Here is a 111,353-nt window from a genome sequence, read left to right as displayed (position 1 = left end):
CAGAAGCACGAGATCAAGGGCGAGGACGGGCTGCGTTAGGGGACGACGACCACACCCGCGCCGTCATTCCGGGCGCAGCGAAGCGGAGACCCGGAATCCATCGTAAAGCACAGTGGCCTCCGATGGATTCCGGATCTGCGCCGCTGACGCGGCTTGTCCGGAATGACGCGACGCCGGTGTTGTTTTTTTACGCCGCTTTGTCCTTCATGCCGCCATCGGTCAGCCGGTACCAGGTGATGATCGCCGAGACATAGAGCTCGTTGAGCGCGTGCAGCGGCAGCGGCTTGATCGGCACCACCGGGAAGGGCAGGCGGCTCTTGTCGCCGCTGGCGAGATACTCCGCCATCGCCTTGCCCATCGCGCTCTGCAGGCCGACGCCGCGGCCCATGCAGCCGATATCGACCAGCAGCCCGGGCTCGGGCTCGTGCAGATGCGGCAGGAAATCGCGCGTCAGCGCCACCCGGCCGCACCAGCGGAAATCGAAGCCGATACCCTTGGCCTGAGGATACATCTTGCCGATGACGCGTTCGAGATGGGCCCAGTCGGAGGCGTCCTTCGGCTCGCGGAAGGGGCCGCGGCCGCCCATCAGGAGGCGGTTGGTGTGGTCCTTGCGGAAATAGAGCAGCAATTGCCTGGTATCCGAGGTGACCTGGTCCTCGGGCAGGATCGTGCCGGCGATGTTGTCCGAGAGTGGCTCGGTCGCGACGATGAAGGTGTTCGGCCGGATCACGGTTTGGCGCAGTTTCGGGATCAGGTCGCCGGTATAGCCGTTGGTCGCAACGACGACGCGCGGAGCGGTGACGCTCGCGCCCTGGGCGGTGCGGACGATCCAGGTCTCGCCCTGGCGCTTCAGCGAAACGACCGGGCTCCCGCCATGGATCGTCGCGCCGGCCTTGAGCGCGGCTTTGGCTAACCCGCGCGCATAGGCGAGCGGCTGCACGCCGCCGGCGCGCCGGTCGATCCAGCCGCCGAGATAGCGCTCCGTGCCGAGCAGGCGCGCGACGCTGTCGCTGTCGAGATACTCCGCATCGACGCCGCGCGCCTGCCATTCGCCGGCGCGGCGCTTCACCGTCTCGAGCATGGCTGGCGTATGCGCACCCTGGATCCAGCCGGTGCGCTTATGCGGCACGTCCATGCCGTGCCTGGCGATCAGGTCGAAGACGAGATCGGCGGTCGTGCTGACGAAGCGCGTCAGCGCCTCACCCGCGGCGGGGCCGAATTTCGCGGCGATCTCGCTGGGATCATATTTGATGCCGGGAATGACCTGCCCGCCATTGCGGCCCGAGCCGCCCCACCCCGGCTCATGCGTCTCCAGCACGATGACGGAGACGCCGGCCTCGGCGAGATGGAGCGCGGTCGAGAGCCCGGCATAGCCGGCGCCGATCACGCAGACATCGGCGCTGGCATCCGCGGCGAGCGGCGGCGTCGGCGCGGCTGCGGGCGCCGTCGCATGCCAGAGCGAGGGGGCAAGCGGGAACGGTTCGGCCATGACGGCCTCCTTAGGCGTTGAAAAGCATGGCTCATGCGAAAAACCGATACCCGGTTCTTCGCATGAGCCATGCTTCAGATCGGCTTGAGCACGCGGCGCAGGAAATCCTGGGTGCGCGGATGGCTCGGCGCGCCCAGCACATCGCGGGCCGGGCCCTGCTCGACGATGACGCCGCCATCGAGGAAGAGCACGCGGTCGGCGACCTCGCGGGCAAAGCCCATCTCATGGGTGACGACGAGCATGGTCATGCCGTCCTCGGCGAGGCTCTTCATCACGCTGAGCACCTCGCCGACGAGCTCGGGATCGAGCGCCGAGGTCGGCTCATCGAACAGGATCGCCTTGGGCTGCATGCAGAGCGCGCGTGCGATCGCGACGCGCTGCATCTGCCCGCCCGAGAGCTGGCCGGGATAAGCGTCGACCTTGTCGCCGAGGCCGACGCGGGCGAGCAGGTCGCGTCCGCGCGCTATGGCCTGCGCGGCCGGCTCCTTCTTCACGAAGATCGGCCCCTCGACGACATTTTCCAGCGCCGTGCGGTGCGGGAACAGGTTGAAACGCTGGAACACCATCGCCATCGCCGTGCGGATGCCGGTGATCGAGGGCTGGCTGCGATCGACCCGGACGCCGTCGATGGTGACCGCGCCGCCATCATAGGATTCGAGCCCGTTGATGCAGCGCAGGATGGTCGATTTGCCCGAGCCGGACGGGCCGATCAGGCAGACCACCTCGCCCTTGTTCACATTGGCGGTGATGCCTTTCAGGACGGGAAAGGCGCCGAAACTCTTGGTGACGCCGGTGATCTCGATCATCGAAGTGCTCATCGCCGCGTCCCCTTGCCGAAGCGCCGCTCCAGCCAGCCGACGAAGCCCATCAGCGGCAGGCACATCGCCAGATAGAGCAGGGCGACGAGCGAATAGACGGTCATGTTCTTGAAGGTCGAGGAGGCGATCAACGTGCCTTGCAAGGTCAGTTCGGCGACAGTGATGGTCGAGGCTTGCGAGGAATCCTTCAGCATCATCACCATGATGTTGCCGTAGGGCGGCAAGACGAGCCGGATCGCTTGCGGCAGGATCACGCGGCGCATGGTCAGGCCCCAGCCCATGCCAATCGATTGCGCCGCCTCGACCTGGCCATGGTCGACAGCCTCGATGCCGGCGCGGAAATTCTCGGACTGATAGGCCGAGTACGCGATGCCGAGGCCGATGATCGCGGCCTGCAAGGCCGAGAGCGCGATGCCGAATTCGGGCAGGACGAAGTAGATGTAGAAGAGCTGCACCAGGATGGGGATGCCGCGCAGCGTGTTGACGATCACCTTCGCGATGGTCCCGAGCCAACCGATGCCTGACACCCGCATCAAGGCCCAGACGAGGCCGAGCACCGTCGAGAGCGCAAGCGAGCCAAGCGCCACGATCAGCGTGAACTTCACGCCCTGCAGCAGCAGCGGCAGGAACTGGGTGGCGTCGCGCAGGAAGGTCTGCATAGGGGTTCTGATGGTCGGAGTGAATCTGGCGGGTTTTGCGATATTCGGGCTGTCCGGGGGGCAATCTAGAACGTCATTCTCGGGCTTGCCCCGAGAATCTCATGACCAGAACGCTCTGGTTTCCGAGATGGTCGGGTCAAGCCCGACCATGACGCGTCTCAGATCCCGGATCTTCGCGGAGTTTATCCCTGGGCCGATCGAAGATCGGGCCCGAGGGCTGCGTCCGGGATGACGGCGCGTGGAGTCTATCGTCGATGCGCGTTCAGGCCAGGCCCCACTTCGCCAAAATCTTGTCGACGGTGCCGTCGGCCTTGAGCTTGGCGAGGCCGGTGTTGATCTTCTTGAGCAATTCACCGTCGCTCTTGCGCACGCCGATGCCGACCGAGCCGGAGATCACCGGCTTGTACGACTTGACGATGCGGATCTTCGGGAATTGCCCCTGCGACAGGTTATAGGCGATGATCGGCAGGTCGAAGACGGCGGCCTGGACGCGCGCTGCGTTCACGTCGGCGAGGATGTCGGGCAGGGTCTTGTAGAGCTTGACCTCGGAGAACAGGCCGGATTTCTGCAGCACATCGACATAGGCCGTGCCGATCTGCACGCCGATCGTGATGCCCTTCATATCCTCGAAGGTAACGTAGTCCTTGGTGTCGGTGGCCGGTACGATCAGGCCTTCGCCATAGGTGTAGATCGGATCCGAGAAGTCGATCACCTCCTTGCGGGGCGGGGTGATGTACATCGCGGCGGCGACGATATCGACCTTGTTGCTGGTCAGAGAGGCGATCAGCGTCGCGAACGGCATGCCCTCGACCTCGACCTTGAAGTCGGAGGATGCCGCGATCGCCTTGATCAGGTCGACCATCACGCCCTCGATGGTGTTGGTCTTGGTGTCGAGGAAGGTGAAGGGGCTGCCTGTCGGGGTCGAGCCGACCTTGAGCACGGACTGCGCCCGGGCGGGCAAGATTCCGGAGGGCAGGATTCCCGCAGCCATGGCGCTGCCGGCCAGCATGGACAGGAAGGTCCGACGTTCCATCGCGATATCCCCTCGCTTGCGGCGCGCTGGCTAGCGCGTCCGGCCATGATTTTCATGTGCATGAAGATACGAGCATAGGACAAACTTGCCTGCAAGCGATTTCATGTGCATGAAATAGAGGCGGAGATGGAGAGTTCATGAGCGCCCCTGCCGCCAGTGGAGCCAGCCAGCCGGTCGACCAGGAGATCGGCGCGGGCTTACGCAGATTGCGGCGTGCGCGCGGCCTTTCGCTGGTCGATGTCGCAGCCCGCACCAATTTGTCGATCGGATTCCTTAGCCAGATCGAGCGCGGCTTGTCCTCGCCGACCCTGCGCGTGCTCGTCGGCATGGCGGATGCGTTCGGCGTCGGGCTTGCCGATCTCTTTCCCAATGGCACGCCGCCGCAGGACCAGCCCGCGACCATCGTCCGCGGCGCCGACCGGAGCGAATTGCAGCTCTGGCGCTCGGGCATCCGCAAGCATTTGCTGACCCCGCTTTCGGAGAGCTCGAAGCTCAACCTCTATATGGTCGAGCTGGAGCCGGGCGCGAACACCGGCGACGAACCCTATACGCATCAGGGCGAGGAGGCCGGGCTCGTCATGCAAGGCGCCATGCTGCTCAAGGTTGAAAGCGAGAGCTGGACCTTGCTGGAGGGCGACAGCTTCCGCTTCCTGTCCTCGCGCCCGCATTGCTTCGCCAATGCGGCGGAGCGCGAGACGCGGGTGCTCTGGGTCACCAGCCTGTAGCAAGCAAAGAAGCCCATGGCGAAAAGCGCGATCCTGCCGCTGATCCTGATCATGCCCGGCGTCTTCACCGGGCTGGCCAAGCCGTTGACCGCGCTCGGCGATTCCTATGGTCCCGGCTGGGCCGAGCTGCTCAATGGCGGGCTGGGCTTCGTCTTCATCATCGCGGCGGCAATCGCGGCCATCACCGGGCGGTCAAAGGCGCGACCGCGAGGCTGAGAGGCAGTTTGGACATTCGAGGCCTCATCCTGAGGAGCAGCGTAGCGGCGTCTCGAAGCACAGCCCGAGCCGTCATTGCGAGCGCGGCGAAGCAATCCAGGGAGGCGTAGAGCGAGCCCTCTGCTTCGTCGCTCACGCTCCTCGCAATGACAGGGTGGCCCGTGCCACAGCCCTCCGAACCACAGCCTCCTCAGAGCCTGGCCGACAATGATGAGGGCTCGAATTTCCAATCCGGCTCCGAGCCCAAATCGGCCCCGTTGGTCGCCGCGCCCCGTCTGGCAAGCCCATCCCGGATACTGCGAGGCGGAGATCCGGGATGACGTTACGGTTGGAGTGGGCGGTGTTCAGCCGCCGAGCGACATCTTCAGCGGCGGCTTGACCTCGGCCGGCAGCGGCGAAGTGTAGCCTTCCTTGCCCAGGCGCTTCTTGTGGTCGGCCTTGGCGGCCGCCATCAAGGCGGGGTCGGAGAGCACGGCAGCACCCGTCGCCGCCATCGCCTTGGCGACATGGATCATCGCCTTATGGGCAGCCGGCTGCTTGCCCTGCGAGACCACCTGCCAGGTGTGGAACGGCGTGCCGACGGCGACGGTGGGCGCATGCGCCTGCACGGTCGGCACGGCCCAGCTGACATCGCCGACATCGGTCGAGCCGATGGCGGGGTTGCGCTTGGCGTCCATCGGAACGAGGAAATCGGCCAGCGGCGCGCCCGAATCGTCCATGCCGATGGTGCGCCAGATCGAGGCGATCTCCTGCGGCGACAGCGTCTTGCGGATCTCCTCGGCGAAAGCCTTGTCGGCGTCGTCGAAATGCGGCGGGCCGAGCTCTTCCATGATCCCGTGCAGCGCCTGTTCGAGCGGCGGGTTGGCGAGCAGGTCGGAGACGGCGCTGATGATGCGCATCTCCATCTTGGTTTCCGTCATCAGGGCAGCGCCTTCGGCGATCTTCTTCACGCGCTGGACGAGTTCGAGCATGCCACGCAGGTCGCGCGCGCGGATCGAATAGCGCACGCGGGCATGGGCCTGGACGACGTTGGGTGCGATGCCGCCGGTGTCGAGCAGGGCATAATGCACGCGCGCATCGCTGGGCATGTGCTCGCGCATGTAGTTGACGCCGACATTCATCAGTTCGACGGCGTCGAGCGCGCTGCGCCCGAGATGCGGGCTGGCGGCGGCATGCGCCGCGCGGCCGGTGAAGATGAAATCGGCGCGGGTGTTGGCGAGCGCCAGCGGCGGGGCGACCTCCCACCAGCTCGACGGATGCCAGGTGATCGCGACATCGGCATCGTCAAAGGCGCCGGCGCGGACCATGAAGGCTTTTGCAGCGCCGCCTTCCTCGGCCGGGCAGCCATAATAGCGCACGCGGCCGGGGATCTTGTTCTCGGCGAGCCAGTTCTTCATCGCGGTCGCGGCGAGCAGCGCAGCCGAGCCGAGCAGGTTGTGGCCGCAGCCATGGCCATGACCGGCGGCTTCAACCTCGCGATGCTCGGCGAGGCCGGCCTCCTGGCTCAGGCCGGGCAGGGCGTCGTATTCGCCGAGGAACGCAATGACGGGGCCGCCTTCGCCGGCTTCGCCCATCACCGCGGTCGGGATCTCGGCGATATTCTCGGTAACCTTGAAGCCCTGATGCTTCAGCTCGGCGAGATGCTCGGCGACCGAGCGCTGTTCGGTGTAGCAGACCTCGGGCATGCCCCAGACGCGGTCGCTCAGTTCGATGAAGCGCTGCTTGCTCGCATCCACATGCCGCCAAAGATCGTTTCGGTTGTCCATGATCGTTTTCGCCTTGATGGGGTCGCGATATATGAGCCGGGCAGCGGCCGCCCGTCCAGTTGCTGAAAGCATGGCCGATGCCAGCCGACGCAACGTCATCGTGTCGGGGGCGGGTTTGTTTCCAGTCTGAGCGGAGCCAAGGCGCGGTGGGAAACTCCTCCAGCCCTCATCCTGTGAGCCGCCGAAATTATTGGCTTCATTCAAGCCGGCTTTCTCAGGATGAGGGCTGTGGCACGGGCCGCCCGCCCCGTCATTGCGAGGAGCGTGAGCGACGAAGCAATCCAGGAGGGCTCGCTCTACGCCTCCCTGGATTGCTTCGCTGCGCGCGCAATGACGGCTCGGGCTGTGCGCTCCAGCGCCCTTCCGAACCATCCTTCGAGACGCAGCTGATGCAGCTCCTCAGGATGAGGGCTGGTGGATCATCACGGGTGCTTGTGGATCGGATCGACCCAGTAGACCGCCTCTGGCGCCTCGACCGGGTCGACATCGGTGATGTTGACGACCACGGCTTCGTTGTCCGAGCGCACCAGCACGCATTCCAGCGGCTCGTCGGGATTGGCGTTGATCTCCTGATGCGGCACGAAGGGCGGCACGTAGGTGAAGTCGCCCGGGCCGGCCTCGGCGACGAATTCGAGCCGCTCGCCCCAACGCATGCGAGCCTTGCCGCGCACGACATAGATCACGCTCTCCAGCTCGCCATGGTGGTGCACGCCGGTCTTGGCGTTGGGCTGGATCGAGACCGTGCCGGCCCAGATCTTCTGGGCGCCGACGCGGGCGTGGTTGATCGCCGCCTGCCGGAACATGCCCGGCGTCTGCGCCGTGTTCGGGTCGAGCTTGTCACCGGTGATGACGCGCACGCCGTCATGTTTCCAGCGCGGCTCGTCATGGGAGTGGGCGTGTGGGTGGTCGTGCGGATGGTCGTGATCGGAATGGTCGTGTCCGGACATGATCTCAGCCCTTCCTGGCCGGGCCGGTGGCGATCGGGCGCTCGCTCGAGCCCCATTCCGCCCAGGAGCCGTCATAGATGGCGCGCGCCGGCTTTCCGATCGTCTCCAGCGCGGCCGAGAGGATCGCCGCCGAAACGCCCGAGCCGCAGCTCGTGATCAGGGGCTTGTCGAGATCGACGCCGGCCTCCGCGAAGGCGGCCGCGATCGCCTCGGGCGATTTCAGCCTGCCGTCCTGCATGATGGCGGGGAAGGGCAGGTTGAGCGCGCCCGGCATATGGCCCGACCGCACACCGGCACGCGGCTCGGGCGCCTCGCCGCGGAAGCGGTCGGCGGGACGGGCATCGAGGACCTGGATCGCGCCGCTGCCGAGCGCACGCTCGACGTCGTTGGCGTCGGCGATGGCGGAATGGTCGAGGCGTGCGGTGAAGCTGCGGGCCGAGCGGGAGCGCGGCGGGCCTTCCTCGATCGGGCGGCCTTCCGCCTGCCATTTCGGGAAGCCGCCTTCGAGGATGACCACGTCCTTGGCGCCGAAGGTCTTGAAGGTCCAGCGCACGCGCGGGGCCGAGAACAGCCCGAGCCCGTCATAGACGACGATGCGCATGCCGTCGCCGATGCCCATCGCGCCGACGGCGGCGGCGAAAGCCTCCGGCCGCGGCAGCATATGCGGCAGGTCGGAGCTGGTATCCTTGACGGCGTCGATGTCGAAGCGCAGCGCGCCGGGGATGCGGCGCTGCGCATATTCGGCATGCGGGTCGCGGCCATGGACGGGCAGGTACCAGGAGCCGTCGACCACGACGACATCGGGCGCGTTCAGGCGCTCAGTGAGCCATTCCGTGGAGACGAAGACGTTGTCGCTGGCCATGATCGGCATTTCCTTGACGTTGCGGCCGCTTATCTGCGGCTGGACCTGGCTTCAGAGCAATGCTCTCAACTTTTGGATCTTGAGTATTTCCGCGTTTCTCCGAAGCGCGGAAATACTCTACCTCTTTGTTTTATCGCATTTTCTCCGCGCAAACGCTTCGCGTTTGTCGCGAGGGAACCGGTCTCCACTTCGCTCGAAAATGCTCTAGGCGAGCGCGATGCGGACACGCCGGTTCTGCTTGCCCTTCTTCTCGATATCCGTGACCGCGACAAGGCCGATCTCGGCGGTGTTGCGGACATGGGTTCCGCCGCAGGGCTGCAGATCGATGTCGCCGATGGCCACCAATCGGACACGGCCCGAGCCGCGCGGCGGCTTCACCGACATCGTCTTGACCAGGCCGGGATTGGCGTCGAGCTCCTCGTCCGTGATCCAGCTTTGGGTGACGGCGGCGTTGCGGGCGATCAGGGCGTTGAGCGTCTCGGCGATCTCGGCCTTGTCGAGTCCGCCTTCGGGAATGTCGAAATCGAGCCGCCCGTCGCCTTCGCCGATCGCCCCGCCCGTCACCGGATAGGACAAGACCACGCTGAGCAGATGCAGCGCCGTGTGGATGCGCATGCGCTTCAGCCGGCGCTCCCAGTCGAGCACGACCGTTACGGTCTCACCGGCTTGCGGGGCGCCCTGTCCTTCAAGCTGTCCTGCGAGCGGAACATGGATCACGCGGCTCTTGTCGTCGGGATCGTAGATCGCCGTGCCGATCGCGATCTCGCTGCCATCCGCGCGAACGAGCTTGCCGGCGTCGCCGGGCTGCCCGCCGCCGGTCGCGTAGAACACCGTCCTGTCGAGGATGACCCCGCCGCGCTCATTCACGGCCTCAACGCGCGCTGACGTCTCCTTCAGATAGGCGTCCTGGCGAAACAGCAACTCGGTCGGCATGGTCTGGTCGTCCCTGGGACGCGCCTCGTCAGCGCGGGCCGGGGAGATTGCACGGATTGGGCTGGCCGCGCCACAGCACTTTCTCTCGGGGACCGCGTAGCTATTCCGCCTGGCCCTTCCGTCGCAGGACGGCAGAGACTAGATAGCGCGATGAATAGCGCGATGATCCGTCGGTTGCGCCAGGGAGCCTCGATGTCATTGCCGCGCATGCAGCCGAAGGACGGCGTCGCCTGGGTCACGGGCGCGAGTTCGGGCATCGGCGAGGCGGTTTCGCTCGAACTGGCGCGGCGCGGCTGGACCGTCGCGATCACGGCGCGCCGGCTCGAACAGCTCGAGGATATCGCCCGGCGCGCCGAGGGGTTGCCCGGCCGCATCGTCGCCCATGCCGGCGACGTGACCGAGACTGCCGCGATGCAGGCGGTGGTGGATGGAATCGAGAGCGTGCACGGCCCGATCGCGCTCGCCTTCCTCAATGCCGGCATTGCCCCTCATGTCCATTCCGGCGCGTTCGATCTTGCGGCCTTCGAGCAGGCTTTCGCCGTCAACCTGTTCGGCGTGGCCAAGGGGCTGGCCGCGGTGCTGGCGAGCATGACGCGGCGGGGCCGGGGGCAGATCGCCGTCAACGCCTCGATTGCGGGCTATGGCGGCATGCCGCGCGGCGCGGCCTATGGTGCGTCCAAGGCGGCAGCGATCCATCTCTGCGAGGCGCTGAAATTCGACTGCGACAGGTTCGGCATCCGGCTGCAACTGGTCAATCCGGGCTTTGTCGACACGCCGCTAACCCGTGGGAACTGCTACCCGATGCCCTTGCTGATGCCGCTCGAGGAGGCGGCCCGGCGCATCGTCGACGGTTTTGCGCGCGGCGGTTTCGAGATCGCCTTCCCGCGGCGCCTGGCCTGGTTCGCCAAGGCGGTGAATTGTCTGCCCTATCCCGCCTATTTCTGGCTCGTGGCGCGGTTGATGCCCCGGGGCAAGCCGAAGTGATCCCATCTGAAATCTGAAACCGTCTCTCATCCAAGAGTGAGAGCCGGATCAAGAGCGAGAGCAGGATACGAAAAACCGGTGCCCGTTTTTCGCATCCTGCTCTTGCATGAAAAAAAAGCCGCACCGCAGCGGGGTGCTGCGGCGCGGCCTGATTTGAGCGATCGCTGACTTGGACGATCACTGGCTTGGACGATCAGCGGTAATAGGGCCGGTCGTAATAGCGGCGGTGGTGGCGCGCATAATAGGGCGGCGGGCCGCCATAACGACGTCCATAGGCGTGTCCCGGAGGGCCATAACGGCGCGGGCCGTGGCGGAACTCCCGGCGGCCATCATAGCGCCAGTCGCGATACTGGACCTGCTGGATGTCGCCGGCCGGAGCCTGGATCTCCCGGCCCGAGGCGAAGGCCGGCGCGGCCTGCGCGATCGCGGGCAGGAATGTCGCAGCACCAAGCGCCAGGCTCGCGGCGAAGATCAGTTTACGCATTGAAGTCTCCTTCCGATGAAATCGGTATGGCTCCGATCTATCCCGGCGCCGCGGAACTGCCGATGAACGGAAAAGTTCACCTGCGTTCAGGGAGGGGGGAGGATGCGGGGGCCGAAACTGACGATTGCGAGGAGTGGCTCCGGCCCTCGCGTCGAAGCCGGCCTTCGATCGGCCCAAGGATAAACTCCGCGTAGACCCGGGATCCGAAGCGCGTCGTGGTCGGGCTTGACCCATGAGCGGATCATACGCAGCGCCCCCCTTGCGGGCGAGGTGACGCGAAGCGCCGGATGAAGGGCGCGGGGAACCCTTCTCCCGTATGGGAGAAGGGCAGGGATGAGGGCCTGCCCTAACCGATTAAGTCCGCAGTGGCGCCGTTGCGTGTCCATAATCAGCGGCACACCCTCACCCCTACCCCTCTCCCATTCGGGAGAGGGGTTCCCGCGCCTGTCTCATCCGTCAGCGCCCGCTGGAAAGCCGGCATGGATCCGGATCGGCGCGGCGGAGCTGCGTCCTTGGGCCGGCCGAAGGCCGGACCCGGGGGGCCGCTTGTCCCGGAAGCCGGCTCGGTGGCCGCCAGTGGAGCCAGGAAAAGACCGCCCGGCGCAAGCGAGCGCCGGGCTGTCCGCAGGCTCAGCCTGCCTTCTTGGTGACGATCGTGAGCAGCCCGTTCTCGCTCATCTGCGCGAAAAGGACATGGGTCGAGGATAGCCCCTTGGCTTCCAGGGCCGATTTGATGGTCGGAGTGGAATCAACCGAGCTCCGGAGCTTTTGAAGCTCACCGTCGCCACGCTGGGAGACGATCTCAGTGACCTGCGATTGAGTCGCCGCCGGCAATTCACTGATGTCGACCACGTTGACCGATTGAATCGTCGGCGGGGCCGATGGGGCTTGCGGAGCAGATGCCGGTGGGCGAGGGGACGAGGGCGAGGGGGTCTGCGCGTTGGCGGCCACGGACAATGCGAGAGCGGCTCCGGTGGCCAGGGTCGTGATCAGGCGCATGGATGTTCCTCCATCAGTTGCGGATGAACGGCCTAACCCACACCGCAAATGCGGTCGGATGCTGAACGGCAGCTGACCATTTCGTGACGATGTCGTGGCGAAGGCATCACATTGATGGCGCTCATCACATTGCTGGTGCTTGGGGCTGTGGACCTGAGCCGACGAGGATAGTCACGGCTATTCGGCGGCCAGACGAATCTCCGGATTCATCGGAACACGCAGAAATCTAGGGAACGCCCAGAAATTTCGACGAACCAGGCGGCAAAATTCCCTATGACCCTTCGTTTCGAAGGAGTTTTCAGCGCAACTCCTATGCTTTGACATTTACCGTGTTGCCGCCGTCCCGATAAGGTTGCGATGCCGTCGATCCGCCTCATTGCCTCGCAAACCGAATGACTGTGCCGATGTCGCTGCGCGGCCCGCGCAACGTCGCTGCCTTCCCGCTCGTGAGTGGCGTGGGCCTATCGTCCTCGGTCACCCCACAGGTCACCGACCTCGCGATGGCGCGGCTTTCGTGCGGGACGTTCGCGTTGATGCTGTCGCCGCTGCCGAACTGCTCCGCATCACATTGACCATCGCCGGCATCGCGATTCATCGACTGAAAAGGGAAGCGCCATGAAATACGCCAATCTCGGCCGTTCGGGTCTCAAGATATCCAGAATCGGCCTGGGCTGCATGAGCTTCGGCGTCGAATCGAGGGCGTGGCGGCTCGATGAAGCGGCGAGCCGCCTCGTCATCCGGCACGCGCTCGATCATGGCATCACCTTCTTCGATACCGCTGACATGTACGGCGCGGGGGAAAGCGAAACCGCGCTCGGCCGTGCGCTTACCGATTTCGCCCGGCGCGACGAGGTCGTGATCGCGACCAAGCTGTTCTACCCGGTGCGCCCGGACCCGAACGGGCGCGGCCTGTCGCGCAAGGCCTTGTTCGCTGGGATTGACGCCAGTCTGAAACGGCTTGGAACCGATCACATCGACCTCTACCAGATCCATCGTTGGGACGAGGAGACGCCGATCGAAGAGACGATGGAAGCGTTGAACGACATCGTGCGCGCCGGAAAGGTGCGCTATCTCGGCGCCTCCTCGATGTTCGCCTGGCAGTTGCTCAAGGCCCAGAGCGTCGCGGCGGCCAACGGCTTCAGCCGTTTTGTCTCCGTGCAACCGCATTACAATCTTCTCAACCGCGAGGAAGAGCGTGAGATGCTGCCGATGTGCCGATCCGAAGGCATCGGCGTCATCCCCTGGAGCCCTTTGGCGCGAGGGCGGCTCGCCCGACCCTGGGCCGCGGAATCGACCTCGGACCGCGTGCGTCACGACCGCACTGCGGAGCGGCTTTACGCCCACACCGCAGCGGCGGATCAAAGCGTTGTCGAAGCGGTGGGCGAGATCGCCCGCAAGCGCGGCGTTTCGCGAGCGCAAGTGTCGCTCGCATGGCTGCTGTCGCGGCAGGGCGTGGTCGCGCCGATTATCGGTGCAGGCAAGCTTGCCCATCTCGATGACGGGCTGGGCGCGCTAGACCTCAAGCTCGACGACGCGGAGATAACGGTGCTTGAAGCGCCCTATGTTCCACACGCCGCCAGCTTCTATGAAGAGGCCCTCGGCCCCGTTAAAAAGGGGCTTCCCGAAGCGGCTTGATCCGCCATCTTCCAGGGTCGGAGCACCTTGCGGGGTTTTGAGGGGCTCATTTGCCGCGTGATGTGCGGTGAATAGGCTTATGCCTGCGGCGAATACGCACCATATTCACCGCAACGAGCGCGGAGAATACGGTGGTCCATATCCATGAGCTTGAAGGCTGGCCCCGGTTCGAATGGAGCGGCTATCTAGCGCGGTCCTCTACGAAATTTGGCAGGTGCTAAGGCCGGCTTTTGGCGCATAGCCGACATTCCGAAGGTAGTGTGCAGGGAGTTCTGCAAAATCTGAGGTTGGCCATGGCAGGTTGGTGATGTTCGACGTCACCTCACTCCAGCCGGAGCCCCACCATGACCAGAAGCGAGGCTAAGCCCGCGATTGCCGCCGTGAAAGAGCTTTTCTCGCAGCACCCTGATGGTTTGCGCGATGTCGTCAGAGCCGTGCTGCAGGAGGTTCTTGAATCAGAGATGACCGAGGCCGTGGGAGCGGCGAAGGGCGAGCGTAGCGAGGGCCGCCTCGGCTATCGTTCGGGCTCCTATGGCCGCACGCTGGTGACACGTGTCGGCAAGCTCGAGCTGCGTGTGCCGCAGGATCGGGACGGGCGTTTCTCGACCGAGCTGTTCGAGCGCTACCAGCGCTCGGAGCGGGCCTTGGTGGCGACCTTGGCGGAGATGTATGTGCAGGGCGTCTCGACGCGGAAGGTCAAGGCGATCACCGAGGAGCTGTGCGGCCACGCCTTCTCGGCCTCGGCGATCAGCGCGATCAACAAACGCCTCGACGAGAGCCTGAAGGCCTTTGCCGAGCGCCTGCTGGCCGAACCCTTCCCCTATCTGATCCTCGACGCACGCTACGAGAAGGTGCGCGAGGCCGGCGTCGTCATGAGCCAGGCGGCATCGACTGGGACGGGCGGCGCCAGATCCTCGCCGTCGAGATGGCCAACCGCGAGAGCCGTTCAGCTTGGCGCGACTTCCTCGTCGGCCTCAAGGCGCGCGGCCTCAAGGGCGTCGAGTTCGTCGTCTCCGATGATCACCCCGGCCTGGTCAAGGCGATCGGCGAGGTCCTGCCCGAGGCGGCCTGGCAGCGCTGCTATGTCCACTTCCTGCGCAATGCGCTTGACCATCTGCCGCGCAAGCACGCCGACGACTGCCTCCAGGAGCTGCGCTGGATCTATGATCGCCGCGATCTCGCCGAGGCCAAGGCCGATCTCGCCGCATGGCTGGCCAAATGGTCGTCGCGCTATCCGCGCCTGACCGGCTGGGCCGAGGATGCCATCGAGCAGACCCTGACCTTCTTCAGGCTGCCGAGGCAGCACCACAAGCACCTCAAGAGCACCAACATGCTCGAACGCCTCAACGAGGAAATCCGCCGAAGGACCTATGTCGTGCGCATCTTCCCCAACACAGAAAGCTGCCTGCGCCTCGTGCGCGCGCTCGCCGTCGAAACCCACGAAAACTGGATGGAGGCAAACCGATACCTCAACATGGACGACCTCAGAGAGCACAAGAAAACCGCCCTCAGACAAGCCGCATGACCGCCGTCACAGCCAACCCATTTTGCAGAACTTGACGCACACAACCATTCCGAAGGTCGGCTTCTAGGTAGCGCTCCGCTGCATGAATAAGCGCCAATGCTGCGATCCGAACTATGTTTGGTTCACATGCGAGCCTTTGGAAAGTCGAGAAAGTCGTATTAATTCAGGCTGCGGGCTTCGAGTGCGTCGACAAAGACGCGGTCCCAGCGTCCCTCTCGAATGGCCTGCATCGTGGCCTCTTCCGCCTCACGCTGCCTCAGGGCTTTCTCGATCACACTCGGTGCCTCTTCAGGCGAAAAGACAACGAGCCCGTCCTGATCGCCGACGACGAGGTCGCCAGGTCGCACGGTCATGCCGCCGACCGAGATCGGCACGTTGATCGCGCCCGGGCCGTCCTTGTATGGGCCGCGATGCGTGACGCCACGGGCGTATACGGGAAAGGAACGCTCGCTTATTTCCGCAACGTCACGGATGGCGCCATCGAGCACCATGCCGGCGAGACCAAGCGAAGCCGCAGCGAAGGTCATGATTCCCCCGACGAGCGCATTGGAGAGATCGCCCTCGGCATCCACCACCATGACATCGCCAGGCCTGCAAAAATCATAAGCGCGCAGGATCGCGAGATTGTCGCCGCCGCGGGTCTTGACCGTGACCGCCGTGCCGACGAGCGGAGCCGGGCGGTGATAGGGCGTGAGTCCCTTGCTGCCGCGATTGCGCCGGAGTTGATCGCTCAGGAGCGCGACGGCGATCTCCCTCAAGGCCGCGATGATCCGCGGGTCGGCCTGCTGAGAGGAAGGATTCGTTTCGATACCAGCCATCAATCGGTCCCGGTTCTGTGTGGATATCAAGCGAGGTCGGCGACGGCGCGGGCGATGCGGGCGACCCCGTCAGCCAGAATTTCGTGCGAGGTTGCAATCGAGAGCCTGAAATAGGGCGAGAGGCCATAAGCGGATCCCGCCACAACCGCGACGCCGACGCTATCGAGAAGATACAAGACGACGTCGCCATCGGTTTCGAGCCGCCGGCCGTCCGGTGTCGCGCGGCCGATCAGGCCGCCACAGTTGACGAAGAGGTAGAAGGCGCCTTCGGGCATGCGGCAGGACAGGCCCGGAATCGCGTTGATCCCCGCCGCCGTCGCATCTCGCCTCTCGCGATAGATCGCAACGCTTTCTGCGACGAAGCCCTGGTCTTGCGTCAGGGCAGCAGCAGCGGCCGCCTGGCTGATCGAGCAGCTGTTGCCAGCCGATTGGGACAGGAAGGTATCGAGCGCACGCACGAGATCGCGCGGGCCGGCCACCCAGCCGATGCGCCAGCCGGTCATCGCATAGGTCTTCGAGACGCCGTTGATCGCTAGCGTCCTGTCGCGGAGTTCGGGCGCAGCAGACAGGAGATGCGGAGCGGTTCCGCCTTCGAAGCGGATGTGCTCATAGATGTCATCCGTCATCACCAGGACGGAGGGATGCCGGGCGAGCACCTCGGCGAGCGCGCGGTACTCGGCAGCCGAATAGGTCGCCCCGGTTGGGTTCGAGGGCGAGTTCAGGATCAGCCAGCGAGTCCGCTTCGTAATCGCAGCATCAAGCCCTGCCGAGGTCAGCTTGAAGCCCTGATTCTCGGGGCAGGCCACCGGAACCGGCAAGCCGTCGCAGGCGAGGACCATATCGGGATACGACACCCAATAGGGCGCCGGGATGATAACCTCGTCACCGGGTTCGAGGGTCGCAGCCAGCGCGCTGTAGATGGCGCTCTTGGCCCCGTTCGTGACGATGATCTCGTCGGGGACGTAGACAAGGCCGTTTTCGCGCTCGAGCTTCGCGACAATTGCCTGCCGCAGTTCAAACGTACCGGCGAGAGCCGTGTAGCGGGTCGCTCCGACCTCCATCGCCCGGCTCGCTGCCTGCCTGATATGCGCGGGCGTATCGAAATCGGGCTCGCCCACCACCAGGCTGACGATCGACCGGCCTTCACGGCGCAGCGCGTTGGCGCGTTCGGCCGCGAATGTGCTGGGCGAAGGTTTGATGCGCCTGACGCGCTCGGCGACGCGGGGAAAGCTCACGGCGTCTCGATTCCTGTCATCTGAGAACGAGGCGTGACGCTATCGCCGCGTCGAACCGGTGGCCAAGAGGAGTTCGCTCTGCCTTTATAGCGTTCCCTTATGGATCATGGTCTTCCCGCACGGCCCGCTCCGGCTAAGCCGGGGGACCGGAAGGCCAGCATGAATCTGAGGCGCCTGCAGTATTTTGTGAAGATCGTCGACATCGGCAGCCTGACCCAGGCGGCCGACATCCTGCACGTCGCCCAACCGGCGCTGAGCCAGCAACTCGCCACGCTCGAGGGTGAGGTTCGCCAGCAACTGCTTTTGCGCACGAAGCGAGGCGTGACGCCCACCGAAGCGGGCAAGGTCCTCTACCGCCACGCTCAGCTTATCCTGCGGCAATGCGAACAAGCGCTCGCGGATATGAAAGCCGCCGGGCTGGGCGTGTCGGGGGCGGTGTCGGTCGGCCTAGCGCCCGGGACGGCCGCGGCCGGACTCGCATTGCCACTGTTGCGCGCCGTCCGGCTCCGGCATCCCGGCGTTATCCTCTATCTCAACGAGACCTATGGTTCGACGCTTTCGGAACTGGTCATGAACGGCCGGATGGACCTTGCGGTGCTCTATGGCGGCAAGACGGCCGTGCACGGTCTCTCGTTCCGCCCCCTCCTGCGCGAGTGGCTCTGTCTCGTCGGTCCCAATACCCTGGACGCTCCGCCCGATACCGTGCCGCTGTCGCTCGTGGCCGACATGGATCTCTATCTGCCACGGCCCTACAATGTCGTCCGCAAGATGGTCGACGAGGCTTGCGCCGGTCTCGGTCTCGCCCCCAAGGTCGTGGCCGAGATCGAATCGGCCAGCACGCTCACGGCTGCGATCACTGACGGACATGGTGCAACGATCCTGCCGGAATCGATGGCCCGGCAAGTGACGGCGTCTTCGCCAGCTTGGCATTCGCGCATCATCGACCCTGCCATCGAGGCTCCGCTGGCGCTCTGCCAGTCGGACCACCTGCCGCTTTCGGAGCCGGCCCAGATTGTCAGGGATATCATATTGGAGCTGGTGGCCGATTGGCCCGACAACCTGCTGGAGGCAGCTGAGCCCCACCGGCAGCCCCCGTCATAAGCCGCTCTTATCTGCCCAGAGACAAACCGTCTTAGCTTGCCCGGTGCGGGGTCGTTAGCGTTGGCGTATGGCGCCGTCGAACCCGACCAGCCCGGTGAGCCAGGATGGACTTGCACCATATCAAGACGCTGATCGACACGATGGCCGCGTCAGACCTCGCCGAGATGGAGGTCAGCCGCGACGGCTGGACCTTGCGCCTCGTCCGGCGGGCATGGCCGGCTCCAACGGTCCGCGCAGAAACCTCCGGCCGCGCTGCTTCCCCGCCTCAGGCGTCGCACGGCACCGATCTGCCGCCTTCCGCGGAAGCTCTCATACGGGCGCCGCTTTCGGGCATCGTCTATCTCGGCTCCTCGCCGAACGATCCGCCTTTCGTGGTGGCCGGACAGGCTGTCGCGATGGGGACGACCCTTTGCGTCATCGAGGCCATGAAGATGTTCAACGAGGTGAAGGCCGAGCGGGACGGTCTCGTCGAGGCCGTCCTCGTCGCCGCCGGCGATGAGGTCGAGGGCGGCCAGCCGCTCATCCGGCTGGTGTGAGCGGCGGCCATGTTCAATTCCGTCCTGATCGCCAATCGGGGTGAAATCGCGCTCCGCATCCAGCGCGCCTGCCGAATGCTCGGACTGCGCACCATCGCGATCTACTCGGAGGCTGACCGGGAGGCGGCTCATGTCCGCCATGCTGATGTCGCCGTCTGCATCGGCCCCGCTCCCGCTATCCGCAGCTACCTCGACGGGGCCGCGATCCTGCTCGCCGCCGCGGCGACGGGGGCGGAGGCGGTCCATCCGGGCTACGGCTTCCTGTCGGAGAATGCCGCCTTCGCGGAGCGCGTCACGCAGGCCGGCCTGACCTTCATCGGCCCCAGTGCGGCCTGTATCCGCACCATGGGGGACAAGGTCGCGGCAAAGCGCGCCATGCGGGCCGCCGGCGTGCCCTGCGTGCCGGGCCCAGACGCCAGTCTTCCCGATGCCCCGGAGGCGATCCGGCACATTGCGGCCGAGATCGGTTATCCGGTCATCCTCAAGGCGGCGGGAGGCGGTGGCGGTCGCGGCATGAGGATCGTCGAGCAGGAGAGCGGCCTGCTGGATGCGCTTGCCTTGACGCGCGAGGAGGCGAGGCGCGCCTTCGGCAATCCCGAAATCTATGTCGAGAAGTTCCTCGGCCGCCCACGCCATGTCGAGATCCAGATTCTGGCCGACGGTCATGGCAACGCACTCTGGCTCGGCAGCCGCGACTGTTCGCTCCAGCGCCGCCACCAGAAGGTGCTGGAGGAGGCGCCTGCGCCGGGCCTGCCGGAGGCGCTCCTGGTCGAAGTCGGCGAACGCTGTACCGAGGCCTGCCGGCAGATCGGCTACCAGGGCGTCGGCACCTTCGAGTTCCTGGTCGAGGCCGGCGCCTTCTTCTTCATCGAGATGAACACGCGCGTTCAGGTCGAGCATCCTGTGACCGAGATGACGGCGGGGATCGACATCGTGGCCGAAGGCATCCGGGTGGCCCGGGGCGAGCCCCTCTCCATCACGCAATCCGAGATCGCCTGCCGCGGCCATGCCTTCGAATGCCGCATCAATGCCGAGCATCCCGACAGCTTCGCGCCTTCGCCGGGACGCATCACGCGCTTCGATGTCCCAGGCGGTCCCGGTGTGCGTGTCGACACGCACGCCGGGGCCGGGACCGTCGTGCCGCCGTATTATGATTCCCTTGTCGCCAAACTGATCGTGCATGGCGCGACACGACAAGAAGCGCTCGCGCGCCTGACGGTGGCGCTTTCCGAAATGCGGGTCGAGGGCGTCTCGACGAATCTGCCGCTGCATCGCCGCATCGTCACCGATCCGGGTTTCATGGAGGGCGGCGTCGACATCCACCACCTCGAAGCCATCCTGCGGCGGGGAACGGCTTGATGAGCGCGTCACCCCGCATCAGCCTTCTCGGCACGGGCGCGCTGCTGTTCGAGGCGCCGGGCGAAACCGATCTGCCGACGCAGCGCCGCATCTGGTCACTGGCGCGCGAGGTCGAGACCTGGCCCGAAATCCGCGAGGCCGTGCCCGGAATGAACAATCTGCTGGTGAGCTTCGCCAGCCGACCGCGGCGGCTCGACGCCATCGAGGCGCGGCTCATCGACGCCTGGGCGGCGGTCGATCCCTTGCCGCTTGCGGGGCGCATCGTCGAGCTGCCGGTCATCTATGGCGGGGATGGCGGCCCACACATGGCCGATGTCGTCGCGCATACAAGGCTTGGTGTCGACGAGATCGTCGCGATCCATAGCGAGCCGATCTATCCGGTCTACGCGCTCGGCAGCCATCCCGGATATTGTTACCTCGGCGGGATGGACCCGCGCCTTGCGACGCCGCGCCGCAAGGTGCCGGTCCTGACGATTCCAGGTGGCGCCGTCTCGATCGGAGGCGCGCAAACCGGAGTGTCCGCGTCGGACGGGCCGAGCGGCTGGAACACGATCGGGACGACGTCGATGTCCTTCTTCGACGCGCTGCGCGATCCGCCGGCCCTGCTTCAGCCCGGTGACAGCATCGCGTTTCGAGTCGCCCGGGTGATCCGATGATCGAGATCCTGTCGCAGAGCGCGCTTGCGACCGTGCAGGATCTCGGCCGCGTCGGGGCGCTGCGGTGGGGTGTCGGGACGGCGGGCGCCATGGATCGATTGGCGCTCCTCTGCGGGAACCTCCTTCTCGGCAATTCCGAGGGCGCGGCCGGGATCGAGATGCAAATCTTCCCCTTCGAGATGCGCTTCGATCAGGACTGCTCCTTCGCACTGAGCGGCGCCGATTGTGCGGCGACGCTCGATGGCGTGCCGCTCCTGCCTTGGTCGGGTGCATCGGCGCAGGCCGGCCAAATGCTCCGTCTCGGCCTGCCGCGAGCCGGCCGCTGGCGCGGTGCGCGGGCTTATGTCTGTGTCGCAGGCGGCATTGACGTGCCGATCGTCCTGGGTTCGCGCAGTACGCAATTGCGCGGCGCGATCGGCGGCCTCGATGGTCGCGCTCTGCGACAAGGCGACCGGCTTGCAGTCGGCACCCCGGCCGACGACGCGCCGGCTGCCGTCCTGGCTGGCATCATCCCACCCGCACTCGCCATGCCGCTCGCGGTCGACGGCGTCCCGGCTGTGCGTGTCCTGCCCGCCGCTGAGTATGCCCGCTTCACGCCTGCCTCCCGCGCGGCATTCTGGTCCGAACCCTGGAAGATCACGCCACAGAGCGATCGCTACGGTTTCCGGCTCGCCGGACCCGTGATCGAGCCGATCGAGCCGATCGAGTTGCGCTCTCATGGAATCGTGCCGGGCGTCATCCAGGTGCCGCATGGCGGCCAGCCGATCGTACAGATGTGCGACGCGCAACCTTCCGGGGGCTATCCGAAGATAGGGACCGTGATCGAGGCCGATCTCTGGCGGCTCGGCCAGGCGCCGATCGGCAGTCGCATCCGCTTCGTCGAGACCGGCTGGGAGGAGGCGCTGGCGGCGCTCGACGAGATCGAGCATTGGCTCGCCGGCATTCGGCGTTTGCTCGATCTCCAGCGCGCGCGGAGCCTTGGCCGATGACAACGCCACTGGATCATGCCGCAGAGATTGCCGCCTGGCTGGCTGCAACAGACATCGATGTTCTCGAACTTGACGGGCCGGAGGGGCGCCTGCGGCTGGCGCGAAGCGGTTGCCACGTCTCCCGTGTCGACGACGCAGCGCCTGTCGGGCCAGTGGAAGAGCCGGAGCTTGGCGGAGAACGGCACGACAGGATCCGCTCGCCAGGGGTTGGTCACGTCCTGCATGCCCATCCGCTGCATGAGACGCCGCTCGTCCAGCAGGGCGCGCGCGTCGCCGCCGGGCAGGCCGTCGCGCTCCTGAAGATCGGAGCGATGCTGATTCCGATCTCGGCCTCCTGCGACGGGATCGTCGCCGGGTTCATCGCGCCGGACGAATCTCTGGTCGGCTTCGGCGATCCCGTCCTCGACATCCGACCGGCCTGAGGAGCCAGCCCCATGCAGATCGATCTCAACGCCGACCTCGCCGAAGGCTACGGCCCCTGGACCATGGGCGACGACGCCGCGCTTCTGGACGTCCTGTCATCCGCCAATATCGCCTGTGGGTTCCATGCGGGCGACCCGCTCATCATGGACAGGACGGTCAAGGCCGCGCTCGCCCGGGGAGTGGATATCGGCGCCCATGTCGGCTTTCCCGACCGACAGGGTTTCGGCCGCCGCCCGATGCAGATCGACGCGGCCGAACTCGCTGCCATGGTGACCTATCAATTGGGCGCGCTCGAAGGCATCGCCCGCTCGGCCGGCCATCGCATGACGCATATGAGCTTTCATGGCGCGCTCGGGAACATGGCGGCGGCGGATTCCAGCGTCGCGCGACCGCTTGTCGAAGCCGTTGCGCGCTTCGACAAGCGCTTGATCATCGTCTCTTCGACGAGCCGCGCCATCGAGGGCGCGGCCGCGCAAAGCGACATGCGGGTCGCAACGAGTTTTCTGGCTGATCGCGCTTATGACGAAACCGGCTTGCTGGTTCCGCGGCAACTGCCGAACTCGGTCATTCATGACGAGGCGATCGTGCTGGAGCGAGTCCGGCTGCTGCTTCGAGAGGGCATCGTTTTGACCTATGACGGACAGAAGCTGCCTATGCGCCCGAAAAGCATTCTCCTGCATGGCGACACGCCAGGCGCCCTGGCGTTGGCGTGCAGCATTCGGACGGAGGTCGAGGCCGCAGGTGGGCGGGTCACGCCGATATCCCGCCTGATGGCGGGCTCACACCACGAAACATAAGGAGGTCTTATCTCTCCAAAGACAATCCGTCTTGGCGGGCCTCGATCCGCTTCCGCTAACGTCACATCACCAGAACAGGACGCCCATGCCCTTTTCCGATTACAGGACAGCCCTTGTCACCGGCGCTTCGTCCGGCATCGGCGCAGCCGTGGTCGAGCGCCTCTGCGGCGAGGGGCTGGCGGTCCATGCAGTCGCCCGCAGCGCAGAGCCGCTGGAGAACCTCGCCCGGCGCACAGGATGCATCGCCCACGTCCTGGACGTGACGGATCGGGCCGGTCTTGCCCGCCTGACGGGCGAGATCGCGTTCGACGTCCTGGTCAACAACGCGGGGGTCGACCGGCCGAAGAAGTTCCTGGAGGCCGACGAGGAGGACATCGATCTCCTCGTCGACGTGAACCTGCGCGCCGTTCTGCATCTGTGTCGGCTCGTCGTGCCCGGAATGGTGGCGCGCGACCGCGGCCACGTGATCAACATCTCGTCGATCGCGGCAGCCTACAATTTCGGCGGTAACTCGACCTATCACGCCACCAAGGCGGCGGTCAGCATGCTGTCGCGACAATTGCGCATCGACGCCTTCGGCCGGCGGGTCCGCGTCACCGAAATCTGCCCGGGGCGGGTGGCGACCGAGATCTTCGCGCATGTGCATGGCGACACTCCCGAGATCCGCGAGCGCTTCATCGCCGGATACGAGCTGCCGGAGGCCTCTGACATCGCCAACGCGATCGCCTTCGCGATTGCCGCGCCCGTCGCGGTGAATATCGGCCATATGGAGATCACCCCGACCCTTCAGGTGCCGGGCGGCTTGTCCACGGCCCGGCCTGACCTACCGCCCGCGACGGTCTGACGGCCATGAAGGGGTTCGATCTCGCCGCGATCCTGCTGAACCCCGAATTCGGGCGCATGCTGCTCCGCGGCCTGGAAATGACCTTTGTCATCGCGATCGGCTCCTGGTGCCTGGCGATGAGTCTCGGGCTCGTGCTGCTGGTGATCCGGCTGACCCCGAGCCGTATCGCCGATGGGATGGTTGCCGCCTATGTCTCCTATCACCGCAACGTCCCGACACTCGTGCAGCTCATGCTCTGGTATTTCGGGATATCGAGCCTGCTGCCCGATGCGCTCCAGACCTGGCTGGCGGAGCATAGCGGCGAGGCCGCTTTCGCGATCATCGGTCTCGGCCTCTGTCAGGCCGCCTATTTCAGCGAGGATCTCCGCTCGGGGCTCCGGTCGATCGCATCGGGACAGGCGGAGGCGGCGCGAGCGCTGGGGCACAGCTATATCGGCTCGATGCGCTATGTGCTGATGCCGCAGGCTGTGCGCAATGCGCTGCCAGCGCTCATCAATCACAGCGTCTCGCTGTTCAAGAACAGCAGCCTTGCCATGGCGATCGGAGTGGCCGAGCTGACCCATGCGGTCAAGGAAGTGGAGAATCTGAGTTTCCGGACCTTCGAGACTTACCTGATCGCGACCATCGCCTACCTTGTCTGTTCTCTCGCCATCATGGCGGCTGGCGCGATCCTGAGCCGGCGGGCGGCGCTCACGGGAGCGCGTTGAGCCATGCTGTGGGACATCGTCAACATCGTCCGCGAGAACTGGCTCCTCCTGCTGATCGGCCAGTATCCAAACGGTCCGCTCGGCGGCTTCGCGGCGACGCTGATCCTCTCGGTGCTGAGCATCGCGCTCGCCTTTCCGGTCAGCATTCTCATCGCGCTCGCGCGGTTGTCGAGCTCGCCTTTCCTGCTCTGGCCCGCGACGATCCTCGTCTATGTGGCTCGCGGCGTGCCGCTTCTGATGCTGATCCTGTGGGTCTATTTCATGGTCCCGCTCCTGATCGGCGCGAATGTGCCGGGCTTCGTGACGATGCTGGTCACGCTCGTGGTGTACGAGGGCGCCTTTCTCAGCGAGATCGTGAGAGGCGGGATCGTGGCGCTCGGCAGGGGGCAGATGGAGGCGGCGCGCGCGCTCGGCCACAGCCATCTCGGCGCGATGGGCTACGTCATCCTGCCGCAAGCGCTTTACAATATGATGCCGAGCATTCTCAGCCAGTTCGTCTCGACCATCAAGGAGACGACGCTTGGTTACGTCATCAACGTGCCGGAGCTCACCTTCGCGGCCAACCAGATCAACAACCAGCTTCTGACCAAGCCCTTCCAGGTCTTCTTCATCCTGGCGATCGTCTATTACCTGGTCTGCTGGACCCTGACGCGGCTCGCCTTGCAGCTCGAGCGCCGCATCACCCGCAAGCGGGCCGGCCCGCGCGAAAGCGGCGATCGGCCAGTTTTCCGGCACCCGCAATCCCTGATCGTCGAGCCATGACAGACCATCGCCCGCCCGCGGAAGCACCGCCCATGATCAGCTTCTCGAACGTCAACAAGAACTATGGGAGCTACAAGGCTCTCGTCGGGATCAACGCCGAGGTCGCACGCGGCGAGGTCGTTGTCGTCTGCGGACCATCGGGCTCCGGCAAGTCGACGCTGATCCGCACCGTCAATCGCCTCGAAGAGATCGGATCCGGCACGATCACCTTCGACGGGCAGGACGTGCACGGCCCGATGCGAGGTTCCGATCTCAACCGCCTGCGCAGCCGGGTTGGTTTCGTTTTCCAGAGCTTCAATCTGTTCCCGCACCTCTCCGCGCTCGAGAATGTCACCTTGTCGCCGGTCAAAGTCAGCGGGACGAAGCGGGAGGTCGCGCACGAGAGGGCTATGCAGCTTCTCGATCGGGTCGGCCTGGCGGCCAAGGCCGGCTCCTATCCGGCTCAATTGTCGGGTGGCCAGCAGCAGCGCGTCGCGATCGCGCGCGCGCTGGCCATGGAGCCACCCGCCATGCTGTTCGATGAGCCGACGAGCGCGCTCGATCCGGAGATGGTCGGCGAGGTTCTGGCTGTGATGCGCAGCCTGGCCGCGGACGGCATGACCATGATGTGCGTGACCCATGAGATGGGCTTTGCCCGCGAAGTCGCGGACCACGTCTGGTTCATGGATGGCGGCAGCATTCTGGAGCGGGCGCAACCCGGCGCCTTCTTTGGCGCCCCTCAGCATCCTCGCGCGCAGCGCTTCCTCTCGGACCTGCGGCACTGACCCGAAGCCTCTGACACATGGAGATCTGACATGACGTTGAAGATCCTGAGCCTCAGCCTCCTGTTGACCGCAGCTGCTCTTGGCATCGCAACGAGCTCGGCCAGCGCCGATCAGCTCGCAGACGTCATGGCCCGAAAGGAGCTGCGTTGCGGCACCTTCGCGGACGTGCCACCTTTCGCTGCGCCGGATCAGAAGACCCGTGAAATGGTCGGGTTCGACGTCGATCTGTGCATTGCGCTTGCCAAGCGCTGGGGCGTTGCCGCCAAGGTCACGCCGCTCTCCGTCGAGGCGCGGGTGCCGGAGGTCAAACTCGGCCGGGTTGACCTGACGATCGCCAACCTCGCCTACACGCTTGGCCGGGCGGAGCAGATCCAGTTCAGTGACCCTTACTACCTCGCCAAGGAGATGCTGGCTGTAAAGGCGAGCGATCCGTCGACCTCCAAGGCCGACTACAAGGGCAAGCGCCTCGCCTCGACCAAGGGTTCTACCTCGGAGCTTTCGATCAAGATGAACGGCTCCGATCCGCTGACCTTCCAGGATACCGGATCGGCTTTCATGGCCGTGCAGCAGAACAAGGCGCTCGGCATGGTGGCCAACACCATGACGATCACCAAGCTCGTCAACGACTCGCAGACCAAGGGTGTTCCGCTCAAGATGATCCAGGAGCCGATGGTCTTCCAGCCCATCGGAATCGGCATGAAGAAGGACGAGCCAGCCCTGCTCGCCAAGGTCAACGAGACGCTGCGGGCCATGGATCAAGCCGGCGAGATCAATCAGGCCTGGAACAGATGGCTCGGCCCGGATACCGAATTCAAGATGACGCGCACGGACAAGGTCGTGCCGCTGAGCGAGCTGAAGTTCGAGGCGATGCCTTGAGGCTTAAAGCACCGGTGCTGTCACTGTGGGGGATCGCCCTTGGATTCATCCCGCTCGCTGAGCGCCAGCGAGCGCACGAGGCTACCTTCGACGGTTAGGGCCTCACGGCCTGTCGAAGGTGCTTTACCTGGGTTCACAGAATGATGAAAAATCCGGTTTCGGTGTCCACGAAACAGCAGCAGGTCGCTACGCACCGCTGAAAATTGAGATCGTAGCTTGGAGGCGTTCGGTCGCTGAGACGCGCTTCCCCAGTGCCAGCCAAAAGTCCGGTGCCATTTCGTATGTATGCCTGTGTGGGGCATCGGCGGGTGAAGGGAATCGGTATCACGGTCTAGCCGGACCTAAGCGACCGGCCGCAGGTTGATGCTGTCGCCGAATGTCCGCTTCTCGGCACCCTGCCAACGTCGCAGTTGGCGCAGAGTTGCCATACACCGCAGATCGCCTGTCTTTCACGCCGTGGCGCTGATTCTGCGATGAGTGCTCAGAAGAGGTGGGTGACCGTGGTACGAGTCGCTGTTCTACACCTGCCTTCGATCAGCCTCGCGATCCAATGCGGGCCAAGCCGACCGGATCAAACAGGCTCGTAAGCCTAGGGGAAAATCGCACGCGGGCACAGCATCGCACCAAGGCGTGGAAATGACTGGCTCCCGGAGCTGAATGAAACTGCGAACTATTCGTCGTCGATTCCGCTCCGATCGGCCAACTGCAGGTGCGAGCGCACAGCACTCCGTGCGGAATAGCGCTAGCCCTTGGTTCCGGCTGTCGATTACAGTCTAGATCAAGGGGGATGATTGGTGCGGCGCTTGCTCAGTTTGATTTTCGGCGCTGGGCCGCTGGCCGGATTCAGCGATGCGCGGTTGGAGAAGCACTTTGCGGTGCTTGATCGGGTAAGTCCGGGGCTGATGCGCAAGACCGTGACGTTCGTCGGAATTGGCGACGGTGGTTCGGTCCTGTCCACGCTCGGAACTCCGGCGGCTATCTCGACATGGAAAAGCAGGCCGGGCAGATATGTCGGCGACCCATCCCCCGTAGTGCACATGCTGGCCGACGGCGGTGCGGATCTAGATGTCCTGGCTCGCTTCGGTCAGGCAATGGCTGCGCTCGACCCGCTGCCGCAGCGCGGCCATTGGGGAACGTTCGGCACGAAAAACGCGCCTGACTGGCTCCGCCACTCAATATCCAGAAACGCCAGCAACAATCGCACTAAGGTGCTTTGTTCCGTGAGCCGTCTTGCTTCTCTGGCGGCCGCTGGAGGTGCCGACCCCTCCGCCGTGTTGGACATACTTTTCCACCCGGGGCCGGGCGCATCTTATGGGACGGCGCACAGCATCGAGATGTTCGGTGGTGTCGCCAATTGGCTTGGCTCGCAGGCCGCGCTGGTAATTGAGCATCAATCGAAGCTCGATGCACCGGGCCGTGCCGAATTGGCGCATGCGATCGGTCGCTTCGATCTGGCTGCACGGTATCTCGATCTTCTGGTGGAATATGGAACGTCAGTCGCCAAAACGGTGAGAGCGGCGGCTATGAAAGCGCTGACGGCGGCACCGCGCGACGCGCTGATTGCCGCGCTCGACGACAAATTTTCGAAGTCTAATCCTGGCATACGGGTCGAACTCATAACCTTGGCTCTCGGTGCGTTGGGCACCGACTCCGCCACCCTGCTCAAACGCTGGAACGAAGGGGAGGCGGAGAAGCGCCCGAAGGATGCACTCAGCCGCGCACTGGGCAACGTGGCACTCGGCGAAAGTCCGAAGCCCGCTGCCGGGCCATGGGAGCGTGGATATGTCGCGCTCGACGGGGCCACCGTCGCGTTGCCAGTGCGGCAACCGCTGCCGGAACCGAAGCGCCTGCCCAACGCGGTGTATGACCTCCTTCGCCCTTCCGTCGAAAGCTATAACGCAAACCTGCGCGCGTTGCGGGAAGCGAACCGGAACGAAAAGCATCATTGGAGCCGGACGCACCAACTGATTTCCGAGGCGGAGTTCGCGACGTTTCGCGATGTTGCGGAAGGCCGTGCCAAGTCGACAAGCCGTCAAAACTGGAACCAGGGAATGCGCGCCCTCCAATGGGCGAACCAATATGTGAAATGGGATGCGAGCGGTGTCGCCGCGTTCTACGCGAGCCCCGAGCTCAGCCTGCGGCACCTGATTGCGATCACTCGCCATGATGCCCATTGGAATTTTCTGGCGATCCTCGGCGGCGGGTTCGGACATGTCGGCGCGCAGGAACTGCAACGGCGGATCAAGACCAGCGCGGATTTCCAGATCGCCGCCGATCTGTGGGTCGAGATGGGTGGGAAGCTTCCTCCGATCGAGTATCTGCAGGTTGCGTGGCAGGCCTCCCTCGCGAATGTCGACCGGGAATTGTTGTGGCCTCAAGTTGCGGAGGCCTTTGACGGGATCGACGAAGCGCTTGGCCTTGCTCCCCAGAAGCATCAGCCGAGATTGCATGCCTCGAATGCGCTCGACCTACTCGAGACGCTGCCCAAGGTGCCGCATCGCTACATGATCCCGCTGATGACGATCGCCACGGGATCGCAGAAGACGTTGCGATTGCAGGCGCGCAACCTGCTTGGTGGAGCGCCGGACATCGATGCTGCGATCATCGACCTGCTCGGCGACGGCAAGCAGGAAGCTCGTGCAGGCGCCGCCGATTGGCTTGCCGCGCGGCGCACGACTTCCGGCATCCCGGCGCTTCGCGAGGCGCTGAAAAGGGACAAGAGCGAGATCGCGCGCGCCGCGATTATTACCGCGCTGCAAAAGCTGGGGGACGACGTCTCCGACTGCTTCGATCCTAAGGGGCTGCTGAAGGATGCCGAAGCCGGGCTCGCCAAGGCTTCGACCAAGGGCCTCGAGTGGTTTCCGTTCGATCTGTTGCCGCACCTGCATTGGCAGGATGGAAAGGCTGTCGATTCAAAGATCGTGCGGTGGTGGGTGGTGCTGGCGCACAAGCTGAAACAGCCCGGGAGCAATGCGTTGCTTGATCTCTGGATGGATCGGCTGGTGAAGGGGGACGCGCGCCGATTGAGCCTGTTCGTGCTGCGAAGCTGGATCGACTATGACACGCGGCGACCCACTGAGGATGAGGGCAATGCCTATGCCGCCGCCAATGTGGCGTCGGTGCTGAGTCAGAACCAACAGGCAGTGCGGCAAAATCCACGATATGCGGAATATTATGTGACCGATCGCGACAAGCTGTTCGCGATGCTGAAGCGCACCAAGATGGGCGAGTATTTTGGTAGCGCGAACGACAGCAAGGGGGTGCTCGCGCTGGCCACCCAGGCCGAGGGTGCGGATGCGGCCGCGGCGGTGCGGAGCTTCCTGAAGGATCATGGCGCGCGCATCTCACAGGACAAGGCGCTGCTCGAAGCCCTGGCCGCAAGTTCGGCACCAGCCGCGATCCAAGTCGTGCTTTCCACCGCGAACCGCTTCAAGGCCCGGACGGTGCAGGAGCATGCTGCGGCGCTGATCGAACGCATTGCCGAACGGCGGGGATGGACTCCGGAGGAATTGGCCGACCGCACCATCCCGACCGCCGGGCTCGACGAGCGGGGCGTATGCGAGCTGGATTGCGGCGAGGGCCGAACCTTCCAGTTGGTGCTCGACGCGCAGGATGCGCTGGTGTTGCTCAACCCGTCCGGGCAACCCACCAAGGCGCTGCCCAACCCGCGCAACGAAGGCGAAAAGCCGCTGATCGCCGAGGCGAAGAAGCAGGTCGCCACAGCGCGGAAGGAGCTCAAACAGGCCGTCGGTGCACAGACGGAACGGCTATTTGAAGCGATGTGCCTTGAACGGCGCTGGTCGGTCGACGATTGGGAGCGGTATTTGCTGCATCACCCGATCGTCGGGCGGTTGGTGCGTCAGCTGGTCTGGATCGCGATCGATGGCGAAGGGACGCCGCGCTCGCTGTTTCGCCCGCTCGATGACGGCACGCTCAGCGACGTGAACGACGGCGAAATCGCGATCTACTCCATGTCGCAGGTACAACTGGCGCATTCCAGCTTGGTCACTGCGAGCGAGGCGGCGGCATGGCGGGCGCATCTCTCCGACTATGAAGTCACCGCTCCGTTCGCGCAGTTCGAAGAGGACCTGCCCAAGCTCGCCGAGGGTGACGGCGACAAGACCTCGATCGACGATCGCCAGGGCTGGATGATCGAGACCTTCAAACTGCGCGGCACAGCTAACAAGGCGGGGTTTGTGCGCGGCGCGGCTGAGGATGGCGGAGTCTTCATGTCCTATGAGCGCCGCTATGAATCCGCAAAGATCGTCGCGCAGATCGAGTTCACCGGCAGTCCATTGCCCGAGGAGAATATTCCCGCCGCGCTCCAGCAATTGCGTTTCGCGAAGCTGCGGCGCGGAGGGTGGCACGGCAATGGCGTGCCACTGAAGGAAGTTCCACCCGTGCTTCTCGCCGAAAGCTGGAAAGCATTGCATCGTATCGCCGCTGCCGGAACCGGCTTTGATCCGGCTTGGGAGAAGAAGGCGGGATGGTGACCGAAACCGCACTGCGCACGCCGGCGGAGGAACGCTACGCCGAGGAACTAGCGAAGCTGGCGGAAGCCGACGATTCGCTGCGTCCGCGGGGTTGGACCTTGTCGGCCCGAGCGGTGCGGCGATTCATTCTCGGCGATACCAAGCTGGGCATCGTCCGCAAATTCTATGGTGACGATCCGCTGGTCGATCGCGCGATCGTCAGCCTGATGAGCAATCAGGGACTGATGCTGGTCGGGGAACCCGGCACGGCAAAATCGATGCTGTCGGAACTGCTGGCGGCGGCGATCAGCAATGATTCCGCGCTGGTCGTGCAGGGGTCCGCCGGCACCACCGAGGACCATCTGCGCTACGGCTGGAACTATGCCCTGCTGCTAGCCGAAGGACCAAGCGAAAGGGCGTTGGTTCCATCGCCCGTGCTGACTGCGATGCGCATGGGCAAGATCGTGAGGTTCGAAGAGATTACGCGATGCCCGCCCGAGGTTCAGGACGCGCTGATCTCGATCCTGTCGGAAAAGGCGCTCGCGGTTCCCGAGCTTGGCGCCGAGCAGGCCGTGCGCGCTATTCCTGGATTCAACCTCATCGGCACCGCCAATTTGCGAGACCGCGGCGTGCACGAGATGTCGAGCGCGCTCAAACGGCGGCTCAATTTCGAGACGGTCCATCCGATTGCCGACCCAGCGCATGAGCTCGAACTGGTGCTCAAGCAATTAGGCGAGCGGCTCGGCCCCGCCGGGGTGAAGGCCGATGTGGGGGCTGATGTCGCGGACATCCTGGTCCAGACCTTCCAGGATCTGCGCACCGGCCGCACCAAGGAGGGCACAAGCCTGACTCGGCCCGAAGCGGTGATGTCGACTGCGGAGGCAGTGAATGTGCTTCATGCCGCGGCGCTGGAGGCAGCGTTCCTCGACAATGGGAAGCTCACCGGCGCGCATCTGGCACGACAGATCCAGGGCGTGATCATCAAGGACGAGCCCGAGGACGGCAAGCGCTTCAAGGCGTATCTCGATCACGTCGTGAAGGAGCGTTCGGCGCGGAGCGGCCCGTGGCGCGACTTCTATCAGGCGGCCCGCGCGCTGCGTCTGACCTGAGGCCCGCCATGCCCGAGCATGCGGCAATCCTGCTCCACGATTCTGGGCGCGACATCTATATCGCGCCGATCCGGCACCATAGCCCGTCCTGTGCCTGGCATCTGCGGGCCATGATCGCCGAGATCGGCCCCGCCGCCATCCTGATCGAGGGGCCGGACGATTATGATCCGCTGATTCCGTTGCTGACGCACGCGGAGACGCGGCCCCCGGTCGCGATCGTATCGATCCTCGAAGGGTCGGTTCGTGGCGCGAGCTATTTCCCATTCTGTGCGCACAGCCCTGAATATGTCGCGATCCAGGAAGGCGCGGCGCGCGGGGTTCCGGTACGCTTCATCGATTTGCCCGCGACCGACAAGGCGATGTGTGACGACGATTCGGACTCGCTCAATCCTGCGCAGCCACTCGCGCTCGACGAGCGGGCGTTCGACAGTAGCGATTATGTGCGGGCGCTCTCCTGCCGGTTGGGTTGCCGCGATGGCAACGAGGTCTGGGACCAGTTGTTCGAGGCGAGGATCGGAGAGGCGGACTGGCGCCGGTTCTTCGGCGATGTCGGGCGCTATTGCAGCCATATGCGCGAAAGCACGGCGGCGGCGGCGATGGAGGCAGACGGCACGCTCGCCCGCGAGGCGCGGATGGTCGAGCATCTTGCGCAGGCACGCCGGGAGACCAAAGGGCCGATACTCGCCGTGGTCGGAGGCTTTCACGCGCCGGCGCTGGCCGACGCGCTGCCCGCGCTGGAGAAGATCACGCCTCCGCTCCGCGGGAAGGCGGAGCGGCCGCCTTATCTGATCCGCTATGGCTATCGGCAGCTCAACGCGTTGACCGGCTACGGGGCGGGTCTGCCGCTCCCGGCCTATTACGACGCGCTGTGGCGGACCGCGACGGCGGGCGAAGCGGCGCCGTTCGAGAAGGCCGCACATCGCCTGATCGCAGATTTCGCTGCTCACCTGCGCACTGCGCTGCCCGGCGTTTCGACGGCTGTGCCGATATTGGTCGCGACGCTGGAAAATGCGCATCGGCTGGCGGAGCTTCGCGGACGACCGGGGCCCTTGCGCGACGACCTGATCGACGCCTGTCGCTCGACATTCCTGAAGGGCGAGGAAGGCGGCGATGCCAGTCCGGTAATGGCCGAACTGGTGGCATTCCTAACCGGCTCCGCAATCGGCGACGTCCCGGCTTCCGCGGGTTCACCACCGCTGGTCGAAGCGGTTCGGCAGCGCGCACGCGCGCTCGGTTTCCGCATCGACGATGGCGAACGGCGCAATCGCGAACTCGATATCTACCGCAAGCCGCTCCACCGCGATGCGAGCCGCTTCCTGCACGCCACGGTCTTCCTCGATACGGGGTTCGCGCAACGCACCGGCGGCCCCGATTTCCGCTCGGGCGTCGATCTCGACCGGTTGATCGAACATTGGTCGGTCATGTGGTCGCCGCTATTCGAAGCCCGGCTGATCGAGCGGGCTGCGGACGGCGACACGATCGAGGAAGCGCTGGCCGCCGAGCTGAACCGCCGCCTCGCCGCACTCGAAGCGCAGGGAATGGGCGGCAACGCCAGCGCCGCCATCGATCTGTTTGCCGCGGCCTGTCAGGCCGGCATTGCCGCTCATGCCGAGCATGTGCTGCCCATGATCGAAGCCGATATCGTGCGCGATGCCGACCTGGCTTCGGTTGCCGGGGCACTGCGCGACCTGATTGGATTGTGGCACGGCCGCACTGCGCTGGGTTTCGATAATGGCGCGAGGATTGAACGCCTGATCGGCGCGACATGGCGGCGTGCGCTCTACCTGCTGCCCGATCTGGCGAATGCCGGAGAGGATCGTATCGCCGCGACGCTGGAGGCATTGGTGGTGCTGCGCGAAGCGACCGGACTTGCCGATGAATCGCTTCGCGAGCTCGACGCCGCCCTGTTCGACGAAGCGGTTGCCGCCTTGCTCGACACCGAACTTGATCCGGCGCTGGCGGGTGCGGTCGCGGCGTTGGCGTTGCTTGCAGGCAGGATAGACGATGCGGAGTTCGCGACGCGACTCTCGGGCGAGTTGCGTGGCGCCCACCCCGAGACGGCGCGCCGGATCGCCTGGTTGCGCGGCGTGATCGCTATCTCGCGCGAATTGCTTTGGCGTGTGCCCGAATTGATCGAGACAGCGGATCAGGTCCTGTCGGCGCTCGACGATGGCGGCTTTGTCGAACTGTTGCCCCATCTGCGCATGGCGTTTGCCGCGCTCGATCCGCGCGAGATCGACCGGTTGGCCCATTCGGTTGCGGAGCGGCATGGCGGGGACGCCGCGGCGCTGATCGTCCGCCACGATCTGCCTGAAGCCGAAGTGGCATCGAATCTTCGTGCCGATGCGCGAGCCCGCGAAATGCTCGAAGCGGATGGCTTGCTGTGAACGGCGATGCGCCGCAGCTCAAGCGCTGGCGGATGGTGCTGGGGCGCTATGCCGATCCCGCGCTGGATGGTCCGGCGCTGGATGGGGCCGAACGGCGCATGGACCGTGCGCTCGACTATCTCTACGCCCGCGAACTTGCGCAGCGCGGCTTGAGGCGGGACAAACCCAGGTTCGGCAGCCTCGATCCCAGCCGCCTTTCCGTCCTCGACTGGATCGGCGAGGTGCGAGAGTTGTTCCCGCACTCGGTGCTCGAAATGCTCCAGAGCCATGCAGTCGACAGGCTCGGCCTGACCGAACTCCTCAGCGATCCCAAGACGTTGGATTCGCTCGAGCCCAATCGCGGTCTGCTGAAGGCGCTGGTCGCCTTCAAGGGACGCGCCAGTCCGGCCGTGCAGGACAAGATCCGCGAAGTCGCGCGCAAGGTGGTCGAGGACACGATCCGGCGGCTCAAGCCGTCGATCGACCGCGCCTTTTCCGGCCGCCGCAATCGCTTCCGCCGAAGCCGGACCAAGCGGCTTCAGGACTTCGACTGGCGCGCGACGATCCGCGACAATCTCAAAAACTATGATCCCGAACGCAAACGGATCGTCGCCGATCGACTCCGCTTCACCGGGCGCTCGCGCCGCCAGCTTCCCTGGAGGATCATCCTGTGCGTCGATCAATCGGGGTCGATGCTGGGATCGGTGATCTATGCCGCCGTGATGGCCGCGATCCTTTCCGCACTGCCCTCGGTGGAAGTGCGGCTCGTCGTGTTCGACACGTCGGTGGTGGATCTGACCAGCGAAGTTGCCGATCCGGTCTCAGTGCTGATGTCGGTCCAACTGGGCGGCGGCACCGATATCGGCCGCGCCGTCCAATATTGCGAACAGCAGATCACCCAGCCGAGTCGGACCATCTTCGTGCTGCTGAGTGATTTTTGCGAGGGAGGCCCCGTTGCGCCGATGGTCGCGGCAGTGCGCCGGATGGCGTCAGCGCGCGTGACCTTGATCGGCCTCGCCGCGCTCGATGATCAGGCCGCGCCCGATTATGATCGCGCGACGGCTCAGCTTCTCGCCAATGCCGGTATGAAGATCGCGGCGCTGACACCGGACCGTTTTGCCGAATGGATTGCGGGCATCATTGAATGACCCTCGCGGCAACCCTGATGGCGTTCGACGAAGCCGCGCTCGCCGCGTTGGCTAACAAGGGTATCGTTCGCCGGGCTGCGCGCGATGTCGAAGAAGGAAAGGCATCGGTCAGCGGCTGGGAAGGAGAGACCGCCATCGTCTCCGCGGACGGAGAAACGGTTCGCATCGACGCGCGCGGTCCCGCCAAAGCGAGTTGCACTTGCCCGGCTCCTGGAATCTGTCGTCACCGAGTCGCTGCGGTCCTTCTGCTCCAACAGCAGGAAGAAGAAGCGCCGGCAGAGAATGCCGCGGCGAGCCTGATCGCCGAAATCACAGCGCTTCCGGAAGAGGCAATGATCCGCTTCGCCGGTCGCGCGGCATGGCGCGCAGCGCAGGAGATCGCAGCGCATGGCGGCGAAGTCTCCGATACGGGCACCGCGCTGGTGATCACGCTTCGCGGGGACGATTCCGAGGTTCGGTATCTTCGCGGACTTGGTATCGAGGGAATGGTGTCCAAAGCGTCCCCTGCTCGGCGCAAGGCATTGCATGCCGCCGCGCTGATACTGGTGCGCCAGGCCGCAGGCGTGATGGTAAGCGAATCTTCAGCCGAAGCCGAAAAAGCACCGGCAGGCGCGGACGAAGCCTTCCTCACCGAAGTCCGTGATGCACTGGCAGATGCTTGCCGCAATGGCCTCGCGCTGGCGCCGCTAATGCTGGAGGAGCGGCTGTTCACCCTTTCTGTCTCCTCGCGGGCTGAGTCGTTGCCGCGCCTGAGTGCGATGTTGCGCGGCATTGCGCGCATGCTGCGTGAGCGTCGGACGCGAGATTTCCGCTTCGATCCCGATGCGTGCCTTGGCGCCATTGCCGCCGCGGACGCGCTCGCTCGCGCGCTGCCGGTCGCCAGCGATCCCGGACGGCGTGCAGGGCTGATCGGATCGGTTCGTCAGGCCTATGACGAAATTGGGCCGCTTCACCTCTACGGCGCTAGCGGCGAAACCTGGCGGGCGGAAGGCGGTGCGAGGGGTGTGACGGCCTATTTCTACGATCCTGCATGCGACCGCTGGTTCACCGCATCGCTGGCGCGCGGTGTGGGCCAGGACCCATTCTTCGATCCGAGACATGCCTTTACTTCGGAAGCTCTCTGGGGCGGGCAGACGCTCGCCGGCCTGTCGCGAGCCGAATTTCGGTTCGATAGCATTGCAGGATCGCCCGCAGGCCGTCTTTCGGCGAGCACGGCGAGCCGGCCGGACATATCCGGCGCCAGCACGCTGTCCCCCGACTGGGCTTGCGCATTCGATCGCTGGGATTTGCTCGCCGAACGTTTGCGAAGCCGGCTTGTCGGGAGCCTGGCAGCGCCCGCTGCCGCGTTGGAGCCGGTCGTGCTTTGGCCCAGGCGAACCGGGAGGCCCTGGTTCGACGATCTTACCCAGCAACTGCACTGGCCTCTCGAGGACCGGGGCGGGCAGTGGCTTGCTGTGTCGCTAGGCAACGACCCGGATCGCCCCGCGCACTTCGATCACCTGGCGTCTGTGGCGTTTCGCCCTGGCTTCAGCGGTGCCGTCATTGTCGCAGCATCCATCACGGGAACCGCGTTCGAACTCCGCCCGATGGCGCTCTTCGACGAGAATGGCGTGCGCTCGCTCGACTTCGAGGAAGCCCGAACCCCTAAACGCAGCTTCTCGGATTTCCTCCAAACATACTCGAGGCACACCCGCAGCGCACCGGTTCCTTACGCCAAGCCGGCTGGCATCTCGCTTCTGGCAAAAGCAGCGACTGAGCTAACGGGAATCTCCGAAACAGGCTGTCGAGCTATCAGTCGTTCCGGCAGCCAGCGCCTTGCCGAAATCTGTGCCCAGGCGGAACGGATTGGTTTGGGGACAGTCGCAGGAGCCTTGGCGCAGCTCGCCGCCGCCGACGGCCCACTGGCGAGCCAGGTTCTGATCAGTCGCTACATCATCGATCAGATGCGAGCACAGCTAACAACGCTGCCGATGCTGCGGCTCTGAACCGGAACGGCGAGGTTCAGCGAGATATCCCCGAAGGTCGGGTTTCCAGGCCCATATGGAGGTTGCCTAGCTAACGGATGATTTGCGGTGCTGTGCAGGCAAGGCAGCGCTCGGCGCCCTTCATTGGGCTCTTGAGCAATAAAGCCCGCAGAGAAGCTTGTCGTATAGGACGTCTCAAAGACGCCTTCGGGCGGAGTGGTTCTGGTGATCCGACTTTGTTATTAAGTCGGTATTTACGAGTATTTCTGCTCTATTTTCGCCGAATCTACGCTCGGTCTTTTTTGGTCGAAAATTTCTGCATTGATTACATCTGGAATCATCGAAAGGATAAATTCAAGGCGTTCGAGAGGAGGACGCCGCGAGGAGAAGGAAAGATTTGCGCATATGGGCCCGAGTCACCGCAGGTGATGGAATGGTCGGGCTGATTGCGTGGGCTGCGCTAAAAGCCGATCCGCTGCTCCAACCAGGAGTAACGGAGCGTTGCGGACTAGGGCAGATCGTAGGAATGGCGGCAATATCGTAGGCGCGGCGCTCCGCCGTCCCACCATGTGAGACGACTGGCTCCCGGAGCAGGATTCGAACCTGCGACCAATCGATTAACAGTCGATTGCTCTACCGCTGAGCTATCCGGGATCAGTGGCCGCCGTATACCCATGCCACCGGGACCGCGCAAGCCCTTTGCGACGAAGTTGGCGGGAAAACGTCGGCTCACCAATTTGCCTTGGGGTCATCCAGCGCGGCTTGGCGAGGATGGGTTGCGGCCTAGCCCGGCATGTGGTTATACGCCGTGCAAGATGTCTCGCCAGCGCGGACATCGGGAAGGCCTCGTGGCGGAGTGGTTACGCAGAGGACTGCAAATCCTTGCACCCCGGTTCGATTCCGGGCGAGGCCTCCAATTTCCCCGATCATATCGATGTCATGAGATGCGGGTCCACTCCGGTGGGCGCGGTGTCCTCGTGGCGTCACGCCGCGATGGCGTCATATCCTCCTCGTGTCTTGCCTTTTGAGAGTCTTGCCTTTTGACGCGGCCTCGAACAAAAGCTGTCGGATCGGTCGATAGGCTTGGCTCGGGCCCCGGGCCATGGCGTATCGGCCCGCTTTCGACAACGCCGGCCGCGAGTCGCCGGCCTGATCGCAGACGGAGATTTCGGGACATGGACAGTTTCGCCGCGCTGCGCCGCATGATGGTCGATTGCCAATTGCGCACCTATGACATCACCGACCGGAGCGTCCTGGCGGCGGCCGATACGGTGCCGCGCGAGGCCTTCCTGCCCGATACGCTGTCATACTTGGCCTATCTCGACCAATCCGTGCCGCTGCCCGGCACGGGGAGGGCGCTGATGACGCCGATGGTCGTGATCCGCATGATCCAGACGCTTGCCTTGCAGCCCGGCGAGGCCGCGCTCGAATATGGCGGCGGCACGGGCTATGGCGCAGCCGTGATGGCGAGCATGGGCGCGGTCGCGACGCTCTGGGAGCCGGATGCCGAGGCTGCCGCCCTGGCCGGCCCGGCCCTGAAACGGGCCGATGCCGGCGCGGTTGCGCTGGCGAACAAGCGCCCCGCCGACCACAGCTTCGACGTGATTCTGGTCGGCGGCGCCTGCGAGACCGGGCCTGATGAACTTTTCTCTTTGTTGCGCGATGGCGGCCGGCTCGTAGCGGTCGAGGGGTTCGGGCGCGCCGCACGGGTAAAACTCTATCAGAAATCGGGGGAAATCGTTTCGGGGCGGCCGGTTTTCGATGCTGCAGCGCCGATTCTGGCGGAATTCCGCAAGGCGCCGGCTTTTGTTTTCTGAACGGCAGGTGTCGCATTTTTGCGGCAGTGCGAAGCGGAAACCCGCTCTGCAACCAAGCCGGCGTTGGCGCGTGCCTCGGTTCCGGCTATGTAGGATTCTTAAAATTATGCCGAGGCTGGGGCGATGCCTGGGCGTGACAGCAGTCCGCACATGAGGCGTCCGGTGACAAGACAGAAGTTCGATAAGAAGTCGGTTGAGTTCGGTGCCGCGGCGTTGATCGCCGTCGCCTTGCTGTTCGGGGGCGTTGCCGGCGCCAGCGCGCAGACCATGGATGCGGCGCTGTCGCGGGCCTATTCGGGCAACCCGACGCTGAATTCGCAGCGCGCTTCGCTGCGGGCGACGAACGAGAACGTGCCGCAGGCGCTCTCCGGCTATCGGCCGAGGATCACGGCCTCGGCCGATATCGGCGCGAGCATTACCGAGAGCGACATTCCCGCCAAGAACTCGACGAGCGGCTTTCACAACAACTCGCTCAGCCGGCTCGGCCCGCGCGGCGGCGGCGTGCAGGTCGACCAGAACATCTTCGACAGCGGCAAGACGCGCAGCTCCGTCAGCCAGGCCGAATCGCTGGTGCTGGGCGCCCGCGCGACGCTGCGCAATACCGAGCAGAACGTCCTGCTCGATGCCGCGACCTCCTATATGAACGTGCTGCGCGACACCGCGATCCTGAATCTCAACCGCAACAACGTTGAGGTCCTGGAAGAGCAGCTGCGCCAGACCCGCGACCGCTTTCAGGTCGGCGAAGTGACGCGTACCGACGTGGCGCAGGCCGAGGCGCGCCTGTCGGCGTCGCAGTCGCAGGCGATTCTCGCCGAATCGAACCTCAAGACCTCGATCGCGCGCTTCCGCCAGAATGTCGGGATCGAGCCCAAGCAGCTCGCGCCGGGACGGCCGATCGAGAATCTGCTGCCGAAAACGCTGCCCGCCGCGCTCAATGTCGCGCTGACCGGGCATCCCTCGATCATCGCCTCGCTGCATGGCGTCGATGCCGCTGAATTGCTGGTCAAGGTCACGGAGGCGGACCTCTACCCGACCTTCGGCGTGCGCGGCGTCGTCCAGCAGCGTTATGATTCGACCTTTTTCGGCGACAACCGGACCAGCGCCAGCGTCGTCGGCACGCTGACCGTGCCGATCTATGAGGGCGGCCAGGTCTATTCGCGGACGCGGCAGGCCAAGGAGACGGCCGGCCAGCGCCGGATCGATGTCGATACGCAGCGCGATACGGTGCGCGCGGCGGTAGTTTCGGCCTGGGGCGGTCTCGAGGCGGCCAAGGCGCAGATCATCGCGGCCCAAGCGCAGGTGCAGGCGGCCGAGACCGCGCTGTCTGGCGTGCGCGAGGAGGCCAAGGTCGGCCAGCGCACCACGCTCGACGTGCTCAACGCGCAGCAGGAACTCGTCAGCGCCCGCTCGACCCTGGTCACGGCGCAGCGCGACCGTGTCGTCGCCTCCTATTCGGTGCTTTCGGCGGTCGGCCGGCTTTCGTCCGAAACGCTGAAACTCAAGACCGAGACCTATGATGCGCGCAAGCATTATGACCAGGTCAAGGGCTTGCTCTGGGGCACCCAGACGCCGGACGGGCGCTGAGTCAGAATAACAACAGCGGGCATTTCTCTTGTGGGCGGCTGAAAAGCCGCCTTGCCCGGGCGGCTCTGCGTGAAATACTCAAGGCTGGAGCGGCGTTGATTCTATCGACGCGCCTGGTGTCGAGTGGTCCGGACCCAAGATGAGCGCGCAACCGAAGCCCAGCGAACCGTCGATGGAGGAAATCCTTGCCTCCATTCGTCGGATCATCTCGGATGACGAGGCCAAGCCTGCCGAGGCGCCGCCTCCTGCCGTAACGGACGGGGACGACGAATTGAAGGCGCTGCTCGCTGGCGCGAGCGCCGTGTCGGCCGCCGATGACGACGTGCTCGATCTCGGGGCCGAAGCCAATCTGATCGCCGCGCCCGAACCGGAGCCGCCGGCCGAGGCCCAGGCGGAATCCAGCGATATCGACTTCCTCGAGGCCGCGGAACCGGCCGCGACAGCCGAGCCGGAACCCGTCTTGCCGCAGGCTTTCGTGCCGCCTCCGGCTCCGCCGCCTGCTGCGTCCGCGCCGTCCTTCGACATGGCTCAGCTGCTCTCCGACCAGACGAGTTCGGCGGTCACCAGCGCCTTCGGCCAGCTTGCCCATACGGTTTTGTCCAACAACGCCCGCACGTTGGAGGATCTGGTAAAGGATATGCTGAAACCGATGCTGAAGAGCTGGCTCGACGACAACCTGCCGACCATGGTCGAGCGGCTGGTGCGCGCCGAGATCGAGCGCGTGGCGCGCGGCGGCCGCAACTGAGCCGGTTTTGGGAATTTCGCGAGCCCTCATCCTGAGAGGCAGGCCCGAAAAGAACCCAAAGATTTCAATGGCTCTGTCCTGACCATCTCCGCGCCGTCATTCCGGGCGTAGCGAAGCGGAGACCGGAATCCATCGTAGAGTTCGGTGGCCTCCGATGGATTCCGGATCTGCGCCGCTGACGCGGCTTGCCGGAATGACGGCGCAGGGGGATGGTTCAGGAGACTCCCGAACCATCTGGAGCATCCTTCGAGGCGCCGCTTCGCGCTCCTCGGGATGAGGGCTGGAATGTCCAAATAGAGGGCTCTCAGCCCCGCGTGGCGCGGCGCCTCGCGGGCGCGGTCTGAAGCCGTGCGAACGCGCCTTCCGAGTGCAGCTTCTTGTAGACGAGGCTGCCGAGCATCAGGGCCAGCGTCGGCGTGCCGAGCCGCGCGACCAGCATCGCGATGCCGATGGTGACGGGGCGGGAATAGCGGCCTGCCGCTGCTTCGGCCGCGAACCAGGCGCCGAGCGCGTGGACGAAAAACTTCATCGCAATTGTTCCCTTCGCGTTCCCTTGCTGCAATGGTCAGAGGACCACTTTGCGATTATCGCCGAGATTGGGCTTCGAGCCCGAGATCGCGGCTGCCGCCATCTTCACTGTCGTGACGATCTTGCCGGGACTGTCCCAGAACTCGGCCATGGCCGGCCTGACGCGCAGGACGCGGATATTGGGATCGTCCTTGCTCTCCCAGAACGCCCTTGCAGCGATTGACCAGAGTTCGCCGATCTTGCGGCGGTCGTCGAGCATGTTGGCCGTGCCGGTCACAGAGACAAAGCGATAGCCGCCATTGTCGGCAAAGGTCAGGCAGACATTGTCGTTGATCTCGACCTCGTCGTCCTTGTGATTGCGGGCGTCGGTCAGGAAGTAGATCGCATCCTCGTCGCGGGCGGCATGGGCGCTCATCGGCCGCGAGCGCAACTCGTCACTTGAGCCGTCATGAGTCACCAGCATGCACAGCCCGATATCGTCGATCAGCGTCCAGGCGCGATCTTGGTCGGTGTGATGGGTCATGGGACATTCTCCTGTCGTTCACGTTCTCAACGGGTGGACGCTGCAACAGTTCCTTCCCTCCCTTTTCGCGACGCCCTGCCGTCTCCATCCTGGGAACGAGAACCTGGGGAACGCGAAGCGCCCTCGCGCGTATCTTGAGCCAAGGTCCCGACCAGATTTTTCCTCTGCCAGATCTTTTCCGCGGGCAGGTCTTTTCCGCTGGCAGGCCTTTTCCTCTGGCAGGCCTGCCGCAGATGACCGCATCGAGGATATCGCCATGAAGAAGCCTGTCTCCAAGATCAACTTAGCCTCGAAGATCGACCTGACCTCGAACACCAAGACCGAGGTGATCAGCCTGCTGAATGAGCGTCTCGCCGATGGAATCGACCTCGCGCTGGTGACGAAGCAGGCGCATTGGAACCTGAAAGGGCCGGGTTTCATCGGCATCCACTTGATGCTCGACGGCTTCCGCAAGGATCTCGACGAACATGTCGACACGGTCGCCGAGCGCATCGCCCAGCTCGGCGGCATCGCGCTGGGCACCACGCAGACGACTGCCGCGGCCACCACGCTGAAAGCCTATCCGACCGACATCATCGCGGTCGGCGATCATCTCGCCGCACTGATCGAGCGCTATGCCGCGACCGCCAATCTGGTGCGCGCGGCGATCGACAAGATCGATGAGGCGGGCGACGCCGGCACCGCCGACCTGCTGACGGACTATTCGCGCATGCTCGACAAGGCTTTATGGTTCCTGCAGTCCAATGCCGCGGCCTGATGCGGCATCGTGATCGATCGAGGAGGTCGATGCGCAGGCCTTGTTGGACGCGCAGGCCTTGTTGGACACATAGGCCTTGCTTGACGCGCAGGCCTTGCTTGGGCTCTTAAGTCCTCCGACCTTTTTGGCCTTTGATTTTCACGGCCGGGGCGTGCTCCCCGGCCTTTTTGCGTTCGAGCGAAGCGATGATGGACAAGACATTCGAGCCGGCGACCGTCGAGGCGCGCGTCAGCGCGGCATGGGAGAAGGCCGACGCCTTCAAGGCCGGGCGTGGGGCTGCGCCGGGCGCCGAACCCTATTGCATCGTGATTCCGCCGCCCAACGTCACCGGCTCCTTGCATATGGGCCATGCGCTCAACAACACGCTGCAGGATGCGCTCTGCCGCTTCGAGCGCATGCGCGGCAAGGACGTGCTCTGGCAGCCGGGCACCGACCATGCCGGCATCGCCACGCAGATGGTGGTCGAGCGCAAGCTGTCGGCCGAGCGCAACATCTCCCGCCGCGACATGAGCCGCGAGGACTTCCTGAAGGAGGTCTGGGCCTGGAAAGCCGAATCCGGCGGCACGATCGTCAACCAGCTGAAGCGCCTGGGCGCCTCCTGCGACTGGTCGCGCGAACGCTTCACCATGGATGAGGGCCTGAGCCAGGCCGTGCTCAAGGTCTTCGTCGCCTTGCACAAGCAGGGGCTGATCTATCGCGCCAAGCGCCTGGTGAACTGGGATCCGAAGTTCCAGACCGCGATCTCCGATCTCGAGGTCGTCCAGGTCGAGAAATCCGGCTCGTTCAAATGGGAGCGGGGCGGGGAGGAGGCCTTCGATTCCGCCAAGCTTGAGAAGGTGCTGAACCGCGATCCGGGCGGGCATCTCTACTATTTCAACTACCCGCTTGAAGGCGTCGCCTATGATGCCGACGACGCCTCGACCTTCATCACGGTGGCGACGACGCGGCCCGAGACCATGCTGGGCGATACTGGCGTCGCGGTGCACCCCGAGAACGAAAAGCTCGGCCATCTGATCGGTAGGAATGTGGTGCTGCCGCTGGTTGGGCGCATCATCCCGATCTTCGGTGACGACTATGCCGATCCGGAGAAGGGCACGGGCGCAGTCAAGATCACCCCGGCGCATGACTTCAACGATTTCGAGGTCGGCAAGCGCCATAAGCTCGACGTCGTCAACATCCTCGATGGCGAGGCCCGGGTCCTGCTTGCCGACAATGCCGATTTCCTTGCCGGCTCAGTGCCGGCGAGCGAGACGCTGGCGCTGCACGGCCTCGATCGCTTTGCCGCGCGCAAGCGCGTCGTCGTACTGATGGCCGAGCGCGGCTTCCTCGCCAAGGTCGAGCCGCATGGCCACACCGTGCCGCATGGCGACCGCTCGGATGTCGTGATCGAGCCCTGGCTGACCGACCAGTGGTATGTCGACGTCAAGCCATTGGCGCAGCGCTCGCTGAAGGCGGTTCGCGACGGTCGCACCAAGTTCACGCCGGAAAGCTGGACCAAGGTCTATTACGACTGGCTGGAGAATATCGAGCCCTGGTGCGTCTCGCGCCAGCTCTGGTGGGGCCATCAGATCCCGGTCTGGTACGGGCCCGATGGCGAGGTGTTCGTGGCGGAATCGGAGGTCGAGGCGCAAGCGCTGGCGCTCGGCCATTACGGCGGCACGGTCGAGCTCATCCGCGACGAGGACGTGCTCGACACCTGGTTCTCCTCGGCGCTGTGGCCGTTCTCGACCCTGGGTTGGCCCGAGGATACCGCCGAGCTCAAGCGCTATTACCCGACCGCGACGCTCGTCACCGCCTTCGACATCATCTTCTTCTGGGTCGCCCGGATGATGATGATGGGCCTCAACTTCATGGACGAGGTGCCGTTCAAGGACGTCTATATCCACGCCATCGTTCGCGACGAGAAGGGCGCGAAGATGTCGAAGTCGAAGGGCAACGTCATCGACCCGCTGACGATCGTCGATCAATACGGCGCCGATGCCTTGCGCTTCACCTTGGCCGCGATGGCGGCTCAGGGGCGCGACATCAAGCTCTCGACCGCGCGCGTCGAAGGCTACCGCAACTTCGCGACGAAGATCTGGAACGCGGCGCGCTTCGCCGAATTGAATGGCTGCGCCCGAGCGGACGGTTTCGACCCGGCCAAGGTGAAGCAGCCGCTCAATCGCTGGATCCTGAGCGAGGCGGCGCGTGCCGCCGATGAGATCGCCGCCGGCATTCCGAGCTTCAAGTTCAACGAGGCGGCGGCCGCGGCCTATCGCTTCACCTGGGGCCAGTTCTGTGACTGGTATCTCGAGCTCGCCAAGCCCGTGCTGCAGGGCGAGGGCGTCGATCCCGCCGAGAAGGCCGAGACGCAAGCGACGGTCGCGCATGTCATCGACCTGATCTGCCAGCTGCTGCACCCCTTCATGCCCTTCCTCACCGAGGAGCTCTGGGCGCAGAAGGCGGGCGAGGGCGCTCCGCGCAAGCTTACTTCGGGCGATGACGCCCTGGTCTGCCTGACGCATTGGCCCGATCTCGCGGCGCTGCGCGATGCGGCGGCCGAGGCCGAGATCGGCTTCGTCGTCGATCTGATCTCGGACATCCGCTCGGTGCGCTCGGAGGTCAATGTGCCGGCGGGCACGCAGGCGCCGCTCGTCCTGGTCAAGGCCTCGGCCGCGACGCGGGCGACGATCGAGAGCTGGCGGCCGATGATCGAGCGCTTGGCGCGCGTTTCCGAGATCGCCTTCGCGGAGACCGCGCCGGCGCAATCGGCGCAGATCATCGTGCGCGGCGAGGTCGCGGCGCTGCCGCTTGCCGGCATCATCGATCTCGATGTCGAGCGGGTGCGCCTGACCAAGGAGATGGCCAAGCTCGACCAGGACATCGCGGTGGTCGACAAGAAGCTCGGCAATCCCGACTTCATGGCCCGCGCGCCCGAGGAGGTTGTCGAGGAGAATTTGGAGCGCAAGGCCGTGGCGCAAGCACGCAAACTCAAGATCGCCGAGGCGCTGACGCGGCTGTCATAGGCTTGCCGCGAAGGGGCGGGTAGTCTCCGGAGCGATCCCCCGGAGACAGCCATGTTTCGTCTCGATTCCTTCGGTCGGCTCGACCCGGACGACTTCGTCACGGCCGCTGGCACGCCCTCGCGCCGGCTGCTGCTGAAGGGGTTGGCGGCGTCGGGCCTGTTGCTGGCGAGCGGGCCGGCGCTTGCGCAGCGCCTCTGGACCAACCCTGTCTTCAAGGCCGATCCGTTTTCGCTCGGCATCGCCTCGGGCGATCCCGCGGCGGACGGCTTCGTGATCTGGACCAGGCTTGCCCCCGAGCCATTGACTGAGCATGGCGGCATGCCGATGCGCGCCGTCGAGGTGGCCTGGGAGGTCGCCGCCGACGAGGCCTTCGCACAGGTCATTCAGCACGGCACAGGCCTGGCGCGGCCGGAACTCGGCCATGCCGTCCATGTCGAGGTCGCGGGGCTCGCGCCGGACAGAGCTTATTTCTACCGCTTCAGCTGTGGCGGGGTGCGAAGCGCGGTCGGACGCGGCCGGACCTTTCCTCCTGCGGGCTCTGCCGTGGCGCGCCTGGATTTCGGCGTGCTCGGCTGCCAGCGCTACGAGGACGGCTTCTTCACCGCCTTCCGCCATGCCGCGGCGGAGCGCTTCGATTTTATTTTCCACTACGGCGACTACATCTACGAATATCGGACCATCCGCCCGGGCGACCGCCAGTTGCCCGTAGCGCGCATGATGCCCGGCGAGCCCGATGAGATCTACGCGCTCGGCGACTACCGCCGCCGCTATGCGCTCTACAAGCTCGACGCCGACCTCCAGGCGGCGCATGCCTCGGCGCCCTGGCTCGTCTCCTTCGACGACCATGAGGTCGACAATAATTGGGCCGGCCTCGTCTCCGAGGAGCAGGGTGTGCCGCCCGAGCTCTTCGCCTTGCGCCGTGCCGCCGCCTTCCAGGCCTGGTATGAGCACATGCCGCTGCGCCGCTCGGCCATTCCCAATGGGCCCAACATCCAGGCTTATCGCCGCTTCCGCTATGGCGACCTCGCCCAGATCGAGGTGCTCGACACCCGCCAGTTCCGCTCCGACCAGCCCTGTGGCGATGGCTGGCAGAGCCATTGCGCGGATGCACGGAGGCCCGAGAACACGATGCTGGGCGCTGCGCAGGAGGCCTGGCTGGATGAAGGTTTGCGAGCCTCCCGCGCCCGCTGGAACGTGCTGGCGCAGCAGGTCATGATGATGCGTCTCGATCGCGAGGCCGATCCCGGCGCTTCAAGCGTCCACATGGACAAATGGGATGGCGCGGTCGCGGCCCGCCAGCGTGTGTTCGACAGCCTGAGCGAGGCCCGTATCGCCAATGCCGTGGTGCTGACCGGCGACATCCATCAGAACTGGGCCGGTGAGCTGAAGGCGAATTTCGACGATCCGGCTTCGAAAGCGGTCGGCGTCGAATTCGTCGCGACTTCGATCAGCTCGGGCGGCGATGGCGCGGCGATGACCCGCAGCGGCGAGACCCGGCTCAGGAAGAATCCGCATCTGCGCTATTTCAACAATCAGCGCGGCTATATGCGTCATTCCGTCACGAATGAGCGCTGGCAGGCCGATTACCGTGTGCTCGACAAGGTGACGACTGCTGAGGCGCCCGTCACGACGGCGGCGAGCTTCGTTGTCGAGGCGGGAAAGCCCGGGCTGAAGCCGGCGTGAGAGCGACAGCCGCCGCTGCGCGGTCATGAAGCCGTCTTCAAATTGACGTTACCGTAAGACAACTCTGGCAATCTTCCGCGGACAGGCTTAGATGCGCGCCGGGCGCAAGCCCGCCATGCGCTCGATGCCGTCATTAACCCAGGACCGGTTGCTCTTACGCCATGCTCAAACGAGCCTATGATTGGTGCGTTTCCTATGCGTCCCACCCTGCCGCCCCCTGGCTCCTCTTCGCGCTGACTTTCGTCGAAAGTTCCGTCAGCCCGTTGCCGCCGATCCCGCTCTTGCTGCCGATGTGCATCGCCAGGCCCGACCGCGCCTGGTTCTATGCCGGCGTCTGTTCGCTCGGCGCGGTGCTGGGCGGCTATCTCGGCTACGCCATCGGCGCGCTGCTCTACGATTCGGTCGGTTCCTGGCTGATCGGCATCTACGGCCTGCAGGACAAGGCCGCCCAGTTGATCTCGACTTCGCAGGACTACTGGTTCTGGGTGCTGGTCACCAAGGGGCTGACGCCGATCCCGTTCAAGATCGTCACGATCATGTCGGGCTTCCTGCATTTCGACATCTGGAAGTTCACCATCGGCATGGTGGTCTCGCGCGTCACCTTCTTCATGATGATCGCGCTGGCGCTGCGCTTCTATGGCGACGACATCCGCATCTTCATCGAGAAGCATCTGCCGCTGGTGGCGATCGGACTGCTCGTTGTCGTGGTCGGTGGCTTCTTCGTCCTGCCGCTGGTGCTCTGAGGCGGCGGGGCTGGCCCGCCAGGCATGAAACGCGACAGCGCAAAAGGTTCCCGCCTTCGCGAGTTGGCCGTGAATTTGTGGCGTCGCTGCAACACTGCTCCCGCATCGCGTGACGACGGCCTCGGACTGGCCCAATTGCCGTGAAGCCGCCACAAAGCGCGCCCAGCAGAGGTCTCCGATAAGTCACTGAGATATAGAAGAATTAAAGTGCGATCTGCACGGCCGGGAGAGGCTTCCGCGCTCACGGTACGCAGGCAGGGTAACGTTGCGCCCGGCTCGGGCTGCGTGGCACATCTGCCACGCGCCTAAAGCGCAGGGTGGAACGAGGAAAAAAAGACCATGGACGTGCGTGTGTTCGATAAATCGAAACTTCCCAGCCGCCACGTCAGTGTCGGGCCGGCTCGCGCGCCGCATCGCTCGTATTACTACGCCATGGGCATGACCGCCCGCCAGATTGCCCAGCCTTTCGTCGGCGTCGCCTCCTGCTGGAACGAGGCCGCGCCCTGCAACATCTCGCTGATGCGCCAGGCTCAGGCTGTCAAGAAGGGCGTCGCCTCGGCCAATGGCACGCCGCGCGAGTTCTGCACCATCAGCGTCACCGACGGCATCGCCATGGGCCACCAGGGCATGAAGTCCTCGCTCGCCTCGCGCGAATGCATCGCCGACTCGGTCGAGCTGACCATGCGCGGCCATTGCTATGACGCGCTCGTCGGCCTCGCCGGCTGCGACAAGTCGCTGCCGGGCATGATGATGGCGATGGTGCGCCTGAACGTGCCCTCGATCTTCATTTATGGCGGCTCGATCATGCCCGGCGTCTTCAAAGGCAAGCCGGTCACGGTGCAGGACGTGTTCGAGGCCGTCGGCAAGCATTCCGTTGGTGCGATGTCCGACGAGGACCTGAAGGAGCTGGAGGAGGTCGCCTGTCCGTCCTCGGGTTCCTGCGGCGCGCAGTTCACCGCCAACACCATGGCGACCGTCGCCGAAGCGATCGGCCTGGCGCTGCCCTATTCCTGCGGCGCACCGGCGCCCTACGACATGCGCGACAGCTTCTGCTACACTGCCGGCGAGATGGTGATGGAGCTGATCGCCCGCAACATCCGCCCGCGCGACATCGTCACCCGCAAGGCGCTGGAGAACGCCGCGACCGTCGTCGCGGCCTCGGGCGGCTCGACCAATGGCGCGCTCCACCTGCCAGCGATCGCGCATGAATGCGGCATCGATTTCGATCTCTTCGCCGTGGCCGAGATCTTCAAGAAGACGCCCTATATCGCCGATCTGAAGCCCGGCGGAAAATACGTCGCCAAGGACATGTTCGAGGTCGGCGGCATCCCGCTCCTGATGAAGACCCTGCTCGACCATGGCTATCTGCATGGCGACTGCATGACCGTGACTGGCCGCACGATCGCCGAGAATCTCGCCTCGGTGAAATGGAACGACGAGCAGGACGTCGTGCGCGCCGCGAACAAGCCGCTTTCGCCCAATGGCGGCGTTGTCGGCCTGCAGGGCAATCTCGCTCCCGAGGGCGCGATCGTGAAGATCGCCGGCATGACGACCGAGCAATTGACCTTCACCGGCCCGGCGCGCTGCTTCGACCGCGAGGAAGACGCCTTCGCCGCCGTCACCAACCGTGACTACAAGGTCGGCGACGTGCTGGTCATCCGCTATGAAGGGCCCAAGGGCGGCCCCGGCATGCGCGAGATGCTGGCGACCACGGCGGCGCTCTACGGCCAGGGCATGGGCGACAAGGTCGCGCTGATCACGGATGGCCGTTTCTCGGGCGCGACGCGCGGTTTCTGCGTCGGCCATGTCGGTCCGGAGGCGGCTGTCGGCGGCCCGATCGCGCTCATCCGCGACGGCGATATCATCGAGCTCGACGCAGTCACAGGAAAGCTCGCTTGCCGCCTTTCTGATGCCGAACTTGAGTCGCGTCGTAAGGCTTGGACACCGCGCAAGACCGACTACGCATCGGGCGCGCTGTGGAAATACGCCCAGACGGTCGGCTCTGCGAAGGGTGGGGCCGTCACCCACCCGGGAGGGGCGGCCGAGACCCATTGCTATGCGGATATTTGACGCGACATTTGCAGCATTGTTCCTGATCCTGGGCGGCCAACAGGCCGCCTGGGCGCAGGACCTCGCGCCGATGCGCGGGCCGATTCCGCCGCGTCCGATTCCGGGCGTGATGCTGCCCGAGCCCGATCTTGCTCCGCCCGCACCGCCTGCGCCCAGCGTGCGGCCGATCGCACCCGCGCCGAGCGGCCCGGCCGCGCATACGGCCCTGCCGATCGCCCCTTTCAGCAACGCCCGTGACGCGATCCGGGCCTGGATGCGCGACTCGACCGCCGGCGACCAGGTCGGCGCCGTGCGCGCGCTCGAATACGCCGCCGCCCAGGGCCATCTCACGGCGCAGTTCAAGCTCGGCCGGATGTATGCCGGCGGCGACGGCGTGCCGGCCAATGATCTCAAGGCGTTCGAGTACTTCTCGAAGATCGCGGACGAGAACGCCGACGCTATCCCCGGCACGGCCGATGGTCGCATCGTCAGCGGCGCTTTTGTGGCGCTCGGCGGCTATTTCGTCGACGGCATCAAGGGCAGCTATGTGAAGCCCAATGCCGACCGCGCCTTCGACATGTTCCACTACGCCGCCTCCTATTTCGGCGACCCGGAAGGCCAGTACAACCTCGCCCGGCTCTACATGAACGGGCAGGGCACCAATCGCGATGCGCGCCAGGCTGCGCGCTGGATGAAGCTCGCCGCCGAGAAGGGCCACGCCCCGGCCCGCGCCGTTTTCGGCGACATGCTGATCCGTGGCGGCGACGGCGTGCCGCGTGCGCCGGTGGTGGGTTTGATGTGGCTCTCGCTGGCGCGCGACAGCGCCGATGCGGCACGCGAGGCCTGGATCATCGAGCGCTGCGAGACTGCTTTCGCCGCCGCCTCGCCGGGGGACCGCAGCGCGGCGCTCGCCATGGTCGAGCGCCAGCAATTCGCCGGCCGCAGCGCGCCGCAGCGCTGAGCGCTACTGCATCCGACATGACGATCCCGGCGTAATTGGAGCAGACCCACAGGGAGCCTGCGCCATGCGTCATGCCGTGCCCTTCAGCCTCATCGCCATCATGCTCATGGCCGCCGGCGTTGCCGCGCAGGATGATTTCGAGCGCTGGGCTCCGCTCAAAAATCCGTTCCCGAGCACGGGTGGCGGCGGCATCATGATCCACGACTACGATCCGGTCGTCGCGAACGGCAAATGCACCACGAATTTCCGGGCAATCGAGCTCAATGGCACGGTCTATCGCAATGCGATCACCTTTGAGGCGGTGGAGACACAAGGCGGCGTGCTCTGCACCAACGGCAGCTGGCGCTCGCTTGATGGCGCAGCGACCGGTACGACGCCGTTTCGGGTGTTCATCAAGGGCGGCGTGAAGCGGGGCTCGGCGGAATAGTCTTCAAGGCTGCATCAGATGAAGTAGGCGCGGGGAACCCTTCTCCCGGATGGGAGAAGGGCAGGGATGAGGGTGTGCCGCTGATTGCTGAGCGCAACTGTGCCGCAGCGCCTTCTACTGAAAGGGCGCACCCTCATCCGGCGCTCCGCGCCACCTTGCTTCTCCCATCCGGGAAAAGGAAGACCGCGTCGCGGCAGCGGCGAAGGGAAGAGCGCGTCGAGCCTCGTCGCTCAGTTCAATTCCAGCATCACCGGCACATGGTCGGACGGCTTCTCCCAGCCGCGGACATGCTTGGCGATCTGCACGTTCGCGAGCCGGTCGGCCGCCTGCGGCGAGAGCAGGAGGTGGTCGATGCGGATACCGTTGTTCCGCTGCCAAGCGCCGGCCTGATAGTCCCAGAAGGTGTAGAGGCCCGGCGCATCCGTGGTCGCGCGCAGCGCCTCGGTCAGGCCGAGATTGACCAGGCCGCGAAACGCGGTGCGCGTCGGCGGCAGGAAGAGCGCGTCATTGACCCAGGCAGCCGGCTCGCGAGCGTCGCGCGGCTCGGGAATGACGTTGTAGTCGCCGGCGAGGACCAGAGGCTCCTCCTGCAGCAGCAGCATTTGGGCATGGGCGGTGAGTCGCCTCATCCAGGCGAGCTTGTAGGGGTATTTCTCGGTGTTGGGCGGGTTGCCGTTGGGCAGGTAGATGGTAGCCAGGCGCACCACGCCGCTGCCCATGGGCAGGACGCCTTCGAGATAGCGCGCCTGCTCGTCGGCCTCGTCGCCCGGCAGGCCGCGTCGGACATCCTCGAGCTTGCTACGGCTGATGATGGCAACGCCGTTGAAGGTCTTCTGGCCATGGGTCTCGACCTGCCAGCCGGCTTCCTCGATCTCGGCGCGCGGGAAGTCGGCGTCGAAGCATTTGATTTCCTGCAGACACAGCGCATCGGGCTGCGCCTCCTTCAGGAAGTCGAGCAGATGGCCCAGCCGCTGGCGGACCGAATTGACGTTCCAGGTGGCGATGCGCACGAACCAAACTCCGACTCAGAAGAACGTGAGGATAAGCGGCAGGCACGCCGCGCTGGCAAGTCTGTTCAACGGGCAAGTCTGTTCAAGGGGCAAGTCTGTTCAACTGGCAAGCCCGTTCAGTCTGACGGCGCAAATGGCCTGGCTACAGCATCGGACCGAATATCGTATTCGGTCCGATGCTGTAGCTTTTTGATTTTGCATCGGCTTCTCCCGAAAACCGGACTCCACTTTTCGGGCCGATGCTCTAGCTCCAGACATGAAAAACCTCCGCGTATTGCTGCGCGGAGGTTGTCGTATTCGCCCGTCAGGCGATGTCAGGGGCAAGCGCTATCAGGGGCAGGAGCGGACGACGCCGCCCGAGCCAATATAGGTGCCGGTCTCTGGGTCGTAGCTGCGGAAACGGCGCGAGCAATAGGCGATCGCGTCGGGACCCGCAGCGCCATAGACCGGTGCTGCATAGACCGGGCCGCCATAAATCGGAGCCGGCTCGGCATAGACCGGACCGGGTGCGAGCAGGGCGCCGGCGGCCAGCGCGCCGATGGCGCCCGCCGCGATGCCGGCGCCGATGGCCCCGCCACGTCCACCGCGATAGCCATAGCGCCCGCCACGATATCCGCCGCGGTAACCGCCATAGCGGCGATACTGCACGGTCTCGACGAGACCCTTGCCGCTATCGGCAAGCGCCAGGGCCGAGCCTGCCGTTGCGCTGAGCGGGGCGGCGGAGGCCGGGGCGGCGATGAGGGCGCCTCCAACGAGCGCGGCCGCGATGGTCAAGGTCTTGATCATGAGAAAACTCCTTTCCTCTCCAACGCGAGAGGAACGTCATTTGTTCCCCCGATTGTCGCTAAACTTAGTCATTGCCGTGTCGTCATGGAAGCACCGATCGCAAGGATGTCCAAATTTCATCCATCGGGCTGCTTGCGGGAACTTTTGCCGTCCCCCGGCGAGCGCGGCTTGCACGACCGATGCTCTTGTACCATCTAGCGGCGGCAACCTTCTGCATTGCAACATCCGTTCGAGAAAGCCTGGAAACTCCTTCATGTCGCATTCTGGCGAACCCCCGCGCGTCCCTGTGGCCGTGAAGCTCTTGCCAACGATCATCTTCAGTTCGCGCTGGCTGCAGCTGCCGCTCTATCTCGGTTTGATCGTGGCGCAGTGCGTCTACGTCTTCCTGTTCCTGAAGGAGCTCTGGCACCTCGTCACCCATGCGACCGAGTTCGGCGAGCAGCAGATCATGCTGGTGGTGCTGGGCCTGATCGACGTGGTGATGATCTCGAACCTGCTGATCATGGTCATCGTCGGCGGCTACGAGACCTTCGTCTCGCGTCTGGGCCTGCAAGACCATCCCGATCAGCCGGAATGGCTGAGCCACGTCAATGCCAGCGTGCTCAAGATCAAGCTCGCCATGGCGATCATCGGCATCTCGTCGATCCATCTGCTGCGCACCTTCATCGAAGCCGGCAATATCGGCAGCGCGACCGCGACGAGCTATACCGCGACCGGCGTCATCCTGCAGACGGCGATCCACACCGTCTTCATCCTGTCGGCGATCGGCATCGCCTGGGTCGACAGGATGACGATGCCCCCGGTCGGCAAGGCGCATTGAGAGCTGAAGGGCTTGGAAAGCCCGGTGTCTCGGGCCCGCTCCTCAGATGTCTCTGTAGTCGATTGTCTTGGCACGGAAACACCGCGTCATCCCGGACAAGCCGCCCTCGGGTCCGGCCTTGGGCCAGCCCAAGGACAGGCTCCGCGGCACAGCTCCGGGATCGATCGTAGAGCGCGGTTCCCTGCGATGGATCCTGGGACGACCGGAGCCTGCCATCGGGCCGGCTGAAAGCCGGACCCGGTGGTCGCCCAGGATAACGAGGTGGTTCCGAATATAACGAGGTTCGCAGCGTAAACGGTGTGCTCTAGCAGGTTGTTGAAAATGTCTTCAGTGGGTGAGATTGGGCTTCGGGAGTTCAGCTCTGAGACGGCCTATCGTCTGGCACGCGTTTTCGAAAAGCTCGTGGACGTCGACAACCTCGCCGCGTTCAACTCTTTTCGAGATTGTGGTCAGCGGGAACATCACAATAGTTGTGCCTCTATCATGCAGCGCGGGGTCGCAACCATACTCATCTTCGACTGCTACCCAATCGAGGCCCATTTTCTGAGCCAAAGCATCTCCAAAGGTGATGCCTAGGCTTTGTAGTTTCCAAGTCTCGTTCGGCTCGATCCATTTCTCCTTCAGGATTGTATCGATAAGACCAAGTTTTCCCTCTAATGTCTCATAGAGATGGAGAGATTCTGAGTCGTAGTGATCGCGCACCCAGTTCCTCTGCTTTTCAACGCCTGACGCATCTTCGGCCGCAAGAGCTTTGATTTTCTGTTCCATTAAATAAATTCCGGTGCAAATTCAGCCAAACTCTTGGCGGGTGGACCAGATTGTAAGCCGTAGCGGCGAAAGTGGAAGCCCAATCGACTTTGGATTACCTGCGCTTGAAAGAAATTTCCGCGGGCTGACCCATGCTAAGTTGGTTGTTGCTACTTTTAAACAGCCTGCTAGCTCCGCACTGTGCGCGGCAGCCCGGCTGCCCTCGGTTGGGCGAGGCCAGGCGCGGTTTCCAGCCCGAGCGTCGGCAGGGCCAGCGTACGCTGGCCGCGAAAATCGACATGGCAGACGAGGAGCCCACGCTCCTCGATATAGCCGATCAGGCGGCGCGCCCGGCTCGGCGAATGGCTGCCATAGACGGCGGCAAGCTCGGCATCGGTGGGGCAGGGCGTGCGCTCGATGCCGGCCCGGGCGATGAACAGGAACAGGCTCTGGAGATCGTCGGGCAGCGCGGCGGAAGCCTCGATCGCGGCTCGCCAGGGCTCCGAGGCGGTGACCTCCTCGCTCGCGCCGGCGCGCGCCACGGCGAGCCGGCGGCGGAACTCGTCGAGGCTCAGGCTCTGGCGGCCGAGCCGACGCATGCGGCAGCGCACGGTGAAATCCTGGTAGAGCACCGCGATCTGGCGCGTGCGTGTTTCGGGATCGACCATCAATTCACGCAGGATCTCGGCCATGATCGCCTCGCGCTCTTCCGGCTCCATCGGAATGTCCGGTTCGGGCTCAGGTGCGGGCGAGGGCCTATAGGTCTCGATCTGGCGCAGCACGTCGGTGGCGGGCGGGCGCGGCCGCGGCGCCGGGCGCGGTGGCCAGTTCGTCACCGGCATTTCGTCGGCGCCGGCGGTGAAGATCAGCTTTCCCGCTTCCTCGGGCGCCTGTTCCGGCAATGGCATCAGCCCGGGCGCGCCGCCGCGATCGAGCGAGGTCGCCGGTCCGATCCGCAGCGGCAGCGGGCGCTTCGACAATGCGGGGCCGAGCGCGACGAACTGGCCGCGTTCGAGATCGCGGAACATTTCGGCCTGCTTGCGGTCCATGCCGAGGAGGTCGGCGGCGCGGGCCATGTCGATGTCGAGGAAGGTGCGGCCCATCAGGAAATTCGAGGCTTCCGCTGCGACGTTCTTGGCGAGTTTTGCGAGGCGCTGGGTGGCGATGACGCCGGCCAACCCGCGCTTGCGGCCCCGGCACATCAGGTTGGTCATGGCGCCGAGCGAGAGCCGGCGCGCTTCGTCGGAGGCCTCGCCCGCCATCACCGGTGCGAAGAGCTGCGCCTCGTCGACGACGATCAGCATCGGGAACCAGAGGCTGCGGTCGACGTCGAACAGGCCACCGAGGAAGGCGGCGACCGCGCGCAACTGCTCGTCGGCCTCGAGATTCTCCAGGTTCAGCACCACCGAGACGCGATGCTGCCGGACCCTGAGCGCGACGCGCTGGAGCTCGGCCTCGCCACATTGCGCATCGACCACGACATGACCGAACTGATCGGCGAGCGAGACGAAATCGCCCTCGGGGTCGATCACCGCCTGCTGCACGAGCGGCGCGCTCTGCTCGAGGAGACGGCGCAGCAGATGCGATTTGCCCGAACCGGAATTGCCCTGGACAAGCAGACGCGTCGCCAGCAATTCGGCGAGATCGAGCAAGGCGGGCTCGCCGCTCCGGGCGGTCCCCATGTCGATGGCCGTCGTCATGCCGTGGTTGCGTCGCCTTGATGTGCCTGTCGGACCGGTGCCTTTAGCACAGCGCAGCGCCAGGCTCGCTGCGCCGCAGCACGCCTTCCACAGCAAAGGTCGTTCATGGATCGCTCAACGCGGGCAGCGCCGGGCCCGCTCTTCGCGGGCGATATCGGCGATGGTGCGGCGCTGGCTGTTGGAGAGCGGCACATCCTCGACGGCGTCGTATTGGCAGCCGGCATTGCCGAAGGCGCTGATGCCGCGCGCGGTGCGGAAGCAATAGCCCTGCGCCTTGTAGATCTCGTTGCGGGCATACCAGAGGTCGTCGCAGGTCTCGGCGCGGGCGGGAGCCGTGGAGGCGGCCATGAGGCCAAAGCCCAGCAGGCCCAGCATCGTCAGCGTCTGGCGCGGCATTGCCCGATCCCTTGATTCAATTGCGGCGCCGAGTTTGCGGTCTGCGGCTGGCCAGGGCAACCACTGATCTTGGCCAATCCAACCCCGCCCGGTTCCGGCCGCCGGTCTTGCTCTCGTACAAAACCGCGTCGGCGCGCCGGTAGAGGCTTTGCAGCGTCTCGTGCCCGTCGAAACAGGCCGCGCCGATGCTGACGGTGAGATGCGGCGCCGTCGCCGAGGAATCATGGGGAATGGCAAGCTCGACGATGGCGGCGACGATGCTGTCGAGCAGGACCTGGGCCTGCTCCGGCCCGGTTCCGTAGAGCAGCAGGCCGAATTCCTCTCCGCCGAGCCGGGCGGCGAGGTCCATCGGCCGGCGCAGGCCGGTCCTGAGGCTGCGCGCGACCAGGCTGAGCGCAAGATCTCCGGTCTGATGGCCGTAGCGGTCGTTGAACTTCTTGAAGTGATCGACATCGAGGATGGCGAGCACCACGCCCGCGCCCTCGCGCTGCGCCTGCAGCAGGGCGGTCGCGGCGTGCTGCTCGAAGAAGCGGCGATTGCCGATGCCGGTCAGCGCGTCGAACATGGCGTAGTGATGCAGCAGGCGGCGCAGCAGGAACTGGTCGCGCTGAGCATATTCGCGCAGATAGGCCCCGACGGCGCCGACGAAAACGGCGAAGAACACCAGGGTCGAGAGCCGGATATGTTCGCGCATATGGCTGGGATCGAGCATCACGCCGCCGAGCAGGGCGGTCGCCACGGCGATCAGCGTCGCAGCGCCGAGGCTTTGGCGGAAGGTCATCCCAACCGGCAGGAAGACCGCGATGATGATGACGAACTGCGCCATGTCGGCATGGGCGAGGTCCCGCAGCTTCATGACATTGGCGCTGATGGCACTGGATGTGCCGATCAGGACCAGAGCCAGGAACGACAGCCAGGGATAACTGGGCGATGGAGGCTTGCCCTCATTGCGGCCCCGGCTCGCCAGACGCTGGATCAGCAGCAGCAGGATCGTCAGCACGACCAGGCGCAGGGTGACTGTGATCCAGACATCGTAATGCCGCTCGGCGAGCTCGCGGTGCAGGTCGAGCCGCCAGAGATCGAGCGCCATGAAGGCGAGCCAGATCGCGAGCGCGGTCGCCGAGCAGATCAGCGCGCTGATGCGCTGATCCTGGCGCATATGCTGGCGGTATTCGCGCTCCAAGGAGGGTGAGAAGCGCAGGCGCCCAAAACCCTTCCTCCGCTGCTCGGCATAGAGGCCAGCCTGCGCCGGTGTCGGCGCAGCTGTTGCGGCGGCGTCGATGACCGGTCCCGGGGCGTGCATGGGCGCGACCATGCCGCCGACTATCTAAAACTCCGTTTGGGCGTGCAGTGGATTTGTCGGCTTTGGTTTAAGGTTTCCTCATGATGCTCGCCAAATCCGGCGTGATCGGACCCGTGCAAGGCGGCCACGGGAGAGGCTTGCTGCCAGCCCATCGCGGGGCGCGCAACACCAATGTCGTGGAGCACTGGCAAGAGGGGCGTTCGGGAGGCAAGAGGACCTTCAGGGGAATCGAACGGTGCTGAGCTACGGCTATTGCGAGCGGTTGAGCGGCGCGTTCTGGGCCGAGCCCTGGAATGCTCTGACGAACGGAGCCTTCCTGCTGGCGGCTGTCGCGGCCTTTCAGCTCTGGCGGCGCAGCAGCGGGCTGGACCGGCCAACGCTGGCGCTCATCGCGCTGGTCTTTGCGATCGGCATCGGCTCCTTCCTCTACCACACCATGCCGCAGGGCTGGACGCTGGCTGCCGATGTCGTGCCGATCCAGCTCTTCGCCTTCTCCTATTTCGGCCTGGCGCTGATGCGCTTCTTCGGCTTGCCCTGGCAGGCTGCAGTGCTGGGGACGCTCGCCTTCTTCGGCTTCGCGCTGCTGCTCGCCAGCGGGATCGGCTGGTTGCTGCCGCAGCCGGCGCGTGGCTCGGCCGGCTATGCTGCCTTCCTGCTGGGGCTCATTGGCGTTGCCGGCGCCTTGCTGCGCCGGCCGGGCGGCCGGGATACGGCGCGATTGGTCGGCTTGGCGGGGTTGGTGTTTGCCCTATCGCTGGCCTTTCGCACACTGGACGGAGCACTCTGCGGCGGCTGGAGCATGGGCACGCACTGGCTCTGGCATCTGCTCAATGCCAGCGTGCTCTATCTGCTGCTGAGGGCGGCGATCCTGCACCAGGGACGGGCAACCCCGTGACGGGCGGCCGAACTCACTTATGCGCGGCCATCTCCAGGCAGGTCAGCACCTGGACATAGCTCGGCGGGCCGCCCAGCCCCGCGCCCTCGACGCAGGTGGCGCGCTGCACCGGCGGATATTTCGCCCATTGCTGCTGCAAATCGACTGCCGCCTTGCTCTCGTCGTCGCGGCAAGCCTGGTTGGGGCGGCCGACGCCGGTGACGGGCTCTCCGGCATGGCGGCAGGCCTGTTCGATGCTGAAGCGGGGCGGCCTGTCGGCGACCGGCAGCACCATGCCGGAGGACAGTGAGATTGCGACGAGACCGGCGATGACCATGGCATGAACCTCCGCGAAACCACGCCCCACGCTGGAACGCGTGGTGTGCAGGCGTCGTTCCATGCTCTGCGCGAGGGGCTGCCTTGCGGCGCAAGGCTACAGCAATGTCCGATCCAACTCGATCGGACATTGCTGTAGCTCATTGTAGCAACGCGGTTTCTTCACGCGAACCGGTATCCACTTCGCTCGAAAACGCTCCGGACCTCAGTTCAGCTTCACCAGCTCGACGCGGCGGTTCTGGCTGCGGCCCTCTTCGGCGTCATTGCTGGCGACGGGAGCGACCATGCCGACGCCCGCCGCGCGGAAGCGCTTGGCGTCGAGCTTGTAGTCTGCGGCGAGCGCCTTGATCACGGCGTCGGCGCGACGACGCGAGAGATCGACATTGTAGTCGTAGCCGCCCTGATTGTCGGTGTGGCCGACGACGATGACGGCGAGCCTCGCATCCGACTTCATCAACGCGGCGATCTCCTGCAGGGTCGCGGCCGATTCCGGCTTGATCTCGGTCTTGTTGGTGTCGAACAGGATGCCGTAGAGCGCAATCTTGCCGGTCGAGCCCAGGGAGCGCGCCATCTCCTGCGCCTTCACCTCGGTCATCTTCTTCTCGCGCGATCTTGGCTCGACGATATGGACCACAGCGACCGTGCGGCCGGTCAGCGCCGTGCAATAGGTATTGTCGCCGAGCTGATAGGTCTGGACCGTGACATAGGCCTCGCCGCCGGGGCGCGGCAATTTGGCCGCAAAGAAGCGCTGGTCGCTGATCGTGCCAGTGACGGCGCAGGCGCCGTTCGAGAAGCTCGCATCCTTGATGTCCGCCTCGCGGAAGAAATACATCATCAGGCTGGATTCGCCGCCGCCGCCGCTCGACGAGCGGGTGTGCTCGCCGCCGCAGCCCTCGGTCTTGCAGGCAAACAGCACCGAGCCGCCGGCCGCCTCGACCTCGTCCTGGTAGTTGCGCAGCACCTCCAATGGCGAGCGATTGGCGGGCGTGACATAGACCAGGCGGGTGAAGGCGCCTTCGACCTCCTGCTCCTGCTTGGGCACGAACAGGATATTGTTCATTGCGTCGCGCTTGTCGGTCTGCTCCAGCCTGGCGAGCGGAACCTTGAAATCGGTGAAGGCCGAACTCGAGCCGCTGACGATGAAGGAGCCCTCATAGCGCTTCAGCATGGGGTTATCCTTCACGTCCGCGATGTCCTTGGTCGGGATCGTCGCATCCGCATGGGCTGCGCCAGACAAAGCCATCAGGGCCATCGCAACACCAGCCAGTCGAGCCCAGGCCATCGCCGTTTCTCCCGTTCGGATCTTTGGGAGCGGGACCGTATCGACCTTTCCGAGGTGACTCAATCTCGGGCTTGCGTTGGGGAAGGTGCCTTGCCTTCTCCGCGAGAGGAGAAGGTTGCGCAGCCCGAAGTCCAGCAGGCGCGGGGAACCCTCGCCAACCCAAGTCGGATGTTTCCGACTTGGGTGCCGTTTCGCTCAGGCATGGAAAAGCGCATCGATTGATGCTAATCTTGACGCCTGCAAGGAGAGCATCTGATGCGGACGACCGTGGCGCTGGACGATGAATTGCTCGCCAAGGCGCAAGCCTATACGGGCCTGCGTGAGCGCAGCGCGCTGCTGCGCGAGGCGCTGACGGCGCTGATCGAGCGTGAAAGTGCTAGGCGGCTTGCGCGACTTGGCGGATCGGACACGGCGGCTGAAGCCGCGCCGCGCCGGCGGCCCGACGCCGCGTGATCCTGGTCGATACCTCCGTCTGGATCGATCACTTCCGCCGGGCCGATGCGAAGCTCGGCGCCCTGCTCGAGGCCGGACAGGTCCTGGGCCACCCGTTCGTGACTGCCGAGCTCGCGCTCGGCACGTTGCGTCAACGCTCTGTCGTCATCGACGCATTGCAGGGCTTGCCGCAGGCGGCGGTCGCGACGCACGCCGAGCTTCTGCTGCTGATCGAGCGCGAGAGATTGGCCGGGATAGGGATCGGCCATGTCGACGCCCATCTCATCGCCGCGACGCGCTTGATGGGGGATGCGCGATTATGGACGCGTGACAAGAGGCTGGAGGCGGTGGCGCAGCGGATGAAGCTGGCGATCACCTAGCGCCGGTTTGCTAAGAGCGTGAGCTAGGTGGTTTCCCTCGAAGACTACGCTACGCGAACAGCAATCCGGTCGCTGCCATTCTCGTGGAGGATCAGACGTGCGGCTCGCCCGTCGTCGCCGGGTTCAAAAGTGATCTGTGCGTTAGTGATCTGTGCGTTTATAGCCCTGTAGAAATATTGCCACTCCGATGAGGGAAACAGCCGGATCGCTTCGCCAGTATGACGGACAAAAAGTCGGCCATCTGAGTTTGTAACTTCGAGCACTCGGCGAGGGCTTATCTGATATCGGCCGATCAGCCGGGTGAAGACAGCAGAGTCTACTGCGGCTTCCTTCCTGAACCAGAGTGGCGAACAACGCGTATCGAGTATGTGAACGCCGAGGTCGACGACTGCATCGACATTGGAATTGCTCAGCACGACGATCCCGCGTTCCCACTCAGGGATATACCTTATGTGTGATCTGGTCCCACCCGTGCGGCCGGAATGAGCGATAGTTATGCCGCCATTGGGATGCGGTGCTCCTAACCCTAGCCCGCCCTGTTCGCGCGGAGTGACGATGGGTGACACCATGCTTCCGATTGGTGATTGCGCATCGCCTAACGCTTCAACAAAGATGAGCATGTCAACGGCAGTCGAGCGCAGAGCGCCAGCTCCCGCCAGAACGTTGAGGTTCCAAAGCGGGATAGCCTCCAAGCTGGAATCGTGGGGGCTTGCCAGCCGTTGCTCCAGATGAGGCGGTAGGCCAATGACCGTATCGTTCATCGCAAGCGGAACGAGTATTCGGTCCCGGAGCAGAGTTTCGTAGTCCCGGGCGCCGGCACGACGGGCTAAGGCATGTCCGAGCAATCCAGCGCCAACATTGGAGTAGCGATAGGCATCGCCAGGCGTCGACGACAGCTCGTGTTCCCCCAGGAATTCATAAAGCTCGCTGGCTGTGTAGTGAGCATAGGGGTCGTCAGGGTCGCGAGGTTGCAGATTGGTCGGGCGTTTTGGCAATCCAGAGCGGTGTGTGGCGAGGTCACAAAGAGTGATGTCTCGTCCGTTGCGAGTCGGAACGCTCACCTCACTCGGCAGGAGGTGGGCAACGGGCTCATCGAGGCCGACTTCGCCGCGCTGCGCCATGTCGGCCAGAAGCAAGGCGGTGAACAGCTTCGTAATCGATCCGATTTCGAAAATCGTGTCTCTCTTCACGGGATCATTGGAGATGCCATCCCGGTACCCGTGCGCGACAAAAATCCGTTCTCTCGCGTCTGAGGTGCCAATGATCATGCCGCGCGATAAACGCAATTCGTCGACGCGCTGAACCAGCATCCGCTGAATCGCTTCATTCGGCGGGAGGCCTGGGGGGATGAAGGCAAGCGACATGGCGATCTCGCGATTTGCCGAGGGCTCGGCCATCCTTCTAGCTTGCCCGAGGTCGGTTCGCGATGGAAACCAAAGCTACAGGCTCCTGATCCGGCGTGGCCCTGGCTTTTTCTAACCTCGTATAGCGTCTGACTTGATTCCGGAGTGGGCGCCAAGCGGACGTCATCCGGCCGCTTGAACCCATGGGTTCAAGCCCTAGCTCGCCAAAATGCCCTCGACGATCTCCTGGACGTTCAGCGCCTCGGTCAGCGTCGCCAGGTGATGCGACTGGCCCTGGGTGAGGCGCACCACGCCTTCGAGCTGGCGCTTCAGGGCGAGCGGGCGGGCTTGCTCGTTCGACATCGCGCCGGGGGCGTGCTGCCAGCTGCCATCGGGCAGGCGGCGTTCAGCGATCGACCAGTCGCAGAGCCGGACCGCGCCCTTGTCGCCTTCCAGCATCCAGATGTTGTGATCGTCTTTCGCGGTTGTGCCGACGCCGCCCTTGAGCACGACCGGCACCTCACCGGCGAAAAGCCGGGCTTCGATCGCGCGCTCCGCCTTGCCGGCTTCCGGGAATCTCACGCTGGCCGAAAGCCGATGCAGCGGGCCGACCAGCCGGCGGCTGAGGAACAGGAAATGCGACACCACCTCGCGGGTGAAACCGCCCTGCGCCGGCTTGTCGAGCCAGGCTGCGGCGTCGGCCTGCCAGGAGCGCGGCCAGGTCGCGAAGGCGACCTCGATTTCGATGCGCGAGACCTGGCCGATCTCGCCCTGCGCGACCCAGTCCTGCAGGGTCGCAACGGCGAGGGAGGAAGCGAAGGGGAAGTTGACCGCGCCCCGCTCGCCGGCGCTGGCGACGAAGGCGCGCGCATCAGTGACATCGACCGCAAGCGGCTTCTCCGCGAAGACGCTTTTGCCCGCAGCCAGCGCGGCGCGGGCATGGTCGAGATGCGAAGCCGGCGGCGAGGCGATGTAGACGCAGTCGCTGGCGGCGATGATCGCGGCGGCATCGGCCAATTGTGGAACGGTGGGGAAGGCGGCGGCGATGCGTGCCATGGCGGCGGGCGCCGGGTCCCAGATGCCGCTGACCCGCAGGCTGCCCTGCGCCTGTTCGAGGATCGCGCGCAGCAGGCGCTCGCCCATGATTCCAGCGCCGATGATCCCGATCGAGAGTGTGGCCTGCGGCATGGCGGTGAGGATCCCGAGCTGTGACGGCTGGGGCGGGATAGCAGGATTCGCGGAGGCGGGTCACTGTCCGGCGCGCAACTGTTGTTTGGGTTCGGAACCACGTCGTCATTCTGGGGCGGCCCGGAGGGTAGAACCTGGAACCCATGGACACCACGTTGTTCGTCATGGTCGAGCTTGTCCCGGCCATCCACGTCTTCTTTGGGCGAGTGCGGTGTTCAAGACGTGGATGCTCGCCACAAGGGCGAGCATGACGAACTGGATTAGCGCCGTGTTCATGGGTTCTGGGCCAGAAGGCGCGCTAAACCAGCCCCCTCCTGCGCGGATGCCGAGCGGGCGGCGCGCCGGTCGTGTCCCGGATCACCAATTCGGTGGGCAGCAGGACGGTTTCGACCGGCGCATCAAAAGCCTCGATCCGGCGCAGCAGCAACTGGGCGGCGGTCCGGCCCACAGTCTGTCGCGCCACCGCGACGGTGGTGAGCGCGGGACGCCACAGCGTCGCCTCGGCAATGTCGTCGAAGCCGATGACGGAGAAATCCTGCCCCGGCGTCAGCTCGCGCGAGCGCAGGCCGAGCATGGCGCCGAAGGCGACGACATCGTTGAAGCAGACGACCGCCGTGGGCGGCTCGGGCAGATCGAGCAAGGCGAGCACATGGGCCATGCCGGTGTCGCGCGTCGCCGGGCCCGACAGCACGAGGCGCGGTTCGAGCGCAATCCCGGCATTGAACAGGGCCTGCCGATAGCCCTCGAACCGCTCGCGGCCGGTCGAGATGTTCTCGTTGAGGCCGATCATGCCGATCCGGCGATGGCCGAGCTCGATCAGATGCCTTGTGGCCTCGATCATGCCGACGCGGTGATTGGCCTGGACGAGATCGACCTCCGCCCCCGGAACCGAGCGCGAGACCATCACGCAAGGCAGCCGCCAGGACCGGAGCAGATCGACGAAGGCGGCGTCGGTGCCCATGGCGGGCACGACGAGCAGGCCGGCCACATTATATTCGCGCACGGCCGAGACGAAAGCGCTCTGGCGCGCGACGGATTCGGCGGTGTTCGACATCAAGACGATGCGGTTCTGCTCCGTCAGCGCGTCTTCCATCGCCGCGACGATCTCGGCGAAATAAGGGTTGATCAGATCGTTGACCGCCATGGCGATCAGGCGGGACTCCGTCGAGCGCAGGCCCGCGGCGCCGCGGTTATAGACATAGCCGAGGTTTTTCGCCGCCTCGAGCACGCGCTCATGCGTGCGCTTGGGGATGGTCGGGCTGTTGCGCAGCACGAGCGAGACGGTGGCCTTCGAGACGCCGGTCGCATTCGCGATATCCACCAGAGTGGGCCGCGGGTTCACTTGCGATTGCGCCTTGCGATGCTCGAAATCTGCCACGGATTCGTCTGTTTCTGCCTCTGGATGGATGATCTGATCGCGGAGGGCCGGCCCGTCAAGCTGCGGGCTCAGGCGATGCCGTGGAGGGCGAGGACATGCCGCATCCGCTGCGCCGCCTGGTCGGGATCTTGAAACAGGCCGATGCCGGCGGCGTGACGGAAGACGCGAGCGAGATGCAGCACCGAGCGGGCGCCCTGCTGGGCGCCGAGCATGGTGAAATGCTCCTGATGGCCGCCGAGATAGGCGAGCAGGACGACGCCGGTCTTGTAGTACTGCGTCGGGGCCTGGAACAATTCGCGCGAGAGTTCCACGGTTGGGTCGAGGATCGTCCGGAAGGGCGCGGCGCCGTCTTGCGTCAAGGCCTTGAGGGCGGCCGACGCGATTGGTGCGATCGGATAGAAGATGCCGAGCAAGGCGTGGCTGAAGCCCTTGATGTCGCCGGCGATCAGTTCGGGATAGTTGAAATCGTCGCCGGTATACATCGCGACGCCCTCGGGAAGGCGGCGGCGCATCGCGATCTCGAGTTCCTTGTCGAGGAGCGAGATCTTGATGCCGGCGATCCTGCCGGCATTGTCGGCGATCATGCCGAGGCAGGAATCCATCGCGGCGTCGATATCGCGGCCGCCCCAATAGCCGGCAAGCGCCGGATCGAACATCTCGCCGAGCCAGTGCAGGATCACCGGCTGGTCGGCCTCTGAGAGGACGCGGGCATAGACGCGGGCATAATCGGCGGGGGATCGCGCCGCCCGCGCCAGCGCGCGGCTCGCCATCAGGATGACACGCCCGCCGAGGCCCTGGACATAGGACAACTGCTCGAGATAGGCGGCGATGACGCTCTCGATCGTCGCGTCCTCGGGCGCGAGCTGTTCGGTCCCGACGCCTGAGAAGACCACCGCACCGGGCCGCTGGCGGGCGCTGGCGAGCGTGTTGCGGATCAGGATTTTCGCGGAAGGCCAATCCAGCCCCATACCGCGCTGGGCGGTGTCCATCGCCTCGGCGACGCCGAGGCCGAGATCCCAGAGATGCTCACGGAAGCGCTGGGTCGCATCGAAATCGATCGCGATCTCGCGCATCGGCGCGATATCGGCCAGCGGATCGGCAACGACATGTGCGGCCGACAGGACCGCGCGCGCCAGCGTTTCGCCGGGACGGGCGGTGTTCCAGCGGACGGGATCGGGCAGGGCGAAGCGTTCCAGCGAGCGGTCTGCGCGGGGAAGAGCGAGCGTGATCATGCGGGCGTCCGTTCCGGGGCTTGAGGGCGCAGGCGGGTGAGGAGCGTGGTGTCGCCCTCCTGGGCGATCTCGCCATCGCGTTTCACCACTTCGAAAGCGAGTGTGACGATGCCTTGCCCCTTGCTGGACAGGCGCTTGCCGGCGACGCGGATCTGCGCGCCGATGCGATCGCCCGCGAAGATCGGACCCTTGAAGCGCCAGTTCCAGCCGAGCGAGGCGACCGCCATGATGCGCACCGAGGCCCGGTTTTTCAGCCCGTCCGTCAGCGCCAGGCCGAGCAGGCCATGGGCGACCCGGGCCGGAAAGCCCTGCGAGCGGGCAAAGTCGTCATCCATGTGGATGTCGAAGAAATCGCCGGAGAGGCCGGCGAAGGAGACGATATGGGCCTCGGTCACGACCAGGAAGCCGGTCTGGTAGCGATCGCCCTCCTCAAGGTCCTCGAACCAGTATTCGCCCGCGGGAAGCTCTCTGCCGCTCATGATCGTCACAGCCTGCGAACCGCGAGGCCGCCATCGACCCGCACGACCTCGCCGGTCGAATAGGGCAGGGAGCCGCAGGCCAGCATCGCGGCCGCCTTGCCGATATCCTCGGGCTCGCCCCAGCGGGCGAGCGGGGTGAGGCCAGTTGCGAAGAGCGCGTCATAGCGCTCCTTCGCCACGGCAGTCATGTCGGTGCGGATGATTCCAGGGCGGATCTCGTAGGCATTGATGCCGTCTCCCGCCAGGCGCGCCGCGAAGAGCTGGGACATCATCGCGAGCCCCGTCTTGGACATGCAGTACTCGGCCCGGTCGGCCGAGGCGAACTCGACATTGATCGAGGAGATCGTGACGATGCTGCGGAAATGCTCGGATGGGGCTTGCACCATCTTCCGCGCCACGGCTTGCGTCAGGAAGAACGGGCCCCGCAGATTGACCGTCATCAAGCGGTCATAGCTCTCGGGCGTGACCTTCAGGATGTCGTCGCGCCTGGCGACGGAGATGCCAGCATTGTTGACGAGGCAGTGCAAACCGCCGAAGGCGGCCCAGGCCTCATCGACCAGGGCTTGCTGGCTGGAGAGGTCGCTGATGTCGCCGGCCAGCGCCACGGCCCGGCCGCCGCGCACCTCGATTGCTGCGATGGTGGCGGGCAGGTCATCGGATTGGGCCAAGTCATTGGCGATGATGTTGAATCCGGCATCCGCCAAGGCGAGCGCGATGGCGCGGCCGATGCCGCGGCCCGCGCCCGTGACCAGGGCGTTTCCGAGCTGTCGTCGATCCATTCCAGCGTTTTCCGCTTGATTTTTTCAGTTGCACGGCCTTGTTGAGCCCGTTAGTAAATCGATCTACTAGAACGATCAAGTCAGTTTTTAAGCTGCGCCCCTGGGAGTGGAACGATGAGGCTCAAAGTGAAGCGCCGCGCCTTTGGCGGCGGGGACGGTCTGATGCCGCCCTGGCTTCGCGCGCCCATCATCGCCCGCGCAGGACAGCAACCCGCCCGGCGAGGCGTGGACATGCCCGGCTCCGACCCGATGAGAACGCCATGATGAACAAGATCATTTCCGCGGCCGAGGCGGCGCGGTTCATTCCCGACGGGGCGGTGCTGGCGATCGGCTCGTCGGCCGGACTCAACTGCCCCGACCACATGCTGAAGGCGGTCGGCGAACGCTTCGCCGGGGAGGGGCATCCGCGGAATTTGACGGTGTTCTCGCCGATCGCGGCCGGCGACATGTATGGCGTCAAGGGCATCGACCATCTCGCGCGCAAGGGCCTGCTCGACACCATCCTCGCCGGCTCCTTTCCGAGCGGGCCGTCCTCGCTGCCGTCGCCGGCGATCTGGGAGATGATCGAGCGCGACGAGGTCGCGGCCTATAATTTGCCGTCGGGCGTGATGTACGACATGGCCCGCGACGCGGCGGCTAAGCGCCCGGGCGTGCTGACCAAGGTCGGCCTCGACACCTTCGTCGATCCGCGCCTCGATGGCGGCAAGATGAACGCAGCTGCGGCGCGACGCGGCGAGGTGGTGCAGGTCGTCGAGTTCGCCGGCGAAACCTGGCTGCATTTCCCCAATCATTTCCCACAGGTCGCGATCATTCGCGGGACGACGGCCGATGAGCGCGGCAACATCTCGATGGAGCAGGAGGGGGCGGTGCTCGGCATGGTCGACCTCGCGCTCGCCGCCCGCAATTCGGGCGGGATCGTCATCTGCCAGGTGAAGCGAACGACGGCTGCAGGGACGATTCCCGCCCACAAGGTCCATATCCCGTCGACATTGGTCGATTACGTCGTCGTCGATCCCGACCAGGTCCAGGCAACCGAGATCCTCTACGATCCCGCGATCAGCGGCGAAGTCCGCCGCCCGATCAGCAGCTTCAAGCCTGAGCCCTTCAGCGTCGACAAGGTGATCGCGCGCCGCGCCGCGATGGAGCTGATGGATGACGGGGCGGTCAATCTCGGCTTCGGGATCTCGGCGCTGGTGCCGCAGATCCTGATCGAGGAGGGCCAGGCCGAGGCGGTGACCTGGGTGATCGAGCAGGGCGCCGTCGGCGGTATTCCCTTGACCGGCTTCGCCTTCGGCTGTGCCGCCAATGCGCAGGCGATCTTCCCGACCCCGCAGCAATTCACCTATTTTCAGGGCGGCGGCTTCGACTGCTCGCTGCTCTCCTTCCTCGAGGTTGACGCCTTCGGCAGCGTGAACGTGTCGCGATTGCCGTCGCGGCCCTATCTCACCGCCGGTTGCGGCGGCTTCGTCGACATTACGACGCGGGCGCGCAAGATCGTCTTCAGCGGCTATTTCACCGCCGGCGGCTTGCAGGTGGCGGCCGAGGATGGCGGTTTGCGCATCCGGCAGGACGGCAAGATTTCCAAATTTGTGCCGGAGGTCGGCCATGTCACCTTCAGCGGCCGCAACGCCGTCGAACGGGGGCAGGACATCACCTATGTCACCGAGCGCTGCGTTCTCAAGCTGCGCCGCGAGGGCTTGACCGTGGTGGAGGTCGCGCCGGGCGTCGATCTCGAACGGGACATCCTCGCCCGGGCGGGCACGCCGCTGCAGGTGGCGAGCGATCTCAAGCTGATGGATGCGCGATTGTTCCGGCCGGAGCCGATCGGCCTCAGCCTGGCGCGCAAGCCGGCCCCGGCGATCCGTGCCGGCCTGCAGGCTGCGTGAGGGGCGAACGATGACTGACAGCCTCCTGAAGAACGACGTTTTCGAGGCGGTGCTGGCCGCGCCCGGCGTCGTGCTGATCCGCATCATCGCCAAGCCGCTCGGCGTGTTCACCATCGCGGCGCGGCAGGCGTTGACCGCCTTTCTCGAGAGCGTGCAGCGTGATCACGGCGCCCGCTGCGTCGTATTGATCGGCAGCGGGCAGGCCTTCTCCGTCGGCTCCAATATCCGCGAATTCGAGGCCACGGCCGCCTGGATAGAAGAGGCGCGGCTGGTGGAGACGAAGCTGAACGAGACCATCGAGCGCGGCCCGGTGCCGGTGATCGCCGCCTGCAACGGGCATACGCTGGGTGGCGGCATGGTCCTGGCGCTGGCCTGCGATTTTCGCATCGCCGGCCGCAGCGCGAGCTTCGGCGTTCCCGAGGTCAAGCTCGGGGCGATGGCGACCGCGACGGGGACGCAGCGTCTGCCGATGCTGATCGGGCGTGGCCAGGCGCTGCGCCTGATGCTGACGGGGCAGACGATCGGGGCGGAGGAGGCCTACCGGATCGGGCTGGTCGAGGAACTCGTCGGGGATGATGAGCTCGAAGCCCGGGCGCTCGCGGTCGCGGGGCTGATCGCCAGCCAGTCGCCCAAGGCTGTCGCGGCCTCCAGGCGCAGCGTCTCTGCCGGGCTGCGCAACGGCTATCAGGCCGGGCTTCTGCTGGAGGAGGAGATCACCGTGCCGCTCGGCCTCTCCGACGACGCCATCGAGGGCAAGGCCGCCTTCGTCGAGAAGCGGCCGCCGCGCTTTGTTTCGGGCTGAGAGCCCCGCGGACATCAACGAGTGATTTCAAGGCTCTGTCTTGAACGCCTCCGCTCCGTCATTCCGGACGCAGCGAAGCGGAGATCCGGAATCCATCGTAGAACTCCGGAGCCCTCCGATGGATTCCGGATCGGCGCCGCTAGCGCGGCTTGTCCGGAATGACGGCGCGGGTGATGGCGAGCGATTGCGGGCCTTTGATCTCGCTGGATTTCTTTCAAGTCGGCCTCTCATGGATGGGGCTCAGGGGGCCAGCACTCTCTTCGTTGGCAGCGCCCCCCTTCCAATGATGGCATGATGAAGGAACGCTACGGCCTTGCGCCCCTGACGGGTCTCCTTGAATGGACCTCACCGGGCCGGGATTTAAGGACTGACGATGGTCGCCAGCCAAGGCTTTGCCGAATTCCTGCGCGAGCAGCTTGCGCCGCTCGGCCGCGTCACGCTGCGGCGCATGTTCGGCAAGACCGGCCTGTTCTGCGACCAGGTGATGTTCGCGGTGGTGGCGGAGGACACGCTCTATTTCCGGGTCGACGATCACAACCGGGCGGAGTTCAAGGAAGCCGAAGCCTTTCCGCCGCTGAGCTATGAGAAGCAGGGGCAGGTCATTGACCTCTCCTTCTGGCGTGCGCCTGAGCGATTGCTGGATGAGCCAGACGAGCTCGTCATCTGGGCGCGATCGGCGCTGGCGGCGGCGCGCCGGGTCGCAGTGAAGCGCGTGTCGCCGCGCCGGGCGTGATCCTGGACCGACCGCCGTCAAGCGTTCCGTTCCCTTCGCGGGCGCTCCCGTGACCCACTTGGCGCCGCGCGCTGCGCGCAGGTCGGCGCCGTGATTTTGCCGGCTTGTTTCATGTCGTGACATCCACCATGACGAACACGTCCGGGCCGTTGCGACAAAACGCCCCGACAACGACATGAGAACACGGCGATGAATCTCAATAGTCCGGTCGGCGTCTCCCAGCGCGCCGCCATGCCCGTGCTGATCGCGCTCAGCACGACCCATCTGCTCAACGATATGATGCAGTCGCTGATCCCTGCGATCTACCCGATCATCAAGAGCGCCTATGCGCTGGATTTCGGGCAGATCGGGTTGATCACCCTGACCTTTCAGATCGCGGCGTCGCTGCTGCAGCCGCTCGTCGGATCCTATACCGACAAGCACCCGATGCCCTATTCGATGGTCGTCGGCATGGGCTTCACGCTCGCCGGGCTGATCGGGCTAGCCTATGCCGGCAACTATCCGCTGCTCTTGCTGGCGGCTGCCTGCGTCGGCATCGGCTCTTCGATCTTTCATCCCGAGGCGACGCGGATGGCGCGCAGCGCGTCCGGCGGGCAGCACGGGCTGGCGCAGGGCATCTTCCAGCTCGGCGGGCAGACGGGAGGCGCACTCGGGCCGCTGCTGGCGGCGTTCGTGATCGTGCCGCGCGGCCAGACCAGCCTCGCCTGGTTCTCGGCCGCGGCACTCCTCGCGATGATCCTGATGACCTGGACCGCCAGGCGCCATGCTCAGCTGCGGAGCCAGCAGGCGGCCGCTCCGGTTGCGGTCAAGCTGGCGTCGGTGGCCGGGCCGCCGACCCGTCGCATCGCGAGCGTCGTCCTGCCGATCACGATCCTGGTCATCCTGCTGTTTTCCAAGAACGCCTATTCGCAGAGCTTCAGCTCGTTCTACACCTTCTATCTGATCGGGAAGTTCGGCATTTCCGTGCAGACCTCCCAGGTGATGCTGTTCCTCTTCCTGGTGGCCTCGGCGGCCGGGGCGGTCGGCGGCGGCATCCTGGGCGACAAGATCGGCCGCAACAAGATCATCTGGTTCTCGATCCTGGGGGCGCTGCCCTTCACGCTGATGCTGCCTTTCGCCAACCTGTTCTGGACCGGCGTGCTGACGGTGGTGATCAACCTGATCATGTCGAGCGCTTTCGCGGCGATCCTGATCTACGCGATGGAGCTTCTGCCCGGCCGCGTCGGATTGATCGGCGGCCTGTTCTATGGGCTGTCCTTCGGTCTCGGCGGCGTTGCCGCCGCCATGCTGGGGGAGCTCGCCGACTGGGTCGGCATCGAGACCGTCTACCGGATCTGCGCGTTCCTGCCGGCGATCGGCCTGCTGGCCTGGTTCCTGCCGAAGATGACGGAGCAGCGGGTGCGATAAGCCCGATGCCGCATCAGGATTGGCGCCCGCCTGCATGGTCGCGCCGGCAGGTGCGGCTGAAACCGCGAAGCCTGTTGACAAAGTCTCTCCGCAATCGAACTATTCCACTATAGCGGAATTGCGGAGACCTTGATGGACATCCGAGACCGGCCCGGGATTCCACGCCACGCCGCTGCGATGGCATGAACTATCGCTGGAACTGGTCCATCCTGCTGCAGGAGCCCTATACGGAGTGGCTCTGGAGCGGCTTGCAATGGACCGTTGCGATCAGCCTCGTCAGCTGGGCTCTGGCGCTCTCGGTCGGCCTCGTCGTCGGCGTGGTCCGCAGTTTGCCGAGCGGCATTCTTCGGGTGATCGCCGGCATCTATATCGACGTCTTCCGCAACATCCCGCCGCTGGTCCAGCTCTTCCTGTGGTATTTCGTCCTGCCCGAGATCGTGCCGGAGACCATCGGACTCTGGATCAAGCGGGATCTGCCCCATCCTGAATTCGTCACTGCCGTGGTCGCGATCGGGCTGTTTGCGGGCTCACGCGTCGCCGAGCAGGTCCGTGCGGGCATCGAGGCCGTCGGTAATCATCTGATGCCGGCCGCGCTGGCGACGGGCTTGCGTCCAATGCAGGCGTTCCGGCTGGTCGTGGTGCCGCTGGGCCTGCGCGCCATCGTCGGGCCACTGACCTCGGAGTTCCTGGTCACGGTCAAATTGTCGTCGCTGAGCCTGACGATCGGCGTGCTCGAGCTGACGGCGCAGAGCCGCCATATCGAGAACTACACCTTCCAGGGCCTGGAAGCCTTCACCGTGGCCACCATCGGCTATCTCCTGATCGGGCTCTGCGTCACGGGCCTGATGCGCCTGATCGACGACAGGGTCGGCGGCGCGGCCCTGCGCAAGGCAGGCTCATGAGCGATTTCGACTGGGGCGTCATCGCAAGATCATGGAGCTTCCTGGCCGAGGGCATGGCGCTCAGCGCCTTGCTGGTCGTGGTCGCGACCATCGGCGGATTGGTCATCGGCTTTGGCCTTGCCTTGATGCGATTGTCGTCGAACCGGCTGATTGCAGGGCCGGCCGCGGCTTACGTCACGGTGATGCGCTCGCTGCCGCTCGTCCTGGTGCTGTTCTGGTTTTACTTCCTGGTGCCGCTGGCGATCGGCCGGCCGATCGGCTCGCTCGCCTCGGCGCTGATCGCCTTCGTGATGTTCGAGGCGGCGTTCTACTGCGAGATCATCCGCGCCGGCATCAACAATGTCCGCCAGGGCCAGACCGAGGCCGGGCTCGCCACGGGCCTGCGGCGCTCGCAGGTGATGCGCCACATCGTCATGCCGCAGGCGCTGAAGGCGATGACGCCGCTGGTGCTGAACCAGATCATCATCGTCTTTCAGGACACCTCGCTCGTCTATGTCGTGGCGCTGCACGACTTCCTGACGACGGCAAGCATCGTGGCCGCACGCGATGGGCGGCCGACGGAAATGTATACGCTCGTCGCCGTGGTCTACCTGATCATCTGCCTGTCATCGACCAAGGCGCTGGAATTCTACCGGAAAGGCCGCGCGGGATGATCGTTCTCGAGGACGTGCACAAATCCTATGGCAAGCAGAAGATCCTGCGCGGCTGCTCGGCTTCGGTGAAGCTCGGCGAGGTCGTGGTGGTCTGCGGTCCGTCGGGCTCCGGCAAGAGCACGCTGATCAAATGCGTCAACGGTCTCGTGCCGTTCGAGCAGGGCTCGATCACGGTCGATGGCGTCTCGGTCTCGGACAAGAAGACCGATCTGCCGATGCTGCGTGCGCGGATCGGCATGGTGTTCCAGAATTTCGAGCTCTACCCGCATATGACCGCGCTCGAGAATGTCAGCCTGGCGCAGATCCATGTGCTCAAGCGCTCGCGGGCCGAGGCCGACGCCCGCTCGGAGAAGCTCCTGGCCCGGGTCGGGCTCGGCAGCAAGCTGACGAGCCGCCCGAGCCAGCTCTCGGGCGGCCAGCAGCAGCGCGTCTCGATTGCGCGCGCTCTGGCGATGAACCCCAAGGCGATGCTGTTTGACGAACCGACCTCGGCGCTCGACCCCGAGATGATCAACGAGGTGCTGGAGGTGATGCAGGCGCTGGCGCTGGACGGCATGACCATGATGGTGGTGACGCATGAGATGGGTTTTGCCCAGCGCGTGGCCGACCGTGTGCTGTTCATGGATGGCGGCGAGATCCTCGAGGACACGCCCAAGGCGCAGTTCTTCACCGACCCGGCGACGGAGCGCGCCAAGCAGTTCCTGACCAAGGTCCTGACGCATTAGAGCATCGCCATGACCGAGCTCAGCGCCCCGCAGATCGGACCGATCATCCAGCGCCAGCGCAAGGCGCGCGGGCTGACGCTGCAGCAGCTCTCGGGCCTCTCGGGCGTGTCGAAGTCGATGCTGTCGCAGATCGAGCGCGGACAGGCCAACCCGACCTTCGCCGTGCTATGGAGCCTGACGCAGGGGCTGAAGATCGATTTCGCGGCGCTGCTGCAAGGCGGGCAGGCGGTGCCGAGCGATACCACGATCGAGATCGTCCCGTCCGAGCACACGCCGGAGATCCGCAGCGCCGACGGCTCCTGCCGGCTGCGCATCCTCAGCCCTCCAAGCCTGGCGGGCACGACCGAATGGTACGATGTCGAGATCGCCGGCGGCGGCAGGCTAGACAGTGCGCCACATGCGGCGGGCGCCTGCGAGCACTTCACGGCGCTGTCGGGGCAGTTCCTGATCACGAGCGGCGCATCGACCTATCCGGTCAAGGCCGGCGAGACGGCGCGCTATCCCGTCGACGTTCCCCATTCCATCAGCAATGCCTCGCACCGGCCGGCTCGCGGCCTGATGGTGCTGCTCTATGGCAAAATCGGGCAAGGCAGGGCAGCTTGACTCGTTTCCGCTATAACGGATCGTCTCTGCTCGCGGAGATGCCCGCACTGCCCGAAGCATTCACGGCCGCGCGCGTTCATTGCGACCGTTCTTCCCCTCAGGATCGAGCAAAGGCATCTTTCCCATGCGCGTAAGCATTCTCGGCGCCGGCGGTGCGGCCTATGGCGCTGCCGCCCAGCTCTTCGTCGGTGGTCACGACCCGATGCTGTGGTCGCCGTCAGGCCAGAGCACCCGCGAACTGGCGGCGGGCGCTCCGCTGCAGGCGACGACGGCGATCGAGACGAGCTTTCAGCCCCGGATCGCATCCAGCGCCAAGGAGGCGGTGACCGAGTCCGACGTGGTGATGCTGGTGATGCCGGGTAATGCCCATAAGATGGCGCTGGAAGCCACGGCCGCGCATTTGCGCGAGGGGCAGCCGGTCATCATCAGTTCGCACGCCTCGTTCGGCGCGCTCTATCTCTCGAAGCTGCTCGCCGCTCGCGGCGTTCGCGCGCCGATCATCGCCTGGGGCACGACGCTGACGACCGGCCGCAAGACCAGCCCGACCGTGGTCGGCGTCAATTCGCTGCGCTCCAAGATCGATATCGCGACCGTGCCCGAAGCGGGACTCGATGAAGGTCATGCGCTCTGCACGACCCTGTTTGGCGAGCGTTTCGTCAAGCGCGACGGACTCTTGGCGATCGCGCTCAGCAATCTCAACCCGCAGAACCATCTTGCGATTGCGCTGTTCAACCTGACGCGGATGGAGCGCGGCGAGAGCTGGGGCCAGGCCGAGAACGTCACCCCGGCTGTCGGCCGCGTGATGGAGGCGCTCGACGCCGAGCGGCTGGCGATCGCCGAAGCCTTCGGGCTTTCGGTGCGAACGATCAAGGAGCACTATGCCTTCTCCTATCAATTGCCGGTCGCCAGCATCGCGGAGATGAACGCCAATCTGCATGGCCAGGGGCGCGGCGGCTTCGGCCCGACGATGCTGGAGAGCCGCTATGTGCTGGAGGACGCACCCTTCGGCCTGTTGCCGACGGTTCTGCTTGGCCGGCTCGTCGACCGTCCGGCGGTGCTGCACGAGGCTGGGTTGACCGTGCTTTCGGGCGCCTATGGCCGTGATTTTGCTGATGACAACGACCTGCTGCCGTCTCTCGACTTCGCGCAGATGACGCGCGAGGAGCTGCAAGAACGGGCGCGCCTTGGATTTTGATGGCCTCGCGTCCGGAAGGGCGGGGCGACGAGCTGAACGACTACGGCAAACGGGAGAAGACCATGCGACTGAACCTTGTCACCGTCACAAGCGCGCTGTTGGCGCTCGGCATGGCGGCCTCCGCCCAGGCGCAGGAGGTCGATGCGATCGTCAAGAAGCTGCGCGACACCAAGACGATCACCATGGGCATCCGCGAGACGCTCTACCCTTACGGTTATCTCGACAATGACAAGAAGCCGGCCGGCTACGCGGTCGAGTTCTGCCAGCGCATCATCGAGGAGATCAAGGCCGAGCTGAAGCTGCCGGAGATCCAGATCAAATACGTGCCGGTCAACATCCAGAACCGTCAGGCGTTGGTTGCCAACGGCACGGTCGATCTCGAATGCGGCGGCACGGTCAATACCTTCGGCCGCAACAAGCAGGTCGATTTCTCCTCCGTCTCCTATGTCTCGACGAGCCAGCTTCTGGTTCTCAAGGCCTCGGGCATCACCAAATACGAGGATCTGAACGGCAAGGTCGTGGCCGTCGCCACCGGCGGCAGCAGCGAGCCGGACCTCAAGAAGCTGGTCGCCGATAAGAAGCTCAATATCCGCGTCCAGAACGTCGACGATCATGCCGCTGCGCTGATCTCGGTCGAGACCCGGCGCGCGGACGCCTATTTCAGTGACAACGGGGCGTTCTACAGCCTGATCCGGCAGTCGAAGAACCCTGACGCCTTGACTATCGTCGGCGAGGAATACGGCTATGCGCCGCAAGGCTTCATGGTGCCCAAGCTCAATCCGACGATCCTGTGGATCGTCAATCACGCCATGGGCAAGATGTTCAAATCCGGTGAGGCCGAGGTGCTGTTCGACAAATGGTTCGGGCCGTTCGGCGTCAAGGTCGGGCCGAGGCTGCGGGCGGCCTGGGCGACGCAATCCTACGCTGAATGAGGCCACGGACCGGCGGGAGAGGGGGGCGTTCCAGCGTCTCTCTCGCCGGTCCGGGCATTGCCCGGGAGGAGCGGGAAGCTGCGCTGGAACAAGCTGCGCCCCGTGAAATCAGGAAGCGAGTCATCCCGGACAAGCCGCGTCAGCGGCGCTGATCCGGGATCCATTCCGGTGCCTTGCCGATCAGTGCTCAGGAATGGATCCCAGGTCTATGCGGAGCTGCCCTGGGGTCGGCCGAAGGCCGGACCCGAGGGCTGCGCCCGGGATGACCGGGGCGTTTCAACGTCAATGCGAACGCCGCTAGGGCATTTTCGAGCGAAGTGGACACCGGTTCGCGTGAAGGAAATTCGATAAAACAAGGAGTTAGGGCAGTTTCGCGATTCGGAGAAACGCGGAAATGCGCTAGCGCTTGCCCATTTCGATGTCGGGCATGGTCGGCGGCGTGCGGCCGCGCTCGCTTTCGGGGATGACCGGCGAAGGGTTACGCGACATGCGCAGGGCGAGATAGGCGGCCGTTGCGATCGACAGCACGACGAGATAGGCGAGCAAACCCTGCGGGCCGAGAAGCTGCATGAACAGCGTCGCCGCGAGCGGTCCGATGGCCGAGCCCACGCCCCAGAGAAAGAGCAGCCGGGCCGAAAGCCCGACAGCCTGCTCCTGCCCCAGGCGAAAATAGGCATGGGTGACGGCGACCGTGTAGAGCGGGATGCTGCAGCCGCCGATCAGCATGAACAGGCCGAAAAGCCAGAGTCGGTCATGCGTCGAACCGAGATATAGCAGCACCCCGAGCAGGGTTGCAGCCAGGGTGACCGCGCTCGCGGCCGTCAGCATGATGACGCGGCTGGCGATGCGGTCGGCGAGCAGGCTCATCGGCCATTGCAGCAGGAGCGCGCCGATCTGGATTGCGGCGGTCAGCAGGATCGTCGCTCGCTGGTCGAGGCCGATCAGGATGCCGTAGGCCGGCGCGACATTGGTGAGGGGACCACCGATCAGGCCGACATAGAGGCAGCCGACGACGGCCGCCGGCGCGTGCCGCCACAAGGTCTTCAGCCTGACCGAGACGACCTCGCTCGATTCGGGGCCGCGCGCCCGGGTGAGCGCCACGGGGATCAACGCGAACGAGAACGCCATGCTGGCGTAGAGAAAGACGTCATGCGCCTGGATCGCGACATAGCCGACGCCGATCTGGGAGCCGATCAGGGCAAGGCGGTTGAGGATCTGGTAGATGCCGAAGATGCGGCCGCGATTGCTGCCCTTGGCCTGGCCGCTGATCCAGCTCTCGATGCAGATGCCGTGACCGGCCGCCGACAGGCCCATGACGAGCCGCGACACGCCCCACAAGGCCTCGGGGATCATCGGAAAGCTCAAGGTCGAGGCGGCCTGAAGCGCCGCGAAGACGGCGAAGCCGCGAATATGGCCGATGCGGCGCACGAGCGAGGGAATCGCAAAGCAGCCGACGAGAAAGCCGATCGAATAGGCCGAGCCGACCAGACCGATCAGGAGCGGCGGCTGGTCCGCTATCGCCATACGCAAAGGCACGACCGTGTTCACGATCGTGCCGGCCACCTGCAGGATCAGCGCTCCCGCGACGATCGCGCCGAGCGCGGCGACCGAACCGCTATGGGCCTTTTCTGTCACGGCTCCGGATATCCAGGACGCTTCCTCCGGAAATCATCTGCCCGGCTTCCCCGGGAAAAGCCAGACGAAATATCCTTGCTCGCGCAGATGCGGTTATTCGCGGCGCCGAAAGACGGCGCATCAATGCGCCGTTACACCAGAGCATGACGGCGCTCGAGCCAGCTGTCCCGGGACCGTGCCCTAGCCTGGAGGCATCAGCGCGCGAGGAACTCGAAAGCCTTGCTCACGAACGCCTCGTGATACTGGAAGATGCCTCCGTGTCCGGCATCCTCATAGAGAACGAGTTCCGCATTCGGCAGGCGGCGTGCCAGGTCGAGCGAGTTGCTGCTGGGCACCATCTTGTCCTTGTCGCCATTCGCGACCAGGACAGGCTTCCGGATCGTGCCAAGATCCTGTCGCGCTTGCCTGCCCCAAGCATGGATCGCCTTGAGTTGCCTCAGGAACGCCGTCATCGCAATCGGCTTGTCGCGAGCTACCTTGCGTTCCTGGAGCCGGCTCAGAAAGGCTTTTGCGGCGCGGCGGCCATTCGCGGTCGAGGTGAAGAAGAGGTAGAATTTCGGGTCCCGGAACGTCAACAGCCCCTTGATGATGAGCGGCCAGGATACAGACCCGACCTTTTCGATGCCTTCGCCCCCCGCAGGTCCGGTGCCCGCTAGAATGACCTTCCGGATGAGATCGGGCTCTTTCAGGATGATGTCCTGCGCCACGAAACCGCCAAGCGAGAAGCCGATCAGATCGACCTCCTCGAAGCCCAGCGCGCGGATGAAGGCAATTGCGTCCTTGGCCATCTCCGCCACCGTGAACGGCGCCTTGCCGCCCGAGGCGCCGACGCCACGATAGTTGACGGCGATCACGGGCCTGCTCGCGGCAAGGCCGTCGACAATGCGGGGATCGAAGTTATCCAGCACCGCGCCCCAATGGTTCAGTAGGACCACCGGGACACCGGCCACGGGCCCGAGCTGCCGGTAGACGAACGTCGTCCCAGCAACATCAATGCTCCTGGTCGGCGCGTCATTCCACTTCACGGAGTTGGTTTGTGATGGATGGGACATGTTCACGATGGTTTCCTTGGATGAACGCGACAGACGCACGCCATCGCTGCCGCCCCCTGCTTCCAGGCAAAGACGACGCAATCTTCACTTCAGCCGGACGACGACCTTGCCCTTCGACCGTCCCGTTTCGATGTAGGCCAAGGCTTCGTTGGTCGCTTCGAACGGGAAAGCCCGATCCATGACGGGGCGAATGATCCCGGCTTCGATCAGCGATGTGATCTGGCGCAGTTGCTCGCCGCTCGCCCGCATAAACAGGAACGAATAGTTGATCCTCCGCGCCTTGGCTTTCCTGCGGATGCCGAAGCTCAGAAACCGCATGACCTGCTTCAGCACCCAGTTCAGCCCTTGTTCCCCGGCGAAATCGGGGTCCGGCGGACCGGAGATCGAGATCAGCTTGCCGCCGGGCTTCAGCACCTTCAGGGATTTTTGAAGCGTGTCGCCGTCCAGGCTGTTCAACACCACGTCGTAGCCGGAGAGGACCTTCTCGAAGTCTTCGTTTTTGTAATCGATGACGACATCGGCGCCGAGGCCTCTGACCAGCTCGGCATTCGCCGTGCTCGTCGTTGTCGCGACCGTCGCGCCGAGATGCTTCGCCAGTTGGATGGCGAAGGTGCCCACGCCGCCTGAGCCCGCATGGATGAGGACCTTCTGCCCTTTTCGCAGATCGGCTCGTTCGACCAGCACCTGCCAGGCCGTCAGCCCCACCAGAGGGATGGACGCCGCTTCCTCCATGGTGAGGTTCTTGGGCTTCAGCGCCAGGTCGGCTTCGTTTATGGCAATGAATTGCGCGAATGTTCCGACCCGGCCATCGCGCGGCCGGGCATAGACCTCGTCGCCCGGCTTGAAATGCCGGACCTTGGGCCCGATCCGAATAACGATTCCGGCCAGGTCGTGTCCCAGGATGAAGGGCGGGCGATAGGGCAGGATGAGCTTGAATTCGCCATCGCGAACTTTCGAATCCAGAAGATTGAGCCCTGCTGCGTGGATCTCGACCAGGACATCGTCATCCCGCAACGCCGGCTCCGGCATCTCGCCAAGTCGCAGCGCGCTCTTCTTCTTGTATCGATCGACAATGAAGGCTCTCATGATATTTTTCTTTCTACGGGTTTTTCTCTGGATCGAGCAGTTTTCCCGTCGATATCGGATGCCTATTCCTGGCGTTGCCAAATCTGCGAACGACCCAGCAATGATACACCGATATAGCCGCGCACGTTTAGCGTCTTGCCGCCATCGGTCAGGTAGATCTTGCTGCTATAGGTCTTGCCATTATCTGGATCGAGGATTTGGCCGCCGGTAAATTCGGCGCCGTCCTTCTTCAGGCCGGACAGGATCACCAGGCCGATGACGGGCGCATTCTTCAAGGCGCCCTCGCACTTCGTACAGGTTGGGCTTTCGTTAGGGGCGAGGAAGACTTTCTCGATCTTGCCCTGGAGCGCACCATTCGCTTCCGTGATGCGGATCAGGGCCCTCGGCTTGCCGCTGGTATCGTCGACGTTCTTCCACAAGCCGATAGGCGAGGCATTCTCCGCCCAAGCGGCAGAGCCCATGAGCGCAGCAGCCAGGGCGAACGCGAGAACACCTGTTTGTTTTAAAATGCGCATTCCGGTCGTCTCCAGGATTCTCTGCGTGGTCCGGCCAGGGAGCTTGCCGAGGTCGAGGGCACGCTCCAGCGCGCCCTCGATGGGTCAGGAGCGGCTTGCGGCTGCGATGGCGGGATAGTCGGTATAGCCCGCGGCGCCCCCACCATAGATCGTGGCAGGATTGACCTGCGCCAGCGGTGCTCGGGTTTCCAGCCGCTCCACAAGGTCGGGATTGGCGATGAAGGGTCGGCCGAAGGCGAATAGGTCGGCCTTGTCCTCGGCCAACCGCGATGTCGCGAGGTCGAAATCATAGCCGTTATTGGCGATATAGGTGTTCCTGAAGCGCCGGCGGAGCGATCCGAAATCGAACGGCGCGACGTCGCGCGGCCCGCCCGTGGCGCCCTCGACGACATGGATGTAGACGATGCCCAAGGCGTCGAGTTGCTCGACGATATAGTCGAACTGTGCCTGGGGATCCGTAGCCGCGACGCCGTTGGCCGGTGAAACCGGCGAAATCCGGATACCGGTGCGCTCGGCGCCGATTTCCTCGACCACAGCACCCGCAACTTCCAGCATCAGGCGGGCGCGGTTCTCGATCGATCCGCCATAAGCATCGGTGCGGACATTGGCGCTGTCCTTGGCAAACTGGTCGAGCAGATAGCCATTGGCGCCATGAATCTCGACGCCATCGAAGCCTGCCGCGATGGCGTTCGCGGCGGCCTGCCGGAAGGCGTTGACGATGCCCGGAAGCTCGTCGAGTTCAAGCGCGCGGGGTTCCGAAACGTCAAAGAAGCCATTGTTGACGAACGTTTTGGTTTTGGCCCGGATCGCAGACGGTGCAACCGGAGCCGCCCCGTTTTCCTGGAGATCGACGTGCGAGACGCGGCCGACATGCCAGAGCTGCAGGAAAATCCGCCCGCCCTTGGCGTGCACCGCGGTCGTGATCTTGCGCCAGCCTTCGATCTGAGCCTGGGAGTAGATGCCGGGCGTGTCCTGGTAGCCCTGTCCCTGCTGCGAAATCTGCGTGGCCTCGGAAATCAGCAGGCCGGCCGACGCTCGCTGGCCGTAATACTCAGCAGTGAGATCGCCCGGAACGAAGCCCGGGCCAGCGCGATTGCGCGTCAGGGGGGCCATGACGATACGGTTGGAGAGGGTCAGCGAGCCGAGAGTATAGGGCTCGAACAGCGTTTTGCTGGTCATAGGTCACCTTGGTTTGTCCCGCAGCGGCGGGGTCGTTTATCGAAATGACTTCGTTGGTGCTCAGGCGAGCGTGCGGTATCGCTCGGCGGGGTGTTCGTTCCGATAGTTCGGAAGCATGGCCTGGCGCGCGGCCTGAAACGCGTCCCACTGCCCGGCGTCGGGAAGCGGCGGGATGGTCACCGGTTCGCGGCGGTCGAAGCCGACCAGCGCCGCATCGACCAGATCGTTCACCTCCATCACGTTGGAGAGCGTGTTGATGTCGGCGCCGACATGGCCCCAGATCTCGGTTCGCGTCGTGGCGGGAAGCACGGCCTGGACGTAGACACCCTTCGGCGCGAGCTCGAGACTGAGGCCCTGCGACAGAAAGAGTACGAAGGCTTTGGTTGCGCCGTAGACCGTCATGCCGAATTCCGGCGCCAGGCCGACCACGGAGCCGATGTTGACGATCGCTCCTTCGCCGGCCTTCGCAAGGCGCGGGGCGATGGCGCTGGCAAGCCGCAGAAGTGCGGTCGTGTTGAGCGCAACCAGCCGCGCGGCGTCATCGGTGCTCTGCTCGATGAAGCTTCCGCCGATGGCCGTTCCGGCATTGTTGACGAGAATCCCGATGCGGACATCGTCGCGCAGCCTCGTTTCTACCGTTGCAAGCTCGGCAGGCTGCGTAAGATCGGCCTGAATGATGTCAATCGCCACGCCATTTTCCTGACGCAGACGGGCCGCCAGGGCCTCCATTCGCGCGATGTCACGGGCAACCAGCACAAGGTCGTGCCCGCGGCGCGCGAAGCGCTCGGCATAGGCGGCTCCGATGCCGGTGGAGGCGCCGGTGACGAGGACTGAGGGGATCGCGGTCATAGGATTGCTCTTTTCTCTTCGTGAACCTATATTCATGATGGTTATCATGATTGATGTTAAATATGATGACCATCATGTAAATGTCAACGGAGCCGGCGGAGAATTTTGAAATGAAGGTCAGTCGAGAGCAGATGGCGGAGAACCGTCGCCGGATTCTGGAGGTTGCCAGCCGGCTGTTTCGCGACAAGGGGTTCGACGCGGTCAGCGTGGCGGAGGTGATGAAGGCCGCCGGGCTCACCCATGGCGGCTTCTATGGCCATTTCAGTTCGAAGGACGACCTGATCGCGCAGACTCTTGCCCATGCTCTCGCCGTCGGTGCAGGGGAAGGCGGCGATTTTCGCGCTTATGTGGGCGATTATCTCGCGCCGCGTCATCGCGACAACTGCGCGGGGGGCTGCCCGACGGCGAGCCTTGCCGCGGCCGTCCGCCATCAGACCCCGGCGGCACGCTCGGCCATGACTGACGGCCTTCGATCGCAAATCGACCGTATCGGCAAGGCGCTCCCGGAGTTGGATGCAGCCGACAGGCGTCGCGCGGCAATCGGAAGCTTTGCGGCGATGGTGGGGGCAGTGATCCTCGCCCGGGCGATCGACGATCCCGCGCTTTCGGATGAGGTCCTGGAACAGACGCGTGAGTGGATCGAAGCTGGGATCAAGCCGCAGTCTGCCAGCGCCAGCTGAGCGAGGGCACGCTTGGCAACTGGCGTGCGATCGTAGCTCCCAGGCCACGAGCTGTGCCGGTGACGCAAACGGATTTGGTGCGGAACTTCGGCTCGGTCATGCCGGATACCGTTTGGTGGGGGCCGACCGATGGCGCAGGCTGCTCAAAGCGAGGCTCCGCCACAGACGATGATCTGCTGGCCCGTGATGCTGGCTGCGCCTTCAGAGAGCAGGAACGCCGTGGTCGCCGCGATTTCCTCCGGCTTCACGAGGCGGCCGATCGGCGGCATCTTCGGCGCGACCGATGCCCGTCTTGGGTCTCTGAGCATTGGTGTGTCGGTTGCGCCGGGCGCCACGACGTTCACAGTGATCTGCCGTGGAGCCAACTCGATGGCGAAGGAGCGGGCCATGCCCACCACCGCGGCCTTGGTCGCCGCATATTGCGCCCGCCCGGGAGATCCGGCTGCCGTGCGGCTGCCGAGCAGGACGATGCGCCCGCCATCCGGCAGCTTTGGCACAAGTGCCTCAACGATCTGTTCTGCCGCATCGACATGGAGCCGCCACATCGTTCGCGCGTTTTCCGGATCGAGTTCGCCGAGCCGGCCGACGCGCAGGATGCCTGCGGCGTGCACGATGGCGTCCAGCGGACCCAGGCCCTCAAGCGCTAGGCTAAGTGCCTCCCTGTCGAAGAGGTCGACCGGCTCATGTGCCAGCCCCGGATCCACGAAGGCGGGCGTGCTGCGGCTGAAGCCGACGACGTCCCAGCCCTCGGCGAGCAATCGCTTCGCGATTGCCTCGCCGATGCCGGAGCTCACGCCGGTGACGAGCGCGCGTTTCGCGCGCCCGTCCTGTGTCGAAAGCGCCTGCGTCATCCGGTGAAGGACCGCGCCTGCGCCCTGATCTTCTCGACGTCGAAGTCGTTGATCTTGTCGATCAGGTCATTGGTGTAGACCTTTGAGAAGTCGGCGATGGCCCAGTCGTTCATCTTCGCCTCGGTGACGAATTCGTCGACCCGGATGCTGCCCATCTTGGCGCCGGCATAGGGCGGCTCATAGAGCTTGATGCGCCGGCTGATCGCCTCCAGTACCGACTTCACGGCCTGCTCCTCGCTGGAGCCGCGCGGGGCGGTCTCGGGATAGAGCTTGAGGAAGGCTTTCGCGCCGGCCGCGGGGTTCTCCAGGATGAAGCGCGAGGCCTTGGCGGTCGAGCGGCCGAAGCCGATGAAGAGATCGCGCTCGGCCTGGATCCTCTGACGCAGGCCCATCAGGAACTGGCCTCCGATCATCGGCAGGTTGCTGGGGCGCGGCAGCAGATCCAGCGGGATGCCGGCGCCGTCGATGATGCCGAAGCCGGTGTCGTAATAGGCGAGGGCGTCGATGGCGCCGCGCTGCAGGGCGACACCGGCCGGCACGCCCGCGCCGACGGCCGTCCATTTCACGTCCTTGTCGGGATCGACGCCGAGCGACTTCAGCACGTTGCGGGTGACCGGATATTCGGTGCCGCCGAAATCGGAGACGCCGATGTTCTTGCCCTTGAGGTCGGTATAGGCCTTGGCGGTCGAGCCGGGCTTGACCGCGATGTCCCATTTATAGGGGTAGGTGTACTGGTAGAACCATTGCGCGTTGCCCCACTCGTTTCGGGCCAGGATCGGTAGGGCGTAAGAGGGCACGCCGATGCCGACATCGACGTCGCCCTTGTCTGTGGCGACCTGGACGTTGGCGTTGCCGCCGAGCGCCAGCCCCTGGACCTTGAAGCCTTCCTCGGCATTGTAGCCGAGCGCCTCGCCGATCAGTAGATTGATGACGCTGGAGTTGAGCGATTTCAGCCCGACGCCAACCTTCACGGTCCGCGTCGCCTGCGCGAAAGACGAGCGCGGTCCCATTGTCAGCGCAGCCGCGAAGGCGCCGCTTGCCAGAAGCCATTCTCTGCGTGTCGTCATGGTTTCTCTCCCTGCTTGCCGATTGGGCCCGGTACGCGAGCCGTTACTTGAAGCCATAGAGTCGTTCAGCGTTTTCGCTGAAAATCTTCTTGCGAAGGGGCTCGTCAAAAACGCTGCAGAGCTCTTCGAATAGTCTTTGCGTGTCAGGCACGACCTCCATCAGCGGATGCGGCCAGTCGGTGCCCCAGAGGCAGCGCTCCGGCGCGGCGGCTGCGAAGCGCCGCAGGAACGGCGCCATCTCGTCGCCCTCACCGCCTGCCGGAAGCGATCGGTAGCTGATCAGCTTGATCCAGCATCGCCCGGTCGCGAGCAGGTCCAGCATCGCCCGCATCGCCTCCTGATCCTCGCCTTCGCGCGGATCGATCCGGCCGCAATGATCGATCACCACTTCGACAGGCAGATCGCGAAGCAAAGCCGCATGCTGCACGATCTGATCGGCGCGCGCGTGGAGCTGGATGTGCCAGCCCAACTCCGCAATCATGTTCGCCTGGGTTCGGATAGCGTCGGCGTCGATGCGCTTATCCGATATGGCGTTGAGCCGGATGCCGCGTACGCCACCTTCATGCAGACGATGAAGCTCTGCGACGGACGTGGTCCCGTCGATGATGGCGATTCCGCGTGCACGATCGGGGCCCAGTATCTGCACCGCATCGAGCATCGCTGCATTGTCGGTGCCGTAGCAGCCGCCCTGTACGACCACCATGCGGTCGATGCCGAGGCGCTCGGCAACCTGATGATAGGCCGCGGCGGTCGCCTCCTGCGGCGCATAGGAGGGATGACGCGGCAGCGGGAAGCGGTCATAGGGGCCGAAGACATGGAAATGCGTGTCGCATATCCCGACAGCGGCAGGCGCATCGACGAGCCGCGCCGTCGAAGCGTCCATCTCTGTGGCCCCGATGCTCATGCGTAAGCCAGCGCCTGCCGTTTGATCTCCTCCCGATCGAAGCTGTTGATCTCGTCGATCAACTCATTCGTCAGAAAGGCATCGAACGAGCTGATCTTCATGTCGTTCATCTGCGCCTCGATCCGAAACTCCTCCGGATTGATGCTGCCGATCTTCGCGCCGGCATATGGCGGGTCGTAGAGCTTGATGCGTCGTGCCGTCGCGAGGAGCACCGACTTGATCGCATCCTCTTCGCTCGAACCGCGGGGCGCCGCTTCAGGATACATCTTCAGGAAGGCGCGGGCGCCCGCGCGCGGGCTAGCGGCGAGGAACACCGAAGCCTTGGCGACCGACCTACCATAGCCGACCATCAGGTCGCGGTCCTTCGCGATGCGTTCGCGCAGCGCCATCAGGAACTGCCCGCCGACCATGGGCACGTTTTTCGGAAGCGGCAGCATCTTGAACGGGATACCGGCGCCTTCGATCTGTCCAAAGCCGGTGTCGTAATAGGCGAGGGCGTCGACGGCGCCGCGCTGCAGTGCGACACCGGCAGCGACGCCAGTGCCCACCGCCGTCCATTTGACGTCCCTGTCCGGGTCAAGGCCCAGGCTACGCAGAACGTTCTTGGTGACCGGGAATGCCGTCTCCGCAAAATCCGGCACGCCGATGTTCTTGCCCTTGAGCTCCTCATAGCTCGTCAGCGTCGATTCCGGCTTCACCGCCACGTCCCATTTGTAGGGATAGGTATACTGGTAGAAGTGGATCGCCTTGCCCCACTCGCCCTTGGCCAGGATCGGCAGGGCAAAGGAGGGCACACCGGTCGAGATGTCGGAATCGCCGCGATCGATGGCGACCTGAGCGTTCGAGACGCCGCCCACCGTCATGAACTGTGCCTTGAAGCCCTCGGCCGCGTTGTAGCCGAGCCCTTCGCCGATGAGCAGGTTGACCAGGTTCGGCGCGATTGTCTTCTGACCGATCGCCACCTTCACGGTGCGAGCCGGCTGGGCGAACGCCGAGCGGGCCGGCAGGGCCAGCGCCGCCGCGACGGCGCCACTGGCGAGAAGCCATTCTCTGCGTGTGACCATGATGTTCCTCCCGTTATGGCTTATTGCTTTTGGTCGTCTAGGTTTGCTCGATCACTTGCGGCCGCGCTCGCCCCAGTGGACGATCTTCTTTTCCAGCCCGCGTACGATGGCGTGGAGCGTGATTCCCATGGCGCCGAGGATGACGAGCGCGGCGAAGACGCCGGCCACGTCGGTCACCGCCTGCGCCTGGGTGATGACGACGCCCATGCCCTGCTGCGCGCCGAGGAACTCTGCGACGATGGTGCCGAGCAGCGCATAGACCACCGCCATGTCGAGCCCGGCGAAGATGAAGGGCGCCGCATTGGGCAGCTTGACGATGCGATAGGTCTCGAAGCGCGAGGCCGAGAGCGAGCGCATCAGGTCGATGCGTTCGGGCTCGACGGCGCGCAGGCCGGTGAAGCTGTTGATCAGCATCGGGAAGAAGGCGAGCAGCGCCGAGATCGCGATCTTGGAACCGTCGCCGAAGCCGAACCAGATCACGATCAGGGGCGCGATCGCGACCTTGGGCAGGCTTTGCAGCGCGAAGGCATAGGGCATGATCAGCTTCTCGATCAGCCGGCTCTCTGCCATCAGCGAGCCGAGCGTCAGGCCCAGCGCCGAGCCGAGGAAGAGGCCGATGGCGGCATTCTTGAGTGTGCCCCAGAGCGGCAGGTAGTAACCGAGCGGACTCGACGGGCTGACCGCGATGCCCGACCACAAGGCCTTCCACACCGCAAGCGGCGTCGGCAGGATGTAGGACGGGATTTCAAGGTACTTCACCGACAGGGCCCAGGCGCCGAACAGAACGGCGAGGCCGACGAGCGTGATCGCCGTGCTGTTGACGCCCTTGGGCTCGCGCTTCTTGCCGGCGGCCGCCTCGGGCTTGGGCGGGGCGCGTTCGATCGAGACGGAATCCGCGATGATGGTGGTCTGTGCTTGGCTCATCATTCGTCTCCCGACGCGTTCAGAAGTCCGCGGATTTCCTTGGCCAGCGCCGGATAGGCGGGGTGGCTGATGATGGTGTCGTTGCTGCGCGGACGCGGGATCGGCACTTCGAGTTCGCGTATGACGCGGCCGGGCCTTGCCGACATCACCACGACGCGGTCGGCGAGGAAGATCGCCTCCGAGATCGAATGCGTGATCAGCAGCACGGTCTTGCGGCTGGCCTGCCAGATGCGCTGCAATTCGAGGTTCATGCGCTCGCGCGTCAGCGCGTCGAGCGCGCCGAAGGGCTCGTCCATCAGCAACACGCGCGGTGAGCGCACCAGCGCGCGGCAGATGCCGGCACGCTGCTGCATGCCGCCCGAAAGTTCGTAAGGGTAGCGGTGGCCGAAATCCTTGAGGCCCGTGACGTCGAGCAGACGGTCGATGTCCTCGGCCTGCCCGACCTGCTTGCCGCCGACGCGCAGGGGCAAGGCGATGTTCTCGCGCACGGTGAGCCAGGGCAGGAGGTTGGCCGCCTGGAAGACGACGCCGACATCGCGCGACGGGCCGGTGATGCTTTTGCCGTCCAGCGCCGCATTGCCGCTGTCATAGTCGTCGAGCCCGGCGAGGATGCGCAGCAAGGTCGACTTGCCGCAGCCCGAGGGGCCGACGACGCAGACGAATTCGCCGTCCTTGATATCGAGGTCGATGTTCGACAGCGCATGCACGCTGCCGCCGGCATAGGTCTTGTCGAGGCCGCGGATGCGGATCAGGTCGTGCTGTGGCGAGGACGCCGTATTCAGAGGATGGATTTGAGCGAGTGCAGGCATCTGCGGTCTCCCTGTTCTTGGTCTTGCTGTTCTTGGTCTTGTTCAGGCTTGGGTCTTGTTCAGGCCTGGATCTTGTTCAGGTTTGGGCCGCCCAATCGGGCTCAACGCGGACGTATTTGATGGCGCGGCGGAAATAGGTGAAGGCGATGTGCAGCGCCCCGTCCGACGCCTGCGTGATCGACGGGTAGGAGAACTCGCGGTTGAGCTGGTCCTTGGAGTTGTTGGTCATGCAGAAGCCGTCGCCGGTTTCGAGGTCGCGCATCACCGGCCAGCTCCGGCCGCCATCGGAGGACAGCGCCAGCGTCATCGGCGCGCGCGGCGCGCCCCAGAAGGCGGTGCGATGCGGCGCGGCCGGGGCAGGGGCGGCCTCGGCTTGTGGTGCGACGCCTTCCTCGTCCTCGATGTCGTCATAGAGGCCGGTGCGCCGGTCGGTCGCGTCGGCCGCGCTGGAGTGGTTGAAGACGAGCGCGATGCGGCCGTCGGCCAGCACGGTCGCCTGGATCGAGGAGTTGTTGTTGGGCAGCGCGGTCGGCTCGGGCGCCGTCCAGTTGCGGCCGTCGGTCGAGCGGCTGGCATAGATGAAATCGGCCCAGCGGCTGCGATAGAACGCGACGAGCCCGTCCTTCGTCTTCAGCACGTTCATGTGCACGCAGCCGGTCGAGCCGGGCACGGTATGCTCAACCCAGCTCTTGCCGGCGTCGGAGGAGACGCGCACTGCGCTGATGTCGTGATCGCCGACCCATTTGGCGCCGGGCACGCTGACGCAATGGAAGACCGGGATCACCCAGTCGCCATTGTCGAGCACGATGGGGGGCTGGCGCACGAACAGGCCATGGCCCTTTGGCGCCTCGAACAGGGTCTCGATCGGTCCCCATGTCAGGCCGTGATCATGTGAGACGCGCTTGCGCACCAGCGCCGTGTCCTGGTTACCGGAGATCTGCGCCGTCCAGATCAGCCAGAGCTCGCCATTGGGCGTGGTGAAGAGGATCGGGTTCTGCTCGGAGCGCGCCGGATCGTCGGAGAGCTTGACGGGGGCCGACCAGCGATCGCTGCCCTTGGGCAATCGCGAGAAATAGGTCGAGATGTCCGGGATGCCTTCCTGCGTGCCGCCGAACCAGACGATGGCGAGATCGCCATTGCCGAGCACGGCGATGTTGGCCGCATGGTTCTGGACGCAAGGCGAGGGCAGATAGGCCTCGATGCGCTGCGCATCGCCCGCGCGCGGATGCAGGATGCCGCTGCGCTCGGAGAGGCCGGCAGGTGCGATGTCGGTCGGATGGGATCCCATCTCGGAAGACCTCCTTCTGGTCTGCGAGGGCGTCTGGCCCTCCTGCTAGCGGCGCTCAGTAGGCGGCTTCGTAGAGGGTCAGGATCTCGTCGCGGCTGATGTCGCGCGGGTTGTTGTCGAGCAGGCGGCGAATGGCGTGAGCCTCGCTCGCCATCGCCGGCAGATCGTCGCGTGGCACGGAGAGACGCGACAGCTTCATCTCGCAGCCGAGTTCGGCGCAGTAGCGATGGGCGCCCTCGAAAACCTCCTCCTGCCGGGCCGAGGCCTTCAGGCCGAGCGCGGCGAGGATCGCGGCGGTCTTTTCCGGCACGGCCGGCGCGTTGAAAGCGAGCGTATGCGGGAAGATCAGCGCGTTCGCCGCGCCATGGGCGATGTGGTGGCGCGTGCCGAGCGGATAGGCGACGGCGTGGCCGGCGGCCGTGTTGACCGGGCCCAGGCAGTAGCCGCCATAAAGCGAAGCGAGCGATAGGCCGGCGCGAGCCTCGATGTCGGAACCGTCGGCGATGGCACGGCCGAGGAAGCGGCCGACCAGGCGCACGCCCTCGAGTGCATACATGTCGATCAGCGGATGCGCCTTGAGGCTGGTGAAGGCCTCGACGCAATGGGCCATGGCATCGACGCCGGTCGCAGCGGTGACCGCCGGAGGCAAGGTCAGCGTCAGATCGGGGTCGATCACCGCGATGTCGGCGAGCATGTGCAGGCTCTGCACGGCGAGCTTGTTCTGCGTCTTGGGGTCGGTGACCAGCGCGCGCGTGCCGGCCTCGCTGCCGGTGCCCGCAGTGGTCGGCACCTGCATCAGGGCCGAGCGCTTGCCGGCGACCTTCTCGGGGCCGACGACGTCCTGGAGGGACTGGCCGGAGCCCGGCAGGACAGCGACGAGCTTAGCGAGGTCCATGGCGCTGCCGCCGCCGAAGCCGATGACGAGGTCAGGCTTCACCCGCTCGGCAACCGCAAGCACCGCTTCGAGATTGGGAAGGTCAGGCTCGGGGCGGACTTCGCCGAAGATCGTGACCTCACCGGTCAAGCCGAGCAGATCGACGCGGGCGGCGTTGAAGGCATCCGCCACGACCAGGATGCGCGAGAACCCCTGGGCCGTAGCCCAACGCCCGGCGAGCGACGCCGTGCCGGAGCCGAACTCGATGATCTTCGGCCGGGTGATCGCGATCGGCGTGGCGAGGCTCGCAATGGCGATCTGGCGGGGCGCGTGGATGTTCATGGTCGCCTCCCTTTGTGCTTTTGGCTTTTGGCGCTTTCAGGTTGGCGCTATCAGGCCGCGCGGTCGGCGCTGAGGCCGCGCGCCGCCGCCAGTTTTTCGGCGTATTCGATCGCCTCGATCAGGCTGAGCTCGTTGGCGATGCCCTTGCCGGCAATGTCGAAGGCGGTGCCATGGTCGACGGAGGTCCGCACGATCGGCAGGCCGAGCGTGATGTTGACGCCCGAGAGCGAATCCCAGGTGCCGGTTTCCGGATTCACGTTGAAGCCCAGGAACTTAACCGGGATGTGGCCCTGATCGTGATACATCGCGACGACGGCGTCGTACTGGCCGGCGCGCAGCTTGACGAAGACCGTGTCGCCCGGCACCGGCCCGACGACGTCGAGGCCATCGGCGACCGCCTTGGCGATCGTCGGCGCGGAGACCTCGTCATCCTCGCGGCCGAACAATCCGCCTTCGCCGGCATGGGGGTTGAGCGCGGCGACAGCGATCTTGCGCCGACCGAGATCGAGCGCGGAAAGCGCCTCGTCGGTGCGGTCGAGCACATAGCGCAGCCGTTCCGGCGTCAGCTTGGCGGGCACGTCCTTGAGCGCGACATGGGTGGTGACATGGCTCACCCGCATGCCGCCATGGGCGAGCATCATCACCGAGCCCTTGGCGCCGGTCAGCGTCGCCAGCATGTCGGTATGACCAGCGAATTTGTAGCCGGCCTTGTTCAGCGCCTCCTTGTTCAGCGGCGCCGTCACGATGCCGCCGATGCGGCCGGCCTGGGCGAGCTTCACGCCCTTTTCGACCGCGAGATAGGCGAAGCGGCCGCCATCGGAAGAGAGCACGCCCGGACGGATCGGCTCGCCCTCCGGCCCCGCCTGCAGGCAGGCGAGATGCGGCCAGGCCTCGGTCTCGGAGACCTCGGGAATGGCGATGTCGGCGCCGAGCAGGCGGCGCGCCTCGGCAAGCGCGGGATTGCTGCCGATGACGAGCAGGCGCAGATCGCCGCTCGCCAGCCTGTCCTTGAGGGCGAGGCAGGCCTTGACGATGATCTCGGGACCGACGCCGGCGGGATCGCCCATGGTGATGGCAAGGTGAGGTTTCATGCTGCCCCTCCGGCAAAGGCCGCGATCCGGGTCGCGGCGAGCTGTTGAAGAAGGTCCGGCGCGCCGAAGGCGCCCGATTTCGAGATCACGGCGACGCCGTCCCAGCGGCCGCCGCGCATGATCGAGCGCGGCACGCCGGGCATGATTTCGCCGGTGACGTCGAGGCGCTCAGTGCCGAGGCTCTCGCAGAGGCCGCGCAATGTTTCGCCGCCGGCGGCGAAGAGCGTGTCCGGGCGGTCGTCTAGATCCAGCAGGAGGGCGGCCAACCTCGCGTCGATCAGCGCGGCGGCGTCGCGACGCGAGGTGCCGTCCGGTAGTGCGACGCTTGCGACGACGATGCCGTCATCGGAGAGGCGCCGGGCGATTTCGGCATTGCTCGCAGGACCCAGAACCACGTGAAGCGGGCCGAGTCGGTCGAGTTGCTGGCCGATCGCTGGATGGTCCGAGCCGACGAGCCCGAGAACCTTGCCTGCGAGCGGGCGGTCATCGATCCGACGGATGAGGCCGGCTGCCCGCGCGAGCGCCGCCGCCAGCCCCGCACTTCCGACCCAGAGCACATCATCGAGCCCGGAGGCGGCCGCGATGATGGCGTCGAGATCGGCGTCGGTCTCGGCATCCCAGAGGCTGATGCCCGGGGGCAGGGCATCTCCCGGAACGGCTTGCGTGACGGCATGTCCCGCCGCTGCAAGCCCGGCGGCGAGATCGGCGGGCATCGGGCGCCATTCGCCATTCGTCCAGGCGCATTGCTGCCCGGCGCGCGTGATCCGGCGCTGCGCCGGGAAGGCCGGGGCGATAATGCAATGGGCCGGGCTGATCAGGTCGAGGATCGTGGCGATCTCGGCGACCTCCTGTCCACGCAGCAGGCTGTCGATCTTCTTATAGGCGAGGCCCGAGCCGCGCGCCCACAAGGCGGGAGCGATCGCGGCGACGGCGCTGCGGGCTTCCTCCGCCGAGATCTCGCGGCTGCGGCTGTCCATGGCGATGGCGCCCTTTGCGGGGGCCTCGCCACGCCAGCAGACCGCGACCGGCTCGGCGGGCGAACCGAACGCGGCCGCGCTGTCGAGCGCGCCGGTCAGGTCGTCAGCCAGGAGCCGGAGCGGGGCCATCTCAGCTCGCCCTCACCGCCGAGAGCAGCGCCTTGGAGCCGCGCACCACGATCGTGGTGTCGTTGGCGATGCCGACGAAATCGATGCCTTGCGCGACGCGGCGCACGGCCTCGGCCTCGTTATTGGTGAGGTAGCCGGCCGGCTTGCCGATGGCCTTCAGGCGGCGGAAGCCGTCATCGATCGCAGCCTGGACCTCGGGATGTTGCGTGTTGCCGAGATGGCCCATCGAGGCGGCGAGGTCGGCGGGGCCGATGAAGACGGCGTCGACGCCGTCGACGGCCGCGATCTTCTCGATATCGGCCAGCGCCTCGATCGTCTCGATCTGCACGATGACGCAGATCTCCTGCTGCACCTTGGCGAAATAGTCCGGGATCAGGCCATAGGCCGCCGCGCGCGAACTGCCGGAGACGCCGCGCACGCCATGGGGCGGATAGCGGGTGTAGCTGACGGCGCGGGCTGCTTCCTCGGCATTCTGAACATAAGGGAAGAGCAGGGTCTGGGCGCCGAGATCGAGCACGCGCTTGACCAGCACCATGTCGTTCCAGGCCGGGCGGATGATCGCTTCAGCGGGCAAGGCCGACATCGCCTGCAACTGGGCGACGACATCGCCGGGCTCATTGGGGCTGTGCTCGGTGTCGATCAGGATCCAGTCGAAGCCGACCTGCGCGAAAAGCTCCGTGAGCGTGGGGCTGACCAGCGTCGAGAAGATGCCGAGCATCTGCCGCTTGCCGAGATCGCGCTTGAAACCGTTCGTCCTGACGTCAGCCATCATCCACCTGCTGAAAGACACCCATCGGGGGGGCGGATCATGGAGGCAGATAGTCGCGCCGTAGCGCGCGGTCCTTGGGGTGCCTCCATAAGCCAGCCTCTTCGGGCCTTGACGCGGTTGGACATCATCCAGTCAGATATGTCAACATGTTGTAATTTGTATGCGGATATCAGCCTTTATCGGAGTTTTGACCGGGAGATTGACTGATTTGTAAATAGTTGTAAGTATGCGGCTATGGATCAGACCTCAGGCAAGCCAGTGCGTTCCGGGGACGCCATTCCGCCCTCGCCATTGGTGCAGCGCGTGCATCATCAATTGCGCGCCCGCATCGCCTCGGGCGAGTACGCCAGCCATTCGCGGCTGCCCGGCGAGCACGATCTGTCGGCGATCTACGGCGTGTCGCGGCCGGTGGTGCGCGAGGCGCTGCGCCGTCTGCGCGAGGATGGGCTGATCTTTTCCCGCCAGGGCGCGGGCACCTTCGTGCGCGGGACCGAGGCGGAGCAGGGCAGGGTGCTGGCCTTCGCGCCGGTTGGCACCATCGCGGATGTGCAGCGCTGCTACGAGTTCCGGCTCGAGGTCGAGCCGGCCAATGCCTTCTATGCCGCCAAGCGCCATAATCCGGCAGCGCTGGCGGCTATCGGCAGCGCCTTCGAGCTGTTGCGCGACACCACCCATGCGCATCGCCATCGCGAGGATGCCGACTACGCCTTCCACATCGCCATCGCGGAGGCGGCGAACAACTACTTCTTCCTGTCGTCGATGCAGGCGCTGAAAGACCACATCAATGTCGGCATGAAGCTGCATGGGCTTTCGCTGCTCGGGCCGGCGGGGGGCCTTGCCGGCGTGCTGGACGAGCATGCGCGCATCTTCGCGGCGATCGGCGCCCGCGACGCCGAGGCGGCGCGGGATGCGATGCGCATGCACATCAAGGGCTCCTATGACCGCCTGTTCGAGGGGCGGGTCCTGGATCTTGCGCTTTAGGTTTGTTTTATCGCGTTTTCTTCACGCGAACCGGTGTCCACTTCGCTCGAAAACGCTCTAAGCAGAACCTTCCTTGGCACGCCAACGAATATTCTGCTTAGGTCTTTGATTCGTCGCAGATTCTCGTCGGGAAACTGTGGGACACTTTTCCGGAATCTGCTTAGGGCTCAGACCCATTAAGTGGTTGGCTTCGCCTCCCCGGTGTGATTCACGGCTTCCGGGAGGAAGCACGGATGAATCGGGATCGTTTCTGGCTCACGGACGCGCAATTCGCGCGGATCGAGCCGCATTTGCCGACGGACACGCGTGATGAGGTTGCGCGAGGCACAAGCGGCTTGCTGCGATCACGGCGGCCTTCATCAAGAAAAACGGGAAGCCGCCTGTTGCGCGTTGACGGCCTCGTGGGGCAGCCAGCAGCTTTTTACTTGTCCGCCTTTCAGGTATTCTCACCCGCAGGGGATAGCCCCCGAGGCTTTTTGCGAACGAGGAGGCTGGAATGCGGTTGTCACGCCTGTGGTTCGGACTCGTGGTTCTCACGGCGAGCATCGCTCTCGCCCCTCTGGAAGGGTCTGCGCAACAGGCGATCCTCCTACTGAGGCACGCAGAGCAGACGCCCACGGGCGGAATGATGGAAGGTGATCCGCCGCTCAACGAGCATGGCCAGCGGCGGGCTGATCAACTCTCATCCCTGCTGAAGGATGCCGGAATTGCGGCGATCTATTCCTCCCAGTATACGCGCGCCCGGCAAACTGTGGAGCCGTTGGCGCAAGCTGTGGGGCGGGATATTCGCGTCATTCAGAAGGACGACCTGGCTGGTCTTGCCGCCAGGCTGAGCACGGAGCATGCGGGTGAGGTCGTCCTCGTGGTCGCTCATTCCGACACCATTCCAAAATTGCTCGCGGCGCTGGGACACGCGGCGCCCGTGGAAATCGGTCGCAGCGAGTTCAACAATCTGTGGTTCATCGTGCCCCGCGCCGATAACCCGCCGCTGGTGAGCCGGTTGAAGCTCTGACAGGATTGAAGGAGGAGCCTTATTCACGATGCCGGGCCAAGCCCGACAGCGGGCAGTCCCGGCTGGGAAGCCGTGCAGGCCCGGGATCCAACAACTTCCGCCGCGTCGCCACGCGATACGACCGAAACGCTGTCAACTTCCTCGCCGCCGTCCGCATCGCTGCAACCGTCAGTTACTGGTTATGAGTCCGGGCTCTAGCTTGGCTCAGCGCTCGCGCGTGCTGTCCCTCATGACGATCTCGGCCGGCAGATGGACCTCGCGGCTTGCAAGCTGACGACCCTCGATCAGATCGATGAGCATCGTGGTCGCGCGCGCGCCGATCTCGCTGCGGGCCTGGTGCACGGTGGTGAGAGCCGGGTTGTAGGCGCCGGCGAACTCGATGTCGTCGAAGCCGGCGATCGAGATCGCCTCCGGCACCGAGAGGCCGGCGGCGGTAAAGCCCCGGATCAAGCCCATCGCCATGGCGTCGTTGCTGGCGAAGACCGCATCGGGAAGCTCGGCAAGCGCCAGATAAGCGGTCGCGGCGGCTTCGCCCATGGCGAGCGTATAGTCGCCCGGGCGCACCAGCGTGGGGTCAGGTGCGAGGCCCCGCGCCGCCAGCGCATCCTGGTAGCCGGCGAAACGGTCATGCTCCAGGATGTTGTTGGGCGGGCCGGAGACATAGCCGATGCGGCGATGTCCCAATTGCAGCAGGCGCTCCGTCATCGCTCGCGCCGCCTCGCGGTTCGCGGTCTCGACATAGGGGATGTCGGAGCCCGGAATGCGCTCGCACAGGCTGACCGTCGGCACGGCCAGGCGGCGGCGCCCTCCCTCCGGGGCTGGCAGTAGGCGCCCGTTCAGCAGCAGCAGGCCATCGACCCAGCCGGCCTGGGCGAATTCGGCATGGTCGCGCTCGCGCTCGGGATCGTTGCCGGTATCGGCGATCACCAGCCTGTAGCCATGCTGGTGCAAGGTGTCGGAGATGCCGCGCAGCACCTGCGAGAAGAAGATGTTGGCGACGTCGGGAACGACGGCGAGCACGGCATGGGTGCGGTTGGTGCGCAGATTGCGGGCCGCAACATTGAGGACGTAGCCCGTCTCGAGCACCGCCTTTTCCACGGCTTCGCGCGTTTTCGGCTTCACCTGGTCGGGGGTGGCGAGGGCGCGGCTCACAGTGGCGGTCGAGACGCCCGCCCGTCTGGCGACGTCGTCGATCCTCGGTTTGCGCAGCCGTTCGTCCATGATCGTCCCTAGATCACGTCGCATTCGGACGGGACCGTCCGAATGCGACGTGATCGATTCTAAAAATTTAGAGCATTGCTCTTGCGAAAAACCGGTGCCCACTTTTTCGCGCAATGCTCTAGCCTCGATCTGCCCTACCGTTATCCCGGCGGCCTGCCAAGACGGCGTCTCGGAACGGCTTGACAGGCGTCGTTCCTGTGGCAGTATGGAAAAAAATGTAATCGATTACAAATCGAAATCGCAGCGCGCCCGGATACGGGTTCAACGACGATGCGAACACAGGGAGGACAGAATCATGAAACTCAAGCCTTGCTTGACGGCTCTCGCCTTGGCGTGCGCGGCCGGCGCCTCGTTCCAGGCGAATGCGCAGGAGATGAAGGCTGAGGTCATCCATTGGTGGACCTCGGGCGGCGAGTCGGCGGCGGTGAAGGTCTTCGCCGAACAATTCGCGAAAGCGGGCGGAACCTGGGTCGACACGGCGATCGCCGGGGGCGTCAACGCCCGCACTGCCGCCATCAACCGCGTCGTCGGCGGCACGCCGCCCACCGCCATGCAGTTCAACACCGGCAAGCAGTTCGACGAGCTGGTCGAGAACGATCTGCTGCGCGATGTCGACCAGGTCGCAACCGAGCAGAAGTGGAAGAGCTTCATGCCTCAGGCGATCATCGACGCCACCAGCCGCAACGGCAAGATGTATGCGGTGCCGGTCAATATCCACGGGCAGAACTGGTTGTGGCTGTCCAAGGCCGCGCTAGAGAAGGCAGGCGCCTCCGAGCCGGCGAACTGGGACGAGGCGCTCGTCGCACTCGAGAAGCTCAAGGCTGCGGGCCTGATTCCACTGGCCTTCAGCGGCCAGAAGACCTGGGAGCGCGGCCTCTTCAACGCCGTGCTGGTCGGCAAGGGCGGCACCGCCCTGTGGGCGTCGATCCATGGCAAGCGCGACCCGGCCGCGGCCAGGAGCCCCGAATTCAAGGCGGTCGCCGAGACCTATGGCAAGCTGCGCGGCTATATCGACCCGGGCGCACCCGGGCGGAACTGGAACGACGCCACCAATCTGGTGATCCAGGGCAAGGCCGGGATGCAGATCATGGGCGACTGGGCCAAGGGCGAGTTCGCCGCGGCCGGCCAGATAGCGGGCAAGGAGTTCGGCTGCGCCATTCTCTCGAACGAGGGCGGCTATGTGATGGGAGGCGACGTCTTCGCCTTTCCCAAGCTCAAGGACCCTGCCCAGCAGAAGGCGCAATTGGCGCTCGCCAAGGTGATGCTCGAGCCGGAAACGCAGATCCGCTTTGCCCAGAAGAAGGGCTCGATCCCGGTCCGGCTCGATCTCGACGTCAGCTCCCTCGACGCCTGCGCCCAGAAGGCGGTGAAGCTCCTGGCGGATAAGAAGCATCAGGTCGCCTCCCAGGAGATGCTCTCGCCACCCGCCCTGACCGGCGCGATGGAGGATGTGATCTCGCAATATTGGAACACGCCGGCGATGACCGCCGACGCCTTCATGGCGAAGGTTGCCGATGTGCTGAAGCAGCCTTTCTGAAGGTCCGCCGGGGCCTTCGCGTCCTCATCGCCCTCGCCTTGAAAGGTGGGGGCGGCTCCAGGGGCTCCCCGGAGCATCACCCAACCCCTTAATCACCCGGCGGCGGAGCTTTGCCATGCCCCTCGTGAGACATCGAACCGCGTCCCGGCTCGCAGCGGGCCTCGCCTTGTCGCCGGCGTTGCTGGTCCTCGTCGTGGTCTATTTGGGCTGCACGGCCTGGACCGTGTGGATCTCGCTGACATCGTCGCGGATGCTGCCGAATTCCACCTTTGTGGGCTTGCGCCAATACGCCTCGCTGATGGGCAACGAGCGCTGGCAGGTCTCGGTCGCCAATCTCGCCGTATTCGGCTCGCTGTTCCTGATCGCGAGCCTGGCACTGGGCTTCCTGCTGGCGGTGGCGATCGACCAGCGTGTGCGGGCCGAGAACACGCTGCGCTCGATCTTCCTCTACCCCTATTCGATGTCGTTCATCGTCACCGGCCTGGTCTGGCAGTGGCTGCTGAACCCAAGCTTCGGCATCGAGAAGATGGTCCGGGATTTCGGCTTCCCGTCCTTCCGCTTCGACTGGATCGTGCGCCAGGACATGGTGATCTACACGCTGGTCTTCGCCGCCGTCTGGCATGCGGCGGGCCTCGTCATGGCGATCATGCTGGCGGGCCTGCGCGGCATCGACGAGGATATCTGGAAGGCGACCAGGATCGACGGCCTGCCGGCCTGGCGGGTCTATCTCTCGATCGTGATCCCGATGCTCGGCGCGAGTTTTGCCACCGCCGCCGTCCTGCTCGCGACCAGTGTGGTGCGCCTCTACGACCTCTCCGTCGCGATGACCAATGGCGGACCCGGCGTCGCCTCGGAGGTGCCGGCCAAATTCGTCATGGACCACCTGTTCGAGCGCGGCAATCTCGGCCTCGCCACAGCGGCCGCGACCTCGATGCTGATCACGGTTGCGGCCGTGGTCGCACCCTGGCTGGTCTGGCAGAGCCGCCGGACGCGGAGGGCGCACGCATGAGCGCGATCGCCGTGACCCAACCCGCCGGCATGCGGCCGCGCCGGCTGACGCCGGCCCGCATCGGCGTCTACGCCTTCCTGATCGTGACGGCGCTGTTCTTCCTGACGCCGCTCTATGTGATGCTTGTGACCTCGCTCAAGCCGATGGAGGAGATCCGTCTCGGAGCGATCCTGGCCCTGCCGCGCGCGCCGACCCTGGAACCTTGGGTCAAGGCCTGGTCGGCGGCCTGCACCGGGTTGAGATGCGACGGCATCAGCGTCGGCTTCGCCAATTCGGTGAAGATCCTGGTGCCGTCCGTCGTCGCCTCGATCGCGGTGGGCTCGCTCACCGGCTACGCGCTGTCCTTCTGGAAGGTGCGTGGGGCAGGCCTGCTCTTTGGCGCCCTGATGATCGTGGCCTTCGTGCCCTACCAGATCTTCATCTACCCGCTGGTGCGCGTCTTCGCTTTTGCCGGGATCAACAACTCGATCCTCGGCATCGTGCTGATTCACACCATCTTCGGCCTGCCGACGATGACGCTCTTGTTCCGCAACTACTTCGCCTCGCTGCCGCAGGAATTGTTCAAGGCGGCGCGTGTCGACGGGGCGGGCTTCTTCCGCATCTTCTGGTCGGTGATGCTGCCGATGGCGACGCCGATGCTGATCGTCGCCGTCATCCTGCAGGTCACGGGCATCTGGAACGACTTCATTCTCGGGCTGATCTTCGCCGGCCGCGAGAACCTGCCGATGACGGTGCAGCTCAACAACATCGTCAACTCCACCCAGGGCGAGCGCGCCTACAACGTCGACATGGCCGCCACCATCCTCACGGCGCTCGTCCCGCTCGCTGTCTATTTCGCCTCCGGGCGCTGGTTCGTGCGCGGCATCGCCGCCGGCGCGGTGAAAGGCTGACCATGGGCAAGCTTTGCGACGTCTCCATCCGCGGGGTCGAGATCTCCTTCGGCGCGGTGCGCGTGCTGGAGAAGCTCGATCTCGATGTGGCGCAATCGGAGTTCATCGTCCTGCTCGGCCCCTCCGGCTGCGGGAAGTCGACGCTGCTGAACGCGGTCGCAGGTCTCATCGACGTGCAGGCCGGGCAGATCTGGATCGGCGGCAAGAACGTCACCTGGGAGGAGCCGAAGGACCGTGGCATCGCCATGGTGTTTCAGTCCTATGCGCTCTATCCGCGCATGACCGTGCGCGGCAACATGTCCTTCGGCCTCAAGGTCGCCGGCATGCCGAAGCCCGAGATCGAGCGGCGGGTCAACGCTGCCGCCGCGACGCTGCAGATCACCGAATTGCTCGATCGCCGCCCGGCCGAGCTTTCGGGCGGCCAGCGCCAGCGCGTCGCCATTGGCCGCGCTTTGGTGCGCGATGCCGGGGTCTATCTGTTCGACGAGCCGCTTTCCAATCTCGACGCCCAGCTTCGCGCCGAATTGCGGGTCGAGATCAAGCGCCTGCACCAGCGCCTGGCGGCGACGATGATCTACGTCACCCACGACCAGATCGAGGCGCTGACGCTGGCCGACCGCATCGCGGTGATGAAGGATCGGGTGATCCAGCAGCTTGGCACGCCTAACGAAATCTACCGCCGGCCGGCGAACCGGTTTGTCGCCTCCTTCGTCGGCTCGCCGGCGATGAACTTCCTGCCCGGCGCCTTCGCGGTGAAGGAGGGCGCGCCCTGCTTCCTGACCGAGGGCATCGCCATCCCGCTGAACGGCTACGCTTTCGAGGCCCCGCCGCAAGACGGCGCGCCTGTCGAGCTCGGCATCCGCCCCGAGCATGTCGAAACCGGCGGCGGGGTTCCAGCTAAAATCGAGATGGTCGAACCGATGGGTAGCGATCAGCTCGCCTGGTTGCGGGTCGGCGGCCATCCGCTCTCGATGCGCCTGCCGGCGGAGGCCTGCACCGTCGCGGGCGAGGCGATGCAGCTCAGGCTGCCGGCCGACAAGCTCAACCTGTTCGACGCCGCCACGGGCCGGCGTCTCTGACCCTCCGCATAACCGAAAGGACACCTCATGACGCCGCTCGATGGTCTTTCGTTCCAGCTCTACTCGGCCAGGATGCTCGAACCGCTGGAGACGCAGTTCGAATTGCTGGCGGGCCTCGGCTATCGCAAGGTCGAGCCCTTCGGCGGGCTCCTGAACGAGCCGGACAGGCTGAAGGGGTTGCTCGAGCATCACGGCATCGCGGCGCCGACATCGCATGTCGGCCTGGACCGCCTGCGGGCGGACCCGGTGGCGACGGTCAAGCTCTGCCGCGATCTCGGCGTCGGCACGATCTACGCACCCGCTCCGCCGCTCGGCGAGCGCGAGGGCGGCGAAGCCGAATGGAAGGCCATCGGCCAGGAGCTCAACCGGATCGGCAGGGTCGTCACCGGCGAGGGGCTGACCTTCGGCTGGCACAATCATCATTGGGAATATGGCAGAGCGGCGGATGGCCGGCGCTTCCTCGACATCATGCTGCAGGAGGCGCCCGACATTCTGTGGGAGGCGGATCTCGCCTGGATCGTGCGTGGCGGGGCCGATCCCGCGGCCGAGGTCCGGCGCTATGCCGGCCGTGTCAAAGCCGTCCATGTCAAGGACATCGCCCCAGTCGGCGAATGCCTGGACGAGGACGGCTGGGCCGATCCCGGCCATGGCGTGCTCGATTGGGGAAAGCTCCTGCCGGTGCTGCAGGAGATCGGCGTGACATTGTTTGTCGCCGAGCACGACAAGCCCAATGATGTCGCACGCTTTGCCCGGCGCGCCTTCGCCACCGTCTCATCTTGGCGCTGAGGAGCAGGGCATGACCGAACTTGGTGTCGGAATCGTCGGTTGCGGAGTCATTTCAACCATCTACATGCAGAACCTCACGCTGTTTCGAGGCGTGCGCCTCGTCGCCTGCGCCGATCTGCTCGCTGAATGCGCACGCGCCCAGGCTGAAAAATTCGGCATCCGGGCGCTTACGATCGATGAATCGCTGCGTGATCCGGAGGTCGATATCGTCGTCAATCTGACGACGCCGAACGCCCATTTCGCCGTCAGCCAAGCCGCGCTAGCGGCCGGCAAGCATGTCTTCTCGGAAAAGCCGCTCTGTGTCTCGGCAGAGGATGGCTTGCGGCTCGTGCAAGAGGCCGATCGCCGCGGACTGAAGCTCGGCTGCGCGCCCGACACCTTTCTCGGCGCGGGCGGGCGGCTCGCCCGGGACATCGTCGACGGCGGCAAGGTCGGGCGCATCCTGGCGGGCTCCTGCTTCCTGATGTCCCACGGCATGGAGCATTGGCACCCGAATCCGGAGTTCTTCTTCAAGCCTGGCGGCGGGCCGATCCTCGACATCGGACCCTATTATCTCGGCGCGCTGTGCAACCTGCTCGGGCCGATCGAGAGCGTGCAGGCCCGCGCCTCGACCGGCTTCGCGGAGCGGCTGGTCACGGCCGAGGGCGCGCGCAAGGGCGACCGCATCACGGTCGAGACGCCGACGACCGTGATGGCGCTGCTGCATTTCGTAGGGGGCGCCGACATCGTGCTGTCGATGAGCTGGGACGTGTGGAAGCACGGTCATCCGCCTATCGAGCTTTACGGTACCGAGGGCTCTCTGCGCGTGCCCGATCCGAATTTCTTCGGCGGCACGGTCGAGATCACCGCACGCGGCGAGGACTGGCAGGTGCTCGATTCCGCAGAGCGGCTCTATGGCAAGCCGAATTGGCGCTCGCCGAACTGGCCCGCCAGCGCACCCGACCGGGCGAATTACCGCTGCCTCGGCATCGCCGAGCTGGCAAGCGCTGTCCTGCACGGAACTCCGCATCGCGCGTCGGGCGCCTTCGCGGCACATGTGCTGGAAGCCATGCATGCGATCCTGCGGGCCGGCGAGCATGGCGGCACGATTGCGGTGGAGTCGCGCATGGAACGGCCTGCGCCGCTCTCCGATGCGGAGGCGGCGTCCTATTGGCGCGCTGCGGCGAGCTGAACAAGGCCCGCAATTCATCGCCTATTCCTCCGGGGCGGACGCTCCGGAGGCCAATTCGGGACCGGCTGGAGAGCTGGTCCGCAGCATCAACCAGAGACGCTGGACGCAGGAGAGATCGATGCCCGCTACGATGAAAGGACCGGCGCTCTTCCTGGCGCAGTTCGCTGGCGATGCCGCGCCGTTCAACAGTTTCGACGGGATTTGCGGCTGGGCGGCCGGGCTCGGCTATAAGGGCGTCCAGATCCCGACTTTCGATGCCCGCCTGTTCGATCTCGACAAGGCGGCGGGCTCGCAGGGCTATTGCGACGAGGTTGCAGGGGTGGCGGCGAGCCATGGTCTCGCGATCACCGAACTCTCGACCCATCTCCAGGGCCAGCTCGTCGCCGTCCACCCCGCCTATGACGAGGCCTTCGACGCCTTCGCCCCAGTGGCCCTCAGGGGCAAGCCGCAGGAGCGCCAGGCCTGGGCCGTCGATCAGATGATGAAGGCCGCGCAAGCCTCGCGGCGGCTCGGACTCAGCGGCAGCGTCAGCTTCACCGGGGCGCTGGCCTGGCCCTTCCTCTATCCCTGGCCGCAGCGTGCGCCGGGGCTGATCGAGACCGCCTTCGATGAACTCGGCCGGCGCTGGCGGCCGATTCTCGACGCCTATGAGGAGGCGGGTGTCGATCTCTGCTACGAGATCCATCCCGGCGAGGATGTCTTCGACGGCGCAACCTTCGAGATGTTCCTGGAGCGCGTCGGCAATCATCCGCGCTGCGCGATCAATTACGATCCGTCGCATTTCCTGCTGCAGCAGCTCGATTATCTCGCCTTCATCGACATCTATGCCGAGCGCATCCGGGCCTTCCACGTCAAGGATGCGGAGTTCAATCCGAGCGGCCGGCAAGGCGTCTATTCCGGCTTCCAGCCCTGGCTCAATCGCGCCGGCCGCTTCCGCTCGCTGGGCGATGGGCAGGTCGATTTCAAGGCAATCTTCTCCAGGCTCGCCGCCATCGGCTATGATCGCTGGGCGGTGCTGGAATGGGAGTGCTGCCTGAAGCATCCCGAGGATGGTGCACGCGAGGGCGCGGCCTTCATCGCCGACCAGATCATCCGCGTCACCGACAAGGCGTTCGACGATTTCGCCGGCGCCGGCAGCGACGATGCGCAGCTGCGCCGCATGCTGGGCCTGAGCTGAACGAGGAGATGCCGTGATGGCCGAGCCACGCATTCGACTGGGGATGGTAGGGGGCGGCGAAGGCGCTTTCATCGGCGCCGTCCACCGCATCGCCGCCCGCCTCGACGACCGCTACGAATTGGTCGCAGGGGCGCTCTCCGCCTCGCCCGACAAGGCGCGGCGTTCGGCTGAGGCAATCGGGCTTCCACTGGAGCGCTCCTATCCCGACTATCGCAGCATGGCCCGAGCCGAGGCTGCGCGCGGCGACGGCATCGAGGCCGTGGCGATCGTCACGCCCAACCATATGCATGCGCCAGTGGCCGAGGCCTTTCTCGATGCCGGCCTGCATGTGATCTGCGACAAGCCGCTGACGGCGACATTGGCGGAGGCGCGCCGGCTGCGCGACAAGGCGCGGGCGAGCGGTTTGATCTTCGCGGTCACCTACAACTATTCGGGCTATCCGCTGGTCCGGCATGCCCACGCCATGGTGCAGGCAGGCGATCTCGGGGCGATCCGGGTCGTGCAGGTGGAATATCCGCAGGACTGGCTCGCCGGGCCGCTCGAGGCGACCGGCCAGAAGCAGGCGGAATGGCGCACAGATCCGACGCGTTCGGGCGCGGGCGGATGCATCGGCGATATCGGCACCCATGCCTACCAGCTGGCGCATTTCGTCACCGGCATGGCTCCCGAGCAGATCCTGGCCGAATTGACCAGCTTCGTGCCGGGACGCCGGCTCGACGACAACGCCCAGATCCTGCTGCGCTACGGCAATGGCGCGCGCGGCGCGCTCTGGGCGAGCCAGGTCGCGCCGGGCAGCGACAACGGCCTGCGGCTGCGGGTTTTTGGTGAGAAAGGCGGCCTCGACTGGTCGCAGGAGGAGCCCAACCAGCTCCTCTGGTCGCCGCTCGGGGAGGCGCCACGTCTCATCAAGCGCGGTACGCCAGCGGTGAATGCCGCCGGACAGCGGGTCAGCCGCATTCCCTCGGGCCATCCGGAAGGTTATCTGGAGGCCTTCGCGACGATCTATGCGGAGGTGGCCGAGGCGATCCTGGCCCGGCGCAAAGGCGCGCCGCTCGATCCGATGGTCAGCTTCCCGACGATCGAGGACGGTTTCGCCGGCGTCGCCATGGTCGAGGCGGCGCTGCGCTCCCATGCTGCGGGCGGGCTCTGGGTGACGGCGGAGTCGTGAGGGCCGTCGTTCTGTTCTAGCGGACCGGCGAGGCCGGTTGCGGGGATGGTCGCGGCAAGCCGTTCAGGAACAGGTTGACCGCAGCGGTGACACGCTCGCGCAGTGCTTTCTCCGATGTCGCGGCCTCGCCCTCCAGAGCCAGGGCGCAGGCCGGCCCCTCGATCACGGTGTATAGAAACGGCTCGACAAGGGCGCCGATGCGCTGATGACGCAATTGCGGTGACAAGAGGCTGTTAGCGACTCTGGGCCGTGAAGACACCGAATGCCCTTGCCCGGTCAATTCCGGACAGGCGAGGGCATGCAATCGAGCGCAGCGGCCGCTGGCGCGGTTTGAGCCATACGCCGCCGTCGGCTGCTCTCAGATGCCGGCGCCGTATTGCAGGGTCTCGTCGAGCTTGCCGTAGATTCCGCGCCAATAGAGCAGGGCGCCCTCCGTCTCGGCTTCGCGGATCGCCTTGACGCGGCCGATCAGGATCGTATGCGAGTGCCGCTCGATTGCCTCCTCGGTCTCGCAATCGAGGATGGCGAGCGCCCCTTCCAGCACGGGAGCGCCCGTGACCAGGCGGGTCCAGTCGCCCTCTCCGAAGCGCGCGTCGCCCTTGAACCCGCCCCGGCCGGCGAAGCGGTCGGCGATCGACTGATGCCGGGCGGCCAGCACATTGATCGCGAAATGGCCGGCGCGCTCGATCGTCGGCCAGGCGGATGCCGTTCTGTTGACGCAGACGATCACGGTTGGCGGCTCCGCCGACAGCGCTGTCAGGGAGGTTGCGGTCAATCCCGCGCGGGCGCCGCCCTGCGTGGCTGTCACGATGCTGACGGCGCCGGCAACGTTGCGCATCACGGATTTGAACGCCACAGCTTCGATATCGGCTGGCCTGAAGCCGCTGACCTGCTGATTCATGGAAACTGCCCGGAAGGATGGGGAGGGCGCGCGGAACCGCGGCGCACCCGAACGGACAGTCAGGCTAGGGTCTTGGCCGAAAATTGTCTATAGATATGCTAGACAAACTCTCGCATGAGTTGCCCGTTCTAGAGTGCGAGCTGCCCCGCCGGTTCCCTCTGATGCCCGCGGGATCGCGCCACCAGATCGGCGATGGTGGTGTTGTCGATGACCGAGGCCATGGCGTCGCGAACCTCGCTCATCACCGAGCGGACCGCGCAGGTTTCGATGTCGCCGCAATCCTCGCAGGCGCGAAAGGCCGAACGGCTTGCGCAGGCGATGGGGGCGATGGGGCCTTCGAGCGCGCGAATGACGGCGCCCACTTTGATCGCCCGCGCGGGTTTCGCCAGCGCGTAGCCGCCGCCGGGTCCCTTCTTGCTGCGCAGCATGCCGGCGTTGCGCAGATCGAGCAGGATCGCATCGAGGAATTTTTTCGAGATGTTGTTCGTCTGCGCGATGTGAGCGACCTGAGCGGTTTCGCCTGCTTCCAGCTTAGCCAGGTGGATGATCGCCTTGATGCCGTATTTGCCTTTGTTGGTGAGCATCGCGCCAATCCCCGTTTATGCTCTTATTTGTATATGGCCTATCTCAATTTCTACGGCTGCATCAACAGAATTTTCTCGTTCGATCGGCGCCGGCGCGGCGCGCATGTCGATCCTGCGAGGTTGCGGAGATCAAAATTCCGGAGCGGGCTCTCGGCTTGAGGATCGTGCTGTACGGGCGATTCCCCTAATCAGGCGTATTCAGGCCTGCGCGGCGTGAAGACGTCGAGATTGATCACGGGCTCGTCGCCGACGACCTCGCCCCAATGCTCGACATTGGCCGGCACGACCAGGAGCGAGCCCGGTCCCAGGAGATGTTCCTCGCCGCCGACGACGAAGCGGATCGTGCCGCTGACTATATAGGCGATCTGCTCATGGGGATGGCTGTGGGGTTTTGGCTCATGGCCCGGCATCAGTTTATGCAGCGCCAGCGTCGCGGCGCTGCCCGAAAAGGCCTTGCGCTCGACGCCCGGGCGCACCGGCGTCCAGGGGAGCTGGCTCCAGTCGATCTTGTGGATGTCCATGGCTTGTCTCCTGTCGTGACAGGCGGGCTCACTTGGCCGCGCCGAGGATTCCCGATGGGCGGATGAAGAGGAACAGCAGCAGCACCGACAAGGCCGCGACGGTCT

109 protein-coding genes, 2 tRNA genes and 2 pseudogenes (2 of these 113 running past the window's edge) are annotated in these 111,353 nt (G+C 65.1%); 61 read left to right on the top strand and 52 right to left on the bottom strand.

Annotated features, from left to right (window positions below):
* On the top strand, nucleotides 1-39 hold the end of the coding sequence (locus tag BHK69_RS21640; RefSeq protein WP_069691904.1) for an amino acid synthesis family protein. The gene continues 546 nt to the left of window position 1, outside the view; 39 of the gene's 585 nt are visible here — the last part of the coding sequence; its start codon lies off the left edge, out of view; its stop codon occupies nucleotides 37-39.
* A gap of 148 nt (nucleotides 40-187) precedes the next feature.
* Here BHK69_RS21640 and BHK69_RS21635 read toward each other — a convergent pair whose 3' ends face one another.
* The 4 genes from BHK69_RS21635 to BHK69_RS21620 form a co-directional block, all read right to left on the bottom strand.
* Entirely contained in the window at nucleotides 188-1,489 is a 1,302-nt protein-coding gene (locus tag BHK69_RS21635) for an NAD(P)/FAD-dependent oxidoreductase (protein ID WP_069691903.1), read from the bottom strand.
* Nucleotides 1,490-1,563: 74 nt separating this feature from the next.
* A complete protein-coding gene (locus BHK69_RS21630; protein ID WP_069693862.1) occupies nucleotides 1,564-2,295 on the bottom strand; it encodes an amino acid ABC transporter ATP-binding protein in 732 nt (243 codons plus the stop codon).
* A gap of 8 nt (nucleotides 2,296-2,303) precedes the next feature.
* The gene (locus BHK69_RS21625) at nucleotides 2,304-2,966 is read right to left on the bottom strand and encodes an amino acid ABC transporter permease (protein WP_069691902.1); all 663 of its coding nucleotides are present in this window, start codon (nucleotides 2,964-2,966) and stop codon (nucleotides 2,304-2,306) included.
* A 262-nt stretch (nucleotides 2,967-3,228) separates the two neighbouring features.
* Nucleotides 3,229-3,975, bottom strand: coding sequence for an ABC transporter substrate-binding protein (locus BHK69_RS21620; RefSeq protein WP_069693861.1), 747 nt, complete (start codon nucleotides 3,973-3,975; stop codon nucleotides 3,229-3,231).
* A gap of 161 nt (nucleotides 3,976-4,136) precedes the next feature.
* Between BHK69_RS21620 and BHK69_RS21615 the strand changes: the two genes are divergently transcribed.
* Complete coding sequence (locus tag BHK69_RS21615) at nucleotides 4,137-4,724, top strand: helix-turn-helix domain-containing protein (protein ID WP_069691901.1); 588 nt, start codon at nucleotides 4,137-4,139, stop codon at nucleotides 4,722-4,724.
* Nucleotides 4,725-4,739: 15 nt separating this feature from the next.
* Nucleotides 4,740-4,940 carry a hypothetical protein gene (locus BHK69_RS21610; protein ID WP_069691900.1) on the top strand — a complete coding sequence of 67 codons (201 nt, stop codon included), beginning with the start codon at nucleotides 4,740-4,742 and terminating at the stop codon, nucleotides 4,938-4,940.
* A 344-nt stretch (nucleotides 4,941-5,284) separates the two neighbouring features.
* Here the strand turns inward: BHK69_RS21610 and BHK69_RS21605 are convergent, their stop codons facing one another.
* The 4 genes from BHK69_RS21605 to BHK69_RS21590 form a co-directional block, all read right to left on the bottom strand.
* The gene (locus tag BHK69_RS21605) at nucleotides 5,285-6,706 is read right to left on the bottom strand and encodes a M20 family metallopeptidase (RefSeq protein ID WP_069691899.1); all 1,422 of its coding nucleotides are present in this window, start codon (nucleotides 6,704-6,706) and stop codon (nucleotides 5,285-5,287) included.
* Between the two features lie 422 nt (nucleotides 6,707-7,128).
* Nucleotides 7,129-7,653, bottom strand: coding sequence for a cupin domain-containing protein (locus BHK69_RS21600; RefSeq protein ID WP_069691898.1), 525 nt, complete (start codon nucleotides 7,651-7,653; stop codon nucleotides 7,129-7,131).
* Nucleotides 7,654-7,657: 4 nt separating this feature from the next.
* Entirely contained in the window at nucleotides 7,658-8,515 is an 858-nt protein-coding gene (sseA, locus tag BHK69_RS21595; RefSeq protein WP_069691897.1) for a 3-mercaptopyruvate sulfurtransferase, read from the bottom strand.
* 204 nt (nucleotides 8,516-8,719) lie between these two features.
* Nucleotides 8,720-9,448 (bottom strand): alanyl-tRNA editing protein, encoded by a 729-nt coding sequence (locus BHK69_RS21590; protein ID WP_069691896.1) that lies wholly within the window; start codon nucleotides 9,446-9,448, stop codon nucleotides 8,720-8,722.
* Between the two features lie 192 nt (nucleotides 9,449-9,640).
* On the opposite strand from BHK69_RS21590, the gene BHK69_RS21585 reads away from it, so the two are divergent.
* Nucleotides 9,641-10,432: an SDR family NAD(P)-dependent oxidoreductase gene (locus BHK69_RS21585; protein ID WP_069693860.1), complete on the top strand. Its 792-nt coding sequence runs from the start codon at nucleotides 9,641-9,643 to the stop codon at nucleotides 10,430-10,432.
* A gap of 193 nt (nucleotides 10,433-10,625) precedes the next feature.
* On the opposite strand, the gene BHK69_RS21580 is transcribed toward BHK69_RS21585, so the two are convergent.
* Together BHK69_RS21580 and BHK69_RS21575 are read right to left on the bottom strand one after the other, a co-directional pair.
* Complete coding sequence (locus tag BHK69_RS21580) at nucleotides 10,626-10,916, bottom strand: hypothetical protein (RefSeq protein ID WP_069691895.1); 291 nt, start codon at nucleotides 10,914-10,916, stop codon at nucleotides 10,626-10,628.
* Between the two features lie 630 nt (nucleotides 10,917-11,546).
* Complete coding sequence (locus tag BHK69_RS21575; RefSeq protein ID WP_069691894.1) at nucleotides 11,547-11,915, bottom strand: hypothetical protein; 369 nt, start codon at nucleotides 11,913-11,915, stop codon at nucleotides 11,547-11,549.
* A gap of 404 nt (nucleotides 11,916-12,319) precedes the next feature.
* Here BHK69_RS21575 and BHK69_RS32955 point away from each other — a divergent pair, with 404 nt between their 5' ends.
* The 3 genes and pseudogenes from BHK69_RS32955 to BHK69_RS21560 all read left to right on the top strand — a co-directional run bounded on the left by BHK69_RS32955 (nucleotide 12,320) and on the right by BHK69_RS21560 (nucleotide 15,075).
* Nucleotides 12,320-12,487 (top strand): hypothetical protein, encoded by a 168-nt coding sequence (locus tag BHK69_RS32955; RefSeq protein WP_199578968.1) that lies wholly within the window; start codon nucleotides 12,320-12,322, stop codon nucleotides 12,485-12,487.
* A gap of 43 nt (nucleotides 12,488-12,530) precedes the next feature.
* On the top strand, nucleotides 12,531-13,550 hold the full coding sequence (locus BHK69_RS21565) for an aldo/keto reductase (protein ID WP_069691892.1): 1,020 nt from the start codon (nucleotides 12,531-12,533) through the stop codon (nucleotides 13,548-13,550).
* A gap of 344 nt (nucleotides 13,551-13,894) precedes the next feature.
* Nucleotides 13,895-15,075: pseudogene (locus tag BHK69_RS21560) on the top strand (IS256 family transposase).
* Nucleotides 15,076-15,233: 158 nt separating this feature from the next.
* On the opposite strand, the gene BHK69_RS21555 reads toward BHK69_RS21560, so the two are convergent.
* Both BHK69_RS21555 and BHK69_RS21550 read right to left on the bottom strand, forming a co-directional pair.
* A complete protein-coding gene (locus tag BHK69_RS21555) occupies nucleotides 15,234-15,893 on the bottom strand; it encodes an RraA family protein (RefSeq protein WP_069691891.1) in 660 nt (219 codons plus the stop codon).
* A 26-nt stretch (nucleotides 15,894-15,919) separates the two neighbouring features.
* Nucleotides 15,920-17,128, bottom strand: a complete 1,209-nt coding sequence (locus BHK69_RS21550; protein ID WP_069691890.1) for an aspartate transaminase — start codon at nucleotides 17,126-17,128, stop codon at nucleotides 15,920-15,922.
* A gap of 186 nt (nucleotides 17,129-17,314) precedes the next feature.
* Between BHK69_RS21550 and nac the strand changes: the two genes are divergently transcribed.
* The 17 genes from nac to BHK69_RS21465 all read left to right on the top strand — a co-directional run bounded on the left by nac (nucleotide 17,315) and on the right by BHK69_RS21465 (nucleotide 38,022).
* Entirely contained in the window at nucleotides 17,315-18,229 is a 915-nt protein-coding gene (gene nac / locus BHK69_RS21545) for a nitrogen assimilation transcriptional regulator NAC (protein ID WP_244548271.1), read from the top strand.
* A 104-nt stretch (nucleotides 18,230-18,333) separates the two neighbouring features.
* Nucleotides 18,334-18,765 (top strand): acetyl-CoA carboxylase biotin carboxyl carrier protein, encoded by a 432-nt coding sequence (locus tag BHK69_RS21540; RefSeq protein WP_069691888.1) that lies wholly within the window; start codon nucleotides 18,334-18,336, stop codon nucleotides 18,763-18,765.
* 9 nt (nucleotides 18,766-18,774) lie between these two features.
* Entirely contained in the window at nucleotides 18,775-20,124 is a 1,350-nt protein-coding gene (gene accC, locus BHK69_RS21535; protein WP_069691887.1) for an acetyl-CoA carboxylase biotin carboxylase subunit, read from the top strand.
* Nucleotides 20,124-20,780, top strand: a complete 657-nt coding sequence (gene pxpB, locus BHK69_RS21530; RefSeq protein ID WP_069691886.1) for a 5-oxoprolinase subunit PxpB — start codon at nucleotides 20,124-20,126, stop codon at nucleotides 20,778-20,780. Before accC ends, pxpB begins: the two co-directional genes overlap by 1 nt.
* Nucleotides 20,777-21,769, top strand: coding sequence for a 5-oxoprolinase subunit C family protein (locus tag BHK69_RS21525; RefSeq protein ID WP_069691885.1), 993 nt, complete (start codon nucleotides 20,777-20,779; stop codon nucleotides 21,767-21,769). The genes pxpB and BHK69_RS21525 overlap by 4 nt, the downstream gene beginning before the upstream one ends.
* A complete protein-coding gene (locus BHK69_RS21520; protein ID WP_069691884.1) occupies nucleotides 21,766-22,191 on the top strand; it encodes an acetyl-CoA carboxylase biotin carboxyl carrier protein in 426 nt (141 codons plus the stop codon). The genes BHK69_RS21525 and BHK69_RS21520 overlap by 4 nt, the downstream gene beginning before the upstream one ends.
* A gap of 12 nt (nucleotides 22,192-22,203) precedes the next feature.
* A complete protein-coding gene (locus tag BHK69_RS21515) occupies nucleotides 22,204-22,989 on the top strand; it encodes a LamB/YcsF family protein (RefSeq protein WP_069691883.1) in 786 nt (261 codons plus the stop codon).
* A gap of 85 nt (nucleotides 22,990-23,074) precedes the next feature.
* Nucleotides 23,075-23,833, top strand: coding sequence for an SDR family oxidoreductase (locus tag BHK69_RS21510; protein ID WP_069691882.1), 759 nt, complete (start codon nucleotides 23,075-23,077; stop codon nucleotides 23,831-23,833).
* Between the two features lie 5 nt (nucleotides 23,834-23,838).
* Complete coding sequence (locus tag BHK69_RS21505) at nucleotides 23,839-24,540, top strand: amino acid ABC transporter permease (protein WP_069691881.1); 702 nt, start codon at nucleotides 23,839-23,841, stop codon at nucleotides 24,538-24,540.
* A gap of 3 nt (nucleotides 24,541-24,543) precedes the next feature.
* On the top strand, nucleotides 24,544-25,302 hold the full coding sequence (locus tag BHK69_RS21500; protein WP_069691880.1) for an amino acid ABC transporter permease: 759 nt from the start codon (nucleotides 24,544-24,546) through the stop codon (nucleotides 25,300-25,302).
* Nucleotides 25,303-25,334: 32 nt separating this feature from the next.
* A complete protein-coding gene (locus BHK69_RS21495) occupies nucleotides 25,335-26,066 on the top strand; it encodes an amino acid ABC transporter ATP-binding protein (RefSeq protein WP_148663532.1) in 732 nt (243 codons plus the stop codon).
* 30 nt (nucleotides 26,067-26,096) lie between these two features.
* The gene (locus BHK69_RS21490) at nucleotides 26,097-26,942 is read left to right on the top strand and encodes an ABC transporter substrate-binding protein (RefSeq protein WP_069691878.1); all 846 of its coding nucleotides are present in this window, start codon (nucleotides 26,097-26,099) and stop codon (nucleotides 26,940-26,942) included.
* A 794-nt stretch (nucleotides 26,943-27,736) separates the two neighbouring features.
* Nucleotides 27,737-31,435 carry a DUF4132 domain-containing protein gene (locus BHK69_RS21485; protein ID WP_199578966.1) on the top strand — a complete coding sequence of 1,233 codons (3,699 nt, stop codon included), beginning with the start codon at nucleotides 27,737-27,739 and terminating at the stop codon, nucleotides 31,433-31,435.
* Entirely contained in the window at nucleotides 31,429-32,523 is a 1,095-nt protein-coding gene (locus BHK69_RS21480; protein WP_069691877.1) for an ATP-binding protein, read from the top strand. The genes BHK69_RS21485 and BHK69_RS21480 overlap by 7 nt, the downstream gene beginning before the upstream one ends.
* Nucleotides 32,524-32,531: 8 nt before the next feature.
* A complete protein-coding gene (locus tag BHK69_RS21475; RefSeq protein ID WP_069691876.1) occupies nucleotides 32,532-34,910 on the top strand; it encodes a DUF5682 family protein in 2,379 nt (792 codons plus the stop codon).
* A complete protein-coding gene (locus BHK69_RS21470) occupies nucleotides 34,907-36,037 on the top strand; it encodes a VWA domain-containing protein (RefSeq protein ID WP_244548270.1) in 1,131 nt (376 codons plus the stop codon). Before BHK69_RS21475 ends, BHK69_RS21470 begins: the two co-directional genes overlap by 4 nt.
* Entirely contained in the window at nucleotides 36,034-38,022 is a 1,989-nt protein-coding gene (locus BHK69_RS21465) for an SWIM zinc finger family protein (protein ID WP_069691875.1), read from the top strand. The genes BHK69_RS21470 and BHK69_RS21465 overlap by 4 nt, the downstream gene beginning before the upstream one ends.
* 558 nt (nucleotides 38,023-38,580) lie before the next feature.
* Here the strand turns inward: BHK69_RS21465 and BHK69_RS21460 are convergent.
* Nucleotides 38,581-38,655, bottom strand: a tRNA-Asn gene (locus tag BHK69_RS21460).
* Nucleotides 38,656-38,843: 188 nt separating this feature from the next.
* Here BHK69_RS21460 and BHK69_RS21455 point away from each other — a divergent pair.
* The 4 genes from BHK69_RS21455 to BHK69_RS21440 all read left to right on the top strand — a co-directional run bounded on the left by BHK69_RS21455 (nucleotide 38,844) and on the right by BHK69_RS21440 (nucleotide 42,147).
* A tRNA-Cys gene (locus tag BHK69_RS21455) sits at nucleotides 38,844-38,917 on the top strand.
* 259 nt (nucleotides 38,918-39,176) lie between these two features.
* Nucleotides 39,177-39,818 (top strand): protein-L-isoaspartate O-methyltransferase family protein, encoded by a 642-nt coding sequence (locus tag BHK69_RS21450; RefSeq protein WP_069691874.1) that lies wholly within the window; start codon nucleotides 39,177-39,179, stop codon nucleotides 39,816-39,818.
* Nucleotides 39,819-39,968: 150 nt separating this feature from the next.
* The gene (locus BHK69_RS21445; RefSeq protein WP_069691873.1) at nucleotides 39,969-41,402 is read left to right on the top strand and encodes a TolC family outer membrane protein; all 1,434 of its coding nucleotides are present in this window, start codon (nucleotides 39,969-39,971) and stop codon (nucleotides 41,400-41,402) included.
* A gap of 139 nt (nucleotides 41,403-41,541) precedes the next feature.
* The gene (locus BHK69_RS21440; protein ID WP_069691872.1) at nucleotides 41,542-42,147 is read left to right on the top strand and encodes a PopZ family protein; all 606 of its coding nucleotides are present in this window, start codon (nucleotides 41,542-41,544) and stop codon (nucleotides 42,145-42,147) included.
* Nucleotides 42,148-42,451: 304 nt separating this feature from the next.
* Here the strand turns inward: BHK69_RS21440 and BHK69_RS21435 are convergent, their stop codons facing one another.
* Both BHK69_RS21435 and BHK69_RS21430 read right to left on the bottom strand, forming a co-directional pair.
* Nucleotides 42,452-42,676 (bottom strand): hypothetical protein, encoded by a 225-nt coding sequence (locus tag BHK69_RS21435; protein ID WP_069691871.1) that lies wholly within the window; start codon nucleotides 42,674-42,676, stop codon nucleotides 42,452-42,454.
* Between the two features lie 36 nt (nucleotides 42,677-42,712).
* Nucleotides 42,713-43,198, bottom strand: a complete 486-nt coding sequence (locus BHK69_RS21430) for a pyridoxamine 5'-phosphate oxidase family protein (protein ID WP_069691870.1) — start codon at nucleotides 43,196-43,198, stop codon at nucleotides 42,713-42,715.
* Nucleotides 43,199-43,454: 256 nt separating this feature from the next.
* On the opposite strand from BHK69_RS21430, the gene dps reads away from it, so the two are divergent.
* The 7 genes from dps (at nucleotide 43,455) to BHK69_RS21395 (ending at nucleotide 52,823) form a co-directional block, all read left to right on the top strand.
* Nucleotides 43,455-43,955 (top strand): DNA starvation/stationary phase protection protein Dps, encoded by a 501-nt coding sequence (dps, locus tag BHK69_RS21425; protein ID WP_069691869.1) that lies wholly within the window; start codon nucleotides 43,455-43,457, stop codon nucleotides 43,953-43,955.
* Between the two features lie 185 nt (nucleotides 43,956-44,140).
* On the top strand, nucleotides 44,141-46,960 hold the full coding sequence (locus tag BHK69_RS21420) for a valine--tRNA ligase (protein ID WP_069691868.1): 2,820 nt from the start codon (nucleotides 44,141-44,143) through the stop codon (nucleotides 46,958-46,960).
* Nucleotides 46,961-47,011: 51 nt separating this feature from the next.
* Nucleotides 47,012-48,643, top strand: a complete 1,632-nt coding sequence (locus BHK69_RS21415) for an alkaline phosphatase D family protein (RefSeq protein ID WP_083269597.1) — start codon at nucleotides 47,012-47,014, stop codon at nucleotides 48,641-48,643.
* Between the two features lie 161 nt (nucleotides 48,644-48,804).
* A complete protein-coding gene (locus BHK69_RS21410; RefSeq protein WP_069691867.1) occupies nucleotides 48,805-49,386 on the top strand; it encodes a YqaA family protein in 582 nt (193 codons plus the stop codon).
* A gap of 339 nt (nucleotides 49,387-49,725) precedes the next feature.
* Nucleotides 49,726-51,456 (top strand): dihydroxy-acid dehydratase, encoded by a 1,731-nt coding sequence (gene ilvD, locus BHK69_RS21405; RefSeq protein WP_069691866.1) that lies wholly within the window; start codon nucleotides 49,726-49,728, stop codon nucleotides 51,454-51,456.
* Entirely contained in the window at nucleotides 51,443-52,396 is a 954-nt protein-coding gene (locus tag BHK69_RS21400; protein ID WP_244548268.1) for a tetratricopeptide repeat protein, read from the top strand. Before ilvD ends, BHK69_RS21400 begins: the two co-directional genes overlap by 14 nt.
* 64 nt (nucleotides 52,397-52,460) lie before the next feature.
* Nucleotides 52,461-52,823, top strand: coding sequence for a hypothetical protein (locus BHK69_RS21395; RefSeq protein ID WP_069691865.1), 363 nt, complete (start codon nucleotides 52,461-52,463; stop codon nucleotides 52,821-52,823).
* A gap of 230 nt (nucleotides 52,824-53,053) precedes the next feature.
* Here BHK69_RS21395 and xth read toward each other — a convergent pair whose 3' ends face one another.
* Both xth and BHK69_RS21385 read right to left on the bottom strand, forming a co-directional pair.
* A complete protein-coding gene (gene xth, locus BHK69_RS21390; RefSeq protein ID WP_069691864.1) occupies nucleotides 53,054-53,833 on the bottom strand; it encodes an exodeoxyribonuclease III in 780 nt (259 codons plus the stop codon).
* A gap of 330 nt (nucleotides 53,834-54,163) precedes the next feature.
* Entirely contained in the window at nucleotides 54,164-54,619 is a 456-nt protein-coding gene (locus BHK69_RS21385; protein ID WP_069691863.1) for a BA14K family protein, read from the bottom strand.
* Nucleotides 54,620-54,872: 253 nt separating this feature from the next.
* Here BHK69_RS21385 and BHK69_RS21380 point away from each other — a divergent pair, with 253 nt between their 5' ends.
* Nucleotides 54,873-55,439, top strand: a complete 567-nt coding sequence (locus BHK69_RS21380; RefSeq protein ID WP_069691862.1) for a TIGR00645 family protein — start codon at nucleotides 54,873-54,875, stop codon at nucleotides 55,437-55,439.
* 327 nt (nucleotides 55,440-55,766) lie between these two features.
* Here BHK69_RS21380 and BHK69_RS21375 read toward each other — a convergent pair whose 3' ends face one another.
* The 4 genes from BHK69_RS21375 to BHK69_RS21360 form a co-directional block, all read right to left on the bottom strand.
* Complete coding sequence (locus tag BHK69_RS21375; RefSeq protein ID WP_069691861.1) at nucleotides 55,767-56,207, bottom strand: DUF3806 domain-containing protein; 441 nt, start codon at nucleotides 56,205-56,207, stop codon at nucleotides 55,767-55,769.
* Between the two features lie 167 nt (nucleotides 56,208-56,374).
* On the bottom strand, nucleotides 56,375-57,886 hold the full coding sequence (locus BHK69_RS21370) for a helicase HerA domain-containing protein (RefSeq protein WP_069691860.1): 1,512 nt from the start codon (nucleotides 57,884-57,886) through the stop codon (nucleotides 56,375-56,377).
* 114 nt (nucleotides 57,887-58,000) lie between these two features.
* Complete coding sequence (locus tag BHK69_RS21365) at nucleotides 58,001-58,282, bottom strand: YARHG domain-containing protein (RefSeq protein ID WP_425285525.1); 282 nt, start codon at nucleotides 58,280-58,282, stop codon at nucleotides 58,001-58,003.
* 16 nt (nucleotides 58,283-58,298) lie between these two features.
* A complete protein-coding gene (locus BHK69_RS21360) occupies nucleotides 58,299-59,597 on the bottom strand; it encodes a GGDEF domain-containing protein (RefSeq protein WP_069691859.1) in 1,299 nt (432 codons plus the stop codon).
* A gap of 223 nt (nucleotides 59,598-59,820) precedes the next feature.
* Here BHK69_RS21360 and BHK69_RS21355 point away from each other — a divergent pair, with 223 nt between their 5' ends.
* Nucleotides 59,821-60,480, top strand: coding sequence for a ceramidase domain-containing protein (locus tag BHK69_RS21355; RefSeq protein ID WP_069691858.1), 660 nt, complete (start codon nucleotides 59,821-59,823; stop codon nucleotides 60,478-60,480).
* A gap of 13 nt (nucleotides 60,481-60,493) precedes the next feature.
* Here the strand turns inward: BHK69_RS21355 and BHK69_RS21350 are convergent, their stop codons facing one another.
* Together BHK69_RS21350 and BHK69_RS21345 are read right to left on the bottom strand one after the other, a co-directional pair.
* Nucleotides 60,494-60,859: a hypothetical protein gene (locus BHK69_RS21350; RefSeq protein WP_148663530.1), complete on the bottom strand. Its 366-nt coding sequence runs from the start codon at nucleotides 60,857-60,859 to the stop codon at nucleotides 60,494-60,496.
* 141 nt (nucleotides 60,860-61,000) lie between these two features.
* On the bottom strand, nucleotides 61,001-62,077 hold the full coding sequence (locus BHK69_RS21345; RefSeq protein ID WP_069691856.1) for an OmpA family protein: 1,077 nt from the start codon (nucleotides 62,075-62,077) through the stop codon (nucleotides 61,001-61,003).
* A gap of 255 nt (nucleotides 62,078-62,332) precedes the next feature.
* Here BHK69_RS21345 and BHK69_RS21340 point away from each other — a divergent pair, with 255 nt between their 5' ends.
* Complete coding sequence (locus BHK69_RS21340) at nucleotides 62,333-62,530, top strand: type II toxin-antitoxin system VapB family antitoxin (protein ID WP_069691855.1); 198 nt, start codon at nucleotides 62,333-62,335, stop codon at nucleotides 62,528-62,530.
* Nucleotides 62,527-62,889, top strand: a complete 363-nt coding sequence (locus tag BHK69_RS21335) for a type II toxin-antitoxin system VapC family toxin (protein WP_069691854.1) — start codon at nucleotides 62,527-62,529, stop codon at nucleotides 62,887-62,889. The genes BHK69_RS21340 and BHK69_RS21335 overlap by 4 nt, the downstream gene beginning before the upstream one ends.
* 44 nt (nucleotides 62,890-62,933) lie before the next feature.
* On the opposite strand, the gene BHK69_RS21330 is transcribed toward BHK69_RS21335, so the two are convergent.
* From BHK69_RS21330 to BHK69_RS21305, 6 genes are all read right to left on the bottom strand, one after another.
* Nucleotides 62,934-64,286: a serine hydrolase gene (locus BHK69_RS21330; protein ID WP_069691853.1), complete on the bottom strand. Its 1,353-nt coding sequence runs from the start codon at nucleotides 64,284-64,286 to the stop codon at nucleotides 62,934-62,936.
* Nucleotides 64,287-64,448: 162 nt separating this feature from the next.
* Nucleotides 64,449-65,420, bottom strand: a complete 972-nt coding sequence (locus BHK69_RS21325; RefSeq protein ID WP_069691852.1) for a Gfo/Idh/MocA family protein — start codon at nucleotides 65,418-65,420, stop codon at nucleotides 64,449-64,451.
* A 298-nt stretch (nucleotides 65,421-65,718) separates the two neighbouring features.
* Nucleotides 65,719-66,798, bottom strand: coding sequence for a LacI family DNA-binding transcriptional regulator (locus tag BHK69_RS21320; protein ID WP_083269596.1), 1,080 nt, complete (start codon nucleotides 66,796-66,798; stop codon nucleotides 65,719-65,721).
* 68 nt (nucleotides 66,799-66,866) lie between these two features.
* Nucleotides 66,867-68,030 (bottom strand): dihydrodipicolinate synthase family protein, encoded by a 1,164-nt coding sequence (locus BHK69_RS21315; RefSeq protein ID WP_069691851.1) that lies wholly within the window; start codon nucleotides 68,028-68,030, stop codon nucleotides 66,867-66,869.
* Complete coding sequence (locus BHK69_RS21310; protein ID WP_069693853.1) at nucleotides 68,027-68,509, bottom strand: MaoC family dehydratase; 483 nt, start codon at nucleotides 68,507-68,509, stop codon at nucleotides 68,027-68,029. Before BHK69_RS21310 ends, BHK69_RS21315 begins: the two co-directional genes overlap by 4 nt.
* Nucleotides 68,510-68,514: 5 nt before the next feature.
* Nucleotides 68,515-69,288 carry a 3-ketoacyl-ACP reductase gene (locus tag BHK69_RS21305; protein WP_069691850.1) on the bottom strand — a complete coding sequence of 258 codons (774 nt, stop codon included), beginning with the start codon at nucleotides 69,286-69,288 and terminating at the stop codon, nucleotides 68,515-68,517.
* Nucleotides 69,289-69,551: 263 nt separating this feature from the next.
* Here BHK69_RS21305 and BHK69_RS21300 point away from each other — a divergent pair, with 263 nt between their 5' ends.
* From BHK69_RS21300 to BHK69_RS21255, 10 genes are all read left to right on the top strand, one after another.
* Nucleotides 69,552-71,174, top strand: a complete 1,623-nt coding sequence (locus tag BHK69_RS21300) for an acyl CoA:acetate/3-ketoacid CoA transferase (RefSeq protein WP_069693852.1) — start codon at nucleotides 69,552-69,554, stop codon at nucleotides 71,172-71,174.
* 10 nt (nucleotides 71,175-71,184) lie between these two features.
* On the top strand, nucleotides 71,185-71,976 hold the full coding sequence (locus BHK69_RS21295; protein ID WP_069691849.1) for an enoyl-CoA hydratase/isomerase family protein: 792 nt from the start codon (nucleotides 71,185-71,187) through the stop codon (nucleotides 71,974-71,976).
* Nucleotides 71,977-72,349: 373 nt separating this feature from the next.
* On the top strand, nucleotides 72,350-72,709 hold the full coding sequence (locus BHK69_RS21290; protein ID WP_069691848.1) for a TfoX/Sxy family protein: 360 nt from the start codon (nucleotides 72,350-72,352) through the stop codon (nucleotides 72,707-72,709).
* A 189-nt stretch (nucleotides 72,710-72,898) separates the two neighbouring features.
* Nucleotides 72,899-74,116, top strand: coding sequence for an MFS transporter (locus tag BHK69_RS21285; RefSeq protein WP_069691847.1), 1,218 nt, complete (start codon nucleotides 72,899-72,901; stop codon nucleotides 74,114-74,116).
* A gap of 182 nt (nucleotides 74,117-74,298) precedes the next feature.
* Nucleotides 74,299-75,018: an amino acid ABC transporter permease gene (locus tag BHK69_RS21280; protein WP_069691846.1), complete on the top strand. Its 720-nt coding sequence runs from the start codon at nucleotides 74,299-74,301 to the stop codon at nucleotides 75,016-75,018.
* Nucleotides 75,015-75,671: an amino acid ABC transporter permease gene (locus BHK69_RS21275; RefSeq protein ID WP_069691845.1), complete on the top strand. Its 657-nt coding sequence runs from the start codon at nucleotides 75,015-75,017 to the stop codon at nucleotides 75,669-75,671. The genes BHK69_RS21280 and BHK69_RS21275 overlap by 4 nt, the downstream gene beginning before the upstream one ends.
* Nucleotides 75,668-76,396: an amino acid ABC transporter ATP-binding protein gene (locus tag BHK69_RS21270; RefSeq protein WP_069691844.1), complete on the top strand. Its 729-nt coding sequence runs from the start codon at nucleotides 75,668-75,670 to the stop codon at nucleotides 76,394-76,396. Before BHK69_RS21275 ends, BHK69_RS21270 begins: the two co-directional genes overlap by 4 nt.
* 9 nt (nucleotides 76,397-76,405) lie before the next feature.
* A complete protein-coding gene (locus BHK69_RS21265) occupies nucleotides 76,406-76,999 on the top strand; it encodes a helix-turn-helix domain-containing protein (RefSeq protein WP_069691843.1) in 594 nt (197 codons plus the stop codon).
* A 124-nt stretch (nucleotides 77,000-77,123) separates the two neighbouring features.
* The gene (locus tag BHK69_RS21260; RefSeq protein WP_069691842.1) at nucleotides 77,124-78,194 is read left to right on the top strand and encodes an NAD/NADP octopine/nopaline dehydrogenase family protein; all 1,071 of its coding nucleotides are present in this window, start codon (nucleotides 77,124-77,126) and stop codon (nucleotides 78,192-78,194) included.
* Between the two features lie 62 nt (nucleotides 78,195-78,256).
* Nucleotides 78,257-79,126, top strand: coding sequence for an amino acid ABC transporter substrate-binding protein (locus BHK69_RS21255; RefSeq protein WP_158516254.1), 870 nt, complete (start codon nucleotides 78,257-78,259; stop codon nucleotides 79,124-79,126).
* A 399-nt stretch (nucleotides 79,127-79,525) separates the two neighbouring features.
* On the opposite strand, the gene BHK69_RS21250 is transcribed toward BHK69_RS21255, so the two are convergent.
* The 6 genes from BHK69_RS21250 to BHK69_RS21225 all read right to left on the bottom strand — a co-directional run bounded on the left by BHK69_RS21250 (nucleotide 79,526) and on the right by BHK69_RS21225 (nucleotide 85,442).
* A complete protein-coding gene (locus tag BHK69_RS21250) occupies nucleotides 79,526-80,761 on the bottom strand; it encodes an MFS transporter (RefSeq protein ID WP_069691840.1) in 1,236 nt (411 codons plus the stop codon).
* Nucleotides 80,762-80,955: 194 nt separating this feature from the next.
* Nucleotides 80,956-81,813: an alpha/beta fold hydrolase gene (locus tag BHK69_RS21245; RefSeq protein ID WP_069691839.1), complete on the bottom strand. Its 858-nt coding sequence runs from the start codon at nucleotides 81,811-81,813 to the stop codon at nucleotides 80,956-80,958.
* Between the two features lie 84 nt (nucleotides 81,814-81,897).
* Entirely contained in the window at nucleotides 81,898-82,899 is a 1,002-nt protein-coding gene (locus BHK69_RS21240) for an NADP-dependent oxidoreductase (protein ID WP_069691838.1), read from the bottom strand.
* Between the two features lie 62 nt (nucleotides 82,900-82,961).
* Complete coding sequence (locus BHK69_RS21235; RefSeq protein WP_069691837.1) at nucleotides 82,962-83,414, bottom strand: DUF2147 domain-containing protein; 453 nt, start codon at nucleotides 83,412-83,414, stop codon at nucleotides 82,962-82,964.
* Nucleotides 83,415-83,498: 84 nt separating this feature from the next.
* Entirely contained in the window at nucleotides 83,499-84,593 is a 1,095-nt protein-coding gene (locus BHK69_RS21230; protein WP_069691836.1) for an alkene reductase, read from the bottom strand.
* A 60-nt stretch (nucleotides 84,594-84,653) separates the two neighbouring features.
* On the bottom strand, nucleotides 84,654-85,442 hold the full coding sequence (locus tag BHK69_RS21225) for an SDR family NAD(P)-dependent oxidoreductase (protein ID WP_069691835.1): 789 nt from the start codon (nucleotides 85,440-85,442) through the stop codon (nucleotides 84,654-84,656).
* 110 nt (nucleotides 85,443-85,552) lie between these two features.
* Here BHK69_RS21225 and BHK69_RS21220 point away from each other — a divergent pair, with 110 nt between their 5' ends.
* Nucleotides 85,553-86,122 carry a TetR/AcrR family transcriptional regulator gene (locus BHK69_RS21220; protein ID WP_069691834.1) on the top strand — a complete coding sequence of 190 codons (570 nt, stop codon included), beginning with the start codon at nucleotides 85,553-85,555 and terminating at the stop codon, nucleotides 86,120-86,122.
* Between the two features lie 143 nt (nucleotides 86,123-86,265).
* Here BHK69_RS21220 and BHK69_RS21215 read toward each other — a convergent pair whose 3' ends face one another.
* The 11 genes from BHK69_RS21215 to BHK69_RS21165 all read right to left on the bottom strand — a co-directional run bounded on the left by BHK69_RS21215 (nucleotide 86,266) and on the right by BHK69_RS21165 (nucleotide 97,211).
* Nucleotides 86,266-86,973, bottom strand: a complete 708-nt coding sequence (locus BHK69_RS21215) for an SDR family NAD(P)-dependent oxidoreductase (protein ID WP_069691833.1) — start codon at nucleotides 86,971-86,973, stop codon at nucleotides 86,266-86,268.
* On the bottom strand, nucleotides 86,970-88,040 hold the full coding sequence (locus BHK69_RS21210) for an ABC transporter substrate-binding protein (protein ID WP_069691832.1): 1,071 nt from the start codon (nucleotides 88,038-88,040) through the stop codon (nucleotides 86,970-86,972). Before BHK69_RS21210 ends, BHK69_RS21215 begins: the two co-directional genes overlap by 4 nt.
* Before the next feature lie 43 nt (nucleotides 88,041-88,083).
* Nucleotides 88,084-88,923, bottom strand: coding sequence for an amidohydrolase family protein (locus BHK69_RS21205; RefSeq protein ID WP_069693851.1), 840 nt, complete (start codon nucleotides 88,921-88,923; stop codon nucleotides 88,084-88,086).
* Nucleotides 88,924-88,940: 17 nt separating this feature from the next.
* On the bottom strand, nucleotides 88,941-90,008 hold the full coding sequence (locus tag BHK69_RS21200; RefSeq protein WP_069691831.1) for an ABC transporter substrate-binding protein: 1,068 nt from the start codon (nucleotides 90,006-90,008) through the stop codon (nucleotides 88,941-88,943).
* A 51-nt stretch (nucleotides 90,009-90,059) separates the two neighbouring features.
* Nucleotides 90,060-90,932, bottom strand: a complete 873-nt coding sequence (locus BHK69_RS21195) for an ABC transporter permease (RefSeq protein ID WP_148663528.1) — start codon at nucleotides 90,930-90,932, stop codon at nucleotides 90,060-90,062.
* Complete coding sequence (locus BHK69_RS21190; protein ID WP_069691830.1) at nucleotides 90,932-91,741, bottom strand: ABC transporter ATP-binding protein; 810 nt, start codon at nucleotides 91,739-91,741, stop codon at nucleotides 90,932-90,934. Before BHK69_RS21190 ends, BHK69_RS21195 begins: the two co-directional genes overlap by 1 nt.
* A gap of 76 nt (nucleotides 91,742-91,817) precedes the next feature.
* On the bottom strand, nucleotides 91,818-93,029 hold the full coding sequence (locus BHK69_RS21185; RefSeq protein ID WP_069691829.1) for a sialidase family protein: 1,212 nt from the start codon (nucleotides 93,027-93,029) through the stop codon (nucleotides 91,818-91,820).
* A gap of 55 nt (nucleotides 93,030-93,084) precedes the next feature.
* A complete protein-coding gene (locus BHK69_RS21180) occupies nucleotides 93,085-94,215 on the bottom strand; it encodes an iron-containing alcohol dehydrogenase (protein ID WP_069693849.1) in 1,131 nt (376 codons plus the stop codon).
* Between the two features lie 80 nt (nucleotides 94,216-94,295).
* Nucleotides 94,296-95,336, bottom strand: coding sequence for a 4-hydroxythreonine-4-phosphate dehydrogenase PdxA (pdxA, locus tag BHK69_RS21175; RefSeq protein WP_069691828.1), 1,041 nt, complete (start codon nucleotides 95,334-95,336; stop codon nucleotides 94,296-94,298).
* Nucleotides 95,333-96,442 (bottom strand): four-carbon acid sugar kinase family protein, encoded by a 1,110-nt coding sequence (locus BHK69_RS21170; RefSeq protein WP_069691827.1) that lies wholly within the window; start codon nucleotides 96,440-96,442, stop codon nucleotides 95,333-95,335. Before BHK69_RS21170 ends, pdxA begins: the two co-directional genes overlap by 4 nt.
* 1 nt (nucleotide 96,443) lies before the next feature.
* Nucleotides 96,444-97,211, bottom strand: a complete 768-nt coding sequence (locus tag BHK69_RS21165) for an HpcH/HpaI aldolase family protein (RefSeq protein ID WP_199578964.1) — start codon at nucleotides 97,209-97,211, stop codon at nucleotides 96,444-96,446.
* A 234-nt stretch (nucleotides 97,212-97,445) separates the two neighbouring features.
* Here BHK69_RS21165 and BHK69_RS21160 point away from each other — a divergent pair, with 234 nt between their 5' ends.
* From BHK69_RS21160 to BHK69_RS32265, 3 genes and pseudogenes are all read left to right on the top strand, one after another.
* Nucleotides 97,446-98,192 carry a FadR/GntR family transcriptional regulator gene (locus BHK69_RS21160; RefSeq protein ID WP_069691825.1) on the top strand — a complete coding sequence of 249 codons (747 nt, stop codon included), beginning with the start codon at nucleotides 97,446-97,448 and terminating at the stop codon, nucleotides 98,190-98,192.
* A gap of 496 nt (nucleotides 98,193-98,688) precedes the next feature.
* Complete coding sequence (locus BHK69_RS21155; protein WP_083269591.1) at nucleotides 98,689-99,204, top strand: SixA phosphatase family protein; 516 nt, start codon at nucleotides 98,689-98,691, stop codon at nucleotides 99,202-99,204.
* Nucleotides 99,205-99,296: 92 nt separating this feature from the next.
* A pseudogene (locus tag BHK69_RS32265) lies at nucleotides 99,297-99,389 on the top strand (IS5/IS1182 family transposase); the annotation flags it as partial.
* Between the two features lie 19 nt (nucleotides 99,390-99,408).
* Here BHK69_RS32265 and BHK69_RS21150 read toward each other — a convergent pair.
* A complete protein-coding gene (locus tag BHK69_RS21150) occupies nucleotides 99,409-100,425 on the bottom strand; it encodes a LacI family DNA-binding transcriptional regulator (RefSeq protein ID WP_069691824.1) in 1,017 nt (338 codons plus the stop codon).
* Between the two features lie 295 nt (nucleotides 100,426-100,720).
* On the opposite strand from BHK69_RS21150, the gene BHK69_RS21145 reads away from it, so the two are divergent.
* From BHK69_RS21145 to BHK69_RS21110, 8 genes are all read left to right on the top strand, one after another.
* On the top strand, nucleotides 100,721-101,962 hold the full coding sequence (locus BHK69_RS21145; RefSeq protein ID WP_069691823.1) for an ABC transporter substrate-binding protein: 1,242 nt from the start codon (nucleotides 100,721-100,723) through the stop codon (nucleotides 101,960-101,962).
* A gap of 115 nt (nucleotides 101,963-102,077) precedes the next feature.
* Nucleotides 102,078-102,971, top strand: a complete 894-nt coding sequence (locus BHK69_RS21140) for a carbohydrate ABC transporter permease (RefSeq protein WP_069691822.1) — start codon at nucleotides 102,078-102,080, stop codon at nucleotides 102,969-102,971.
* Nucleotides 102,968-103,861: a carbohydrate ABC transporter permease gene (locus BHK69_RS21135; RefSeq protein ID WP_069691821.1), complete on the top strand. Its 894-nt coding sequence runs from the start codon at nucleotides 102,968-102,970 to the stop codon at nucleotides 103,859-103,861. Before BHK69_RS21140 ends, BHK69_RS21135 begins: the two co-directional genes overlap by 4 nt.
* A 2-nt stretch (nucleotides 103,862-103,863) precedes the next feature.
* Nucleotides 103,864-104,940, top strand: coding sequence for an ABC transporter ATP-binding protein (locus BHK69_RS21130; protein WP_069691820.1), 1,077 nt, complete (start codon nucleotides 103,864-103,866; stop codon nucleotides 104,938-104,940).
* A gap of 27 nt (nucleotides 104,941-104,967) precedes the next feature.
* Complete coding sequence (locus BHK69_RS21125) at nucleotides 104,968-105,726, top strand: sugar phosphate isomerase/epimerase family protein (RefSeq protein WP_069691819.1); 759 nt, start codon at nucleotides 104,968-104,970, stop codon at nucleotides 105,724-105,726.
* A gap of 10 nt (nucleotides 105,727-105,736) precedes the next feature.
* A complete protein-coding gene (locus BHK69_RS21120) occupies nucleotides 105,737-106,897 on the top strand; it encodes a Gfo/Idh/MocA family protein (protein ID WP_069691818.1) in 1,161 nt (386 codons plus the stop codon).
* Between the two features lie 118 nt (nucleotides 106,898-107,015).
* Nucleotides 107,016-108,074: a sugar phosphate isomerase/epimerase family protein gene (locus BHK69_RS21115; protein ID WP_069691817.1), complete on the top strand. Its 1,059-nt coding sequence runs from the start codon at nucleotides 107,016-107,018 to the stop codon at nucleotides 108,072-108,074.
* Between the two features lie 16 nt (nucleotides 108,075-108,090).
* Complete coding sequence (locus BHK69_RS21110; RefSeq protein ID WP_069691816.1) at nucleotides 108,091-109,242, top strand: Gfo/Idh/MocA family protein; 1,152 nt, start codon at nucleotides 108,091-108,093, stop codon at nucleotides 109,240-109,242.
* 16 nt (nucleotides 109,243-109,258) lie between these two features.
* Here the strand turns inward: BHK69_RS21110 and BHK69_RS21105 are convergent, their stop codons facing one another.
* The 5 genes from BHK69_RS21105 to BHK69_RS21085 form a co-directional block, all read right to left on the bottom strand.
* On the bottom strand, nucleotides 109,259-109,468 hold the full coding sequence (locus BHK69_RS21105; RefSeq protein WP_148663527.1) for a hypothetical protein: 210 nt from the start codon (nucleotides 109,466-109,468) through the stop codon (nucleotides 109,259-109,261).
* 132 nt (nucleotides 109,469-109,600) lie between these two features.
* On the bottom strand, nucleotides 109,601-110,143 hold the full coding sequence (locus BHK69_RS21100) for a flavin reductase family protein (protein WP_069691814.1): 543 nt from the start codon (nucleotides 110,141-110,143) through the stop codon (nucleotides 109,601-109,603).
* Between the two features lie 128 nt (nucleotides 110,144-110,271).
* Nucleotides 110,272-110,727 carry an RrF2 family transcriptional regulator gene (locus BHK69_RS21095; RefSeq protein WP_069691813.1) on the bottom strand — a complete coding sequence of 152 codons (456 nt, stop codon included), beginning with the start codon at nucleotides 110,725-110,727 and terminating at the stop codon, nucleotides 110,272-110,274.
* Nucleotides 110,728-110,915: 188 nt separating this feature from the next.
* Entirely contained in the window at nucleotides 110,916-111,248 is a 333-nt protein-coding gene (locus BHK69_RS21090; protein WP_069691812.1) for a cupin domain-containing protein, read from the bottom strand.
* A gap of 28 nt (nucleotides 111,249-111,276) precedes the next feature.
* Nucleotides 111,277-111,353, bottom strand: the 3' end of a protein-coding gene (locus tag BHK69_RS21085; protein WP_069691811.1) for a branched-chain amino acid ABC transporter permease. The gene runs 802 nt beyond the window's last position; only the last 77 of its 879 coding nucleotides appear in the window; its start codon lies off the right edge, out of view — the gene reads right to left on this strand; it ends in the stop codon at nucleotides 111,277-111,279.

The sequence above is a fragment of the Bosea vaviloviae genome (assembly GCF_001741865.1).
Classification (GTDB): domain Bacteria; phylum Pseudomonadota; class Alphaproteobacteria; order Rhizobiales; family Beijerinckiaceae; genus Allobosea; species Allobosea vaviloviae.
Note: the sequence above shows the minus strand (reverse complement) of the source record. Positions and strands in the feature narration are given on the sequence as shown.

Bases quoted from the DNA above. Each gene is read 5' to 3' on its own strand.
- BHK69_RS21635 (WP_069691903.1), bottom strand. From the start codon at position 1,489: ATGGCCGAACCGTTCCCGCTTGCCCCCTCGCTCTGGCATGCGACGGCG.
- BHK69_RS21630 (WP_069693862.1), bottom strand. From the start codon at position 2,295: ATGATCGAGATCACCGGCGTCACCAAGAGTTTCGGCGCCTTTCCCGTC.
- BHK69_RS21625 (WP_069691902.1), bottom strand. From the start codon at position 2,966: ATGCAGACCTTCCTGCGCGACGCCACCCAGTTCCTGCCGCTGCTGCTG.
- BHK69_RS21620 (WP_069693861.1), bottom strand. From the start codon at position 3,975: ATGCTGGCCGGCAGCGCCATGGCTGCGGGAATCCTGCCCTCCGGAATC.
- BHK69_RS21615 (WP_069691901.1), top strand. From the start codon at position 4,137: ATGAGCGCCCCTGCCGCCAGTGGAGCCAGCCAGCCGGTCGACCAGGAG.
- BHK69_RS21610 (WP_069691900.1), top strand. From the start codon at position 4,740: ATGGCGAAAAGCGCGATCCTGCCGCTGATCCTGATCATGCCCGGCGTC.
- BHK69_RS21605 (WP_069691899.1), bottom strand. From the start codon at position 6,706: ATGGACAACCGAAACGATCTTTGGCGGCATGTGGATGCGAGCAAGCAG.
- BHK69_RS21600 (WP_069691898.1), bottom strand. From the start codon at position 7,653: ATGTCCGGACACGACCATTCCGATCACGACCATCCGCACGACCACCCA.
- sseA (WP_069691897.1), bottom strand. From the start codon at position 8,515: ATGGCCAGCGACAACGTCTTCGTCTCCACGGAATGGCTCACTGAGCGC.
- BHK69_RS21590 (WP_069691896.1), bottom strand. From the start codon at position 9,448: ATGCCGACCGAGTTGCTGTTTCGCCAGGACGCCTATCTGAAGGAGACG.
- BHK69_RS21585 (WP_069693860.1), top strand. From the start codon at position 9,641: ATGTCATTGCCGCGCATGCAGCCGAAGGACGGCGTCGCCTGGGTCACG.
- BHK69_RS21580 (WP_069691895.1), bottom strand. From the start codon at position 10,916: ATGCGTAAACTGATCTTCGCCGCGAGCCTGGCGCTTGGTGCTGCGACA.
- BHK69_RS21575 (WP_069691894.1), bottom strand. From the start codon at position 11,915: ATGCGCCTGATCACGACCCTGGCCACCGGAGCCGCTCTCGCATTGTCC.
- BHK69_RS32955 (WP_199578968.1), top strand. From the start codon at position 12,320: ATGTCGCTGCGCGGCCCGCGCAACGTCGCTGCCTTCCCGCTCGTGAGT.
- BHK69_RS21565 (WP_069691892.1), top strand. From the start codon at position 12,531: ATGAAATACGCCAATCTCGGCCGTTCGGGTCTCAAGATATCCAGAATC.
- BHK69_RS21555 (WP_069691891.1), bottom strand. From the start codon at position 15,893: ATGGCTGGTATCGAAACGAATCCTTCCTCTCAGCAGGCCGACCCGCGG.
- BHK69_RS21540 (WP_069691888.1), top strand. From the start codon at position 18,334: ATGGACTTGCACCATATCAAGACGCTGATCGACACGATGGCCGCGTCA.
- accC (WP_069691887.1), top strand. From the start codon at position 18,775: ATGTTCAATTCCGTCCTGATCGCCAATCGGGGTGAAATCGCGCTCCGC.
- pxpB (WP_069691886.1), top strand. From the start codon at position 20,124: ATGAGCGCGTCACCCCGCATCAGCCTTCTCGGCACGGGCGCGCTGCTG.
- BHK69_RS21525 (WP_069691885.1), top strand. From the start codon at position 20,777: ATGATCGAGATCCTGTCGCAGAGCGCGCTTGCGACCGTGCAGGATCTC.
- BHK69_RS21520 (WP_069691884.1), top strand. From the start codon at position 21,766: ATGACAACGCCACTGGATCATGCCGCAGAGATTGCCGCCTGGCTGGCT.
- BHK69_RS21515 (WP_069691883.1), top strand. From the start codon at position 22,204: ATGCAGATCGATCTCAACGCCGACCTCGCCGAAGGCTACGGCCCCTGG.
- BHK69_RS21510 (WP_069691882.1), top strand. From the start codon at position 23,075: ATGCCCTTTTCCGATTACAGGACAGCCCTTGTCACCGGCGCTTCGTCC.
- BHK69_RS21505 (WP_069691881.1), top strand. From the start codon at position 23,839: ATGAAGGGGTTCGATCTCGCCGCGATCCTGCTGAACCCCGAATTCGGG.
- BHK69_RS21500 (WP_069691880.1), top strand. From the start codon at position 24,544: ATGCTGTGGGACATCGTCAACATCGTCCGCGAGAACTGGCTCCTCCTG.
- BHK69_RS21495 (WP_148663532.1), top strand. From the start codon at position 25,335: ATGATCAGCTTCTCGAACGTCAACAAGAACTATGGGAGCTACAAGGCT.
- BHK69_RS21490 (WP_069691878.1), top strand. From the start codon at position 26,097: ATGACGTTGAAGATCCTGAGCCTCAGCCTCCTGTTGACCGCAGCTGCT.
- BHK69_RS21480 (WP_069691877.1), top strand. From the start codon at position 31,429: ATGGTGACCGAAACCGCACTGCGCACGCCGGCGGAGGAACGCTACGCC.
- BHK69_RS21475 (WP_069691876.1), top strand. From the start codon at position 32,532: ATGCCCGAGCATGCGGCAATCCTGCTCCACGATTCTGGGCGCGACATC.
- BHK69_RS21465 (WP_069691875.1), top strand. From the start codon at position 36,034: ATGACCCTCGCGGCAACCCTGATGGCGTTCGACGAAGCCGCGCTCGCC.
- BHK69_RS21450 (WP_069691874.1), top strand. From the start codon at position 39,177: ATGGACAGTTTCGCCGCGCTGCGCCGCATGATGGTCGATTGCCAATTG.
- BHK69_RS21445 (WP_069691873.1), top strand. From the start codon at position 39,969: ATGAGGCGTCCGGTGACAAGACAGAAGTTCGATAAGAAGTCGGTTGAG.
- BHK69_RS21440 (WP_069691872.1), top strand. From the start codon at position 41,542: ATGAGCGCGCAACCGAAGCCCAGCGAACCGTCGATGGAGGAAATCCTT.
- BHK69_RS21435 (WP_069691871.1), bottom strand. From the start codon at position 42,676: ATGAAGTTTTTCGTCCACGCGCTCGGCGCCTGGTTCGCGGCCGAAGCA.
- BHK69_RS21430 (WP_069691870.1), bottom strand. From the start codon at position 43,198: ATGACCCATCACACCGACCAAGATCGCGCCTGGACGCTGATCGACGAT.
- dps (WP_069691869.1), top strand. From the start codon at position 43,455: ATGAAGAAGCCTGTCTCCAAGATCAACTTAGCCTCGAAGATCGACCTG.
- BHK69_RS21420 (WP_069691868.1), top strand. From the start codon at position 44,141: ATGATGGACAAGACATTCGAGCCGGCGACCGTCGAGGCGCGCGTCAGC.
- BHK69_RS21415 (WP_083269597.1), top strand. From the start codon at position 47,012: ATGTTTCGTCTCGATTCCTTCGGTCGGCTCGACCCGGACGACTTCGTC.
- BHK69_RS21410 (WP_069691867.1), top strand. From the start codon at position 48,805: ATGCTCAAACGAGCCTATGATTGGTGCGTTTCCTATGCGTCCCACCCT.
- ilvD (WP_069691866.1), top strand. From the start codon at position 49,726: ATGGACGTGCGTGTGTTCGATAAATCGAAACTTCCCAGCCGCCACGTC.
- BHK69_RS21400 (WP_244548268.1), top strand. From the start codon at position 51,443: ATGCGGATATTTGACGCGACATTTGCAGCATTGTTCCTGATCCTGGGC.
- BHK69_RS21395 (WP_069691865.1), top strand. From the start codon at position 52,461: ATGCGTCATGCCGTGCCCTTCAGCCTCATCGCCATCATGCTCATGGCC.
- BHK69_RS21385 (WP_069691863.1), bottom strand. From the start codon at position 54,619: ATGATCAAGACCTTGACCATCGCGGCCGCGCTCGTTGGAGGCGCCCTC.
- BHK69_RS21380 (WP_069691862.1), top strand. From the start codon at position 54,873: ATGTCGCATTCTGGCGAACCCCCGCGCGTCCCTGTGGCCGTGAAGCTC.
- BHK69_RS21375 (WP_069691861.1), bottom strand. From the start codon at position 56,207: ATGGAACAGAAAATCAAAGCTCTTGCGGCCGAAGATGCGTCAGGCGTT.
- BHK69_RS21370 (WP_069691860.1), bottom strand. From the start codon at position 57,886: ATGACGACGGCCATCGACATGGGGACCGCCCGGAGCGGCGAGCCCGCC.
- BHK69_RS21365 (WP_425285525.1), bottom strand. From the start codon at position 58,282: ATGCCGCGCCAGACGCTGACGATGCTGGGCCTGCTGGGCTTTGGCCTC.
- BHK69_RS21360 (WP_069691859.1), bottom strand. From the start codon at position 59,597: ATGGTCGCGCCCATGCACGCCCCGGGACCGGTCATCGACGCCGCCGCA.
- BHK69_RS21350 (WP_148663530.1), bottom strand. From the start codon at position 60,859: ATGGAACGACGCCTGCACACCACGCGTTCCAGCGTGGGGCGTGGTTTC.
- BHK69_RS21345 (WP_069691856.1), bottom strand. From the start codon at position 62,077: ATGGCCTGGGCTCGACTGGCTGGTGTTGCGATGGCCCTGATGGCTTTG.
- BHK69_RS21340 (WP_069691855.1), top strand. From the start codon at position 62,333: ATGCGGACGACCGTGGCGCTGGACGATGAATTGCTCGCCAAGGCGCAA.
- BHK69_RS21330 (WP_069691853.1), bottom strand. From the start codon at position 64,286: ATGGCCGAGCCCTCGGCAAATCGCGAGATCGCCATGTCGCTTGCCTTC.
- BHK69_RS21325 (WP_069691852.1), bottom strand. From the start codon at position 65,420: ATGCCGCAGGCCACACTCTCGATCGGGATCATCGGCGCTGGAATCATG.
- BHK69_RS21315 (WP_069691851.1), bottom strand. From the start codon at position 68,030: ATGATCACGCTCGCTCTTCCCCGCGCAGACCGCTCGCTGGAACGCTTC.
- BHK69_RS21310 (WP_069693853.1), bottom strand. From the start codon at position 68,509: ATGAGCGGCAGAGAGCTTCCCGCGGGCGAATACTGGTTCGAGGACCTT.
- BHK69_RS21305 (WP_069691850.1), bottom strand. From the start codon at position 69,288: ATGGATCGACGACAGCTCGGAAACGCCCTGGTCACGGGCGCGGGCCGC.
- BHK69_RS21300 (WP_069693852.1), top strand. From the start codon at position 69,552: ATGAACAAGATCATTTCCGCGGCCGAGGCGGCGCGGTTCATTCCCGAC.
- BHK69_RS21295 (WP_069691849.1), top strand. From the start codon at position 71,185: ATGACTGACAGCCTCCTGAAGAACGACGTTTTCGAGGCGGTGCTGGCC.
- BHK69_RS21290 (WP_069691848.1), top strand. From the start codon at position 72,350: ATGGTCGCCAGCCAAGGCTTTGCCGAATTCCTGCGCGAGCAGCTTGCG.
- BHK69_RS21285 (WP_069691847.1), top strand. From the start codon at position 72,899: ATGAATCTCAATAGTCCGGTCGGCGTCTCCCAGCGCGCCGCCATGCCC.
- BHK69_RS21280 (WP_069691846.1), top strand. From the start codon at position 74,299: ATGAACTATCGCTGGAACTGGTCCATCCTGCTGCAGGAGCCCTATACG.
- BHK69_RS21275 (WP_069691845.1), top strand. From the start codon at position 75,015: ATGAGCGATTTCGACTGGGGCGTCATCGCAAGATCATGGAGCTTCCTG.
- BHK69_RS21270 (WP_069691844.1), top strand. From the start codon at position 75,668: ATGATCGTTCTCGAGGACGTGCACAAATCCTATGGCAAGCAGAAGATC.
- BHK69_RS21265 (WP_069691843.1), top strand. From the start codon at position 76,406: ATGACCGAGCTCAGCGCCCCGCAGATCGGACCGATCATCCAGCGCCAG.
- BHK69_RS21260 (WP_069691842.1), top strand. From the start codon at position 77,124: ATGCGCGTAAGCATTCTCGGCGCCGGCGGTGCGGCCTATGGCGCTGCC.
- BHK69_RS21255 (WP_158516254.1), top strand. From the start codon at position 78,257: ATGCGACTGAACCTTGTCACCGTCACAAGCGCGCTGTTGGCGCTCGGC.
- BHK69_RS21245 (WP_069691839.1), bottom strand. From the start codon at position 81,813: ATGTCCCATCCATCACAAACCAACTCCGTGAAGTGGAATGACGCGCCG.
- BHK69_RS21240 (WP_069691838.1), bottom strand. From the start codon at position 82,899: ATGAGAGCCTTCATTGTCGATCGATACAAGAAGAAGAGCGCGCTGCGA.
- BHK69_RS21235 (WP_069691837.1), bottom strand. From the start codon at position 83,414: ATGCGCATTTTAAAACAAACAGGTGTTCTCGCGTTCGCCCTGGCTGCT.
- BHK69_RS21230 (WP_069691836.1), bottom strand. From the start codon at position 84,593: ATGACCAGCAAAACGCTGTTCGAGCCCTATACTCTCGGCTCGCTGACC.
- BHK69_RS21225 (WP_069691835.1), bottom strand. From the start codon at position 85,442: ATGACCGCGATCCCCTCAGTCCTCGTCACCGGCGCCTCCACCGGCATC.
- BHK69_RS21220 (WP_069691834.1), top strand. From the start codon at position 85,553: ATGAAGGTCAGTCGAGAGCAGATGGCGGAGAACCGTCGCCGGATTCTG.
- BHK69_RS21215 (WP_069691833.1), bottom strand. From the start codon at position 86,973: ATGACGCAGGCGCTTTCGACACAGGACGGGCGCGCGAAACGCGCGCTC.
- BHK69_RS21210 (WP_069691832.1), bottom strand. From the start codon at position 88,040: ATGACGACACGCAGAGAATGGCTTCTGGCAAGCGGCGCCTTCGCGGCT.
- BHK69_RS21205 (WP_069693851.1), bottom strand. From the start codon at position 88,923: ATGGACGCTTCGACGGCGCGGCTCGTCGATGCGCCTGCCGCTGTCGGG.
- BHK69_RS21200 (WP_069691831.1), bottom strand. From the start codon at position 90,008: ATGGTCACACGCAGAGAATGGCTTCTCGCCAGTGGCGCCGTCGCGGCG.
- BHK69_RS21195 (WP_148663528.1), bottom strand. From the start codon at position 90,932: ATGAGCCAAGCACAGACCACCATCATCGCGGATTCCGTCTCGATCGAA.
- BHK69_RS21190 (WP_069691830.1), bottom strand. From the start codon at position 91,741: ATGCCTGCACTCGCTCAAATCCATCCTCTGAATACGGCGTCCTCGCCA.
- BHK69_RS21185 (WP_069691829.1), bottom strand. From the start codon at position 93,029: ATGGGATCCCATCCGACCGACATCGCACCTGCCGGCCTCTCCGAGCGC.
- pdxA (WP_069691828.1), bottom strand. From the start codon at position 95,336: ATGAAACCTCACCTTGCCATCACCATGGGCGATCCCGCCGGCGTCGGT.
- BHK69_RS21170 (WP_069691827.1), bottom strand. From the start codon at position 96,442: ATGGCCCCGCTCCGGCTCCTGGCTGACGACCTGACCGGCGCGCTCGAC.
- BHK69_RS21165 (WP_199578964.1), bottom strand. From the start codon at position 97,211: ATGGCTGACGTCAGGACGAACGGTTTCAAGCGCGATCTCGGCAAGCGG.
- BHK69_RS21160 (WP_069691825.1), top strand. From the start codon at position 97,446: ATGGATCAGACCTCAGGCAAGCCAGTGCGTTCCGGGGACGCCATTCCG.
- BHK69_RS21155 (WP_083269591.1), top strand. From the start codon at position 98,689: ATGCGGTTGTCACGCCTGTGGTTCGGACTCGTGGTTCTCACGGCGAGC.
- BHK69_RS21150 (WP_069691824.1), bottom strand. From the start codon at position 100,425: ATGGACGAACGGCTGCGCAAACCGAGGATCGACGACGTCGCCAGACGG.
- BHK69_RS21145 (WP_069691823.1), top strand. From the start codon at position 100,721: ATGAAACTCAAGCCTTGCTTGACGGCTCTCGCCTTGGCGTGCGCGGCC.
- BHK69_RS21140 (WP_069691822.1), top strand. From the start codon at position 102,078: ATGCCCCTCGTGAGACATCGAACCGCGTCCCGGCTCGCAGCGGGCCTC.
- BHK69_RS21135 (WP_069691821.1), top strand. From the start codon at position 102,968: ATGAGCGCGATCGCCGTGACCCAACCCGCCGGCATGCGGCCGCGCCGG.
- BHK69_RS21130 (WP_069691820.1), top strand. From the start codon at position 103,864: ATGGGCAAGCTTTGCGACGTCTCCATCCGCGGGGTCGAGATCTCCTTC.
- BHK69_RS21125 (WP_069691819.1), top strand. From the start codon at position 104,968: ATGACGCCGCTCGATGGTCTTTCGTTCCAGCTCTACTCGGCCAGGATG.
- BHK69_RS21120 (WP_069691818.1), top strand. From the start codon at position 105,737: ATGACCGAACTTGGTGTCGGAATCGTCGGTTGCGGAGTCATTTCAACC.
- BHK69_RS21115 (WP_069691817.1), top strand. From the start codon at position 107,016: ATGCCCGCTACGATGAAAGGACCGGCGCTCTTCCTGGCGCAGTTCGCT.
- BHK69_RS21110 (WP_069691816.1), top strand. From the start codon at position 108,091: ATGGCCGAGCCACGCATTCGACTGGGGATGGTAGGGGGCGGCGAAGGC.
- BHK69_RS21100 (WP_069691814.1), bottom strand. From the start codon at position 110,143: ATGAATCAGCAGGTCAGCGGCTTCAGGCCAGCCGATATCGAAGCTGTG.
- BHK69_RS21095 (WP_069691813.1), bottom strand. From the start codon at position 110,727: ATGCTCACCAACAAAGGCAAATACGGCATCAAGGCGATCATCCACCTG.
- BHK69_RS21090 (WP_069691812.1), bottom strand. From the start codon at position 111,248: ATGGACATCCACAAGATCGACTGGAGCCAGCTCCCCTGGACGCCGGTG.